The following is a 111,714-nucleotide window of genomic DNA, read 5'->3' as shown; positions in this document are numbered from 1 at the left end:
TACAAATGTGGTAGTTATTAGACTTTGCTGTCTTTCGCCAGCTTATCTCTCGAAGCCTAGCCTCATATGCGATTTCTGTCCGTCGGACCAAGGATTTGCCTACAGCTTCCTTCAGATTCCACCTCACGATGGACACCCTTGCTGTTCAGCTATACATTTCCCACTACCTGGGCATGTTCAGGACTTTCACCTGCGAGAGCGCGCCCATGGCGCGCAAACGAAAAGTCCGAACAGTTTTCTGCCCGGACTTCCTCGCTCAATTATAAATCAACTCTGCTTTCACAACTTCCTCTGCCTGCGCCTTGCAAGCGTTCATCTGCCGCACCCATTTCATTTGGTTTTCAGCTTTCAGTTGCTCTGTCACGCCGTACTGCTTTGCCAGCTCTGGCACGATCAGCTCCATGCGGCTTCGTGCCGCTTCGTCAATCTCGGCGCAACCTAAAAGTTTCCATTCTCTACAAATTGGACAAGTCATCGGGATGGCTACTTTCGCATAATTTTAAATCACCATCTTTTAGACTAAAATGCGAAAGGAAACTCAAATTTCTCCCCTACAGAGAATGGAACTGCTCCTATTGTTTCCGTGACTTCAAAAGTTGCTCCATTCCATCCGTTGATTTGGATAGTTCCCTTAATGCTGCCGTCATCCGATGTGAAATCAAGGTTTCCATTTCCATTATCAATAAAACTTCCTTCTATTTCACCCAGCCTATAGACAGAAATGATCGCCTCATCTTCTCCCTCCCAGCTTTGTTGAGTGATTAGTGAACTGTACACGGCATCGGTTCCCTGGTTATCGACAAACAAATCGTTAAGGAAAGAATCGAAGGTGGTGCAAACGAAAAAGCAGTATTGAGACTTTTCATTAACTGCCCTTTCGTTTGCATCAATTTCGATTCTTTCTGGTTGAACAAAGCGCGTCAACTCTATATGGACTTTTAATTATGACACTCTATTTATAATAGGATAGCGTGTACACATAGAAACACATAGAATTTATAATTCAGTCCTGTATTATGACACCAGAAATAAGCCTCCCTAAGGAAGCTAAAAAAAATATACAGTTATGATACGTTAACAGAGCATATGTGGTTTTGGTTTTATAAAATGTTGTTCTGTAGGCAGAGGAATAATCTTACCACCACAGGAAGAGCACTTGCATATATCTTTATCATAAAGAAGACGGATAATGGCAGGTGCATCCATATCTTTTAGCTTGGAAATATATTTTTTGCAACCAAGGATGTTTCTGCATAGGGTAATCTTTTTCTTCTTATTTCTGGATGAAAGAAGACCATAGTGCCTGATACGTACAAAACGTTTTGGAGGAACATGCATTAAAAATCGACGGATAAATTCCTCGCCGGATATGGTGATCTCTTTCCAATGCCCTTGGTTTTTGTAATCTTTAGCGGAAAAAGTAACTGTAGATTCTGTCATGTCTTTGATACGGTAGTTGCTGATAGCAATCCGGTGGGTGTATTTTCCAAGGTATCTGATGACAGATTCGGCACCGTCAAATGGTTTCTTGCAATAAGGAATCCATTCCTTTGTATAGCAGGTATTTAACAATTCCTTGAAAGTATAGTAGTTTTTGTAAGGTGCAGCCGATCCATGAAATTCAAGCCTGTCATTTTCCCAGAGCTGCTTAAGTTCAGCCATGTATTTTTCACGAAATTTTTTGAAGATCACCTTAATCGGAAGAAAAAACTCTTTCCCGTTGTATTTCCAATGATTTTTCACATCCAGCCCTCCACCAAGAACAATCGCATGGATATGAGGATGAAAATTCATGGTGCTTCCCCATGTATGGAGGATACAGATATAGCCGATATCAGTCCCAAGATATTTACAATCAGCAGCAAGTTCACTAAGAGTATCTGAAGCCGCATGATAAAGCGCAGTGTATAAGAATTTCTGGTTGCTGTAGATAATGGGATTAAGTTCTTCTGGAACTGTAAAAACTACATGGAAATAAGGAGCATCTAAGATATCCTCACGCCGTACATCTACCCACTTTTCTTTTGGAAACTCCTGACACATAGGACAGCATCTGTCACGGCAGGAGTTATAGTGGACTGATATGCAACCGCAGTCCTCGCATACGCTTACATTCACACCAAAGGCGCCGGTTTTGCAATTCATGATGTGGTAAGCGGCTTTTCTCTGAGCGGGAGAAATATCATGTGTGGATTCAAATGATGAATAAAAATGATGAATAAAAATGATGAAAAACATCCTGAATCGTACAATCCTTACTCATGATTCACCACCTTCCGGGTTGTCGAACGGGCTGCGGATCCCAAGAAGTGTCTTGTTGCTCACATGAAGGTAAACATCTGTAGAGCGAGGATCAACATGTCCCAGAAGTGACTGGATATATTTTATATCTGTGCCACTTTCGAATAAGTGGCTGGCAAAACTATGACGACATGCATGAGAGGAAACATGACGGGTAATGCCGGCGAGTTTAGCACTTTTCTTAAAGAACTGGTTAACACCGGTTATATCAAGATATCCACCGGTCCAGGAACTTGGAAAAAGGATATCTTTAGGGCGACCACATTTGTACCAATACTCAGTGAGAAGGTCTAAATTTTTTTGAGACAGAATCGTATACCTGTCAATTCTGCCTTTGGTTTCACGAACATGAATTGTCATGTTGGCACGGGAAATGTCATCATAATGGAGATGAACGACCTCCGATACACGTAATCCGGAAGAATACATAGTTGCAATAATCGCTTTATGTTTCAGATTCGGAGTGGCGTCAATGATTGCATTTATTTCATCGCAGGACAGAACAGCAGGCAAGATTGCGCTCTCTTTTCATAGCTGGAACAGTGTCATCATCCCAGACAGTCTTCAGCACCTTTTTATATAAGAACTTGATTGCAGACCGATAGTGATTGTGAGTTTCAGGAGACCTTCCTTCCAGACGTTTGGCAGTAAGAAAACTTTCCGCATCTTCAAGTGTAAGATCAGAAACATTTTTCCAATCCAACGAAGGAAGTAACTGACATCAGAGCAATACAGTTGAATAGTTCTTTCACGCAGGTTACGTTTTTCCGCTTCATTGCGGATGGATTCAAAAATATCTTTATACATAATAAAACCTCCAGAATAAGTAGTGTTAATAATTACATCTACCTAATTCGGAGGTGCATTAGCGTCATAATTCCGATTGCGGAAGAGACTGGAAAATGTTATTCTTATCATAGGCAGTGGAGCTTTCTTAGTTCAGTTGTTTCGTGTGGTAACTTAACAATAACGGATTATGAAAAGTAATTCCACTGCTTTTTAATAAAAATCATAACCACCCGTCCAACGGGTGGTTTGCACTAGGGCTATAAGCCCTTGTTACTAGGCCAGCGTCTCAAGGCGCTGGCTTTCTCTTTAGACTGTGGGAATTCTGTTTACACAGCCTTCCCACAGCTCCGTTCAAGCCATATTGCTCTTGACTCGTCGCTACCCCTTAAAGGGTATTGTTACTACTTGGCATTAACCCTTAAAAGGGTCTTCATATTCCTTTACACTTAGCTTATCCATTGCTATATCATGCTTTTCCTGCTCTTGGATATATTTTTTTATTGTAGCCTCATTTAATCCTACTGTGCTAACATAATATCCTTCTGCCCAGAAATGACGATTTCCAAATTTATACTTTAAATTTGCGTGTTTATCGAATATCATAAGCGCACTTTTCCCTTTTAAATATCCCATGAATGATGATACACTTATCTTTGGCGGAATACTTACTAACATATGGATATGATCTGGCATTAGATGACCCTCAATAATTTCAACACCTTTATAACTACACAATTGTTTTATAATATCTCTTATATCCGCTTTGTATTGATTGTAAATTATTTTTCGTCTATACTTAGGTGTGAAGACGATATGATATTTGCACATCCATTTCATATGCGCAAGTGAATTTTCTTTCTTCGCCATAAATTACCTTTCCTTTCTGCAATACAGCCTGAACAACTCTATTGTAAACGGAAAGGTGATTTTTTGTATAACAATCGACGCGCACCCGCATAGCGGGTGGTTTATTGTTTCGCCCATCTCCATTTTTCGGAACAACGAAAAACTCCAATGGGCTCAACAGACTAAAGTCCATAATAAAACTGCGCCACAGCCTTGGCAGGCCATCGCGCAGCGATTTTGCTCAGCTGGAATTTGTATGTTATTCAATCCAAAGCTTCATATAATCGCCCTCTTGATAGTTATATACTCGTTTGCCTGCTTCTTTTTTCAATTACTTCAGTATCTGATAGCTCATCATAAAAAGAATAACCATCAGACCTAAAAATATCTTGACCAGTTTCTGATACATCGATGTTGCCGGACTTATGAGTGGGTTCCAGGTTTCCTCTGTGCCAGGCATATTGTTTTTATTGCTCCAATTTTCTCCAGTTATCTTCTGGGCATAGAGACGGTTGGATGCATAAGAGAGCATTTCCTTGGCGGCTTCTGCCTCGTGTTCTGACAATTCAAGGGTTCTGCCATCTGCGAAAGAGAGCATTTTCCATTTGCCTGCTTTCTTTCTCGGGGAGGCCCATCCGCTGATGTCTGTGAGAAGCGGAAGATAGTAAACACCGGCGGCGTCCTGTTCGTCAATGATAAAATGATGAGTGACCGTGAACGATCTGTTGCTGGAAACCGGCTGCATGAGAAAATATTCCGTACAGAAAAGCTCTCTGATCTGCTTGCGCTGTCCCCATGCATCGAAGCAGGAAAGTGTCCGCATGACCGGACCAATGGCGATAAGAACGACAAACACTGCGCCTGTCAGCAGCAAAAAGACTGCGTATATCATAATCGACGAGTAATCACTGAAAGGCGATGCCGCTTCCCGAAGCATCACTCCACAAAGCGGAATCACCAACACAGCTTCCAGCAGGGAAATCCCACGAAAAATGGCATTCTGGCAAAACAGATAATAAAAGCTGACAAAGGTATCAGCATTCTGCCCACTATGGTAGCGAAGCGGAATTCGCATAAGCAAAAGTTCAGACAAAAGGCCGACAAGCAGCACCACTTCCTTGCATACAAGGATATAAATTCCATACATCCATATATAGAGCCAGGTTCTGCGGGAGCCATAAAGGGCCAGTAAATCTCCAGCCTCCGCATTTTCCAGAACACTATTCAGGATATTTTCCCCGAAAAACAGGTGATAACCGATGCCCAATATCAGTATGATCCATGCAATATAATCAGGAATGCAGGACAGCACCCAGCGTTTGCGGCTGCCGTGTTCATGCCTCCTTTGTCGTAAGAGCCCGATTCCCCATAGAATCGGATAAAGAAATACAATAAGAAGCAGCGCAAAATTCGTTTGTGGCTGTATTGCCGTTATAAGCAGGCTCAGGCGTTTGGCCTGTGAAGCTATGCTCTGCAGATTCGGTACATGCGCAAAAATTGATAGCATCGACACGAAAATTACTGCAAAGACTCCTGGTATCGCCATCAGACTGAATGTTTCCGCTTTTGACTTGCGCTTCACCAGATTATATAGGTCGCTAAGATACAGACCTGCATTCAGATAAAGAAGTATCATTGTAAGCCAAAAGTCTGGTAAATAATCGGCATCCACCGTATATAATTGAAAGAAATCCAAGAACGCCTCTATCATTTTTTACTCTTCTCCCTATTGAGATTTATCCTGTTTATTCTTACGGAAACACCCTTGTTCATAGTCATTAAAAATGTCTCCTTTACAAATTCTAATTTGTCATAATCATTCTACCATACCGTTATGCATAAATCATCTCATGCAAAACAATTTCTTCTGCCCTATTGTAAATGTTATTGCAACGGTGTACCCATTCCATTTGTTGGGTTCGCTTCAATTCCTCTGTCACACCCTCGGCGGCTTTCATCTGCTCCATGATGATATCTAACCAATTCTGTGCCTGTTCATTCAGGTCTGCAAGGTATGTCCATAACTCCCCGGTCAGGGTCAATGTGTTCAATCTGGCTGGGTGGACTTCTCTTAAATATTCCCGGTGCATCCGTCCGTACTTTCCAATGAGGCGGTGTTCTTCCGGCAGCTTCAAATCCGGGATGTAGTAATCTCCGACAAGGATATAATCAATTCCATTTTCTGTTATTCTTTGTTTCAATTCGCTCATGTTCCTTACCTCCTGTGGAAGTAGGCTCGTCTGGTACTAACTCAATTACATCGGTAATCTCACAATTCAGCGTTTCGCAGATACGGGCTAATGTGTCCATGCTGATGTGCTTTCCCTCTTTGCTCATGTTGGCAATCATATTCGTTGTCATACCGGCGGCAAGCCTTAAATCTTCTTTTCTCATATCACGCTCTAACAGTGTATGCCAGAGTGGTTTATAGTTGATGTGCATATTGTTTTCCTGCCTTTCTATCCACACCACCGGGGCGGCTGCCCCGGCAGGAACTTTTCTCTTATTATAGCACCAATCTTGCGTAATCACAATTTATTCTTGTAGCCTGCCGCTGATACCGTCTGGATTGTGCTTTTCCTTTCTTTTTGTTCCCTTTAATTAGCCATGAACTGCTTCATGCCCTGAGATTTTGCGCCAGGGTTGTCGTTGCCGTAACCTTCCAACAGGTTGATGACACCCCAGATACTAAGACCAGCGCCCAGAGCGATAACGAGAGTCTGAAGAACGGTAATTGCCTGTTCAAAAAATGCCATAAATAATATTAGCCGGAATCATTTGAATGATTAGTTAGATTTGTTTCATAAGCGCACAAAAGCCGGAACAATCTGCCCTCGATATATGAGAGCCTGATTCCAGCTGTCCTCCTTTTTCATTATTTTGTTGATGATTGCCCGCTTTGTACGCCAATGACCTCAACAGAGGCAGTTGCGGCAAATAGATACGATCACTCCTTTCTCAGCGGAACCGTATTACACGCCCTCCGTGTCTACTTCATATACATCGCAGATCTCATCAGGCTTGAGTTTTAGTCTGGCAGACAAAAATGCTTCAATATCAAAGGTATTTCGCTTGTCTGCATCAGCTGTGTATTTGAAATTAGGGTGTCTGGTAATGTCATACTTGTCTGAAAGAAACGGACGCACACCGCGCAACTGCAAGATGCACTTGCCGCCATCCATAACTGCCAGCTCGTCCTGGCTCATCAGCTTCTATTCTGTTTTCTGTAAACTGTTATTCATCTTTCCTGGTGACCATTTGAGTCACGGCCAATGCATCAAAGTCCTTGTGCTGTGATGCAGAGCGTTTTCATGGTTTTCCTCATCTAAAAACAGTTTTTCCGTTTTTATTCTCTGATTGTTATTGGTCAAGTCAATCGAATCCTTACTGACACGCCCTTGTCTGTTCAAATATCTATATTAAAGTGTCTCGTACATTGCTTTTAATTCTTCCAGAATCTTCTCCTTTGTTCTGCCAACCAGCCCCAACTGTTTAATATCCAAGTTTTCTTTTTTCATACGCTGGACAAACTCTTGAATATCGGCATAAACTCCTTGGGGAGCCACTACCTTGGCGGTGGGATCAATCAACTCCGTCAGACGGAAAACATCATTCTTATGTTTCTTGATATTTTTGCTATCAACGTGTTCTCCTGCGGCCTTACGATCTGTCAAATCCATCCACGCTTTTGCCTTAAACGGAATCAAATATGCCGCATCCAAGACAGTCACTCCATCAACGGTGACTTTCCCCTGCTTCAAAAATTCATAGTAATCATCGTCCAAAAGAATAGCAGACAGACTCGAAATATCTTCGTCCATCGGTAACGGTGTTAGCACTGCATCTTCTGGAAGTTGGATGGCATCCAGCTTTCGCGTGAAAAGTTCAATCATTGCAGGATACTGATTTGTAATTGGGTGACTAAAGCGATAGAACTGCGGCACACCCGAACTTTTGTTGCAATGCTCATATCCCGCCTGTTTTACATATTCCCAAAATTTCTTTCCGAAATTTGCGTCAACTGCTTCTATAATCAAAACAAGGTCAATATCCTTTGTCGCACGGAAGTCCAGTCCCTCCTCCGTCATCAGAATGTCACACGCAGTTCCACCAATGATAGCATATTGTTCTTCACTGCCCTTGAACCATTCCTTAAAGCTATCAATTCCTGTAACCATCTATCTTCCTCCACAGTTCATTCAACATTTCTTCTACTGCTTCTTCAACCCGTTCATCTGCATCTTCTCTCAATGCCAATGCCAGCGAAAGCTCATCTACAATGTTTCGCGTGGACAATTTTCGTGGATTGTATCTCCACATCTCTACGGCCACTTGCACCAACGAATTCTGCAAGCTATTGGTCATAACATCTTTCCATTGAGAGATTCTTTCTGCCGCATAACATCTGACATTCGGTGTGTTCAGCATAGAATACTCTGCCAACGCCGAATATCCACTTTCCAACAGCTCTGTTCCCAGCAATTCTTTCGGAATATAAACCGTTCGTTTTATTGGATTCAGCAACTTATCTCCTGCTTTTTGGAACAGTGTTTTCGGAGAATCCTCAGATTGCATGATCCTCTGCACACCGACTTTTCTGATATGCAGCAATCCCATTTCTTCAAGCTGTCTTGATGCCCTTGATATAGAAGTAGGTGTCAGTTCCAAGTCTTTCGCAGCTTGACTTGTAGATAATTCCTGTGCGCCTCCATAAATGAAATGCAGTAGAAGCATCTGCGCCGATGGAAGTATTTCTTCCCTTGTCTTTTTTTCGGCGCTGCACCGTTCCTGCAAATACACTGCCATAAAGGGCAAATAAATTTGCTTTCCATCTACAATAAATGGAATCTTCTCACGAATCAAATATTCTTTCTGGCGAAAGCCAAGTTCTTTTAGCACCAGCACAACAGGCAAGTTCTCATTTTTCTGTATCCGAGCAATATGTTTTTTCAGTACTTCAATCTGCTCCAGTTCTGTCTTAGGATAAAGAAAAATCATCTTCTGTTCATTCATTGACACCATCTGTAAACGGTACCTTGTGGCTATAAAATTGGGCAAATGCTTAAACTCTACATCCTCATAGGTAACCTTGACTCCCAGAACTTTATCGAGATATTCCATGTCATCACCTGCAATCTTAACTCTTTTTCTGTATTATAACTCTTTTTGAGTTAAGATGCAATATTTGAGTTAAGAGTAGTTAAAAACCAACATTATTAAAAATTTTTTTTACAAAAAAAGCCGATGCAACATGAGCATTACACCCACACTGCACCGGACATTCCATCATCAACTGCTCTGCCTATTTTCTTCTTCCTTCTGCACTTCCTGCTCAAGCAGCTGCTCTTTTTTCTACTCGTCCCCTTTCAGGATTTCCTGCACAGTCTCCTGTGCTCCAGGCCAATCCTGCATTTCCGATTTGATTTTCTCTTAGAAATCCCCCGTACACCTTATACTGATCAAAGAGCCATTCCCCAGAACATTGTTCATCACTTATTCTCCAAGGGTTGCTCCATCTTCTTTCCATTCTCGCATACAAACCCATGATATCATATTTACATGGAAATCACCTACTGGACGACGGCTTTTTCTTTTGCCGTCGTCCGGCAGGTGATTAAAATTATTTGTTTTTCTCCCTACTAACTAGCGAATTCTTTAATATGTTCATATCCCTGAAAGATAATTGAGCGAACATGGTCATCTTTTAGAACATAGTAAATAGCCTTTCCACTCCTGCGCCAGCGAACCAAACCGTTCATGCGTAAAATTTGGATATGGTGAGAAACAGCAGACTCTGACATATTGAGCCTGGCAGCTACTTCAGTGACACACGCCTCTGAGGAACCGATCTGAAACAGAACCTTCATACGGGAAGGGGCCCCCAGAACCTTAAACAACTGTGTCAGGTTTTCCAGTTCCCGCCCTTGCGGTTCACGAGGCCAAGAATCATTCATTGGGGGCCTCCTTTCTGTTTTCGTTTATTTCTGAACTTTAAAGATTTTTCACAAACAGTGCCCGGATAGCATTGAGGACGGCGATGATCATTACGCCCACATCCGCGAACACGGCCAGCCACATATTGGCGAAACCCAGCGCAATCAGTACGAGGCAGGCCAGTTTTACGCCGATGGCCACCACGATGTTCTGATAGACGATGCCAAGGCACTTGCGGGAGATTTTGATTGCTTTGGAAATTTGCATTGGGTCGTCATCCATCAGTACTACATCCGCAGCTTCAATGGCAGCGTCAGAACCCATAGCGCCCATAGCAATGCCGATGTCTGCCCGGCGAAGCACCGGGGCATCGTTGATGCCATCTCCTACGAAAGCCAGCTTTTCCTTTTCCGATTTGATCTGAATTAGCTCTTCTACTTTCTCTACCTTATCAGCAGGGAGCAGTTCGCTGTAGACCTCATTCAAGCCAAGAGCGGAGGCTACACTGTCAACCACCTTCTTGGCGTCACCAGTAAGCATCACAGTCTTGCGAACCCCAGCCGACTTTAATGCCCGGATGGCTTCCTTGGAGTGAGGCTTCACGATGTCGGAAATAACAATGTGTCCGGCATATTTCCCGTCAATCGCCATGTGAATGATGGTGCCTACGCTGTGGCACGGAATAGATTGAACGCCCAGACGATTCATGAGCTTGTCGTTACCAGCTGCCACCTGATGACCGTCCACTGTGGCGATCACGCCGTTGCCGCTGAGCTCCTGAATATTGGTTACACGGCTGCGGTCGATTTCCATACCGTAGGCTTTCTGTAAACTCTTGCTGATGGGATGGCTGGAAGCACTCTCTGCCAGGGCCGCGTACTCCACCAGCTTGCGTTCGTCCATCTCGTTGTGGTAGATGGCGTTGACCTCGAACACGCCCTGGGTCAGAGTACCGGTCTTGTCAAAGACCACGATCTTAGCCTGTGACAGGGTTTCCAGATAGTTGGACCCCTTCACCAGAACGCCCGCCTTACTGGCTCCGCCAATTCCTGCAAAGAAAGACAGAGGAATGGAGATGACCAAAGCGCAGGGGCAGCTGGCAACGAGGAAGGTCAGCGCACGATAGATCCAGGTCTCCCAGCCTGCATCCAGCCCCATACCGAACATCCGCACCAAAGGAGGCAGAATTGCCAAGGCCAGTGCGGCATAACATACCGCAGGGGTGTAAATTTTTGCGAAGCGGGAGATAAAGTCCTCCGACTTGGACTTCCGGGAGGAAGCATTCTCCACCAGATCCAGAATCTTGGAGACAGTGGACTCGCCAAATTCCTTGGTGGTCTGGATATGGAGCAAGCCTGTCATATTGATACAGCCAGAGATGATCTCATCCCCGGTTTTGACCTCGCGGGGCAAGCTCTCGCCTGTGAGCGCGGCGGTGTTCAACGTCGATTCACCTTGAACCACCATACCGTCAATAGGAACTTTTTCGCCAGGCTGTACCACAATAATGGTGCCGATCCCCACTTCGTCCGGGTCCACCTGTTCCAGTTTGCCATCCCGTTCGATATTGGCATAATCAGGACGGATGTCCATCAGATCACTGATATTCCGGCGGCTCTTGCCCACAGCATAAGACTGGAACCATTCACCTACCTGGTAGAACAGCATAACCGCGATGGCCTCCAGATAGTCGCCGTTTTCATATATGGCCAGGGCAAGCGCACCCAGCGTAGCCACCGCCATCAGAAAGTGCTCATCGAACACCTGACCGTTGCGGATACCTTTTCCGGCTTTTCCCAGAATGTCGTAGCCAATGACCAGATAATCCACCAGGAACACAGCCAGACGTACCCAGCGGCCTGCCGCGCCAAACACTTCAAATGCGCCTGCGCCCAGGACCTGCAAAATCAACAGTAGAACCGTAGCAGTCAGAATCCGCCACAACATCACTTTTTGTTTTTTGGTCATACCGGCGGAGGGCCGCGTGCCGATGATCTGAAGGATCACGGCCAGCAGAGCCACCACGACCAGCAGACCGTTGATGATATACTCCTGCATTTCGTTTTACCTCTTTCACGATTGCTTATTCGTTTATTTGTCTAAGAGAAAGAACGCCCTGCAAGCTGCCGCTCAACAGGGCATTTCGTTTCGCTGGCTTACAGGAAGATCTCGCAATCGGGTTCCACCTTCTTGCAGGCTTTGCGAACCTCCTGCATAACAGCCTTGGGGTCCTGACCTTCCTCGAACTCCACGTTCATCTTGAGGGTCATAAAATTCACCGTAGCGCTCTGTACGCCGCTGGTCTTGCGGGCTGCATCCTCCATCAGGTTGGCGCAGTTAGCGCAATCCACATCGATTTTGTAAGTCTTTTTCATTTTGAAAATCTCCTCTCTTAATTTGTTCCTGTTGTCAGAACAATTAAATCATCGTTTAATTGTATCTTCATCATACGCAGGAAAACCGTCCTCGTCAACGGTTTGAACCTATATCCTGCTATTCGGGAAAAGGGTTCTTCTGTTTGGGCAAAATGCAGCTTTTATCGGCACATTCCAGTACCCTGATAAGGGCAACCTGCGCACTTCCCGCGATTTTCTTTTCGGCGTTTTACCATGCGTCTCAAAGACCAGATACAATATACCGCCAATACAATGAGTAAAATCAAAGATGCCATATAAACCTCCTCCATTTGGACTCTTTGCAAAAATAGCTTGCTTAAAGCACTACAAAAGATCCAATCTGGTACACTACAAAAGTGACAATCCACGCCACCAATAACTGGAAAATGGCGGTAAAACCCATCCATGCCCAACTTCCCGATTCCTTGCGGATAGTAGCCAGAGCCGCCGCACAGGGAATATAGAGCAGGCAGAACACCATCAGGCAGAAGGCATTGAGAGGCCCGAAGCCGATACCGTTCAATGCAGATGCAAAAGCACTCATCCCCTCTGGCGAGCTGGCGTTGACAATGCCGAACAACACAGCACAGCTGGACACCACCACTTCCTTGGCGGAGACACCGGCAATCAGAGCCACGGCAATCTGCCAGAAGCCCAAGCCAATGGGGGCAAAGAAGGGAACCAGGCACTTACCAATTATAGCCCCGAAACTCTGTGCCATGTCCGGGGAATAGCCATGGGGGCCAAAGTTCAGCAGGAGCCAAATCGCCAGCGTAGCAATAAAAATCGTAGTGCCTGCCTTTTCCAGATAATCCTTGATCTTCTCCCACACATAGATGGCCACCGTCCGGGAATCGGGCAGCTTATACTCCGGCAGTTCGATCATCAGGTAATTGACGCTCTTTTTCCGATTCAGAAGGTGGATGACGGCGGACACCACAATGGCAACCACAATGCCAATCAGGTACATGGAGTAAGCCATCAGCATGGCGTTGTCTCCGAAAAACATCTCGGAGAACAAGATGTAGATGGTCAGCCGGGCGTTGCAGCTCATAAATAGCGTTACCAGCATGACCTTGAAGCGGTCCCGCTTGCTTTCCAGCGCACGGGAAGCCATGATGGCGGGAACCGTACAGCCAAATCCCAGTAGCATGGGAATGAAGGCTTTGCCGGAAAGCCCCAGCTTGCTCATGATGCCCTCCATCACATAGGCCACACGGGCCATATAACCGCTGTCCTCCAGTAGTGCCAAACACAAAAAAAGAATCAAAATATTAGGCAGAAATGTGACAATGGTGCCCACGCCGCCGATGATACCGTCCACCATCAGCGAGGTGAGGATTGTCCCGGCGTGAACTGCCGTCAGACCACTTTGCGCCACGCCGGAAAGCCAGTCAATGCCCAGCTCAAAATATCCCTTGATCCAGTCGCCAATGGTAAAGGTCAAAAAGAAGGTAACGGCCATGATTACCAGAAAGATGGGGATACTCCACACTTTGCTGGTGAGCAGCTTGTCCGCCCGCTCGGTGAGCAGATCCTGCCGTTCCTTGTGGAGCAGGACTTCACCGATGATTTCCCCGATGAAGTCATATTTCTGGTTGATGATGTCCGACTCGTAGCTGCGATCCAGCACCTGGGGAAGGTTCACCGGGTACTTCTCCGTGATCTCCTTATCCTCCTCCAGCAGCTTCAGCGCATGCCAGCGGTAGTTCGTCAGACCTGGATAACGACGCTTCAGCTCCGGCATGATCTGGTCGATCTTGTCCTCGATCTCATCGGAATAGACCATGGCATACTCTGAGTGGTGATCGTGCCGGTGTTTGGAGCGGACCTTATGGTGGTGGATCAAACAGTCCGGGTCGGTGCAATCCTTGTGGTGGGCGGCGGCATGGAGCAGAATATCCAGCCCACGGCGCTGACGGGCGGAGACCGGGATTACCGGGATGCCCAGCATCTCCGGCAGACGGTACAGGTCGATCTCCATGCCCCGCTTTTCCACAATGTCCATCATGTTCAGAGCCAGCACCACTGGCTTGCCCAGCTCCAGCAGTTGCAAGGTCAGATAGAGACTGCGTTCCAGTGCGGAGGCATCCGCCACATTGATGATGACATCCACCTCATCGCTGAGGATAAACTGCCGGGAGACGGTTTCCTCCATGGTATAGGAGGTCAGGCTGTAGGTGCCGGGTAAGTCTACCAGATGGATGGTAAGGTCGTGGTCCTTCATGACGCCCTCCACCTTCTCCACGGTCACGCCCGGCCAGTTGGCCACTTTCAGGTTGGCCCCGGTATAGGCGTTGAACAGGGTGGTCTTGCCGCAGTTCGGGTTGCCGATAAATCCAATGGTCATTTCCTGTTCACTCATGCACGTCACCTTCTTCCACTGTAATATTTTTGGTAATGTTATACCCCAAGGCAAACCGGGTGCCCCGCAGTTTAATAATCAAAATTCCCTTTCCTTTTCGGTTCAGCACAGAGATGGCGGTCTGACGGGTCATGCCCAAAGTCTCCAAACGCCGCTCAAGCTGAAAGGGAAGATGAATGGACTTTACGGTATAAGCCCGTCCAATCTTCGCATCCTTCAAAAGCATCTTTCTCACCTCTCAATATCAATAAACAATCATTTAATCGTTCTGTCTACATTGTAGAGCGGGGAAAATCGAAAAACAATAGACGGAGTACAAGTCCTTCCAAGAGGGATAAGAAAATTTCTGAATGGGTAAACAGTGCTAAAAAAGGTTCTGACATTGAAGCACAGCTCCATGTCAGAACCCATTTATTTCACAAATTATTTTTTGGTGTTGCGTCGCCCGGTGTTTTCCGAGCCACGAACTTCCTCATGGTAAAAGTAATCCACAATGACCGGGTGCCCAGGCTCTGCTCGTCCGTAGGGCAGCTCGTTGTCCACGAAGGGACAGCTGTTTTCTTGTGCCAGCCGTTCCGCTTGATCCTCCAAACCACGGAAGTAGCTTCTGTCTCCCTTATTGTAGATAGCATCGTACAGCGGAACCAAGTCAGGATATTTTTTACAAATATAGTCCATGATGTCTTTTTTGAATCCGCCTCGCAGGTTTAGATTTTCTAACCATATCAGGTCGCATTGATTTCTGACCTGATGGAAGATAGCCTCAAAATCCGTGACATCCGGAAAGACAGGGGCAATAAAGCAGACGGTGCGAATGCCCGCATCATAGATCTGCTTCATGGCATCCAGCCGCCGCTTGATGCTGACGGCATCGTCCATATCATTTTTAAAGCCTTCGTCCAATGTATTGATCGACCAAGAAACCGTGACCTTTCCCAATTTTTTCAGAAGGTCAATGTCACGGATTACCAAGTCTGACTTGGTACAGATGAGAATTTCTGCCTCACTGCCCCGGAGCTGTTCAAGAAGCTTACGGGTGTTCTGAAACTGAGCCTCCTGGGGCAGATAGCCATCGGTCACTGAACCGATGACTACGCGCTGCCCTTTGTATTTTTGCGGATTTTTGATTGCTGGCCAATGTTTCACATCCAGGAATGTCCCCCACGGTTCGGTGTGCCCGGTAAATCGCTTCATAAACGAGGCGTAGCAGTATTTGCAGCCATGGGTACATCCCACATAAGGATTGACGGAATAGCCTCCCACCGGCAGGGCGGATTTTGTCATAATATTTTTGGTTTCTACATCCTGAATCAGAATGCTGCTCTCTTTTACTTCCGCCATGTCTTCTGTTCCTCCAATACCCGGTAAAAAGCCGGGGGAAATTCTTGTACCATCTGTGCCTCTCCCATGATAGGAAGCAGATCTTCCTTCATAAATACAGGGATGCCAAGCGCATGGGCCTGATGTGTCAGGTTCCACACCCATTCCGGTTTCGATACGGCTTTGCCCTTCCTATGTCCGGTCTCAGTCCCAATGACGATCCACTCAATTCCGGTAAGGTCTACCATGCCAACCTCATCAAACATAGGTTCAAAGGTCACATGATAGTGTCCGCCATGGATATGCTCCCGCAAAGTCCGGATACGGTTTTTTTCTTTGCTGGAGGTAACAGATACACCAAACCAAGCATTCTCCAGGGTCGTGGAAAACACAATATCCTCCGGTCGCTTGGTCAAAAACAGATATTGGTGCTGCGGATTCTCAGTCATCTTGGCAAATACCTGTTCCCGCCACTCTGTCTTCCAGTGGGAAAAATCGCTCATGCCGGTGAGCAGAAAAGTCTGTGGGCGCTTTTTCTCCATCAGCCGCAGCTTATTTGGAAAAAACTCTGGCTTTTCAAAGTCGTCGGTCATGTGAAACCGGCGGACATTATTTCTGGCGTAGCAGTAGCTGCAACCGATCGTACAGCCGATCACCAGATTCATGTTTTGAATACAGTCTTTAATACAAACAGCCACCGCTGATGCCTCCTTACCGTTTTAAGATTCAGCCTTCTGCCGCAGGTGCAACTTTCCCGAAGCCGTTCCAGGCATACAGCCCCTTCTTCTTCTCATCGCCCAGGAACTTGTCCACCTGACAGATGTGCAGGATATGGTCGCCCACCTCCACCGACTGCTGCAAGGTAGCCACCATCGCCAGCCGGGTGTCCGCCGGAATCTGGATGTCGCTGCCCTCCACAGCCATCATCTCGATGTTGTTGGCGGCCACCTTGTCGGTCTCGGCACCGGTAGACGCTCCGCAGGCCATTACTGTGCCAGCCAGACTCTCACCGGGAACAGTGACGATGACTTTGCCGGTCTCACGCACACGCTTGCCGGTGTGGGACTGTTTGCCAGTGGCGAAGCCCACCATAGGCGGATTGAAGGAGAGGTAAGACACAAAGCAAATGGGAGCCAGGTTCGTAGAACCATCCTCCTTTTTAGAGCAGATCAGTGTCAGCGGATTGGGGGAGGTCAGAACAGTAGCCTCCATAATGTTCAGTTCTTTCATAAAATTCAGACCTTTCTAAGAAATTTCAGTCGTTGACTGCACGGCCAACCGGTGATATATTTATTATATCTGATAGCAATTTTCGTTCAAGTACGCAAATTATTTGTACCTGGTATCAAAAAATATACTGCAAAAGACGAGGAAAGCTCCAATTATGACTTATGAAGAATTCAAAGAAAAGGTTGACAGTGTCATTCTAACTGGCGAGGGAAACTGCCCGGTCACGCCGGTGGTTCAAATGCTGCAGGGCAAATGGAAGCTCCAAATTCTCTATGAACTATGCATCAAGTGTCCCATGCGGTTTGGGGAACTGAAAAAGATGCTAAAGCCAATTACAAATACGGCGCTGACAAATGCCCTCAAAGAGTTGGAAGCCGATGATTTAATACAACGAATCCAGTACAATGAGATGCCCTTGCGGGTGGAATATTTCCTTACTGAGAAAGGTCGTGACCTGCTGCCGGTCTTTTACGCCATTTCCCAATGGGGAATGAAATATATACCATGATTCTAACTATATTAATATCTGCATGATAACAGCCGGGAGGCATTGACAATTTGAGTCAACTTCCCGGCTATTGTTTTTTTCATTGACAGCTGGAGTTCCATTGTCAATGGCGTTTGCTTTACATTATTTTACGGAAAATATTTTATCACTTGACAAGCAAGGATGCAAACTGTGTTTTAAAACGACAAAGTTTCACCGTCGGCAGGGATCTTCACTCGAGAGAGAAGATTCTGTGATTCCAACTGCTCACTTAAAGAAGTGCGAGAAAGAGAAGCATGTGCCACATTATCCATATGACTGATAATAATATCGGCTTCTGGAGCGTGTGTGATTACTTGTGCCACATCTTCAGCATCCATAATCAGTCTGCCAAAATCAACAAGCTCCGCAGCACAAGCATTTAGTATGATAACATCAGGCTGAAACCGTCTCAAGTTTTCCTCTACCTGTTCATACCAAACGGTATCACCGGCAAGATAAAGTGTTTTTTCCTCTCCTTCCATCATAAACCCCATGGCAGAACCACAGGGAATCGTCACGCCATGTCGTGCCGGTACATTTGTCACGGTTATTTCTCCAATCGAAAGACCAGACTTCGGCAAGATTCTTACATCTTTAAATCTCGACCGAACAAAAACCTGCGCATCTTCGTTGTTCTGTACCAGCACGGGTGTTTCCTTGTTTAACATATTCCCAACTGTTCCGTCCATCTCCATATCAATATGATCCGGATGGATATGAGTAACAATATAATAGTCCACATCTGCAAGAATTTCATCAACCGTTGTGGGAAGCGGACAAATGGGCATGGAAATGAATGTTTTCTGAGAATCCGGCGTTTTAAAGGGAATGGATTCGGGAAGTCTGGCAAAGCAACCAAAACCGTCCTTGGGGGCGAGCCACGGATCGACTAAAAAAATCTTCCCCCCATAGTGAATTTTAATGGTTGCATTTCGTATCTGTCGAATTTGCATAATTTACCCTCCTGTTTAAATTTTTAATATCAAAATTGTATTCTTTACTCTGCCTCTAAGAGAAAAATGACCGGCCGAATTCCGTCTGGACAAGCGAACACGCCAATCGTATCATCATTCAGCCAAGTACCAGATGGCTGAACTAATTCCCCCGAAGATAGCTGACATGCCATGGGAGCAATCACCTGCCAAGCAACGCCACACATTCCATCCGGCGGATGGATGCCATCGCTGTATAGCACTTGACCTTTCTGATGAAAAGGACACTTCCCCAAATTAGGAATTGCATACTGTTCTGCCAGTTCTTGATAATATTCCGTCCGCAGCACGGTGATTTTAACTTTCTTATGCATTTGTATAGTCATTTTGCACTTGCTCCGAAATCGTCATGCCTCGCACGCCTCACGGAGAGCAGGCAGCAGCTCATCCAGCCGCCCGTCCAGTCCGAAGGACTTCTCTTTGATATTGTCCGCAATGTAGATTTCCCCCAGATTGATGGTCACATAAGTGGCGTTTGGCTCGCTGGCCACCAGGCGCATCATCGGAGCCTTGATCAGCTGATTGCGCCAGCCAATGCCCAGCTCCAGAACTACCAGTTTCTTCCCGTGGTAGATTTTCAGAAAGTTTTGGAACCGTGCCTGGGCAGCGGTATCCGGAATCATTCTCTGACCTGCGCCCATGTGGATGTCCATGGGACCTCCGCACTTGGGACAACGCGGCACCAACTCTGTAGGCACATGGCCGCCCTGTTCAGCAGCCGATAATTTTTCGGCCACCTCTAAACTTGAATAGAAGGTGTCGTGGCAGGGGCGGGCACACTGCATCGTAAACCAGTTGCCCTCAATCTCATAGATTTTCGTCGGATCGAAGCCGCACAGTTCAAAGTGACCTTCTCCGTTTGATGTGACGACAAAGTAATCTTTTTCTCCCACAATGGCCTTCAAATCGTTCATCACCGGCGTAGGCTGATACTGCCCGCAGTAATGATGGATGAGACGGGCCCAGAAGGCCCACTTTTCCTCCTCGCTGGGCCATCCGGCCATCATGCCCTGCAAAATACAACGTAAGCCGTATTTTTGTTTGAAATCCCCAAACAATTCATCAAAGGCTGCATTGTCCGCAAACAAACGCAGTCCTTCGGTGATGGATAGGCCGTTACTGGCCCCGATCAGGATAGCATCCGCTTCTCTGAATTTTTCCGCAATAGGGTTCCAATCAATCATATTCGTTCGCTCCTTTTCTATTTTATGGTTGCTGCGATGGATCGCTCCTGCCGGAGGGCAGCTAGAGTTTCCGCCAAATCTCCTTGCAGATACAGGCTGCGTCCCCTCAGATGCTCTGGCCTATGAGCTGCCTCTCGATTAAGGCATGCATAAAAGACGTTTTCGTTTTTGGCAGTAAGTTCCCAGAAGGGCAATTTGATGATACTGGGTGTCATCTCACCCACGCCAAGTTCCAACAGCAGGACTTTTTTGTCGGACTGATCCATTATCCAGTGCCGCAGGAATCTATGGTAGCGATGCAGACTATCCTGCCAGAAGGTTCCCTCCAGAAAGGTATCATCTCGTACCCAGGGCACCAGCACTCGCCCGCAATCCGGGCAACGGGGAACAGCCTCCTCCGGCAGGCGAACACCTACCAAGCAACCAGTCAGTTCCTTCACCAGTTCGCAGTTTTCCCCAATATCATCCCGGCAGGGCTGACTGCATTGGCAGTAGCTAAAGTCTCCCTGAAAGGCGCAAATTTGTTTCTGGGGAAATACTCGAAAAAACTGCTGATCCACATTGGTAGTCAGAACAAAAGCAGGTTTGTCCGCAATAAGCGCCTGCAGGTCCAGATAGGGCTGCCCAGTAGGGGCTTCCCACATGAAGCGGATATATTGACTGTAATACCCCCACTGTTCCCCATAGCTGGAAAAGCAATGGTAGAATCCAGCCAGCGGAGAGGTAAAGCCATACTGTTCGCGAAAGGGAGCCAATGCCTCCGAAAGTGCCGGGGACCAATGGTAGTGGTCGTATCCAGCCGCGCTTGACAGGCCGGAGCCGCCTCCGATCACAACGGCATCTGCTTGATCAATACGCTCGGCAAGTTCCTGAAGCACCGTTTGGTTTCCAACCCTCATTGATCGTTATCTCCGCTGCCCATGGTGTCCCGTGCATCCCGTAACACTTGAGCAATGTCGGCCACAATGGTCATGCCCTTGTCCGCCAACTGCTTGGGCAGGAAGTCATACTTATCGTTGATAGCAATATATCGAGCATGGGGAAATCTGAGGGTCAGGTTCCAGAAAGGCTCTTGGATAAACATGGGAGTCATTCGGCCAACGCCCAGCTCCAGGAACAGAATTTTGCTGTCTTTGTGTTCCAGTACGTAGCGAGAAATTTTTTCGTACTGTTCTTCGTATTTCTTTCCTTGCAGGAAATTCCCATATCCTCGCACCCAGGGGAATGCCTCACCGCCGCAGTGGGGGCACCGGGGAATGAGATCCGTAGGAATCTTCGTGCCATCCCCCATAGCGGCTACCATATCAGCCACCGGCTTTACCGCATCCCAGGTGTCATCGGTACAACAGGCGGCACACTGGAAGAAGCGGTGATCCCCCTGGATCTCCGCCACCTTCTCCTCCGGGTAGAGTTTGACAAACTGGGTATCCTGATTAGTGGTGAGGATGAAGAAGTCCTTGCCTTTCAGCAAAGCGTCTAAATCCAAATAGGAATGACGCACAGGTGCGGTCTGGGTGGTGTGAAGGAAGGTGGCGAGATACCCCCAATACTCTTCCCTTGTCTTCCAGGGGTGCATCATCCCTGCAAAAGCACCTTTGAAGTGGTATTTCTCGGCAAAAGGTCGGAAGTATTTGCGGTAGGAGTCGTTGTCCTCGTAGTAAAAATCTCCGCCACCGGCAGCAGACAGGCCGGAGGCCCCTCCCACTACCACACAATCAGCTTCCTTTACCTCCTGTACCAAACGATGGATCTGTTCGCTATACGGCAGCGGCTTTTTGTCAGTCAGCTGATAAGGCGTACTGCCGGAAGCATAGATAGGATAGTGCCTGGAGTAATTCATCTGGGTCTGCATGACCAAATCATCATAGAAGTTCATTTTCACCATTCCTTTCGAGTTGGTGTTATTTTTATTCTTACTTCAAATCATCTTAGCATCCTCTTGCATCGCTGTCAATATGCTGTTATAATAAAAATAACATCAAAGCAAAAAAGGAGATCCGTCCATGAAATATCCAACCCGCCTTAGCGATGCTGTTCATATTCTGGCTTTTATCGCTCTGTACCCAGACTGCGACCTGACCAGTAACAAGCTGGCAGAGAGCGTTCAGACGAATCCTGCCTATGTGCGCCAGCTCATGTCCGCCTTGCGGAAGGGAGGACTGCTGGTCAGCGTGAAGGGACATCCCCGACCCGCTCTGGCTCGTGAGCCGGAGAAAATCACTCTGCTGGATGCCTATCGGGCCGTAGAGGGCAACAAGCCCCTGCTCCATCAGGACATCCACACCAACCCCGCTTGTGGCGTGGGTGTAAATATCCAACTGGTGCTGCGGGATTTTTACTTGGACATTCAAAAAACAGCGGAACAAAGAATGCAAGAAATTACACTGAAAGATGTACTGGAACAATATCACATGAAGTTAGAAGGGACGCTCTTGCAGCGTTTATGACGGATTGATTTTCAGAAACTCTTACATTTGGGACAAAAATTCTTCTAAACGGGAAATACAGAACCTTCTTGCGGGGCTATACTGAGAACCGGAGAGACCTATACCCCATATTTTGTGAATGATTAAAGAGGATCGCTACTGCGAGGACATTTCCATCCAGCTGTTGGAAAAGCTGGTTACATAATAATAGACAATGGATCGGCCAAATCTGAATGCCAGGCCCTAAATTAAGGAGGAAACTAATATGAAACTTGGCATTATTCGTTGTATGCAGACAGAGGATTACTGCCCCGGAAGCCGGGATTTTCGGACAATCCGAGAGAGAAAAGGCGCTTTTATGGGAGAGGATGATATTCAGTTAGTGGGCTTCATCAACTGCGGTGGCTGCCCCGGAAAAAAAGCGGTGCTGCGGGCCCGTTCTCTGGTAGAACAGGACGCTGACACCATTGCTTTTGCTTCTTGCATCAGCAAAGGGACTCCCATTGGTTACCCCTGTCCTTTTGCTAAGCGTATGCGGGAGCTGGTGCAGAAAGAGGTAGGCGATGGTGTCCGTATCTTGGATTACACCCATGACGCTGGCCCTGAACCAGAAACATCTCAAAAGTAAAGTTTCTTTTCTCTCCGGTCTATGATAAGATAGACTTCAAGGAGGAGTGCTAAATGATTCAGAACCACTTACCCCACGACCACGGACAAACTATCGAGCATGAACTGGAATATATGCCCAGCGTAGAAAACTTTCAAACCGTAGCTGATATTTTCAAGCAGCTGGGGGATGGCAGCCGTATTCGCATTTTTTGGTTGCTTTGCCACTGTGAGGAATGTGTTATCAATCTTTCAGCCATGGTAAATATGAGCAGTCCTGCAATTTCTCACCATCTCAAGCAGTTGAAATCAGCGGGTCTGATCGTTAGCCGCCGGGACGGAAAAGAGGTCTATTATAAAGCGGCTGATACCGAGCAGGCCCGAAATTTCCATCGCATGATTGAGTGGCTTGTAAAAATCGCCTGTCCATCGCAAGTAGAAAAACAAAAAGGAACGCCATGAAAAAAGAAGAATCCAAAGTTATCGCTCAAAAACTTCAAAAGATCCCAAACGGCACCCTCGCCTTGAAGCATTGCCGGGCTGGTGGAACGGGTACCACACTCTTTGGAGAACAGTTTCGAGCGGTTACCGCTGGAAAAGGGTGTATGGAGGCATATGAAACTTTTCCTGGAATAGAGGTATCCTTCAATGTTTTTCTTGCTTCAGAGGTCAAGTTTCGGCATGATGCTTCGGATTCTGTTTTAGAAATTTACTATTGTCGCAGTGGTCGCGTAGGTTGGAATATGCAAGGCGGTACTGCCGTCTATTTAGGTACAGGTGATGTGACAGCACACAGTATGGCCTGCTGCGCGGATTCCGCCATGATGTTTCCCCTAGGATATTCAGAGGGAATATCCATTTCCGTGGATCTGAAACAGCTCTCTTCCATTTGCCCGGAAGTTTTAAAGAATGCCAGTGTGGAAGCAGACCAGTTACAGAATCGATTTTGCTCCGGAAAGCCATCCGCAATCCCGTCCTGTTCCGATTTAGAGCACATTTTTGCCCCACTCTTTTCTACTCCTGTATCCGTTCGAATTTCCCTCTTGAAATTGAAGGTGCTGGAAATTTTGATTTATTTAAGCAACATGAAATCGGAGCATAAAGAATTGACTCAATACTTCTCCCAGCAAACCGAATTGATCAAAGAAATTCATCAACAGTTGACAGAGCACTTGAATCAACGATTTACGATTGCAGAACTTTCCAAACAGTATTTGATAAATACCTCCACTCTAAAGGAGATATTCAAGGCAGTCTACGGTCAGCCTATCGCCACCTATATGAAGGAATTTCGAGTGCGTCAGGCTATGAAATTATTACGGGAAACAAATGACACTATCGCGGATATTGCTTCCCAGGTAGGCTACCAAACCCAGGGAAAATTTTCAAGCGCTTTTCAGTCTATCGTCAAAATATCACCCAGAGAATACAGAAAAATCCAGGGTATAGCTCCATCGGATTCCTTTAGCAAAACACTGTAATGAAAAATTCCGATTGTTAATTAAAATTGCTCTCAAAGCAACAATTATCTTAACATTCCCCAAATACACTCCAGTAATGTTAGTGCAAGGATAATGTTAATAACACGGAAATGCCGCAGATAAAACTTCTGAATCAGTACACCCAAGCCAATCCAAGTACAGGTTGCGATCGTTCCGATTGTTGCAATAACCAGCTCAAAAAACAGCAAAGCTGGAAAAGAGGACATATATCCTACAACATAACCCGTTAGTGCGGTAACTCCGAACATATAAATCTTCACATTGACAAATTGCAGCATGAAGCCTTTCAGAAACGATGCGGATTGCTCTGTGTTTTCTGAGGTCTTCTTACTGAAAGCAATATGAATCGAAAGCCACAGTATATAGGCTGCTCCGATGTACTTCATCACTTCCATTACATTTGGAAGCAAAGAATTAACCCCATATACGAAAATTGCGCATATGATTTGTACTACATAGTAGCCTGCAAAAATTCCAAAGAACAGCGGCTTTCCTTTTTTATATCCATAGTTTGTTACGGTATTTAATGCCAGAATATTTCCCGGTCCCGGAGTAAAGGCATTTGCAACACAATAAATGAGAAAATTGCTCAGTACCGCTATAGGCATAATAATCAACCACCTTTCTACTGTTATTATATCAGCAAACAGCGATACATACATAACACCTATTTTATATGATTATTCATAGCCTATAGCTATGGATTGGCTGGGGCATATTTCCGTAATTCTTCCAGATAGCTTTTTCCAAGTTCACTCAATTCCTGATTTTCATTCAACACATATCCAATATGCATTGTTTCATTTTCTGCAAGCGGAACGGAGATGATATTTTCTCCGTTCAAATATTTCGGGAAAATGCCACTTGAAATAGTATAGGCATTCAGTCCGAGCATGAAGTTGACAATAGCCCCTCTGTCATTGACCCGAATTTCCTTATCCACCGGGATGGAGCTGAATAGTTCCTCTGAAAAATAGACAGATTCATACTCTCCCTGTACAAAGTTTAGCCGCGGATAAGGTGCAAGGTCATGGATGAAAACTACTTTTTTCGATGCCAATGGGTGATCTTTTTGCAAAAAAACATGAGGCTTTGCTGAAAATAGCTCGGTAAACACCAGATGGTTTTCCTCTATCACTTTCCGCATGATGACTTCGTTTTCATGCGATAAATAAAGAATACCTAAATCACAGACACGATTTTTCACATCATCCAATATCTGATGTGTTCCGGTTTCATTATAATAAAAAGCGTATCGTTCTTGTCCAAAACGCTTAACTAACTCCACAAAAGCGTTTTCCGTAAAAGTATAGTGCTGAGAAGATACTCCAAATGTCACTTTCCCCGGAAGATTTGTAACATACCGATCCTCCAGCAGTTCCATCTGCTGTATCACCTGACGAGCATAACCGAGAAATTCAGCACCATCTTTTGTCAGAGTAATTCCGGTTCTACTGCGGAGAAAAATGGTGATACCAGCCTCTTTTTCCGTTTCTTTGATGGAATTGGACATACTTGGCTGTGATATAAAAAGCAGTTTTGCCGCTTCGGTAATAGAGCCAACTTCTGCTACCTTCAAAATATATTTTAATTGTTGAACCGTCATTTCTTCATCCTTTTTATTCTTCCAACTTCCCGATTTATCTCATAGTACCATTATCAGCGTACCTGCACCGATCAGTACAATTCATATAATCAGCATAAACGTAAAGCTCATGCTGTTAAGCTTTTGGTCTTGATTTGGCTGTGAACTCTGATATAACAACTTTGATGACCTCTACTGTCGATGCCATCTCTTCATTGATATTGAATTCACGACCTGTCTGATTTTTCATAAAGAGCGAAAGGCCTCGTATTTTCTCCTGCACATCCTCTGTTAATTCTGCACGGCCACGCCCAATCACAGATGCAAATGATGCTCCGTATTTGCAAGCTACATCTCCGCCGGATATAAGCTCAACATCACATTCTACCTCAATGCACACATTTGGATTACTTCTGATCAGATCCAGCTTATGCCCTTCTTTTGCGCAGTGCATGTAGAAAATCAAGATACCCTCTGTATATTCGTATCCGTAGTGAAGTGGAACGATGTAGGGATAATCAGCATCAAACAAAGCAAGATGCAGGACTTTCGCTTTTTCAATAATCTGCAGAATTTCAATAATATTTGTTACTTCTCGATCTTTTCTTCTCATAGATAAATACCTAAAGAATCGTACACGATTCCTCCTTTTTCAAATTTTAAAATTATACAATCTGGAAGTTGTCACTCTGTCAGTCGATTCTCCTCGCCCCAGACACAGAGCTGATCCAGCACAGTCATCAGCGTTTTTCCTCGTTCCGAAAGCGTATATTCCACCTTCGGCGGGATCTGCGGATACTCGGTGCGGACGATCAGTTTATCCGCTTCCAGCTCTTTGAGATTCGTGCTGAGAGTTTTGTCGGAAATGGTTTTCAGATACCGTTTCAACTCATTGAATCGCACCGTCTCAAACTCCATCAGGCAGTAAAGAATGACCATCTTATGCTTGCCGGAGATCAGCGACAACGTGTAGGCAAAGCCGGTATCTTCGAAATTGGCGTTCTCAATATAGTTCTGTATCATTCACTTTCTCCTAAGATAGTACCTTTCATAATTATCAGTACTTGAATTTACAATTTGTGTGGATATAATTATAAGCAGGATGAACAGTCCTGTCAATATGATCACAAGGAGGAGTTATCATGAGAACAAAACTGAAAATTACCGAAGGCATTTTCCCCATGCCGGTTCTGATGGTTGCAACTTACAACGAAGACGGCAGCGTCAATGTCATGAACGCCGCATGGGGCACCATGCAGGAGCGGGACTCCGTTGTTCTGAACCTCACCGAGACACACAAGACCGTACAGAACATCAAGGCACGGGGAGCATTCACCGTCAGCATTGCCGATGCTGCCCACATAGTGGAAGCAGACTATTTCGGCGTAGAGTCCGGCAATAAAGTCGCCGATAAATTTGCCCGCAGCGGTCTGACCGCCAGCAAAGCAGAAACTGTAGATGCCCCTGTCATCAACGAGTTCCCGATCTGCCTGGAGTGCAGGTTCATCGAGTATCAGAACAATGAATACGGATGCGGCGTCATCGGCAAGGTGGTCAATGTCACTGCCGATGAGAGCGTTATGGTGGATGGAAAAATTGATATGTCTAAGGTCCACGCCATCGCATTTGACCCCTACACCCACGGCTATTATAAAGTCACCGAGCGTGTGGGCGAAGCATTCCGAGATGGCTTAAAGCTGAAAAAGTAAGGTGTGCAGAAAAGGACAGGCGGGACTGTTAACGGCGGGCACAGCCCGTTCATTTTACCGTCGACTGGCCCGGCTGGCTTTGCTAACTACTCTGCCAATTAGAATCTGCCTTCTCATTATCGTGGTAGCCTTACATAACTTCGTTCAGTTTCTCAACAATACACCCTTTACTCTCATAGTATTGAAGCATCTCGTCTATTTTTCTTTTATCATAGCTTGTGATACAATCGGATAGAACATGAACGATATATCCCATCTTAGCCATATTGTAGCAAGTGGATTTTACACATGCGATAGCATCTGCACCAGCAATATAAAACTCACAAATTTCATTTTTTCTTACGAAATCAGCAAAGTCTTCACTTGTCAATGCATTTCCCTTTGTCTTTATAAAAATGTTTTCAGATACAATTTTCATATCAGGAACCAGTTCAGCCCCATGTGTGTCTGGCTTAAAGGTTCTCGTTCCAGCAGATAAATTGTTATGCTTAATGTAGACACCTCCTTCGTCAGATTTCGATACCCCTCTGCCACCTTGCCGCCAGGGTCATGGGCGAAAATACTTTTTCCCTCTGCGCTAATTACGCCCCATAGCGTCCGACAGCGTAAGGGGCAGCTTGTCCGGCTGGGGATTGCCCAAGCTGATCGTCAGGCTGCCTTGCGGGTCTCCGTCGATCAACAGGACTTTCTTTCCGGCCTGCGCCAGCCCGATTCCCAAGTTGGCACAGGTCATTGCCATTGCCAACGCCGCCTTTCTGGTTGGCAATGGCAATGATTTGCGTGTTCATGACTTCACCTCATTTCTGATTGTTACTGTTGTTTCTGGAAATAGAAAAAGCCACCACTTCAAAATCATAAAGTGACGGCCCTTTCTAATGTCGGAATCTTTTTCCCTGAAATTCAGTGTGAGATACCCTTCGAGCATCTCACACTGATCAGCGGTCGTCAAATGACTATTCGTGCAAGCACGATAGTCACTTTCCTCCTTGCCATGACAAAAAGCACCCAGTTATTTATTACTGAGTGCCTGCATTAGAATCGTATTTAATTGTTCGGATTTGGTCAGATTATGCCAAACCCTCCAGCGAAAAATCAGGTGTCTGAGAGTGCCAAAATCACCCTCAAAAATACCCCCGAAATTGCTCTCTGGTTGTCCTATTTTTTAACCACTAAGGCCGTTTTGGAACCCCATTTTTGTCGATTGTCCTATTTTTAACCACTAAAAATTGGGTGAAAACGGCTCTCGTTTGGTCAAATGGGGTCAAACTATATTAGTCCGTTTAGGTATAAGAAAACCCCGGAAAACCTTGATTTTCCGCAATGTCATTAACTTAAAAGCAGAAGATATTTATTCCGAAATGGATTAGATATCTTCTGCTTTTTTTGATATGCTTATATTGTAAAAAGAAGCCATGAACCTGCTCAAAAAAGGATGTGATTATGCATGAAGCATTCTCAGAAACGTATATTCATGGATATAGAAAAAATGACTTCTGATGAATTTAAGGCATTTTGCCGATCAGGTAATAAAAATTATTTTACCAGAATTCGAAAAATGCCTCTTCAGGATCTTCTTTTCACGATGATAAACAGAAAGGGGCTGACGTTGGCATTGGAACTGAGAAATTATATGAAACTTGCTCATCCTGGTGTGTCTATTTCAAAACCAGGATATCTGAAACAGCGTATGAAACTTAATCCAGATGCTTTTTTAGAATTATATAAATATCATAACCGTAACTTTTATGCAGATTCCACCTTTTCAACTTATAAAGATCATTTAATATTAGCCGCTGACGGCTCAGATATTAATATTCCTACCACTGCTGAAACACTGAAACTATATGGTTCTGCAAGCCGGAAAAACGCAAAGCCCCAAGCTCAAATAGGATTAGGCTGTATTTATGATGTAATGAATCGTATGATACTGGAAAGTGACTGTAATAAGGTGAAATTTAATGAAATGCGCCTGGCCGAAAAACAGATGGAGCGAATACCGGAAACAATAGGCAGCATTCCCTACATTATTATCATGGACAGAGGATATCCTTCTACGCCAGCGTTTATACATATGATGGATAAGGATATTAAATTTATCGTACGTTTAAAAAGCAGTGATTACAAAAAAGAGCAAAACAGTTTAACAGAAAAGGATCAGCTAGTTAAAATAAAACTTGATAAGTCAAGAATCAGACATTACGAGGGAACGCCAGATGGAGAACGTATGAAAGAATTAGGTGAAATTTCATTGCGTATGGTAAAAATCCTATTAGAAAACGGAAGTTTAGAAGTTTTGGCTACAAATCTTCCACAAACTGAATTTCATACAGAAGAAATAAAAGAATTATATCATATGAGGTGGGGGATAGAGACTGCGTATGAAACGCTAAAGAGTCGGTTGCAGTTAGAGAATTTTACAGGAACAAAACCTATTCTGTTATTACAAGATATATACAGCACTATATATCTGAGCAATTTAGTTGAAGATATCATATTAGATGCAGAGCGTGAACTGGATCAGAAAGAAGCGAACAGAAAACATAAAATGATGATCAATCAGACTGTTAGTATTGGAATCTTAAAAAATGATCTGATTTATATACTTCTTGAAACGGATGGTCAAAAGAAAAATATGTTATTTCAGCAAATATATGAAGATATCAGTAAAAATCTTGTTCCCATTCGTCCTGATCGGCATTATACCAGAACGAAAGGGCAATTAGCAGGAAAATATTCGAATACCCATAAAAGAGCGTACTGAGCTAAAAAATACGAATACAAAGAGAAGGGGATAAGTATGCCCATATACAAACAAAAAGCAGGAATCATAGTTTTATAAATGCTTACGATTTCTGCTCTTTGCTAAAGTTAATGACATTGTGATTTTCCGGGGTTTTTGAACCATTTTGATATAGTCTGAGCAGTCGATTATCGCTTGCTGAACTGCGGAGCGCGACGAGCTGCTTTGAGACCGTATTGCGCGAGTTTTTGAGCTGTTTTCCCTTGATACTCCGGGCTTTTCCGGCTTTCTGCTTCTCAGTTATCCGGTGTGCGGACCATAAAATACGGCCTTTTTTTCATTCAGCAATAGCCTGATGAAACGCACCATTTACTACCCCAAACAGCTCCTCTGGTTTATTGTACTTCACTTTTGCATAGATGTCCATAGTTGTTTTGCTGTTTTCCACGACAAACGCACGAACGATCATCTGGCATCAATTCTGCTTTCTGTTATTTTTTAAGCTTCTAAAAGTTCTTCTAGATACTGAATTGGGCGTAAGCTAAGTACAAACCTTTTCTTTCGCATCGACAACTTATGTCTTGTTATTTGTGCCGGTTTCAAAATACTTAGGCTCCATTTCCTTATGATATTCAAATTTTGTGCCGCCAGCTTATCTATGGTTGTATTCGCATCTTCCCGGAATGTTACATCCAGATACCAGTGCATGCTTTCTATACTCCAGTGTCCTCTCACTGCACGGCTGACCTGTTCAATGTCTCCTTTTAAACTGCTGATGAAATAACGGTTCTCTATTCTTGTATTTCCTTCTTTCTTCAGCGTTTTCTTCTCCATTACTATACTGGACAGTCCTTTCCAGTTCTTTTTCTGGCTTAACCACTTTATATCCTCTGTCTGATAATACTCCCTTATCTCGATCTGACCATGTGCTTTTTCCTGGGTTTTTTTGTAATTACCTCTTTCACGGATCTCTTTTTGGAACTCTTCGTCTGAAAAGTATTCTTGTACATCTTCATACAGACTGTTTTGATTTCTCTTCAATGCCAGCACATAGTCTGCCCGTTTTTTCTTTATTTTCTCCGCTATTGCAGTCTGCGTTCCCATTGCATCGATTGTTACGAGCTGGCCTTTTATCTGGATCTTGTCCAGCAATTCCGGGATCGCTACGATCTCATTGCTTTTTTCTTCAACTGCTTTTTGTCCAAGACAGAAACCTGACTCTTTACTCCATGCTGATACAATGTGGGATGCCTTCCCATCTCCTCTTTTATTGGAGCGCATGGTTTTACCATCTATACAAATGATCTTCTTCAGTAGTTCCCCTTCATTCTGATTTAATCGATCCTGCCATTTTCCATAAAGCTGCTGTATGATCTCCGGTGATATCATCCCCATTACACGTCTTATTGTATCATGAGATGGTATTCCGTTTTTTAACTCAATATATTTGCGTAGATAATCCTGATAACTTTCCGCAAACAATGCCATTTCCACCCAGTCATCCGCATTTGCCAGTGTTGCAAACAATACAATAACAAGAATGTCCTTCAATGTATGACGAACTTTCCTTTGCTGACGATCATCTTCTATGTATTCCAGCCAATCTAATAATTCCTGCATGTATCAACACCCCTTTTCTTTTAATTTTATCAGAAAAGGGGCGTGTTCACAATTTATTTACTCATGCGTTTGTCATGTGCTGTTTTCGTGTCCGGCAAGGTATTGAACGGTCTTTGGATCAACTCCAGCATAGAGAAGATTGGTAATGTAAGTGTGCCGCAGCTGATGCGGGGTTACATCAAAGTCCAGCGTATATCTGATTTTGGGTTGATTTTTCTGGGTCATGCCCAGCGTTGGGGTAACCGTGTATTTGATGCTCTGTCCATTCACATACTTATAATAGTTCCGGGGCTTAGTGGAGCGGACAACGACATACTGCCACACTCTTTGAAACTGCGAAGCAGCCAGTGGCTCTCCTTTGCTGTCAGCGATCACATAATCTGATATGGAATTTTCTTTCGCTTCTCTCAGACAATCCACCAAACACTTCGGTATCGGAATATCCCTTTTTGCCGCCGGAGTCTTTAGCACGGTAGAAACCACGGGTCTGTTATGCTCTGTACGCCATGCCCGCCTCACCGATAGATAAGGTGTATCCTCGTCCAGAAATACACAATCCCATTGCAGTGCAAGAATTTCTTCCCGGCGCAGACCAGAATACAAACCGAGCATAATAAACAAATATGGAGGAAGCCCCTTGACTGTATCCAGAAGCACGGCTACCTGCTGATCTGTCAATGCCTCTCTCTTTTTTGATGGTTTTCCGCCCTTGCCCGATATTCCCGCACAGGGATTGTGTTCAAGAATTTGGTTTCTCTCTGCCGCATAAAAAATGCACTTGAGTAGCATATTGACCTTATTGTATAAGCCTTCCGATTTCTTTGACAATGGAACAAGTGCCAGCCGAATATCGTCAGCGGTCACTTCTTCCATATACATCTCTCCCAGAGGTTTTATGATATAGTTTGTCATATCCCTCGTATAACCTCTGAGTGTAGACGCAGACACCTTTGCCGACTGCATCAGCAGCCACTTCTCTCCATACTCGGCTACTGTCGGGTGCTGCCGGTGAAAGATAATTTCTTCCACCTGCTTCCGGGCCTCTAACTGCTTCTCATACAATTCTTCACAAGTTGCGGCATACAAACTCAACTCTTTGCCATCTGCATCCGTAATCCTGGTTCTGTAATACTGGATTCCTTTCAATGTAATGGTCCCGTACTTCGGGATCTGTGTTTTCTTTTTTGCCATCTTTGATCGTCCTTTCTTGATAATGTGTAGTCTCCGTATCTACACTCTCTTTTTATCAGAAAGCCTCGACTTAATCAAAGATACGGCTGAGGTAAAACAAAGAGCGAGACATCCTTGCCTCGCTCCTGCTTCATTTCCTATTTGTTATTACTGTGCTGCATCCCAGCTTGCAAACGCACAGTTCATTGATCTGACCAGCTCATCTGGTCTGTTGTACTTAACCTTTGCATAAATGTCCATGGTAATCTTGCTGCTTTCATGGCCTGCCAGGTATTGAACCGTTTTGGGATCTACCGATGCATGAATGAGATTGGTAATGTAAGTATGCCGCAGCTGATGGGGTGTTACTTCAAAGTCCAGACTGTAAACCACTTTTCCGTTATGAGCAGCCTTTTCTCCCAAGACAGGTGTGACAGTATGCTTTACTCTTTTTCCATCTTCATACCGATAATAGCTCCGCTCCTTGACCGTCCTCGTAACAATATACTGCCAAAGTCGCTTAAACTGCGTGTAGGACAGCGGTTCGCCGTCCCGGTTTGAAACCACATACTCCGAAGTCGATGTTTCCTTTGCTGTTTTCAAACACTCAGCCAAGCAAACAGGAAGAGGGATATTTCTCTCCGCAGCCTTGGTTTTCAATTCGTCTGAGATTACCGGTCTGTTGTGTTCTGTGTGCCATGCCCGCCTTACCGTCAGATATGGAGTATCCGTATCCAGATATACTGAATCCCATTGCAGAGCAAGAATTTCTTCCCGGCGCAGCCCTGCATATAAACCAATCATGACAAAGACATAAGGCGGCAAATCTCGGATAGCATCCAAAAGGCGTGCTGCCTGTTCATCTGTCAAGGGGAAAAAGAAAAAGGAATTGATGATTATACAGGGACTTATACGGCTGATTATGCGAACTTTTCAGGTACAGAGTATTTGTTCGGAGGAACTTCCATAAAGAGAGAAGCCGGTAAGGAGCTGTCCATTGATTGCACCTTGGAGATTACGGAAGGTACTGCAAAAGTATTTTGGATTTCTGGATCTGATGAAGCAGTCACGTTGATTGAAGCAACCGGAACTTATAGTGACATAATTACACTTCCTGATGGTGGAAATTATATTGGCATTGAATGTGAGAATTTCACTGGAAACATTGAATTAAATATTGAATAATACTCTGCCGGACGACGGCAAAAGAAAAAAAGCCGTCGTAGAGCAGACAATTTGACACGCCCATTTGAAACGGCGGCTTTGATTTTCAGAGCCGCCGTTTCTTTGCGTTTACACAAACCTATGACGACTTGCAGGGACACGGTAGCCGATGGGAGGTTATTTTGCCGTGTCTCGTTTGCTTTTTCAAAGCTCACATGATCTACATCAGTTAAAAAAAGCATTGCTCCTCCTCCGGGCAAATATAACATTGCATCGGCATTATCGTTCCATGTAATTCAGTATAATAATGGCTGTTCTTGGCGCGCCAGTTTTCTCTCACGGAAATCTGGCGTTTTTTGTTGCCATTTTTTCGGAGATGACCCGGTTGTCTGCCGGTGTCGGTCTCCGCCTCCATTCGATTCACCCGTCAATCACCCGTGAATCGAAATGGAGGTACATAATGAAGAAAATTAACCTTCGGGAACTTTATCCTGATGTTTATACAACAGACTTTTTTGTAGATGTGACAGAGGGAGTAATGGAGACTATTCGAGCAGCTGAACGTGCGGAGGCTGCGTATGAGCGAAAGATGTATCGTTATAAAGCACAGTATTCTCTGGATTACGAGAATGGCATTGAAAATGCAGTGCTGTTGAAGCCGCAGACACCGGAGATGGTTCTGGAGGAAAAACAGTTTCAGGAGCAGGTCTATGCCGCTGTGATGAAGCTGCCGGAGAAACAGGCAAAGCGAATTTATGCCCGATACTATCTGGGAATGACGGTAAATGAAATTGCCGAAGTAGAAGGTGTAGACCCAAGCCGTGTCCGAGAGAGTATCCGCCGTGGATTAAAGCAGCTTGTAAAATATTTTTGATAAAATTTCATTTGATGCGCCTGTTTTTTGCCTTTTTTGTCAGTGTTAATAAGAAGGACAAGTTTTCATCCTTCATCAGTACATTGACAATCGAATAGACAGCACAACAGGTACATAACCCATGTACGAGCGAATATGAAACGCCGCGAAGATGGAGCAGTCAGGGAGGTGATGAAAAGACTTCTTCGGAGCGATCTACGATTTCATAAAACGGATTGTGGCAGATTCGGCGCGATGACTGCATGGGGGCTTAAAGATACTTCCTCACGGCCCGCCAAAGACTTGGGGGGAACCCTGCGGCACACGATACGAACGATGCTGCGGAGTTATGACAGCCGCGCCAGCGGAGACCTGTTGTGTTCCCATCGTCAGGGGGCGTGGCAAATGTGATGAAAGCTGAGTTATATAAATAGGAAGCGTTTGCAGCTTCCTGTTCAAAATCAGATACCATGCGCTGGCAGTTTCGGCTGCCAGCGTATTCATGTGGCTTTGAACAAACACGATGACAAACTTGACAGATTGGAGGAAATATGCTTTATGGAAAAACTTATTACACGAAAAGAAGCAGCAGAAATTTTAGGTATCAGCATTGCAACGCTGGACGCGGCCCGTAACAATGGTCTTATTTCTTATGTGCAATATGTGCAGAATGGCTGTGTGTACTTTACTTCAGCGGGCCTTCAGGAGTATATCGCAAAATGCACCCACAGAGCAAAGCCAGCAGAAAAGAACGCAACTTATCGTAAACCTCGCAGAGCTGGAGTGTGAGCCGGTCTGTATCCTTGCCATCGTGCGGCAACTTTTTCACTTTTCTTTTATTTTAACAGGCAATCCTCACAGAAATGTCACGGGCATACGCCATTTCGACAAAATAACAAGCTGAAATCTCACCAATCTGTGAGATTTCAATTTTTTTGAGGAAAGCCGAGAGGAAATGCCTCCTCCCGGCTTTCAATAGGTTTATGATTATTTATTGTAGCAATCTCTGCCGTTACTCCGAAGTCCTCAGCCGTTCCACCACAGTTCCCTTGTTAAAGAAGTGGAGAACAATCAGCGGAATGACCGCAGCCAGCAGCAGATAAAGCACACCAATGACCAGAACAGGAACCAATGTAATGTTCAGGGTAAAGAACCACATGGAGGGGCCATTTAATGCGCTCTTTAGCACCGTGACTGCCAGGACCGCTGCGGCTGCTCCGCCAATAATGTCTGCGCCGGCGGCATAATAGATGCCCTCATAGACCATCAGGCGGCGAAGCTGCTTGCCGGTCATACCGATGCTTTGCATGGTAGCGAACTCATGGCGGCGGGTGATGATGTTGGTAATAATCATGTTGGTAAAGTTGATCAGTCCCGCAAAGGCCATGATGCAGCCAATCAAACCGCCGATAACCAGAATCATGCTGCGGACCGAATCAAGTTGCTCTTTCAACAGCTTGGTGGAAGTATAGGCAACCGAAGTATTTTCGCTCACATAGCTGCTCAAGAATTCTTCCATCTGCGGCTGCAAGGCTTCCTCCACATTGAATCCATAAGTCAGAAGCGTGGGAGCGTCATAGATTTCCTTGAATACAGTGTCCGGCAGATATACAAAAGGAGCATCACCGGCGATGTGTGCCTGAGCGGTAGTGCCTGTGGGCGTTTCTGTTTCTGTTCCCACGAGAATCGCTTTTGCAAGGATGGTGCTGGTTTTGACCAGTTCCCCATCCTTGTAGAAGGAAATGCTCTCCCCGACCTGTAACTGATCGGTCAGCGGAGTGTTATTTGGTTCCTCTGTCAATTTGTCGATGGGGCAACCAATAATGACATATTCTCCGGTAGCCATTTTCTGCGTTAAGGTTTCGGCATCTTTTTCGCCTTCAAAAATACGCATATCCGCCCAGAAATTCTCGGAGGCTCCCATCACATTACCAAAATAGCGCCTTTCGGTATCAGAACTTGTGTACAGGCTATATCCCTGATAGCTTTGATTTACAACGCCTTCTTCCTCATGGAATAGCTCTATACCGCTTAAATCTTCAAACCCATAGTCAACCAGCACATTTCTATCGTCTTTTGTATTTCGGTAAAGATAGCGTTCATCCTCAACTCCGGGCTGTCCGGCAATCAGATCCACTGCCTGTTGTGAGAGCGTATCTTCATGGTGCTGAACGCCCTCCATTACATTAAATGCGGCGGAGTTATAGACATTAAAATCTGTTCTGGTAACACGGTTTACCCACTTTTCTTCATCAAGGCTTTGCGTCACAATGATGATAGAGTTAAACAGGACGATGCACAGAAGCAGGGAAATAATGATAAACGCTGAACGCCGGCGATTGCGCCCCAGGTTGGAAAAGGCCATGCGGGACAGCTTTACTCTATTGGTACGCTTGGCACTGCTCTTTTTATAGGCGTTCTGCTCGGTGTAGCGGATCGCCTCCAGAGGAGAAATCTTTGCCGCCTTTTTTGCAGGCTTCCGGGTGCTGATAAGCACGGTCAAAATTGTAAAGAGAGCGGCAATAACAAAGATCAGGGGCGAGGTCGATACGGATGTACCCACCATAGAGTATTCAAGGTTAATGATCTCTGTCACGATAGGAAGCAGCACCCAACCGGCAAAGAAACCGGCAATCAGACCAATAGGCAGTCCGATCAGCGTGAGCCAGACCGCCTGACGGTTCACAATGCTCTTGATCTGCCGTGTGGAAGTTCCAATCGTCCGCAGCAGACCGTATTGACGAACATCCTGCATCACGGAAATATCAAAGATATTGTAGATCAGCAGGTATCCGCACACGACAAACATCAGGATAAATACAACAGCAGGCACGATGGACTCTGATGAAGTCAATCCCTGGGACATTTGATTTTCGGAGGCGAGAATGAAATTGTCTGCGCCCATATCCTCTGGATTGCCGCCAATGGAGTAAACGAACTCATTCAACTGCTGCTGAACATTTGCTTTATTCTTCAGCACGACATCGGAAAAAGTAACGCCGGACATTACATGGTCTACCGCATAAGTGTTCTGAACCACATCGGGATTTTCTTTTATAAACTGCTCTGAAACAGTCGCAACGCTCACAGAGTCATTGCTTGCTTCCCACCAGCCGGAAAGCACCATATCGTAATGATAAGTTTTCCCCCGCAGTTCAAATTCTAACGGAACCTCTGCGCCGATCTCAGGTTCTACACCCAGCGCCTTCAGCGCCAAATCCGTAGTGGCGATCTCATTCGCTTTCTCCGGTGCAGCTCCGTGGGTAGGCACACAGAAGGTCAGTTCCTGCTGCACACTATCTTCATAATTGATTTCAATGGAATGGCTGGAAGTGTTGCTTGCATAGCCAATGATACGCCGGTGTCCTGCCTGGTCCACAAAATCGCTGTTTACAAGCTGCTCGTACTGTTTCTCCGTCATATACCCCAAAGTGCCATCCGCCTTGCTGCCTTTCTGCATTTGCAGAGAGAGTTGGATGGAGGACGCCATATTGAACGCCAGGGAAGTGATAGAGGTAAACAGGAAAGCAGTCAGGATAATTGCCAGCAGTGCAGCCAGATTGCGTACCTTATTCTTCTTGAAATAGCGTTTGGATAGCTTGGTAATTACTTTGGAATTATTGTTGCCAAATAAAATATCATTCATAGTCCCACCCCCTTACTGCACGATCTTACCATCCTCGATCCGAATAATGCGGTCGGCAAGCTGAGCGATCTCATTATTATGGGTAATCATCACGAGGGTCTGGTGGAATTTCTGACTTGTGGTTTTCAGAAGCCCCAGCACATCGGCGCTGGTTTTGCTGTCCAAGTTGCCGGTGGGTTCATCAGCCAAAACAATAGCGGGCTTTGACACCAAGGCGCGGGCAATGGCTACGCGCTGCTGCTGGCCGCCGGAGAGGTTATTGGGCATATTGTTCAGCTTATCCTCCAGCCCCAGCATCTGAACGACTTCGTTCATAAACTTCTTGTCTACCTTGTTTCCGTCCAGCTCCACAGGCAGCACAATGTTTTCGTAGACATTCAGCACCGGCACCAGATTGTAGTTCTGGAAGATAAAGCCGATCTTTCTTCTGCGGAAGACGGTCAGTTCCTCGTCTTTGAGTTTGGACAACTCCTTGCCATCCACGACCACCTGGCCGGAGGTGGGTACATCCAGCCCGCCGATCATGTTCAGCAACGTGGATTTACCGCTGCCGGAGGTTCCCACGATGGCTACAAATTCACCCTTTTCGATAGAGAGGGTCACACCATCCAAGGCTCTGGTAATGTTCGGCTCTGCGCCATAATATTTTTTCAGTTCAGTCGTTTGCAAAATGCTCATAAAGAACACCATCCTTTCTTTTTGATAAACCCATTGTAACGACCAAACCTCACAGAAATGTCACGAGCCACAAAAAATTTCCGCTAAATTCGGCCCCAAATGTCACAAGTTCGTGACATTTGAAAAACCGGGAGAAAAATCCCCCGGTTTTCCGCGTCCCACAGCCGCATACGACGGCGCAGGAAGTATTCACTTGATATGGCTGCGCTTGTTACTCATTTACCCGAAGCCGTTCTACGACACTTCGATTGTTAAAGAGCCGGAGTGCGACAACGGGAACGATAAACGCCAATGCCAAAAACAGAATCAGCATAATCAGCGCCGGGAGCAAGGTCATCTGGAATGTCATCATAATACTGCTTGGGCTGATCTCTACAAAAGATCTTACCAATGTTATGCCAAGCACAGCAGCAGCCAGCGTACCAACAATCCCGGCCAGCAGCACATAGGAGAAACTTTCAGAAATCATCATCTTTCGGAGCTGCCGGTTCGTCATACCGATGCTCTGCATGGTGGCAAACTCATGACGTCGGGTAATGATATTGGTCATAACCAGGTTGATGAAGTTGATTAGACCAACCAGGGCAAATACCGCGCCAATCATTCCGCCAATCAGCAGGACAACATTTTTTACACCGGAAACAGTTGCTTTCATCGTCAAGATAGAAGTATAGGCAACATCTGTATCCTGCGCCAGATAGGTTTCCATCTCCTGCTGGTACTGTTCCTCTACATCAAATAAAAAACCGTACAAGGTAGGAGTTTCATAAATCTCCTTGAATTTGTTTTCAGCCATAAAAATTCTTGGACCTTCTATTATTTGTGCGATATTTGAACCGCCGCCAGTCACAGTCACATCTCCATCAGTAGCTGCGGCTTTTGCGATAATGGTAAACTCCTCGGTTGGAGTTCCATTTTCATAAAATTGAATGGTATCTCCAACAGATAATCCACGATAAGCGGCGGCTTCCGCACCACCAAAGTTACCATGATCGTTATATTCGCCCATTAAGATTACATTGTTGCCATTCCAAAGTTTGTCTTTTAAGACAGATAAATCAGTTTCACCTTCGATAATGTCGAGCTGATCGAAGAAGTTTTCCGAAAAGCCAAACACATTTCCGAGAGGGTGGTTATCCGCAGTCAGAGCGGCATAGTCCCTTTCTGTTCCCGTTTGGTAAACACCTAAATTGAGATGTTCCGGCATCATTCGCAGCTCCTTATTTGTGTTATCAACCACATAAGGAGTTCCCCAGTCACAGGAGATATGGTCATCTTCAAAAGTGTTTCGGTATAGGTAGACTTCGCTTGTAACTCCGGGCTGTGCCTTGATTTCCTCTACCGCTTTCTCTGGAACAGCACTATTATGCCCAAAGTCATTTCCAAACGCCGCCTGAATGCCTGGACTATATACTCTGAAATCACTTCGGCTCTGGTTTTCGATATAGGCATCTTCGTCAAAGCTACCACTAACTATGAACACCGAGTTCAGGAGGACGATGCTCAAAGTTAGGGAAATCACAATAAAGACTGTCCGGCGCTTATTGCGCTGAAGGTTGGCCTTCGCCATGCGAGGGATAACTGCTCCGGAAGCTGTCTTTTTTCGCTTTATGGAAACCATGTCCTGCTCTACATAGCGGATTGCCTCAATAGGTGACACACGGGAGGCTTTCTTCACCGACTTTCTGGTGCTGATATAAACCGTGAGTCCTGAGAACAGAATCGCACCTGCGATAATCCCCAAATAGGGGAGTGTGCCGACCTCAATGTTTCCTCCGCTGAAATCAACCGCAAATATCTGGAGTGCAGCAGGCAGAATACTGCGGCCAAGCAATGTGCCAAAAAACAGACCGAGTGGCGTACCGATCAGGAACAAGTACAGTGCCTGCCGATTGACTAAACGCTTGATCTGCTGGGAAGTCGTTCCCACAGTCCTAAGTAGACCATATTGCCGAATATCATTTGTTACAGCAATTTCAAACACATTGTAGATCAGCAGATACCCACAGAACATGAACAGGATACCGAAAACACCGGCTACCAGCCACATTATAAGACCGCTTTCATTAGAGACAATGGGATTAGGGGCAACGCGAACCGCATTGGCTGCATTGACATCATCCGGATTACCGCCGATATTGCGGACAAGCTCTGAAATACGGTCCTTTACCATATAACTATCCCGCATTACTACATCGGCTGTATAAATACCACAGCCAACACGCCCCTGGGCAATATCGCTCATCATTTCTGCGTTTTCTTCCAGAAAGGCTTTGGAAACAATGACCGATTCCGATTTTTCATTTGGTGTGTCGTAAATACCGGATACGACCATATCAAAATGATAAACCTGATCACTTTGACGAACCTTCAATTCAACAGGATTTTCCGACCCAATTTTTTCTTCGATGTTCAGATCCTTCAGTATATTGGCAGAAACCAAAACCTCATTTGCTTTTTGGGGTGCAGAGCCTGTGCGCGGCGTCAGCATCCGAATTTCCAACTGGTTCTGATCGGCATAATCGACCTCTGCAACACGCCGGTTTGTGTTGGTCATAATTTCCACTGGTATCCAGCAGCCCACCTTTTCAAACATGGCATTTTCTTTTAACTGCTGAAACTGCTCCTCGGAAAGTCCCTGCACCAGAGCGTCAGCAGATGACCCCATCAGTTTTGCCATGCTGTATTCCAGCGTTCCACTGGCACCCATGCCAATGGTCAAGACTGCCGTAAAGAGAAAGGTTGTCAGGGCTATCGCGATAGCTGCAATTACATTCCGCATTTTATTACTGTGAAAACTGCGGTTTGCCAGTTTTTTGATGACAGCCTTGTTGTTATTGCCAAATAGAATGTCATTCATAGTTCCGCCCCCTTTACTGCACAATCTTACCATCCTCGATCCGAATAATGCGGTCGGCAAGCTGGGCGATTTCACTGTTATGGGTGATCATCACGAGGGTCTGGTGGAATTTCTGGCTTGTGGTTTTCAGAAGCCCCAGCACATCGGCGCTGGTCTTGCTGTCCAGGTTGCCGGTGGGTTCATCAGCCAAAACAATAGCGGGCTTTGACACCAAGGCGCGGGCAATGGCTACGCGCTGCTGCTGGCCGCCGGAGAGGTTATTGGGCATATTGTTCAGCTTATCCTCCAGCCCCAGCATCTGAACGACTTCGTTCATAAACTTCTTGTCTACCTTGTTTCCGTCCAGCTCCACAGGCAGCACAATGTTTTCGTAGACATTCAGCACCGGCACCAGATTGTAGTTCTGGAAGATAAAGCCGATCTTTCTTCTGCGGAAGACGGTCAGTTCCTCGTCTTTGAGTTTGGACAGCTCCTTGCCATCCACGACCACCTGGCCGGAGGTGGGCACATCCAATCCGCCGATCATGTTCAGCAACGTGGATTTACCGCTGCCGGAGGTTCCCACGATGGCTACAAATTCGCCCTTTTCTATGGAGAGGGTCACACCATCCAAGGCTCTGGTAATGTTCGGCTCTGTGCCATAATATTTTTTCAGTTCAGTCGTTTGCAAAATGCTCATAAAGAACACCATCCTTTCTTTTTGATAAACCCATTGTAACGACCAAACCTCACAGAAATGTCACGAGCCACAAAAAATTTCCGCTAAATTCGGCCCCAAATGTCACGAACCTGTGACATTTCATTTTTTCGGGGCGTGCTTGCTCTACTTTCGGAGCAGGAAAACAGAAAAGGTTGAGCCTTTCCCGACCTCGGACGCCACCCGGATATAGCCGCCCTGCAAGGTCACAATCTCACGGGCCAGATACAGGCCGATTCCAATACCGTCCACATCATGCACCGCATCTTCCCGGTAAAACCGTTTGAAAATCGTTCCCTGGTGCTGCTCTGAAATGCCGATGCCGGTGTCGGCAATGTCGATCTTCACATACATTTCCCATCCTTCCACAGACACACGGATCTGTCCGCCTGTCGGGGTGTACTTCACTGCGTTATCCAGAATGTTGAACAGGGCTTCGCTTGTCCATTTTCTATCATGGCGTGCATCCAAATGCTCCGGGCATTCCACCTGCACATCTATTTGTTTCTTTTCGGCATTGAGCAAAATCCCGCCCAGGGCAGCGGCAAGGGTATCATAAACCGGCTGCTGTTTTTGCTCCAGCGAAATGACTCCTGTTTCCAGGCGGGAGGTTTTAATCATGGCTTGCATGAGGAAGTCCAGCTTATCAAGCTGGCTGGCCTGGGCTGTCAGAAATTCCTTTTGCTTCTGCGGGGGAACCTCTTTTTCAAGCAGCGTGTTGTTGATCATCTTCAAGTTGGCAATCGGGGTCTTGACCTGATGGGAGATGTCAGAGATCAGCTCTTGCAGGTCAGCCCGTTCCTTTGCGATGCTGTTTTTATTTTCCTGCATGACCTCGTACAGCCGCCCCAGCCGGTAGTTGATTTTATAGAACAGGCTTTCTTCCTCGACCGTCTGCTTTGGCTGCATATCCCCGGAGAGCATATCATCCATCTGACCACAAAAGGCATCGGAAAACCGGACCAGCTTCCGGCGGATCAGAGCCACAAAGAAGATAACGCAGAGCAGCACAAAGAGACTGAACAGGAACACACACCGGACAGCGGTTATATTCCGGGTCAGCAGATAAACAGCGGCGCAGACTGCACCAACCGCCAGCAGCAACAGCGTTCCCAAAAGGATGCAGGCTTTGTTGATGGAGAGTTTTCGCATATTCATTTGAGCGGCTTACCGGACAGAGAAGCAGTCATTTCCGAGAAATTGATGGACAGTGCGCCGTCCTCATAGTTATCCCCGCCGCCAGACTGCTTTGCCAGCCGCCCCAGCACCACAGACAGCTTCTTTTGAAAGACGCTCATTGGAAATGGCTTGGTCACATAGTCCTCTGCACCCAGTTCATATCCTTTGAGCATATCGCTCTCCATATCATTTGCGGTCAGGAAGATCACCGCCGTATCCGGCCGGCGTTCCTTTACCTCCCGGCAGAAATCAAAGCCGTTCCCATCTGGCAGGTTTACATCCAGTACGATCAAATCATAGTCCTGCTTGGTCAAAAAGTTGCTGGCTACTGATTTTGTCAATGCAGAGTCCACGGCATAGCCCGCAGCATCCAGGTTATAGCACAAGGTATTATTCAAAAGTCGGTCATCCTCGACTACTAAAATTCGCATTGTATCACACTCCTTCATTCTTAGTGTAGCATCCAAATGTCACAGAAACCTCACGAGAAGATTATTTTTTTGTATTTTTGAAACGACGGTCTGCCGGTTTCTCTGCATCCTTGGGAATCAGCCAAATGGTAGCCATCTTTACAGCGCCGGGGATACGCCCACCGGCACACAGATAATTGATCTGCCTTGGGGTAACACCCCATTTTTCACTTGCTTCTTTCAGCGTCATATAATTCATATAGTTTCCCTCCAATATGGTTTATTATATTTCCTTTGCTCGAAGAATACAAGCGTGCAAATGGGGCGCAAGGCCCTGTGCCAGAAGCACTTTGAGACCTTGCACCCTTTGTTATTCTATCCTAAAAATACTTTGCCAGCTGCTTCAGACCACGCCGGATACTGTCACGAACACGGCTTGGGTCTACGCCCTCCGCTGTGGCGATCTCACTCACACGCATACCCAGATAATACCGGGCATAGATCCGCTTGGCCTGCTTCTCTGGCAGAGCCATCACAGCAGCATAGAGCTGCTCCCGCAGCTGCTTTTCCTCCAAAAGCATTTCCGGTGTCTGGGGCTTCATCAGGATCGCATTTTCAATGCCGTTGTCGCAGTCCAGGGAGTAGTACGCCTTATAGCGATACATCCTCCGGTCATAAGCAGCTTCCGCACGCTCAGCGGCTCGGATCGTCTCCAGCACATCTTCTGTTACTTCTACAAAGTAATCATTTTTATAAACATCGGGATATAAGTCCCTAAGATTGACTTTCTTCATTATGTACCTCCATTTCAATTCACGGGCGATTGACGAGTGAATCGAAAGGAGGCGGGGATCGGCAGCGACATACTTCAGGAGCTTTCCTGAAAAATCGACAATAAAAAACGCCAGCTCCCCGCAATGGGAAACTGGCGCGACAAAAACACCTACCATTCTGCTGATTTAGGCGGAACGATAATACCGATAGGAAGTCATACCTTCCCGGAGGAGGGGCAAGGCTTTTTTTAGCTGGTGCAGGTCATGGATGCTGTGAAAATAGGCAAAAATAGACACGGCGGCAATCCTCCTATATGCCGCCGTGGATTTACACGGTGTTAGATCGTCGTTGAGCCTTGTATCGCGTCATTGCTATACCAGTTACGAAATATTTTGATTAGACCATAGAGCAGAGTAACGCCTATCAGGAATACCCCACCGAAGTATATGCCTATCAACAGATAGTCCCCGTTAAGCAATCGGTGAATATACTGGCCTGCATAAAGTGTAAAAGTCGAGGTAGAAATAACATCCCCAAAATTTCCGGCAGCTATATCTGGGAATTTGCAGAACATGAAGATCATAAACGCAAACAAAATCAGGATAGCCGCCGCTGCCTTTAGTCGGGCAATACGAGCAGAGGAATTTTTCAAGATGCGGTAAATCTGTGTTCCGAACATTGTTCCCAAAAGGCCGGGAATGACAGGAAAGAGAATTGTTATTCCAAGCACAATTAGATAAAACGGAAATCCCATACCTGCGGTTAGGCCAAACAGCACCATCATAGGAAGCAGCAGCGCCACAGTAAGAGCGACTTCTACCATAAACAGGACAGTCAATTTGGAGAGTATCAATGTACGCAGCGGAATTGGAAGTGCAAGCACACTGTCAATATTAGTATCACTAAGGAGCAGACCACTTCCCCAAAAAATACTAATCGCAATATTAAGGATCACGCAGATCAGAACCATAGGAACAACAAGTTCTGTCACTACTTCCTCCAACGACCACGCAATAGAATAAATGATTTTCAAGGAGTAAATCAGGTATGCAAGCAATCCCATTAGGATCATGGCTATAAGCATATACAAAGTGATCGTTTTTGTGCGGTTCTTTGTATCTGCATATCGAAGCTGATTGGCATGAGATAGCTGCAAAAGATTATTCCTTAGTAGGGGTAACAGAAATTTCATCGCCATTCATCTCCATAAATACTTCTTCCAAACCCTTTGTCCCAACGATTTCTGTCGTCCTGCCGGAATACAGTAATTGTCCATGCTTAATAACGGACACTTTATTGCACACCTTTTCTACCACATCAAGAATATGGCTTGAAAACAGAACGGAATTTCCACTTGCACAGAGTTCTTTCATCTGCTCTTTCAGGATTACAAATGCTTCCGGGTCTAATCCAACGAAAGGTTCATCCAATATCAGCAGTTTAGGCGTGTGCGAAAAGGCGGCAATCAGCGCAAGTTTCTGTTTCATGCCGTGGGAGTAAGAGGAAATCAAGTTATTCAAATGCGGCCCCATCTGAAAAGCTGAGGCCAATTTCTCGAAGTTTTGTTTCCGCATCTTGGACGGTACTTCGTAAATATCACAGATAAAGTTGAGATACTGCAATCCAGTCATATACTCGTCAAGCTGGGGATTATCTGGCACATACGCCATCTTCCGCTTACAAGCCATCGGTTCTTTGAGGACAGAAGTTCCATCCAAAAGGATTTCTCCCTCGTCGATGCCGATGATACCTAAACAGGCTTTCAATGTTGTGGTTTTGCCAGCTCCATTCTTTCCGATGAAGCCCATTATGTCGCCATCTTCCACGACAAAACTAAGGTTGCTTACAGCCTTTTTCGCACCGTAGCTTTTGGATAAGTTCTTGATTTGTAACATAGCATTCCTTGCCTTTATTTAGAAAAAATTCAAAATGACATTCAAAAAAATAACCGTTCCGCCACCAAAGTTCTTGTTGGGGCAATTCACTTCATCCCCAAATAGATCATGATGCCCGTTGCTACGAATGCAACAACAGCCATGATATAGTACATATACGGCTTTGCATTCTCTTTCTGGCTGACGGTAAAGCCAGAAATGAGGTTCAGCAGGACACAGGCCACGGGAACGCCGAACACTACAACATTGCGGGGACAGAAAGAATTTGCTACTCCGGCAGAATCAAAATGGATGGGGACAGACTCCGGCAGGCGATTATAGAAAGCGAGAAAGACTACCAGCGTCAACGCACACAAAACGGTGCTGATAACAATATGCTTCGTTGCAGATTTCATAAGTATTACCTCCTTTAGTTGCTTTGTTTCCTCTTAAAAAAGAGGACAAGTGAATAGACCAACGGGACAACGCCAACCAGAAAAATGATTAGCGGAACGGTTACAAAAATAAGATTGTGCAACGGATGCAGAATGCTGACAATACCAGCCAGTATCCATGTATAACTGCCCAGCCGATGCGTCTTGTACCAGCCTTCTTCATCATTGAATAGCCACGGAAACTTTAGTCCGACATAGGGATTGATGTGGTTTTTGGGAAAATAATTGCCACTGACAATAAACAAAATACCAATAAAAACATACCAATAAGTATCTTGCATGGTCTTGGCAGGAAACAGTACGGAATATACCTGCGGGATCAAATATACAACTCCCGCAATCGGCATAATCCATTTGCCCAAAGACACTAACGCCTTGGCTCCGTTTGTCGAAGCAATTTTGATATTAAGCGCAAGGTTCAGAACAATATTCAGCAAAACGGCAATCACATAGAGCAGAATATAGTTTTCGTTACTGGCCCCGCCCATGTGGGACAGAGCGAATGCTACGATGGACAAAATAATGCAAATTGTACTTGTCAGAAACAAGGTTCGTTTATTTTTGGGATTCATCTTTATCCTCCTGAAATTGCATAAGCCACATAACAACACTTTCAAATACCGATGTATTGATTTCATAATAGATGTATTTCTGATAGCGCGTTTCAAAAATCAAATCAGCCTTTTTTAGAGTAGAAAGGTGGTATGAAATAGTGGCATTAGTCAAGTCAAATTCTGCGGCAATTTCACCGGCTGACATCTTCCGTTTTTGTTTTAGTTTCAGCAATATCTCCCGTCGGACGGGATCGCTTAATGCTTTGAAAATATTAGGTAAACTCACAGTGCTTTCACCTTTGCCTCTGTTATTTTGAAAAATCTCTAAATGATATTTTCATTGTAGCACAATAGGAAAAAAAGTCAACACTCATTTTGAAAATTCTCTAAATAGCTTTTGGGGATCATAGATAGCCCTGTAAGCAAGGATGATGTATTAGGGCTTTTTTAGAATATAGCAGCGCCACAAACGATGTGCTGAATGCGAGAGCTGAAAAGCCTCTTATGTATTGCCATAATCAAATAGATATGAATTATAAAGTTTAATCTAACTGCATATAACAACATTCCACGGACAGAGTATGAATTATACAATGTAAATGGGTGATGTTATATGGCTAAAGTTGAAGATTGCCCCGGCTTTGAAACTTTCGGCGCGGACGTGAAAGCTGCGCGGAAAGCAAAGCACCTGACGCGCAAGGTGCTGGCCGAAATAGTGGGAATTGAATGGCGCTATCTTGCCAATATTGAAAATAAAGGCACGATCCCCAGCCTGCCTGTGATAATCTAGTTGATTAAAGTCTGCTGACTTTTCATCCCTTTCAACCCCTTACAAAGATCGGCATAATCAAGCCTATTGACCGGTATAATAAGGTTATTCCTTTGTGCAAATCGGCACGATAGAATATACTTGAGGTGAATGATTATGCCGATTGATGATTTGACCGCTTTGGGGCAAAAAATGCGGGAATCCCGAAAGAAAAAAGACCTGACACAGCAGGAGCTTGCGGATCTGAGCCATGTATCTGTCAAGCAAATCGCCAGCATTGAAAAAGGACAAATAAATCCGTCCTATTTGATTTTGAAGGCATTGGCAAAGGTGCTTCCGATCTCTCTGGACACTCTGATCAATCCAGATGTTTCTCCAGAAGATGATGGAGCCAATCAGATGAAAATGCTTTATTGCAGCTGTCCGTCAGAAATGCGTGAAACCCTCTTGCACCATACGCAGGAGACCGCGAAAGAACTAACAGAACTATCCGAGAAATTTGAAACGAATTGAGCCGGTGAGTGAAATTTGACTGTTTCCTCACTGGCTCCTTTCATTTCCGGGTAAAAAGAGGCAAGCAATGCCTGTGTTAATACACACAGGCCCGCAGAGAAGAAAATCCCTCCGTGATTTTCCTCTCCGCTTGCTTGTTGAGGGCAGCGCCCCCAAGCCCCTTTGAACACAGAATTTCATTCTGTGGCTGCGCGTTCTGCGAACGCTTTTGACCAGAACCAGCTTACCGCTGGCCGTGGTCTTTTTCTTTTTCAACATCCTGTTCTACCTCCATTTTCAGCACCCGATCCACATTGGCCTTTGCCGTTAAAAGCTCCCGCATTTCTTCACGGGAGCGCCGGTACTCGGCGTAAGTTTTCTTCTTTTCCTCCAGCAGCTTTGCATACTCGGCTTGCAGGTCTTTGACCTTGGGCAGCTTCTTCACGCCCATCTCATCAAAGGCATTCTTAGCAGCCTGGTGGAGCAGAATTTCTTCCTCATGTTCTTCCCTGAATTTCTTAGAGTAACCCGCCTTGCGGTATGCCACATAGACCTCACGGGTTTTAGCATAATTTACGATGTGAGTACGCAGAACAGCGATCTCTGCCATGCGCTTTTCAGCCGCTTTGATCTGCGCCGAAAGTTCATTGTGATGTGCCGTGGCAGCCGTAGCCTTTTCTTCCAAAACCGCATACTCCAGCAGATCGTTCTCTGACAGGTAATTCATGGTCTGCGCCATTTGCTTCAGATTGAAAACTTTAGCCCATCGCGTATAGCCAGCACCTTTTCCTGCCTGCAATTTTGCCTGAATGTCCACCAGCAGATTGACCTTCGGCGGCTCTGCCTGTGCGACTGTTTTCTTTCGCGGGGTATGTGCTTTCTTCCCGGAGAGAACTGCCCGCAAATCTTCCAATCCATATCCTTCGCCCAGACTGTCCATGCGGGCGGCTTTCTCCCAACCAGAGAGCTTCAGTCGATACGATTTTCCGCGTTTTGAAACTTCACAACCATACTCTTGCAACAGCTTCAGCAGTTCTTCAAAGTCAGCAGGACTTTGTGATAATGCGTTGTCAATCGCCACACGAAGCAGCTCTCGGTGAGAGGGCTTTGCCTGATCGCCCAGCCATTTGTTATAGCTCTTTCCGTGAGGTTTCGGATTCTCTACAATGGACAGTCCATTCTCAATACAGATGGTGTCACTTAGCCGACGAACCGCCTTGGTGCTGCCCCAAAAGTTTCGGAACTTCCGGTCATATTCTAAGCTGACCGATGACCAGATAATGTGATTATGAATGTGCGACTTGTCTATGTGAGTGCAAACCACAAAGGCATGATTGCCTTTGGTAAAACGCCTTGCAAATTCTACGCCCAGACGGTTGGCTTCTTCCGGGGTAATCTCACCGGGGCGGAAGGACTGGCGCACATGATAGGCAATCACATCATCCGCTCCGCGCACTCGTCCGGTAGCAACAATATACTGCCGCTTTGCTAAAAGAAACTCCGCATCAACCGTTCTGCTGTCACACGCATAACCGGTAATGAGTTTGCCGTTATCTGTTTTCTTTGGGTTTGCCACATAGTCGATGATGTCACTGATTGCCCGACTCTCTGTGCGACCCTTGCCAACATGAAGCGGCATGATTCTTGTAGTTGCCATAATAGAAGGCCCTCCTCTCATAAATATTTTTGTTTTCGCTGAACTCTTTGCTTCTATCGTTGCAATAGCTTTCTCCGCTGGGTATAATAATAAAAGATATTCTACAACCTCAAAGGAGGGATTTTATGATAGAACAGCTCATTGCCGAAGCAACGGAATGTGATTTCAAAGTTGCTCTCGAAACAAAAAAGCCAAAAAGCTGGTTAAAAAGTGTCAGTGCCTTTTCCAATGGAATCGGCGGCACTCTGTTTTTCGGAGTCTCTGATGACCGGGAGCCTATCGGCTTGTCCGATGTTCAAAAGGATGCTGAAGCGATCAGCCGCTTAATCAAAGAACGTATCACACCATTACCGCAGTTTATCTTAAAGCCATTGCAGGAAGATGGTAAAAACCTGTTGGCTCTGGAGGTTTCTCCTGGCCGCAGCACCCCATACTATTACAAGGCAGACGGAGTGATGGAAGCATATATCCGTGTTGGAAATGAAAGCGTAATTGCACCGGATTACATTGTGAATGAACTGATCTTAAAGGGAACCAATCAGTCCTTTGACACCTTAACAACAGAAGCTGTGAAAAAGGATTACAGCTTCACACTCCTGGAGGCAACCTATCTGGAACGAACCGGTCTCCGCTTTGAGCCTTCCGATTATGTCTCCTTTGGTTTGGCTGACAAAAATGGGTTCTTGACCAATGCCGGAAAGCTCATGACCGATCAGCACACAGTTTATAACTCCCGTATGTTCTGTACCCGGTGGAATGGCTTGGAAAAAGGCTCTATCTTTGATGATGCGCTGGACGATAAAGAATACGAAGGGAATCTGATTTATCTACTGAAAAGCGGCAGTGAATTTATTCGCAATAATTCCAAAGTCCGTTTTGTCAAAGAGGCACAGTATCGTGTAGACAAGCCGGATTATGCTGAACGAGCTGTGACAGAGGCTCTTGTCAATGCGCTTATCCATCGTGATTATATTGTGCTTGGCAGCGAAATCCATATTGATATGTTTGATGATCGGGTGGAAATCACATCTCCGGGCGGTATGTTTGGCGGTGGATCAATTCAGGAATATGATATTTACAGTATCCGTTCCATGCGACGAAACCCTGTGATTGCTGACCTGTTCCACCGCATGAAGTACATGGAACGCCGTGGAAGTGGCCTGCGCAAAATCGTCAGTGAAACCGAAAAGCTGCCTGGATACACAGCGGCATATAAGCCTGAATTTTCCTCAACAGCGACAGATTTCAGAGTTATTTTGAAAAATGTGAATTACCATCTTAGTCAGAAAGACTTAGTCAGTGACCAAGATTGTGACCAAGTTAGTGATCAAGATAAATCACAGGACATCCTACACGCAGTCTTGGATTTTTGTATAACAGAAAAAAGCAAACAAGAAATTTGCTCGTTTATTGGTTATCGAAATCTCACTTATTTTACAAGAAAATATTTGAATCCTCTACTGGCAAGTGGCCAGCTTAAAATGACTATTCCAGATAAGCCAAACAGTCGAAAACAAAAATATATTACAGTTCGTTCCGAATAAACAGAGAAGCAGGGCATTGGTCTCATCTCCCATTGTCCTGCTACTTTTCATTCTAAATTATATTCACATCATTTACCCATACACCCAATCCTGGATTGCAAATTTCAAACTCTGTACCTTGCCCAGCAGCCAGATCGCAGCCAGCGGCAGCCCCATCGGGCTAATCAAAAATGCCATAACCAGCAAAATCACACCATTCTGCGGGGAATAGGTAATCAGCACAGCCACACCAAGCAGAGCAATTATCGTGCTTAGTAGACCAAGCACCAGACCGGATATGTAGATCAGCCCCGTGCAGAGCCAGACAAAAAGCGTCAACACCAAAACGACCGGTGCAGTTACGATCATCAGCAGACATTTCAAAATCTTCATTCCTGTTCCTCCTTCCAACGCTCCAGATGCCGTTTGCACAGGGCATCCGCTTCTCTCTCATCATCTTCCGTCACTTCCCGTTTTCCTTTGGTCAGTTCAATCTCCAGATAAGTCCGGTAATCATCGGCTAACGGTCTGTGTGCCGATATATTCTCGACTGATAATCATTTGTACTTGCCCTTTTGGCACAATACGCTTTCTTCTTCCAGTTGTTTTCCTATCCTCGCCCATACTTAAATCTTCCTTTCCAGACAGGGCAGGAGAACGTCTGGAAACGCCCCGCCCTGTCAATCAGATACCATCAATCCCCGCTGTTTACTTCTTTCTGTAATGCTTCAAGGAGTGCCGCTGCTTCATCAGCGTTCAACGTGATACCCTTTCCGCACTTCTCACGGTTCGGGGAAAAGCTGCGGATGTCATATTTCGGCTCTCTCCCGTTCCATGAAATAAGATTGATTTCCTTTGTGTAGCCGCTGTCACTCGCAGACAATACGGCGATTTCCTTTACAATCTCATACTGGATTTCTTTCATTCCTTACCTCATTCTCCTTAAAATTCTGTCTTTCTTCTGTTCCAAATTCCTGCATTTACTTCCCGAAAAAAGAAGGTTAGCGGCTGTCCCTGCTCCGTTTTCTCTGCAACTCACGTTCCAGAAGTCGGATGATGGTTTCCTCCATCTGCTTCGGCGTTGTGTCCTTCGGAAAGTATTTTTTCAGTTTGCTTGTGTTGATTTTCAAGGTTTCTTTCTGGTTTCCCTTTTCCTCCGTCATAATGGAAAATATCATATCCATGTCAAGCTGCCCGCTCTGGCTCATGCTTTTCATCCGCTGTGCCTGTGAGAGTGAGGGCGTTGCTTCTTCGCTCTCCATCGTGGCAAAGAGATTTTCCTGCTCGTCTTTCTTCAAAAAGGACAGTTCCACCGCAGGTGTGAGGGCGATTTTCCCCTCGTCCACCATCTGCAAAATCGGCGGTATCAGTTCCGTCAGGCGGATAAAACGCTGGACGGTCATCCTGCCCACGCCGAAGCCCTGTGCCACTTTGTCGTCCGTCCGCAACTTCGTCACAACTTGTGACGAGGTTAAGTCTGTGCGGAAACCCTGCCGCTTCATGGCTTCGGATTTCATCCTGTAGGCAAACGCCCGCTCCGATGGCAGGATATTTTCACGCTGTAAATTACTGTCTACAAGGGTGATGATGGCTCGGTCACGGTCTAAGGGCAGGACAAATGCAGGCACGGTATTTATACCTGCAAGTTCGGACGCACGGACACGCCGCTGCCCCGCAATCACTTCATAACCGTTCCCGTCCTCTTTCGGGCGTGTGATTATCGGCGTGACAATGCCAAATTCCTTGATGCTTTCCGCTAACTCTGACAGCGTTTCATCCTCCACAACATGAAACGGATTGTCGGGAAACGGGTATAAATCTTTGGTCTTTAACACCTTAAAATCCTGTTTCTTCATTCACTTTTTACCTTTCTCTTGATTTGTTTCTGCCTGTTCTCTGTAATTCTTCCAACACTTCTGGCGGTATCTTTGAGAGCAGCCGCCCCATCTGCTCGTTGGTTCTCTGCAATTCAAATATCCTCTGGTTGGCTTTCTGCACCTTTAATTCCTGCTCGTACTTTTCATCACGCATACGCCCTGCATAGTCGGCTTCGCCCTCACCGGAGTGGGTCACATAAGATAATTGGTGTGTGGAAATACCCAGCTGCTTGGCGAGGATCTGACGGTCTCCGCCTGCCTGGTTGAGCATATACACGAAGTCGGAATTTTCAAAGATATTTTCCACCTCACGGCTGGAAAGCAGGTCTTTGACATTCTGGGTGATACCTGTCGGAATACCGCCCCATTTTCTGAATCGCTTCCAGATTTCCACCGTATAGGCGGCGGTCTGCTCCTCCTTCAAAAGCAGGTGCATCTCGTCGATGTAGTAACGGGTGGACTTGTGGGCGGCACGGTTGATGGTAACGCGGTTCCATACCTGATCCTGAACCACCAGCATACCGATTTTTTTAAGCTGCTTGCCCAGTTCCTTGATGTCATAGCAGACAATCCGGTTATCAATGTCCACATTGCTCTGATGATTGAACACATTCAACGAACCCGTTACATAGATTTCCAATGCCGTTGCAATGTACTGAGCTTCTTTTTCTTCCTGCTCCCGCAGCAAGTTATAAAGGTCCTCCAAAATCGGCATATTCTCTGGCTTTGGGTCATTGAGATATTCGTTGTAAACCAGCCGTACACAACGGTCAATAATGGTTTTCTGCACCGGCTGCAAGCCCTCCTTACCGCCCACGATCAGCTCACACAAGCTGAGGATAAAGTCAGACTTGAGTGACAGCGGGCTTTCATCATCCGAATAGTCCAGATTCAGATCCATCGGATTGATATAGTTGGTTGAAGTAGGTGAGATCTTGATGACCTGCCCATGCAGACGCTCAACAAGAGGTGCGTACTCCGCTTCCGGGTCACAGATAATGACATCATCACTGGTAAGCAAAAAGCAGTTGGCAATTTCTCGTTTTGCGCTGAAGGACTTACCGGAACCCGGCGTACCCAGAATCAGGCCATTGGGGTTTTTCAGCAGCTTTCTGTCCACCATGATGAGGTTGTTGGACAGAGCATTGATGCCGTAGTACAGATCCCGTCCGTCCACATCCGTTCATAAGGGATACTGTCCTGCGCAGATTTTCCTTTTTTGTCCGTGCGGTTAGCGCGGGCAATGGCCGCTTCGATCTGCTTCTTATCAGCGCGGGACAGCTTTTTCTTTGTCTTTACCAGCTGCACAGTTTTTTTCTCGGTTTTCCCGAACATCCGATGCAGCCATTTTTTTATTGCGGTGAACAATGTCATACACCTCCTTATCGAGCATTTCCTGCCGCTTTAATACGGCATAAAAGTTATTGGTCTGGTAGGGACGCTGCTTGGGACGGATCACAGCTACTTTGAGAATGTTGCCCACGATCTTTTCAAGGGGCTGTCCATGCTTTTCGTACATAGCCAGCATAAAGAAGGGCAGCATAACCAGCATCATACACATAGCCGCTACACTGTTTCCGGTAGGTTTTCTGAGCAAAAAGAAAAGCGGTACGCCAATAAGCGCTCCGCCCGTGAAGCAGATAAGCTGCCGCTTGGTCAGATTGAACATGACCTTTGTTTTGACTTTTGTTAAGTCCTTGGGTACGGGTACATAAGCCAATGTAGAAACCTCCTTCCGTTTTAGTGCGCCTGAAAGACTGATTTGGCGAGACTGCCGGTTTTGAACAGCGTAAAACATAGCAGTACGGTGTAGCCCACGCAGCTCCAGATTGCCATGATGATGTCATCTTCCAGAGCGATGTTCTGCACCAGCACAGCATAAATTGCCACGCAGACGATAATGAGAAACGCCTGAAAGCCCAGCGCCAGCAGGGATCGGAGGTAATTCTGTCCCATACCGCCCCATTCTTTACCCATCATTGCAGCCATTGGAACGGGAGCCACCGAAGTCACAAGGTAGATTTCGATCATACGGCCATAAATAACGATAAAGATACAGATATATAACGCCCACATAGTAATGCCAATAAAGAGGGATTGGAACCACAGTCCGAACAGCGGTCCCAGATCCATTTCCATCAGCCTCGGTTCCAGATCGGTCATAACTGAGGAAATGTCAATGGACGCATCCGAATTGATAACCCCTGCCGCCTGCGCCACTACGCTCTGCGCCATATCAAAGACGCCCATCACGATATTCCATGTATTTGTGACAATGAGGATGGCAGCGGCTGATTTGAACACCCACTTGAAAATCATCCAGGTGTCCACATCATGCAGGTTGTTCTTGTCTGCGATCATCTGGATCAGGTCTACGGTCATCACGATAGCCAGAATCACACCTGCAATCGGCACCATGATGGAGTTGGACAGATTCTCAATCATGCTGAAAATACTGCCATTCCATCCCTGTGGGGTCTGGCCTACCTGTACGGATATATCCGCGACCTGCTGATTTACACTGTCAAACATCCCCGAAAGGTTGCTCATAATACCGCCCACCAGCATTTCTTTCAGCCAATTTGTCAGGGCTTCAAGTAAGAAATCCATACGGTGTCAACCTCCTTTCCGCCGCCCCCGCAAAACTGCGGGAGCGGCAAGGATTTCATACGGAGACGCTTAGACAGAGAAAAGCCCGGAGAGCAGAGGTACAAGGACCATGCCTACCACGGCTACACCAGCACCGGCCATGAGCTGTTTTATCCCCAATTAGGTGTAAAACTCTGCTCGATGGCGGGCGGCGGCGTACAAAAATCTATATGGTGTTTTTAAGAGAACCGTCCCGGCGGGACAGGTCAGGCAGTGACCTGTTCCACCTCCGGGATGGGTTTGAGATTAAAATGAATTTCGATAGAAATGTGTCTTGTTTTATCTTCGTCAATGCGCTCATGCACGACGATTTCTTTGATTAAGCGGTTGAGGGTAGCTGCGTCCAGCTCTGTGATGTTGGCGTATTCCTGAATGGCTTCCACCCATTGTTTTGCGTCATTGGCAAGCTGGACTTCATCGGACAGCCGCTTTCTGCCCTCGGACACTTTTGTTTTAAGCTCCGTCTGCTCGGTCTGTGTCTTTTCCAGCATGGTGTTGAAATTCTGTTCACTGATACGCCCTGCAATCATATCCTCATAAAGCCGCATTACCATTTTGTCCAGAACCTCAATCCGTTCCTCGTCCCTTGTGAGGGAGCGTTCCATTGCTTCCCGCTGTTCCCGCTGCTCGGCTTCACAGGTATTGGTCAGGCGGTCGGCAACCGCTTCCCCGTCCATCAGGGCAGCTCTGGCACATTCCCGGATTTTCCGCAGCACATGGCTGTAAAGGGTGTCATAGTCAATCCGATGCTGGGTGCAGTGGTTCTTTCCAAAGGCATTGTAGGTCTTGCAGGAATAAATCTGCTGGGGATGTTTTGCGTTTGTGTAGCGTACCGTCAGCGACTTCCCACACTCGCCGCATTTTATCAGTCCGGCAAACAGGCTGATTTCATTGGTCTGCCCCGGACGCTGGCGGGATTTCAGCTTATTCTGCACAATGTCAAAGCTCATGCGGTCAATCAGCGGTTCATGCTGCCCCTCCACCACAATCCAGTCCTCCGGCTTCTTTTCCCCAATCGTGCCGATTTTGAAACGGTAGTCCTTTTTCTGGGAAGCAATCGCCCCAGTGTAGACGGGATTCATCAAAAGGTCTTTGATAACGGAGAAGTCCCACATATACCGCCCGTTTTCCGGGTCCTTCTTTTCCCATTTGGTGCGGGTATTGCGAAGCCCCCGTTCCCGGTTCCACCATGTGGGGCAGGGGATTTTTTCTTCCTCCAGCCGTCTGCGGATATAGTTCGGACCATGACCGTTCAGGGCATATCCGAAAATCAGCCGCACAATCGGGGCGGTTTCCTCGTCAATGAGCAGATGGTTTTTGTCCTCCGGGTCTTTCCGATACCCAAACGGGGCAAGACACCCGGTAAACTGTCCTTTCTGTGCTTTCAGAAGATAAGAGGAATGGACTTTCTTGGAAATATCCTTACTGTACATCTCGTTCAGGATATTCTTGAACGGGGCAATATCGTTGTTATCACGCAGGGTGTCGATACCGTCATTCATGGCGATATAGCGGACACCGTTTCTTGGGAAAAAGTCCTCAATCAAATGCCCGGTTTGCAGATAGTTCCGCCCCAGTCGGCTGAGGTCTTTCGTGATGACAAGGTTGATTTGCCTGCGCTCAATGGCTCTCAACATTCTCTGTAAATCAGGACGCTCCATATTAAGACCTGTGAAACCATCGTCCTGATAGACTGCCACAACCTCCCATCCCTGCTTTTCGCAGTATTTTTCCAGCATATCCCGCTGGTTGGCGATACTGGCACTTTCGCCTTGCAGGTCATCGTCCTTTGACAGCCTGCAATAGACCGCTGCACGATAGCCCCCGGCAAGTGCCTTTCCGATTGTTCTGTATTCCATTTCGTTCATCATAGCCATTTACCCACACAATCCAGACGGTATCTGGCTCTTTTGAACCTCATCTTCATTATAGCCTATATCTCTCTTTTTAGCAAGATATTCTTTTGTATTTGTTTTTCCGTATTTCTGGGAAATCAGGCTGACGAACACATCAGTGGCGTCAAGCTCCCCGTCAAATACAGTGGTCACATGAATCTCTGTTTTGTTTTTTGCCATAGGCAGTTATCCTCCATACATGAAAATAGCCAGACAGAGGGTATCGGCAACGAAGTCCGGCAACGGGCTTCAAAAGACCTTGCAAACAATCTCAATCTGGCGATGGTTACTATTTATACTTTTCTTTTATTTTTCTGTTGTTTTGGTTGTTATAAAGGAGAAAAGCCCAGAAATAAGGGATTTTCCCCGGCAACCGGCTCGGCAACGGGATAGCAACAGGGGGTGCAACGGGCTGTCATTTTCAGAATGGAAGCTCCATCTGTTCTGTGACCTCCACAAAGCCATCCATTGCTTTTTCAGACGGGTTGCATAAGTCCGTTGCCGGGTTTTCACGCTCCCAGCCCTTTTGTCTGCCATATTCTGAAAACATTCTTGGGTTCGGGAAGTACCGCCAGCGGTCAATGCATTGGTTCATAATCTCGTTGATTTCCCGTATTTCCCATTGCTTCGGCTCGTCAAAGGCATGGTTCAAGGCTTCCTTGTAGAGCTGCTTGGAGCAGACCATGCTCCCGGTGTACCTATCAAGATACGCCTGTATCATTCCGGCTTTGGTGTCCTCCGGCATAAAATCCCGCTGGTGTTCTTTGAGATACCGCTGCATGTCGGGGCTGAAAGCCAGCTTGAACCTGCCGCTTCGGTAAATCTCCATTGCTTCTGCCCACATCTGCTCGATATAGGCTCTGGAAGCAGTTTCGTCCTCCAAAATGTGAACCTCGGCTTGCTCCGGGTAAACCATGACGGGGATAAAGCGGCGATTGCCGGAACGGTCAAGGGGCAGGAAGTCAAGAGCATTGGAAGTGCCGCCAAACACGCACTGACGGGGGCGGTCTGCCGGGTGGGTTTCATAAGGTATCTTGTAAACCTCTTTCTGCCGGCTTAAAAACGATTTGATTTCCTCAATGCTCTTGGCGTTGGCGGTTGCCATCATTTCCGACATTTCAATAATCCAGTGACCTTGCAGCTTGCGGTACACATTGTCATCGTCCAGCTTCCGCAAATCATCGGAGAACCACTCGTCCCGGACTGCCAGCAGGCGGAAGAAGGTGGACTTGCCAGCCCCCTGACCGCCTACCAGACAGAGCATGATTTCAAACTTGCACCCCGGCTGAAAGGCTCGTGAGATTGCACCCAGCAGGAACAGCTTCAACGCTTCATAGGTGTAATCGTCTGCGTCAGCCCCCAGAAAGTGCCGCAGGCAGAAACGGATTCGCTCTGTCCCGTCCCACACAAGGGTATTGAGATAGTCCCGGATGGGATGGTACTTGTTTTCATTCGCCACAATCCCGATGGCGTTATCAATCTTTTTCTCATTGGTAAGCCCGTAGGTTTCTTCCAGATAGAGAAGCAGATACTTCATGTCCGTATCGTTCAGGGCGGTGCTTTCTCTGTGAAAACCGATGGGCTTTATGATGTCCTTGCGGTCGGTCAGGATGTTGTATGCGATAGCCCCGGAAAGCAGAGGGTCACGCTGGAATACGGTCAGGCAGTTCCGTATGCTCTGACGGACACCGCCTTTCTCGGTAGTTTCCAGCCCCGCCTTGATTTCCTCAATGCTCTGGGGCGGCTGCATGGCGTTCATGGTGTTTTTTAGTTCTTGCTGCGTTTGCGGCTGCAAGCTCTGCCATTCGCTGTTCAAGCTGTATCACATCCTTTCCGTAGTCCGTAATCAAAGCCGCTTTTTCCTCCGTTTCCCCAAAGAGCAGCACATCCAGCAGATATTCCACTTGGTCTTGCTTCTGTAAGGCTTCCACAAACCGGGGATGAAAGGCTTCCTCCGGGGAGTGCGGGGCATATTCCTTTCTCCATGCCATAAGCAAATGAAGATAATCGGCAAGAATACAAAAGCAGCGGTTCTTTGCTTCCTGAAACTGTTCCTCCGGGGATTTCTGCCGGGGCTTGGGATTTTTTGCCTTTCCCGGCGGTTTCCAGTCCTCATAGGAAAGCCCGAAGTCCTGTGCCAGTTGTACGGCGGCTTCTTTCTTTCCCAGCCCATACAGGGCGGCGGTAAAATCAATCACATCCCCATCCGCACCGCAGCCGAAGCAGTGGTAACGCTGATCCAGCTTCATGCTTGGGGTTTTATCGTTATGGAACGGGCAGCAAGCCATCCCGTTCCGCCCTACATGGATTCCATAATGCTCCGCAGCCTGTCTTGTTGTAACGGACTGCTTCACAGCTTCAAATACATTCAAATCTATCCCTCCTTGAAAAAAGAAAAGCACCTGACATTCTCTGATTGAAAATGGCAAGTGCCTGTTAAAGTTCCATATCCTGTTGTTTGTGTTTTGTCTGCGCCGGGGCAGTTCTTTGTGCTTTTTTCTCGTCTGCTTTATCCTGCAAGACTTCCTTGATGGGCTGCTTCTTAGGCGGCTCTTTACTTTCCTCTGTGCCGGGTGTGACTTTCCGTACCCAGTAGCGAATGTCCCGCAGCTTCTTCAAATCCTCCTGTACCTCGGTCAGTGGTACTTTCAGCTCTGCGATTTCTTCCAGAAGTTTTTCCAGCTCCTCTTGCAGCTCCTTTTGGGTACTGTCCTTATCGTCCGGGTGCTTGGCAAGGTAGGCGGCGGCTTTCGCATACCGGGCAACCTCCGGGTGTTCCTGTTTGAATTTCTCCTTTGTTTTCTTAAAAAATATCTTCTGGTACTTCTCATAGACAGGCTTACATTCCTTGCAGTCTGTCCGGCTGGCAAGAATCCCGTCAATCACTTTGCTGCGGGTTTCCTTTGGCTTCATCTGATTGCGGTAATCTGCGGCTGATTTCCCGGAAGATTCCAGAAATGCTTCTAAGTCCTCCACAGTGGAAAGCCCCTTTTGCCGGAGATAGGACAGGGCTTCGCTGACTGCCTTTAAGTCCTGTGAAGTCCCTCGGTTCTGTCCAGCCCTTGTCCAGTCCCTCCGTTCTTCCTTTCGTATCTCCATATACTTCATCAGCAGATTGGGAAGAAGTGTTGCTTCCTCCGCCGCTTTTTGTGCAAGCAGTTCTTTCCGTTTTTCTCCCAGCTCGGTAATCCATCCTTTGAGGTTTTGGATAAGCTGCCGGATGGACTTCATCAGGCGGTTGGTGGCTCTGATTTCCCTGTTCAGGTTGCCGATATTCGTCTGGATACCACGCTTTTCCATCTGCCGGACAGCCGCCCCCTCATGGACAGTGGGGACAATATCAAGCCCCTGTCTGGCATAGGAACGCAAGTCCACACGCTCCGGGCGGTCATTGGCTTCCAGATAGCGGTTCTGGATGACCTCCCATTCATGCCGCCAGATTTCACAATACTTCTGGTCGTTCCAATCCACCGTATCCTCCTTGTGGCTTTTCCATCTGCCGGACGGAAGTTTTATCCGTTCCCCGTTTTCGTCAAGGTCATAAACCTTGCGGCTCTTGGGAAGCCATTTTCCATGTTCGTCCATTGCCCTCATAGTGAGCATGACATGGGCGTGGGGATTGTGTCCCGGCGGATGGGGGTCGTGGATGGCAAAGTCAACGATCATGCCTTTGGAAACAAACTGCTGTTCACAAAACTCCCGGACAAGGACAGCGTACTGGTCAGGCGGTATCTCTCTGGGGATGGTAAGCACCCACCGCCTTGCAAGCTGGGAGTTCCATTGCTTCTCAACCGCTTCGGCTGCGTTCCATAAAGTATTGCGGTCGGCATATTCCTGTGGGGCATTTGCCGGGAGCAGGATTTCATTGTGGACGATACCACGCTTTTCCGGGTAGTGCTTCACTTGCTGGTCGTATTCACAGAACAGCTTTTCGCCGCTCTGGTAAGCAGCGGCGGCAACAGCAGACTGCCGCTGGCTGCGCTGCACAATCGTGATTTCGTTGTGTGGACAGGGCATTTCGTGTTCCTCCTTTCGCTAATTGGTGGATGGGGTGGCGTTTTACCACCTCATTTTGGGCAGAAAAAAAGCAGGAGACCTTTTTTCAGATTTCCTGCTCGATGTGCCGCTGTGTGGGCGGCGGGTATTTAGTTGTAAAAGTTCGGGACAAGTTGACCCGATGAGTGAATGATAAATAGAAAATTTGCAAAGACTATTGACATTTTTCCAAAATATCTTTCAGTTGAGCAGTCAACACATCTTCTTGACCGAGAAGCACATCTTTTTCATATACAATGGTATTCCACAGATTGCTGAGTTCTGCGGAAATTTCAGGGCTATCACAAAATTCGTGTGCCACCCAAATATTGCTGGCTATCGCTTCTGGGGCGCCATCAATGGACAGACCTTTATCTTTGATTGTATCAATCGCACGAGAAATATATTTATCAAATTGTGCTGCTCGACTTTCTGTATGTGACTTGTCGCTCACATAGTGTCCAATAAAAAAGGAAATTGCAAATCCAGCGATGATGAACACGATAGTCAATGCTGTACCTATTCTTTTCATACTTCCAACTCCTTTGTCAAATTCAAGAACTATTTTTTATTGCTTCCTATCCAGTAACATCCTGCTCCGATTACCGCTGATAAAAATTCAATTCCTTTCAAATACATATCGTAGTTTGTATATCCGATAATTGGACCAGATAAAACATAAATTATAACAAACACAATAACTGTAACTATTGCTCTCTTAGCAGTGTCCTTCACTTTTATTCCCTCCATAACTTCGACATTGTTGCTATGAAATTTTCTTTTCATCATCTCTTGGTGGTCGGACATAACATAACATTTCTTTTTCACAAGCACCAAATTTTGAGAAATTGGATTTCGCTTCTTTTAGCGTTATTCCATGATTAGAGTCACTTGGTTCGTTATCAGAAGCAATGAATGGGTCATTCTCCCAAAAACAAACGGGACAGATATACCCACAATCTTCATTTGCCGGAACATTATAGGTAAAATATCCGCAGCAAGGACATTGGTATTTTTTCATATAAACCTCCCGTTTAAGCCTTGACCTCAAATTCCTGATTTATTTCTGACTTTATTATACTTCATCGATTATCGAAAAGATAGCATATTTTATGAAACTTGTCGGCTGGGAACAGCTTACAGCGCAAGGTGTCCCCAGATGGCAAGTCCACAAAAGGGTAGCTGGCGGCAGCCAGCGCAGGGGAAGCGTAGCGTCCCCTGTATGATTTGGAGCAGACCTTGACTGCGGAAAATCACAGCCCTCCGGCGAGGAGCCTTCGGAGAACGCAATGCACCAACCTTTGGGTGGTGTATAATTGCGCCCTTAGTAAACTAAGGGGTTTCCGGCTTCTCCCGTTCCAGCAGTTTTTTCAATAGTTCCTGCGTGTCCTGCCTGTGAAAAATGAGTTTCAACAACAGCATGACATCATCATCTGTCAGGCGTTCCGGCTCTTGCAGAAAACTTTCCAGCATACCGCCACGAGTACAGAGCCGGTGCGTCCGTTCCTTTCGGGTAAGCTGCTTTAACTGGTGCTGCAATGCCTTTTCATCATTGATGGCTTTCCGCAGTTTCTTTTCGCTTTTCTCCAACTCCCGGTTGAGCTTTTCCAGCTTTGAGGTATCAGGCAAGGGCAGCGTCCTCCTTTCCCGGTATCAGCACATAAATCCTGTTTGGTTCTCCAACGCCCTGACGCACCCGCATGATAAGTCCGGCGGTTTCCAGTTCATTCAGAGAACGCTTGACCGTCATGGGACTGCGGGACAGGACTGCGGCAATGGCTGTGACAGGGAAGCAGACAAACAGGATTCCGTTCTCGTCCTCCTGACCTTTGGAGAGCATAGCGTCCAACATCCGGCAGTACATGACCTTTGCGGTGCTGCTGACTGGAAATCCTGTCAACGCTCTGGGAAAGGGCATACAGGGCGGCAATGGTGTGTCTATCGTCATAAATTCAAAATTCATTCGGTGTGTTCCTCCTTTTTCTTTGCTCGTTTGGATAAATAACGGGGGCAGTCAATCACAACCGCCCGGAAGCTCTGCCTGCACCCATGCTGGCATTTCCGGCATAATTCGTTGTAAGTGACACGCCCCCGGTCATTGAGGTAAAAGGAAAGCTCATGCTTCCTCTTTTTGCTCATTCTCGGCATATTGTGTTTCCTCCCGTTTTAGTGTATGGTTTCGGGGCGATTTTCGGCAAAATTACAGCCATAGAGCCGATTAAAATCTCCCGAAGTATCAGCGATAGGGTAGACTATCCCCCTATCAGATTGTCGTGTTTCGGTATCATTTCGGTGTCAGTTCGCCAGTTCTCCCCGGTGTCGTTCCTCCCCTGAATCTCACAGCGGCGTATCGCTCCCTTTGGTACGCTCGTTTCGGTCAGGGTTCCTCCACATCCCTGCCAAAAGTCATGGCACTACATCGCCGGGGAAGCATATCCCACACAGGCTGGTCATTCGATTGGAATAATCCATCGATGAACTACCTGTATCATAGAACATTTTTGTGCCCTGTGCCGTATGTCCACAAAGTAGGAATTAGGGGTAAAAATCAGAAATTTCCACGATTGCGGAAAGTGTGATATAATCCAGATAAGCGGCAGCAATGAAACCATTGGAAAGGAGCGTGCGCCCATGAAAGGAGCAACAAGCATACAGGAACGCCTTTGGGAACTCCGCAAGGACAAAGGCTTAAATCTGGAAGAACTATCAAAGCTGACAGGCATTTCCAAATCAGCTCTTGGAAGTTATGAAAAAGAGGATTTTAAGGAAATCAATCATGGCAACCTTATCACGCTGGCAGACTTCTATGGGGTCTCTGTTGATTATCTACTGTGCCGGACAGAGAACAGGGAGCAGATCAACACACCATTGACGGAGCTGCATTTGAATGATGAGATGGTGGCACTGCTGAAAAGCGGTCGGATTAACAACCGTCTGCTCTGTGAGCTTGCTACACATAAAGATTTCATCAAGTTTCTTGCAGACATTGAGATTTATGTGGACGGGATTGCTACCATGCAGATTCAAAACCTCAATGCACTTGTCGATACCGTCCGGCATGAAATCATTGAACGGTATCGCCCAGGCGAAGATGACCCGCATTTGAAAGTGCTGCAAGCCGCCCATATCAGTGATGATGAGTATTTCAGTCACATGGTTCTGGATGACCTCAACCTGATTATCCGGGATATTCGGGAAGCCCACAAAAAGGACAGTGAGAGTGCGCCCCAGACCACCGTTGCCGATGAATTGAAAGAAAATCTCGAAGCAGTCGAAAATTTCAAGGGCAGCCGGGATGAAAAGCTGGTTGTCCTTTACTGCAAGCAGCTCGGTATCAACTATAAAAATCTGTCAGACGAAGAATTTCGCTGGCTGATTCGGATTCTCAAAAAATCAAAGAAAATGGGAACGCCTATCAGCCAGAGGAAAAAACGGTAAAAAAAACCGCTGTTGCATGGTTGGGGTGCCTTCCATGTAGCAGCGGTTCTTGCTGTGGTTATTATTTCATTCGTTTTCTTAATATCCGGCGATAATTTGTTTCTCCCTTTGGTGCGTCCTGTATAATTTCCAACACACCATCTTCAAGCATTTTATCAATGCGATTAGAAATCCATACATCACTAATTCCAAGTTGATATTTTCCTAAAACATTACCTATAACAATAGCCATTTTGAATTGCTCTGGCTGTTCCGCAATTTCACGAAGAATGAAACTATCATATATATCTTCTGAAACACTTTGCAATTTACCATTTAGCATTGCACGCAAAGGTGCATTTTCATTTTGAAGTTGATTCCATTTCATAGCACAAGCTGAAAGAAATACAGGCTTAGCTTTTTCTTGTAGAGTTATATATTTTCCCCATTCGCCAGGAGAAACCTCACCCCATGCTATTTTGGATGTCATAGTATTTTCTTTTCCATATTCCCAGGCAGGTAACTTAACCAAATAAATTGTTGTCTGACAGTTTAATGGTCGAAGTTGTTTCATAAGCCAGTACATACCGCAAAGTTCATCCGGATTATAGCTATACCAAATACGAACTTCTTCCCCAGCTACATATCGTTCAATAACCGAAGACAATGTAGTTTTAATTTTCTGTATTTTTTCTTCAACCTGATAGTCTAAATCCTCTACAAACCAGACAGACAGCATTTTCTTGAGAACATTTTTCCGCTGTTCGCCAATTCCATTATCAGAAATATCTCCCACACTAAGAGCCATATCAAAACAATAAACATCACTGCTCTTGCCTCCCAATGGAATAGCATTCTCCCAAGCAATATGTTCTTGTTCCTGTGCTTGAATTTGTGCTTCTTTCATTTCATCTGAAGATGGAACACTCCCATCTTCGTGCCTCATAAAGACCGAAACTGCACTTCCTCTATACTTTCCCTTACCGTAAGTTTGGGCAATTTTCAAACTTCCACAGGCACTTTCACCAAATACAATTTCAATCATCTTATATACCTCCGATTTAATTACTCCCGTATGAATAAATTATATCATGCAAAACAATTTCTTCTGCCCGGTTGTGAATGTTATTACAACGCTGCACCCATTCCATTTGTTGAGTTCGCTTCAATTCCTCTGTCACGCCCTCGGTGGCTTTCATCTGCTCCATGATAGTGTCTAACCGTTCCTGTGCCTGTTCGTTCAGGTCTGCAAGATATGTCCACAATTCTCCGGTCAGTATCAATGTATTCAATCTGGCTGGGTGGACTTCCCTTAAATATTCCCGGTGCATCCGTCCGTACTTTCCGATAGGGCGGTGTTCCTCCGGCAGTTTCAAGTCCGGGATGTAGTAATCTCCGACAAGGATATAATCAATTCCGTTTTCCGTTATTCTTGGTTTCAATTCTCTCATGTTCCTTACCTCCTGTGGAAGCAGGCTCGTCTGGTACTAACTCAATCACATCGGTAATCTCACAATTCAGCGTTTCACAGATACGGGCTAATGTGTCCATGCTGATGTGCTTTCCCTCTTTGCTCATGTTGGCAATCATATTCGTTGTCATACCAGCGGCAAGCCTTAAATCCTCTTTCCTCATATCACGCTCTAACAGTGTGTGCCAGAGTGGTTTATAGCTGATGTGCATATTGTTTTCCTGCCTTTCTATCCATACCACCGAGGCGGCTGCCCCGGCAGGAACTTTTCTCTTATTATAACACCAATCTTGTGAAATCACAATTTATTCTTGTAACCTGCCGCTGATACCGTCTGGATTGTGCTTTTCCTTTCTTTTTGCTCCCTTTAATTAGCCATGAACTGCTTCATGCCCTGAGACTTGGCACCAGGGTTGTCGTTGCCGTAGCCTTCCAGCAGGTTGATTGCGCCCCAGATACCGAGACCGGCACCCAGTGCGATAACGAGAGTCTGAAGAACGGTTACTGCGCTGTTGAAAAATGCCATAAATGTGTACCTCCTTGTACGATGCGCCCTTATGGGCTGATGAATAGTGATTTTCCATCTGCATGTGCACCTGCAAATAGACAAACATATAGCCAGATTTCCAATCCCAATCAGAAACCTGGCTATGTAAAGAGGCGGCAGCTCGCCGCCTCTTCTTATTATTCTGTTGCCAGCAGCACACCCATGACATCTTCGCCGTCAGAGCAACCTTACTTGGCATGATCTGCGTCAACCACTTCGTACTTATCACCGGGCTTGAGCTTCAGCCGATGATCGAGAAACGCCTCGATGCTGAACGTGTTTTTTTTATCAGCACCGGCAGTGAGCTTGTAGTTCGGATGCTGGGTCAGATCGTATTTATCTGACTTGAACGGTCTGACACCGCGCAGCTGCAAAATGCACTTTCCGCCATCCAGCACAGCCAGTTCATCCACCGAAGCCAGGTCATGCCCAACCTTTTGATAATTGGTGCCGTAAGATGGGCTGTTGCCTCTGGTATCGGAAGTGTTGTACAGATCAATCGTTTCTTTTCCCAGAGCCTGATTCAGCTCTTTTAGCGTAGTCGGCTCCGAACCGCCAAGGAAAATACGAGAATCCATATTGCCGATGATGGTATCGGCATTGTCCTTGTAGATTGCCTTCAACTGGCTCTGTGCCTGAAGTACCAGACATGCCGAGATTTCTCTTGATCGGATGGTGGCTACCAGCTTTTCCAGATTCGGAATCTGACCAATGTTCGCACACTCATCAATCAGGCAGCGCACATGCACCGGCAATCTGCCGCCGTAGACATCATCCGCTTTCTCGCACAGCAGGTTAAACAGCTGTGTATAGATCATCGAAATCAGGAAATTAAAAGTCGGGTCTGTATCGCTCATAATGAGGAACAGAGCCGTTTTCTTATCTCCCACCGTATCCAGCGACAGCTCATCGTACATGGTGATATCGCGGACTTCCTCAATATCGAAGGGAGCCAGACGTGCACCGCAGCTCACAAGAATCGACTTTAAGGTCTTGCCCGCCGCCAGCTTGAACTTGGCATATTGACGGACAGCAAAGTGGTTCGGCTTCTTCTTTTTCAGTGCTTCAAACATCTGATCCACTGGATTCTGAAAGGTTTCATCATCCTCGCGCACTTCCATCGCATTCAGGAATTCAATCAGCGTTGCAAAGTTCTGCTCTTCCAGCGGTGCCTCATAGTGGATATAACCAATCAAAGCACAATACAGCAAGGTCTCTGCCTTCGTCCAGAATTCGTCACCGGCCTTGCCGTCTCCCTTGGTGTTGGCAATGAGCGTTGTGGTCAGCTTCAAAATATCCTTTTCGCTGTGAATATACGCGAAGGGATTATAATGCATCGACTTTCTGAAATTGATGGTGTTAAAGATCCGGATGCTGTATCCATTCTTCAAAAGGGCTTGGCCGCAGTCGATTACGATATCGCCTTTCGGGTCAGTGACCACATAGGAACTGTGACATTGTAAAAGGTTGGGTTTGAGCCAAAATCGGGTCTTACCGCTGCCGGAACCACCGACCACAAGCACGTTTTTGTTTCTCGCATTTGCCGGATTCTTCGGGCGATTGCCCATCATCAGCCGCTCCGTCCGGGTCAAAATCACATTGTTTGCAAACACCGGATCTTCAAACGGTTCGATGTCTCTCTGCGTTCCCCACCGTGCAGAGCCATACTCCATGCCATGGCGATATTTCTTGGCATTTTTGCCTTTCAGGTACACGGCAAGCCGCAGGCCTGTTCCGCAGCACACGCCAATCAGCAAATCCATCGGATGCAGACTTGGCATCGGATTGGAAAAGGCTGTGCCAAGGGCAGAAAGAAAGCTGAGGAGCTTTTCAGACATGTCTGCGCCCTCGGCAATTCTCCACGCTTCTCCCAGATTGGTACATACAAGACCAGCAATCAGATACGGCAGGTTCAGGATCAGTAGCTTCTTGATTTTATTACTCATAGATCACGCTCCTGACTTTTGTGGCGAACCTTATCCGGCAGAATTGCAGAAACCAGCTCTTTGAGCTTGTTAAGCTGTTCCAGAACACTCGGTTTTTCCTTTGCTTTCAGCTTTCGGTTGGTGAATTCCTCAAAAGCGGAAGTCAGTGCATCCGCATCCTTCGCCTTAAAAAACACCGTGTATTTGGGAGGAATCACATTTTGGTCTTTCGTAATGGCATAATCCACACCGTATTTCCGCGCCACCTGTTCAAAGCCTTTCAAATCCGTTTTCTCAATGGGAATACTGCTGACTCCCTGGTTCTGACCGATCAGTTCTTTGATGCTCTGCTTTCCAACCGGCAGCTGCGCTGTTTTCTGAGCCACCTTCGCCTGATGGTGCCGTTTCCACGCATTATAGCCATTCACGATGGTGCGAAAGGTCAGTTTCGTAGTACTGATTGCCAAATTAACGGTGCGATTTTCAACTTCTTCCTGCATGAATCTCCGCCTCCTTCCTTACAAACTGTCCCGGTCCGGTGCCGGTTTGCTCTTTTCCAAAGGCTTTGCAGCCTTTTCCTCCATCTTCTTCACCATGTCATCCGGAACCGGAATTGCCATGATGCTGCGCCCCATACGGACGAACATCTGGGGCTGATGGAACTGCTCCTCAAATTTCTGCATCTGCTCCGAGGTCAGAGAACCAAAGTCATCTTCTGTCAGCCCAACCACCAGAAAATCACCGGCATAAATGTCCTGCATATCCCCATCTTCGGTGTAAATCGCACGGTTCAGCGGCAGGCCATTGATTTTTCCGGATTCATTCAGAATAACGGCCACTTCATCCTCGAAAGGATAGGTCACTTCAATATCGCCGCCGACCATAGTCTGCAAATCTTCCAGCTCCGTGCCAACACTGATTTTCTTCGGGTAGGCGTTGGGCTGCACCAGCAGCACATCCATTGTTCTGTTCTCCGCCAGTTCATGTTCTCCCACAGTCTTGAAGTCCACGCCGGTGAAATCGCCGGAATCCAGAACATAGTCCTGATTGTTCCATGCCTGCGTCACCATGCGTTCCGCGTCTTCCTGTGAGGCAGCTTCCACAGAAACCTTTCTCTGGAGAGTTTCCGTAATCTCCACATCGAATTTCTTCATAGGCTCCTCCTTAGATCAGGCGCAGTGCCAGAACCAGCTCGCCGCCAATGGAAACCACCGTCAGGTTTTCGTTCACATAGTCGATGGTGCGTTCCAGCGTAAACAGGTTGATGCTGCACTCGTTGCCGTTCTGGTCGATTTCCGAAATCTCCGCAGCTCCCAGCAGATACCGGGTTCCGTCAGCCTCGATCACATCGCTCTTATCATAATGGAGAAGCAGTTCCCCATCTGCAACCAGATCAGCCTCCATCTCATCGTAAACATCCTCAAAGATGTCTCGACTACCAGCCTCGGTCAGAAGTTCGCCGCCAACCCCCGGCAGGATCACCATCACAATACGCTCCTTCGGGTGATCTTCACAGATTGCCTCCAGCATCAGCCAGTTATGAAGCATCGCAATGGACTTTTCAAACATGGGATCATCCATCGGATTGGGCTGCGATGCACCGTGCGGGCAGTTCTTGCAGTCCATGCTGCACACTGCGTTGTTCTGATTCTTCTTAAAATTCATCATCATAAAAATCTCCTTCTTATCGTTCCATATCTCGTTGTTTACTTCGTTGCCACTTTTCCAGCAGCCGGATAATCGTGTCCTGCATCTGCTTCGGCGTATAGGATTTCGGGAAATACTTCCGAAGAACCTCGTTTTTAATCGTCACATGGTCAAGCTCATCCTTTTTGATTTCATTCATCACTTCACACATGGCATCCAAGGTGCAGTCGCCCTCCTGCGAGAGCTTTTTCAATCGCTGTGCCTGCGACAGGGATGGGGATGCCTGTGCATAGTCCATTGCCTCCAGAAATTCTTTCTGTTCGGACGGTTTCAGGTAAGACAGCTCTACCGCCGGATTAAAGGCGATTTTCTTCTCATCCACCATGTCCAGAATTTCTGGAATCAGGTTGGTAAGGCGGATAAAACGCTGAACTTGCGTTTTACTTTCGTTCGCATCATCAGCTAACTGGTTCACAGCCCACGACTTCTGACCAACTTGGTCAGAAGTTAAATCTCCGCGTTGTCCCTGATGCTTCATCGCTTCCAACTTCATCTTGTAGGAAAACGCTCTCTCGCTGGGAAGGATATTTTCCCGCTGCAAGTTGCTGTCCACCATAAAGATGATTGCCGCATCATCGTCCATTTCCTTGACGATGACCGGCACTGTCTCCAAACCTGCCAACTGCGCTGCATGAAGCCTGCGGTGTCCCGAAAGGATTTCAAATCCGCCTTCCGGGTCAGGCCGTACAATCAGCGGTGATACCACACCGATCTGCTTGATGCTCTCCACGGTCTGTTCCATCAGCTCATCGTCCAGCACCTTAAAGGGATGACCTTCAAAGGGATGCAGGTCAGAAAGCGGCATCTCCGTCCGCTTCTCCTTAGCCGCAGCGTCGGCAGCTGAGCCACTGCGGTTTTCTGTTGTAATACTGGTTTTTGCTTTTGCCATTCAGCTTCTTAACCTCCTTCCAGCGGTGATAGATGTCATTCTTACCTGCGAAAAACGCCTTTTTTGCCTTGCACTTCATAAATCAAGTACCTCCTTAACGACCTGCTGTTTTTCTTTTCCAATGCTCTTCCTGCGGTCCTCTCCGCTGATTCGCACCGGCGTACACATTTCCAAAATCCTGCTGTAAATCCGGGCGTATGCCACATCCTCCGGATTGCGGATTTCAGCAATCTTCAGATTGGTTGTGATAATGACCGGAAGTCCGGACTTGTACCGCTCATCAATAACGGCGTAGACCTGCTCCAGCGCATATTCGGTGCTGCGCTCAATTCCCAGATCATCCAGAATCAGCAAAGAATAGTTGGAAAACGAAGCGATATACCGGTATCGCTCTTCCGAATACATGGCACCCATCTGGTTCAGGATTTTGGAGAAGTTCGTCATCAAAACCGGAATGCCCTGTTCCAGCAGCGCATTGGCAATACACGCCGCCACAAAGGACTTTCCAGTTCCGACATCTCCCCATAACAAAAGGCCAAGGTTTTCAGCCTTGACCTTTTTCCACTGCTCCACATAGCGTTTTGCCATCTGGATATCCTTATTATCTTCTGCAACGGCAAAATTCCATTCCAGAAGATGCTTTTCCTGAATCCCTGTTGCTTTCAGCTGCCTGATTTTACGCTGCCGCTCCACCAGTTCATCCTGGCGTTTCTTTTCCGCCATCGCTTCCTGTTGGCATCTGCAAAGGCAGGGAACAATCTTGTCTCTGCCCCAGAGCTTTACCCTGCACTGCACCGGCGTGTGGCAGCTCCGACAATACAGCAGACCATCCTCGCCCTTGTATTCCTGCTCTCCGGGTTCTTTCGACGTAAAGAGCGAATCCAACGCCGCATTCAAAACTTCAGGCACCATGTCGCTCATAGGCTGTCTCCTTCCTCAAATGTGTAGTCTGCCGGGTTATACTTCGGCTTTTCTCTCTTTGCCCAGCTCCGGATTGTGGCAAGGTGATTTTTGTAGCTTCTGCCGGTGGAGGCCATATACTCAGAGAGCCGTTCAACCCGCATCTGATAATCTCCTGGGAACTCCTGCCGGAGCTTGCCGTATTCTGTGTCAGAGAGAAGAACATTTTCGTATGAGCCATATCGGTGCTGAATTTCCTTCTTCTCTCTTTTATTGATTGTTTCAGTACTTGTTCTATTAGTACTTAATTGCGCGGGATTTTCCGTAACCGGTGTGTCCGTATCCGGATTTACCGTATACGGTTTTTCCGTACACAGTGATTCCGAACACGGCTTTTTCCTCGGCATCTCATAAATCACATACTCTGCTCTTCCCATCCGACCGTTGCTCTCACGCTGCTGGTTCCTTTCCAGATACCCAAGACGCTCCAGCTCTTTCAGAGCCGTAAGCACTCCATCTACGCCGTCCGGTGTAATCGAAGACAATCCCCGTACCGAATAGTTCCATGTGTCCGGCAAACTGAGCAGCATAGAGAGAAGTCCTTTTCCTTTCAGGCTGAGACCCTGATCCCGCAGGTGGTAATTGCACATCGTTGTGTAATTGCTGTTCTTCTCAACCCTGAATACCGGCATGGTGCTCACCATCCTTTTTCGCAGGCTCCGCTTTCTTCTTCGGACATTTGCGCAGACGATCTTCGCTGTCCTCCCGACGATGGTATTTACCGGTATCCTGCATCATGCGTTCAAACGCCTGAAGGCGTCCCTCTGTAAAAAGCGTCATTCGATCACACCCCATTTCTTAAACAACTTGAAGAGATGATTCTTTCCCTTGCAGGTCACTCTCGTCTGCTGCACCAGTTTTCCGCTTCTGCCGTAGCAATCCCGGACAATAAAATAGCCCCTTGCAGATTTGTCTGCAAAAGGCATCAGCCAGCCGCTTGGACTGCGGTACAAATAGCGATGATCCAGTAAGAGAGCCACTGCCGTCTTCTCCGGGATTCCAATTTCCTTACAGAAATTCCGGATGCAGGTGCAATCCTCCGAATTCACAAAGGTATCGAAGTAGTCTGCCTTGGGCTGCGCCGCATCCAGCTGTTTGCGGATACCCTCAAGTTGCTCTCTCTCGGCTACAAGCTTCTGCGCCAGAGTGTAGATAGCCTCCGGATGCTGAATCACCTGATCCAAAATGGAATCGCTCATGTACGCACCATGCTTGCGTATAGAAGGGAGAACTTCATCAAACACCCAGTGTTCAAATCGTTCTGCCGACGGCAGCTTGCTGTGAACGATCAGCCGGTAAACATCGCCTTCTGTGATAAAGGAGATTTCAACGACCTGCTCTCCAGCATCCCCATACTGATTCACCTTCTGAACGACCCCCTCGCGTTTCGTTAGGGGGCCTCTGCAATGGCGTTTCACTGCTGCGTAGGGATTCACATACCCCAACGCTTTCGCCACGTCGCTTGCACAGAAGAAGGTCTTGCCCGCCTCCTGTAACAACCGGATCGAACCAAACTCCTGGTTCTCAAACACCTCCATCATCTGCCTCGACTGTCCGCCATGACTGCCCACATCTGTGTCATGGGTCTTCTGATTGAAATCCGTCATACCTGTTACCTCCTACTCAAATTTGTCTCGCCGGATTTCTGGCGAAAAAAATAGAGCCTCAACCCATTCTCGTTTTCAAAGAATGAGCCAAGGCTCTATGTAACAGGATACCTGATATTATTTTTTTGCAGAATTCGTCAGAACTCGCCAAACGAACCTGACACTGTTTTTCATTCCGTTTCAGCCGGATGTTTGCCGAAAATCTGTCAAGGATATGGGGCTAATTTCCCCTCCAAAATGGCCTTCTGTAAACCCATTTTCCCACCCATTAGGCTCAAAAATAGGCCGTAAACCCATGGTAAACCCATCAAAATGGGTTAATTTGAAGTCAAATTTCCTCAAATTTCACCATCGGAATCAGATGATTTCAGGCATAGAAAAAGCCCGGAAAATGGCGTATTTCCGGGCTTTTTTAGCATTATTAAGCTGTAGATTATCGCTTGCTGAACTGAGGTGCGCGACGTGCAGCCTTGAGGCCGTACTTCTTTCTTTCTTTCATTCTTGGGTCTCTGGTTAAGAAACCTGCTTTCTTCAGAACTGGTCTGTAATCAGCGTCTGCCTGAAGAAGTGCTCTGGAGATACCGTGACGGATTGCACCAGCCTGTCCTGTTGTGCCGCCGCCGCGAACGTTTACTAATACATCAAACTTATCAGTTGTCTCAGTTGCAACTAATGGCTGACGAACGATCAGCTTTAAAGTTTCAAGACCAAGATACTCATCGATGTCTCTCTTGTTGATGGTGATATTACCTGTACCTGGTACTAAATATACTCTGGCGATAGATTTTTTTCTTCTGCCTGTTCCGTAAAATTTTGCGCTAGCCATGATACTTTCTTCCTCCGATCCTCATTAAAATGTTAAAACTTCTGGTTTCTGTGCTGCCTGCTCATGCTCTGGGCCTGCATATACATGAAGCTTTGTAAACATGCTTCTTCCCAGAGGTCCCTTTGGAAGCATACCTTTAACTGCTAACTCAACAACCTTCTCTGGCTTCTTAGCCATCATCTCACGCAGAGTGGTTTCTCTCATGCCACCTACGTAATCAGAGTGGTTGTAATATACTTTCTGATCTAACTTCTTGCCGGTAACTTTTACCTTATCAGCATTAACTACGATAACATAATCACCACAGTCGATGTGTGGGGTAAAGATTGGCTTATTCTTTCCTCTTAAAACTTTAGCTACCTCAGATGATAAACGTCCTAATGTATAACCTGTAGCATCAACTACATACCATTTTCTCTCAATTGTCGCTGGACTAGCCATAAAACTCTTCATTGGTTAACCTCCTGTTAATTTCAACCTAAATTACATCTTTACAGATGATCGCTATATGTGATAAATATTGGGAAGTATTTATCAATGAAATGCTCCGCTCCGGGGCTTTGGATGAGCATTTACTCTCAACGTCACAGTTTCTTATTATATAATATCTGTTTTCTCATGTCAAGCCATTTTCTTGGCTAAATCCTTATATTTTCAAGTTTTTTTTATCATATCTCACTTGCAAAGTGGAATTCACTTTTTCAACTCACCTTTTTTATTATAATCCATCATAGCTTGTCTATATCGTCTATAAAAGATTTAATCCTGATATTCCATACCTGCCAGCATCAGACCTTTTGCCGGTGCTGTAGGACCTGCTGCCGCCCCCGTTTTCCGTCGTAGTACTAGGAAATTTCCGTCGTTTTCTTCTTGTCATTTTTTTATTTCTTTTCCTGCATCTCGATTTTTCCTTTATTTACAGCAAATTTTCAATGCCCTTTTGGGGCTTTTTTTATTGAAAAAATTTTTTTGATATATTATAATAATAGTACTCTATAGCACTTTGTTCGGAGGTCGGTTATGGCATACTATTTTAAGAAAAGAGAACAAGAAAAAAGGTACCTATTTGCAGATGTATGAATCTCACTGGGATAAAGAAAAGAAACAGCCGCGTTCAAAAAGTGTCATGGCTTTTGGCTATGTGCACGAGCTCATCTCTGATGAGATCCCCGATCCTGTCGCTTACTACACAGACTTTGTTGCAGAAAAAAACAAAGAACGTGCCGCCGCATTCACAGAGGAAACTCGTCCCCGTGCCTTTGTTGCCCCTGTGGAATATAACCTGGGACAATTTCTTCTGTATACGCTTTTAGAAGAACTCAACGTCAAGGAAGTAATAGACATCCTGGCTGCTCAAATGCGCTTTCAGTTCCGCATATATGATATGATTGCACAGCTTATTTTTTCCAGGATCATCTATCCATGCTCAAAATCCAAAACGGTTTCTTCCGTTTTCCCTCATCTTTACAACAGTTCTCCCATCTCGGAAGATCAAGTTTACGATGGATTATCCTTTATTGGTGGATCTTATAAAAAATATATTGAACTTTTTAACCATTGCTATGAGCAGCATTATCAGAGAGATTTCAGCAATGTTTTTTTCGACTGTACGAATTACTATTTTGAGATTGACCTTCCCTATGAAGATAAACAGAAAGGGCCTTCCAAAGAAAACCGACATGACCCTATTATCGGGCAAGCACTTCTCCTGGATGCAGATCTAGTGCCGGTTGCTATGCAGATGTACCCTGGTAATGAATCTGAAAAGCCGTATATCCGAAAAGTCATCGAAGAAATGAAAAGCCACTATAAAGTTTCCGGGAAAACAGTACAGGTCGCTGATAAAGGCCTCAACTGCGCCAGAAATATTTATGCTGCCGTGAAAGAAGCCAATGATGGATATATTTTTTCCAAATCCATACACGGCAGAAATTTAAGTGAAAAAGAAAAGAAATGGCTCTTATTGGAAAATGAGCAAAATATATGGAAAGACTACAGGGATAAAGACGGGAATCTCTTATACCGCCTCAAGTCCTGCGTAGATAGCTTTTCCTATCAATTCAAGGAAATTGATCCTGAAACGGGCAGGGATGTGGTAAAAACTTTTTCAGTAAAAGAAAAAAGAATCGTATCTTATAATCCGGCACTGGCTAAAAAACAAAAGGCGGAGATCCAGAAAATGGCGGACAAAGCTGCCAACTATGCTACTTACAAAGCAATGACAAGAGAGGATCTGGGAGATTCTGCAAAATATTTAAAGATTACCAACAAAGATAAGAACGGGAAAAAGATAACTCCTGTGATAGGAATTGATAAAGAGAAGGTTAATGAGGATCTGAAGTATGCAGGATACAACCTTATGGTCACCTCAGAGTTGGATATGGAACCGCTCCAAATCTATCAGACCTACCACAGCTTATGGAAGATCGAAGAATCCTTCCGGATCACAAAGTCTTATCTGGATGCACGCCCGATTTACGTGCACAAAAAAGAAACAATCTATGGGCATTTTTTAATCTGCTACCTTAGCTTGTTTCTTTTAAGAGTGCTTGAGATTAAAGTTTTTAAAAATCAGATTAATTCTTATGATCTGATTGATTTCATACGGGACTTCCGGGTTGTCAATAAAGGAGATGGCTCTTATATTAATATTTCTCGAAACCAGACAGTAAACGAAAAAGTCAAAAAAGCTACTGGCCTGACGAATCTTGATGCTTTGTTTCTCACTGAAAAAGAAATCAACAATCTTTTTCAGAACTGTATCCTCCTGGACTCCTGAGTACTATGTTTTGAGAGAAACGACGGAAGTCAGGTATAATATCTGTTTTCTCATGTCAAGCCATTTTCTTGGCTAAATCCTTATATTTTCACAATGTCATTAACTTTAGCAAAGAGCAGAAATCGTAAGCATTTATAAAACTATGATTCCTGCTTTTTGTTTGTATATGGGCATACTTATCCCCTTCTCTTTGTATTCGTATTTTTTAGCTCAGTACGCTCTTTTATGGGTATTCGAATATTTTCCTGCTAATTGCCCTTTCGTTCTGGTATAATGCCGATCAGGACGAATGGGAACAAGATTTTTACTGATATCTTCATATATTTGCTGAAATAACATATTTTTCTTTTGACCATCCGTTTCAAGAAGTATATAAATCAGATCATTTTTTAAGATTCCAATACTAACAGTCTGATTGATCATCATTTTATGTTTTCTGTTCGCTTCTTTCTGATCCAGTTCACGCTCTGCATCTAATATGATATCTTCAACTAAATTGCTCAGATATATAGTGCTGTATATATCTTGTAATAACAGAATAGGTTTTGTTCCTGTAAAATTCTCTAATTGCAACCGACTCTTTAGCGTTTCATACGCAGTCTCTATCCCCCACCTCATATGATATAATTCTTTTATTTCTTCTGTATGAAATTCAGTTTGTGAAAGATTTGTAGCCAAAACTTCTAAACTTCCGTTTTCTAATAGGATTTTTACCATACGCAATGAAATTTCACCTAATTCTTTCATACGTTCTCCATCTGGCGTTCCCTCGTAATGTCTGATTCTTGACTTATCAAGTTTTATTTTAACTAGCTGATCCTTTTCTGTTAAACTGTTTTGCTCTTTTTTGTAATCACTGCTTTTTAAACGTACGATAAATTTAATATCCTTATCCATCATATGTATAAACGCTGGCGTAGAAGGATAGCCTCTGTCCATGATAATAATATAGGGAATGCTGCCTATTGTTTCCGGTATTCGCTCCATCTGTTTTTCGGCCAGGCGCATTTCATTAAATTTCACCTTATTACAGTCACTTTCCAGTATCATACGATTCATTACATCATAAATACAGCCTAATCCTATTTGAGCTTGGGGCTTTGCGTTTTTCCGGCTTGCAGAACCATATAGTTTCAGTGTTTCAGCAGTGGTAGGAATATTAATATCTGAGCCGTCAGCGGCTAATATTAAATGATCTTTATAAGTTGAAAAGGTGGAATCTGCATAAAAGTTACGGTTATGATATTTATATAATTCTAAAAAAGCATCTGGATTAAGTTTCATACGCTGTTTCAGATATCCTGGTTTTGAAATAGACACACCAGGATGAGCAAGTTTCATATAATTTCTCAGTTCCAATGCCAACGTCAACCCCTTTCTGTTTATCATCGTGAAAAGAAGATCCTGAAGAGGCATTTTTCGAATTCTGGTAAAATAATTTTTATTACCTGATCGGCAAAATGCCTTAAATTCATCAGAAGTCATTTTTTCTATATCCATGAATATACGTTTCTGAGAATGCTTCATGCATAATCACATCCTTTTTTGAGCAGGTTCATGGCTTCTTTTTACAATATAAGCATATCAAAAAAAGCAGAAGATATCTAATCCATTTCGGAATAAATATCTTCTGCTTTTAAGTTAATGACATTGTATATTTTCAAGGTTTTTTTATCATATCTCACTTGCAAAGTGGAATTCACTTTTTCAACTCACCTTTTTTATTATAATCCATCATAGCTTGTCTATATCGTCTATAAAAGATTTAATCCTGATATTCCATACCTGCCAGCATCAGACCTTTTGCCGGTGCTGTAGGACCTGCTGCCGCCCGGTCGCAGGCTGCAAGGATCTTTGGCATTTCCTCTGGTGTTCTCTGACCCATTCCCACTGCCATAAGTGTTCCCGCAAGGATACGGACCATATTATAAAGAAATCCATTCCCACATACCCGGATGGTGATCACATCATTTTTGTCTTTTTCTATGTCAATACTGTATACAGTGCGCACAGTGTCTAATACCTGTGTGCGCACATTACAGAAGCTTTTATAATCATGTTCTCCAGTCAGCAGTTTTGCTGCCTGGCGCATTTTATCAAGATCCAGGTCAAAATGGCAGAAATGAGTATATAGACGCAGGGACGGCACTTCCATTTTACGGTTTAAGATCTTATACTCATACGTCTTAGTGCAATGATGTTTTCTCGGATGCCAGTCCGGCTCCACTTCCATAGATGACTGTATGCGTATATCTTCCGGAAGGCGCTGGTTCAAGGCAAAACATATTTTATCTGCCGGCATGCGGTGTTCTGTATCAAAAACTGCTACATTTCCCATGGCATGAACACCAGAATCCGTGCGGCTGGCTCCGATTACTTCAATAGGTTCTCCTAAAAGATCCGTTAATTTTTCATTTAACACCTGTTCAATGGTCACTGCTCCTGGCTGCACCTGCCAGCCATGATAGTTGGTCCCATCATAGGCCACTCTCAGAAGGACCCGTTTTTTCATGTTTCTGCTCTCCTTATATTTTCCTGTATCACATATATCGCTCAGAACTTCCGTTATTTTTCCTGTATCACACGTATCTACTCTGAACTTCCGTTATTTTTCCTGCATCACATATACCGCTCAGAACTTCCGTTATTTTTTCTGTATACAGGATACATTTACAGATACACTCTGGAAGCAATGACCAGCACAAAATAAAGGGCAAAGATCATATATGCCTCATGGTCTCTCTGGCTGTACTGAAGCGGTTTCATCTTTGTTCTTCCTTCTCCACCGCGGTAACATCTTGCTTCCATAGCCATTGCCAGATCTGTCGCTCTGCGGAAAGCAGAAATAAATAACGGCACCAACAGTGGGATCATGGCTTTCGCTTTCTGCACCAGATTTCCAGACTCAAAATCAGCACCTCTTGCCATCTGTGCCTTCATGATCTTATCTGTTTCTTCTACCAGGATTGGAATAAAGCGCAGAGCAATGGACATCATCATAGAAATCTCATGGACCGGTACATGGAACCGTTTTAAAAATCCCAGCCCCTTTTCCAGTCCATCTGTCAGCTGGTTCGGTGTAGTCGTCAGTGTCATAAGAGAAGAACCTACTACCAGATAGATCAGGCGTACTGCCATAAAACCTGCCAGACGGATACCTTCCCAGGTGATCTTAAAAATCCAGAAACGGATCAATTCTTGTCCCGGAGTAAGAAATAAGTTAAAGCTGACACTGATCAGCAGTAAGATCACAATAGCTTTTAAACCTTTTAAGATAAAGCGCAGCGGCACCTTGGTCAGAATGATCACAGCTGCCAGTGCAATGGTTCCCAAAAGATATCCCCATATATTATTTGCCACAAAAAGGGACAGAATAAACACCATTGTCCCGAAAAGCTTTGTTCTTGGATCCAGACGGTGGATCGGTGATTCCACCGGATAATATTGTCCTAAAGTTATATCTCTCAGCATTTTTATACCTGCCGCTTTCTCTTTTTATCCCACAATGCAAGAATCGCCTCTTTTGCTTCTGCCACTGTGGTAATATCATTATCAATATCCAGTCCCTTTTCTTTCAGATCATGGACCAGATACGTTACCTGGGGTGCTGCCAGACCAATGGCTTCTAATTCTTTATAATGACGGAACACTTCTCTTGGAGAGCCGTCAAATATCTTCTGTCCATGGTTCATAACGATCAGTCTTCCTGCGTATCTTGCAACATCTTCCATACTATGGGACACCAGGATAATAGTCATCTTCCGCTCTGTATGAAGTCTTGCGATCTGATCTAAAATCTCATCTCTTCCCCTTGGGTCCAGACCTGCTGTGGGCTCATCTAAGATCAGGACTTCCGGTTCCATGGCCAGTACACCTGCAATTGCAACTCTTCGCTTCTGACCACCAGACAGTTCAAAAGGTGACTGACTGTAATAAGATTCATCCAAACCTACCAGACCTAAGGCTTTTTTCGCCTTTTCCTTTGCCTCCTCCTCAGAAAGCCCCTGATTTTTCGGTCCAAAACATACATCTGTTAATACATCGATCTCAAAAAGCTGATGCTCCGGGTACTGAAATACCAATCCTACCTTGCTGCGCAGCTTTTTCATATCATATTTATCTTTATAAATATTTTCTCCATTGTAATATAATGCACCAGAGCTTGCCTTGATCAACCCGTTTAAGTGCTGGATCAATGTGGATTTTCCAGAACCTGTATGTCCTATAATGCCTACAAACTCTCCATCCTGGATCTCAAAATTCACATCAAAAAGAGCATGCTGCTCAAAGGCTGTACCATTTCCGTATACATAATTCAGATCAACTGCTTTTATCGACATCTTATTCTCCTACTTTTCATCTGTAAACAGAGTCATCAGCTGTCCCGCCAGCTCTTCCCTGCTTAAGATCCCATCTGTTAAAGGCATTCCTGCTTCCTTTAACTCATACGCAAGTTCCGTTGCCTGAGGCACATCCAGTCCATGTTCTTTTAATTCTTTTACACGGGAAAAGATCTCCTTTGGCACTCCATCCATGATCACTTTTCCGTCATCCATTACGATCACACGGTCTGCGTCAATGGCTTCCTCCATATAGTGAGTAATCAGTAAAACCGTAATGCCTTCTTTTTTATTCAATTCATGAACCGTACGTATTACATCTTTTCGTCCGGTTGGGTCTAACATAGCCGTCGGTTCATCTAAAATAATGCACTGCGGCCGCATAGCCATAACACCGGCAATCGCAACTCTCTGCTTCTGGCCACCAGACAGCTTATTAGGAGATTGTTTTCTATACGCAGTCATTCCCACTGCTTTTAAGCTTTCATCTACCCGTTTCCAGATCTCCTTGGTCTCAACACCGATATTTTCCGGTCCAAAGCCTACATCTTCTTCTACAATATTTCCAATGATCTGGTTATCCGGATTCTGGAATACCATTCCCGCTGTTTTGCGCACATCCCAAATGTGTTCCTCGTCTTTTGTATCCATTCCTCCTACCCATACCGTTCCATCTGTTGGAAGGAGCAGTCCATTAATATGCTTTGCAAAGGTAGACTTTCCGGAACCATTATGCCCTAACACTGCCACAAAACTTCCCTTTTTTATATCCAGGTCAACACCATCTATGGCACGTTTTACTTCTTCTATTTTTTCTTCTTCATCTCTTCTTATATATTCATAGACCAGCCTGGCTGTTTTTACAATTCCCATGACGTTCCTTTCAAGGTAATATTGTTTATAAAAAAAGTCAAATGTTTATACATCCCTGCGCACAAGCACACCGCCTGTATAACCGCTTGACGATATTTTTATTGTAAACTCGTCACAATTGTAGATGATATCATAGTATAAGTCAAGAAAAAGCCGCCTTTTCAGACAGCTTTTTCGTATATACGTTATCATTTACTTTTTTAATCTTAATGGTTCCAGACACCATCTGCATCTACAACAAAACCACCAATAGATGTACTTACCGCCTTAGATCCATCTCCTGGATAGAAATAATACCATTTACCAGAAACCTGATACCAGCCTTCCATCATGACACCGGACTGGTTAATAAAGTAAGTCTTTCCGCTGATGGTCAGCCAGCAGTTAGAAATCATTGCTCCTTCCGGACCGCCCTGGTTTGGATTTAAGTAATACCATTTATCTCCTTCTTTAAGCCATCCTGTCTTCATACCGCCATAACTGGTATCAAAATAGTACCAGTGCCCATCTTTCTGCTGCCAACCTGTAAGCATCTTACCGCTGTTGTCAAAAAGATACCACTTGCTGTTCCACAGCAACCAGTTGTTCTTTATATAATTACCATCCGGATACTTAAAATACCAGACATTGTTTTCCTGTCTCCAGCCTACATCTGTAGTTCCTCCTCCGGGAGTAATACCACCGCTGCTTCCATCGGAACTGTTATCCTGTCCGGAGCCATCCGATACTTCATCTTCATCAATATACTTGCTGTCAGATTCTGTCCATTCACTTTTCTTTCCATAGCGTTTCTGCTCATCAGTATGGGGAACTGTGCGTACCTTAAAGGTATAATCCCCCTCTTTTGTCATATATGGATAGAAATTATAGGAAGTTCCATTGTAATCTTCCAGCTTCTTCATAACAGTGGAACCTTTATACAAGATCACATCATAATAACCTGTTTTATCATCTGGTGCTTTCCAGGTTGCCTTTCCTTTTCCACTGCCCCACTCAGCTTCCTTAGGTGCTTCATAAGTGCCTTTTACCCCTTTGACACGAAGAACCACTTTCAGATTGCTTCCACTTTTACTTGAAGAAACAAACTCACCACCATTAATACTTACTTTACTTGAGCTGTAGCTGCTGCGGAATCTATATTCATATTTAGAATCAGAAGAAGAATCCGGCTCCAGCCAGACAGTGATCTTTGGAGCATCTCCAATAGACACATCTTTATTATTTGTCCATTCTGCAGACTCAACTCTGTATTTGTCTGATGTAGTATAAACCTTGGTTCCGGAATCATCCTTTGATGTTCCCACACTGTCTCCGCTGTTGATCTCATCCCCGGCATCAAGATCAACCTCTACCTTCAGGGAAATATTAGTAATATACTGATAATCTGACGAAGCCAGCGCCTGATCAGGAAATGCTGTAATAAATATACCCATTGTCAGCAGCATACAGGCCATCCTCTTAAACTTCAACATAAGCTGTATCCTCCTCCGTTTTGTGATGTTCTCTCGGAAGCTTTCTGTACTTGATTTTGTGAGAAGATTTTTTGTCAGTTGTGCCCAAATTTCTGAGGTGTACGCGGTGCGTACATTGATGAAATTCGGGTGCGACTGGCGGAAAATCGGCCACAAAAACAGGTGCATGAAAGTTTCCGAGAGAACATCTTACTTTCATTATAAAGCAAGATATGGGTTTTAGCAACTTACGATATTCTTTCAAACTCTTGACAGAATATGACATTACTCACAAAACTCACAGTACGAGTTTCGTAAGTTTTCGCGAGCAATGAGCCAAGGTCCAAAGCAAGCTTTGACTTTGGCTCATTGCTCGCGAAAAAAAAGACTGCAGATACCTTTGACAGTACCTGCAGTCGCCTGCATAACTATATTCGATCTATAAAATCAGTAATTTGATTATACTAATTCAAGCAGAACTTCCATAGCTGCATCGCCCTTACGCTGGCCGATCTTAACGATTCTGGTGTAACCACCATTACGGCTTACGTACTTAGGAGCAACTTCATCAAATAACTTAGCTACAAGGTCAACAGACTTTGTACCGTTCTTCTTACCAGCAGCCTGAGCAGGAACCTCAGTTACACCATAAAGAACCTTTAACATCTGTCTTCTTGCGTGAAGTCTGGAAGCGCTGTCCTTCTTGATCTCTTTCTCAACTTCATCGTAAACAGTTACTTTCTTGCCGTCTACTACTTCTTTAACGCGCTTGCCGTTTGCATCTTTACGAGCAACCTTAGCAGTAACCTTTACAGTTTCGAAGTTATCTTTTTCCTTAACTGCCAGTGCGATCAGACCCTCAGCAACTTTGCGGATCTCTTTTGCTCTGGTTTCAGTTGTTTTGATGTGACCATGATATAACAGTGCAGTTACCTGGCTTCTGATCATAGCCTTTCTCTGATTGGATGTTCTTCCTAATTTTCTATATCCTGCCATTATTCTTTCCTCCTGATCAGTGGAGTACCTTCCCATGCATCATCGGACTTACTGGTTTAGGCACATTTTACCCACCTGTTTATTTTTATAGTGGCAACCCGCGCCATGCTTCATTGGACTTACTGGCTAAGGTTATCATACGGGGGATTCCCCGCAGTTAAAACATCAATGTTTACGCTTATGCCTCATCACTTGGATTCAGCTGTAAGCCTAATTCTTTTAACTTGGCAAGCACTTCCTCTAAGGACTTACGGCCAAGATTGCGAACCTTCATCATATCCTCAGAAGTTCTGTTACACAGCTCTTCTACTGTATTGATTCCGGCTCTCTTCAGACAATTGTAAGAACGAACAGAAAGCTCCAGTTCGTCGATGTTCATCTCAAGTACTTTCTCTTTCTCATTGTCCTCTTTTTCTACCATGATCTCAGCAGTCTTGGCATTTTCAGAAAGGTCAATGAAAAGATTCAGATGCTCGCTTAATACCTTTGCAGCAAGACTGACTGCTTCATCAGGAGCCAGTGTGCCATTGGTATAAATTTCCAGAGTCAGCTTGTCATAGTCAGTCTGCTGTCCAACACGGGTGTTGGCAACAGCCATATTTACACGCTCAACTGGAGTATAAATAGAATCAACTGCGATCACACCAATCGGAAGATCTGCATTCTTGTTCTTATCAGCGCTTACATATCCACGGCCCTTGGTGATAGTAAGCTCCATATAGAACTTGCTGTCAGCACCGCCGCTTAAAGTAGCGATCACCTGATCCGGATTCATGATCTCGATATCAGCATCTGCCTGAATATCAGCAGCTGTGATCACGCCTTCGCCTTCAAATTCAATGTATGCAACCTTTGGTTCATCAGTATCGCTGTTGTTCTTGATCGCTAAGCTTTTGATGTTCATAATGATCTCAGTCACATCTTCCTTAACTCCAGGAATAGAACTGAATTCATGCAAAACGCCATCGATTTTTACCTGACTCACTGCGGCACCGGGTAAAGAAGAAAGCATGATTCTTCTCAGGGAATTGCCCAGTGTAGTGCCGTAACCTCTTTCAAGTGGTTCAACTACAAACTTGCCGTATCTCTTGTCTTCTGAAATCTCTGCGATTTCAATGTTTGGTTTTTCAAAATCGAACACTAATAGCCCCTCCTTTTTGGGTTTCTATCAAATATCGAGGGTTAAATCCAGCAAAGTATACCTGTCCAAAATAAGACAGGCATACTTTTCAATCTTTCATATATTGATGGATTATTTGGAGTACAACTCGACGATAAGCATCTCATTTACTGGAACATCAATTTCATCTCTGGTTGGCAGTTCCTTAACGGTACCGCGCAGGTTCTCCTGATCAGATTCCAGCCATGCAGGAACCATACGACCAGCAGTTACTTCCAGAATATCTTTATATCTCTGAGCAGATTTGAACTTCTCTTTGATCTCGATCACATCGCCAGCCTTAACCTGGTAAGATGGGATATTTACCTGCTTGCCATTAACCAGAACGTGCTTGTGATCAACGATCTGTCTGGTTTCCTTACGTGTACGTCCAAATCCCATACGGAACAGAACGTTATCCAGACGGCACTCAAGAAGGATCATCAGGTTGGTACCAACCATACCGTTCATCTTGGAAGCTTTTGCGTAGTAGTTACGGAAAGGCTTCTCTAATACGCCGTAAATGAATTTAGCTTTCTGCTTTTCTCTTAACTGCATGCCATATTCACTTAACTTCTTGTTTGCTCTCTTAGATTCTCTGTTAGATTTTTTATCAATTCCTAAATAGATTGGATCCATACCGAGGGATCTGCATCTTTTAAGAACAGGAACTCTATCTACTGCCACTTTAATTACCTCCTAATTAAATCAATCAGACTCTTCTACGCTTTGGTGGACGGCATCCGTTGTGTGGAACTGGGGTTACATCCTTAATGCTGGTTACTTCCAGACCACATGCCTGAAGGGCACGGATTGCTGCTTCACGACCTGAACCAGGTCCTTTAACCATAACGTCTACTGACTTTAAGCCATGTACAAGAGCTGCCTTTGTAGCAGTTTCTGCTGCCATCTGAGCTGCATAAGGAGTAGATTTCCTTGAACCTCTAAATCCCAGACCACCGGCACTTGCCCATGATAAAGCGTTACCCTGCGCATCAGTTAATGTAACGATTGTGTTATTAAAAGATGACTGGATATGTGCCTGTCCGCGTTCAACGTTTTTCTTTACACGCTTTTTTGTCACTTTTTTTGCTGTAGTGGACACTTTTTTAGCCATTTTAAACTAACCTACTTTCTCATTTACTTGAATTCGCTCTCCTGTTTTTAAAACATACAAATCGAATTCGGTTACCATGTTACTAAATTACTTCTTCTTATTTGCTACCGTTTTTCTTGGACCCTTGCAGGTTCTTGCGTTGGTCTTTGTTTTCTGTCCGCGAACCGGCAGGCTCTTTCTATGACGGATTCCTCTGTAGCATCCAATTTCCTGAAGTCTCTTGATGTTCATTGCGATCTCTCTACGAAGATCACCTTCTACAGTCTGAGTGTCAGCGATGATGCTAGCCAGCTTTTTAACCTCATCGTCGGTTAAATCCTTAACACGAGTGTCTGGGTTTACGCCAGCTTCTGCTAAGATGCGGTTGGAGCTTGCTCTACCAATTCCGTAGATGTAAGTAAGACCGATCTCAACACGTTTTTCTCTTGGTAAGTCAACACCTGAAATACGAGCCATGTGTGTAGTACACCTCCTAAAAATAATTAACCTTGTCTCTGTTTATGCTTTGGATTTTCGCAAATTACTCTGATACTGCCTTTTCTTTTAATGATCTTGCACTTTTCGCAGATCGGCTTAACGGATGATCTAACCTTCACAGTAATTCTCCTTTCTATAGACCAACAAAGTTGCTAAAACATTGTATCAAATATTTTTTGGTAATGCAAGTCTTTTTTTTGATCTATTTTAAATTTATTTTTATTTATCTCTCCAGATGATTCTGCCCTTGGAAAGGTCATATGGGGACATTTCCAGAGTTACTTTATCGCCTGGAAGAATGCGAATGTAATTCATACGGAGTTTTCCGCTGATATGTGCCAGAACCTGGTGGCCATTTTCAAGTTCAACCTGGAACATTGCATTTGGCAGCTTCTCTACTACGGTTCCTTCAATTTCAATTACGTCTGCTTTGGACATATTCTTTTCCCTCCTAATGCTTATGGGGTGCTATAAAGATAAGATCTCAGGATCTCCATCTGTGATCAGGATGGTGTTCTCATAATGAGAGGCAAGGGAACCATCTTCTGTTACAACGGTCCAGCCATCATCCATCCATGCTACATCATAACGGCCTGCAGTGATCATTGGCTCAATTGCCAGAGTCATACCGGCTGCCAGCTTGATACCTTTTCTCTTCTGTGCGAAGTTGGGGATCTCCGGCTCTTCATGCATATTTGTTCCGATGCCATGTCCAACCAGGTCTCTTACAACCCCAAAACCGAAGCTTTCCACATATTTCTGGATCGCTGCTGAGATATCATTGAGATGATTGCCTGCTTTTGCAAACTTTATTCCTTCAAAGAAGCTTTGCTGTGTTACTTCAACCAGTTTTCTGGCCTGAGGAGTTACCTCACCGATCATATGGGTTCTGGCTGCATCTGACTGATATCCTTTCCAAATGACTCCGGTATCAAGGCTTACAATGTCACCTTCATTTAAATAGCGGTGCTTACTTGGGATTCCATGGACCACTTCATCATTAACAGAGATACATACAGAAGCCGGATATCCTTCGTAACCAAGGAAAGATGGGATGCAGCCATAGCTGCGGATCATCTCTTCACAGATGCGGTCGATCTCTTTGGTGGAGATTCCCGGTTTTACTGCCTTGCCCAGTTCTTCATGAACCTTAGCAAGGATCTTACCAGCTTCCCGCATTAATTCAATTTCCCGTTCTGATTTGATCGTAACCATTTTTATGCTCCTAAAATCTTAACAATATCCTGGAATACTTCTTCCATGTCTTTTGTTCCGTCTACTTCTGCAAGAATGCCTTCGTTCTTATAATAATCGATCAGAGGCTGTGTCTGGTCATGATACACAGATAATCTCTTCTTTACAGTTTCAGGCTTATCATCATCTCTTAATACCAGCTGCTGTCCACAGGTATCACAGATTCCTTCTTTTTTGGAAGGATTATAAACAATATGATAAGTAGCGCCACAGTTTAAGCATGCACGGCGTCCAGACATACGATTGATGATATTCTCATCTGGTACATCTACGTTTACTGCATAATCAACTGCTTCGCCTCTTTCGCTTAAAGCTTTTGTAAGACTTTCAGCCTGAGGAATCGTTCTTGGGAAACCATCAAGCACATATCCGTTTACGCAGTCTGCCTCATGAATACGGTCTAACAGCATTCCAATAGTGATCTCATCCGGTACAAGACCGCCTGCATCCATAAAGGATTTGGCTTTCATGCCCAGTTCTGTTCCATTTTTGATATTTGCTCTGAAAATATCTCCGGTGGAAACATGTGGAATACTATACTTAGCTGCAATTTTCTTTGCCTGGGTGCCTTTTCCTGCGCCCGGAGCTCCTAACATGATGATCTTCATGAAAAGTTTTTCTCCTCTCAAAAAAGTCCTATAACGCAATAAATCCGCCCTTGTGGAATACCACAAAGGCAGATTGACTGATCCAACTGTTGTGTTAATCGTTCAAAAATCCCTTATAATAACGCACAAGCATCTGAGATTCTACTGCTTTGATTGTCTCCAGTACTACGCCTACAATGATGATCAGTGAGGTACCTGAAAATGAGATACGGCTCACATCTAAAAGTCCGGATGCAAGGATCGGGACGATTGCTACGATCGTAAGGCCAACTGCACCAATGAAAACAATATAATTCAAAATCTTATTTAAATAATCGCTGGTGGGCTTGCCGGGACGAATGCCGGGAATGAAGCCTCCCTGCTTCTTCATATTGTTAGCAACTTCCAACGGATTAAAGGTAATCGATGTATAGAAGTAAGCAAACACGAACAACAGTACGATATAAATTATCAAACCGACAGAATAGATCGGCTGGGATGGTTTGCACCATGAACCGGAATTCAGCATTGTTAAGATCTTTCCACCGATAGAGCTGTAATCAACTGTAAAGAACTGGGCAATTACAACAGGGAAAGACATAATGGAAGATGCAAAGATAACCGGCATAACACCTGCAGTGTTGACCTTTAACGGAATGTTTGAGGCCTGGCCGCCTACCATCTTACGTCCTACCATCTTCTTTGAATACTGAACTGGTATCCTTCTCTCTGCATCATTTAAAACGACTACAAAAACTACCATAGCAATGAGTACTACTGCGATCAGCAGGACTGCTACTGCCATTGTAGCGAAGGACTGACCAAAAATAAAACGATAGTAAAGGCTTCTCATATCATCGGGAACGCTTGACAGGATGTTAAACAGAAGCACGATAGAAATACCATTTCCTACACCCTTGTCAGTGATCTGCTCACCGATCCACATCAACAGTGCACTTCCTGTTGTCATAGTGACGATCGCTATGATCACGTTCCATGCATTATAATCCAGAAGAAGTCCCTGACGTCCGAAACCAATTGCCATGGCACTTGATTCCAGAAGTGCAAGTCCTACTGTGGTATATCGGGTGTATTCCTGAATTTTCTTTCTGCCTTCTTCACCATCCTTCTGCATCTCTTCCAGTTTTGGAATAGCAATTGTAAGCAGCTGGATGATAATGGAAGAAGTGATGTACGGTGTAATGCTTAATGCAAAAATGGACATGGATGAAAATGACCCACCAGTCATTGCATTAAAGAAACCGAACACATCGGTTGTCTGTTTTGCAAACCAATTCGCAAAGAATGATGTCTCAATTCCCGGAATAGGCAGCTGGCAGCCAAATCGAATGACTACCAGCATCATAAAGGTATACAGAATCTTACCACGAAGTTCTTTTACCTTAAAAGCGTTTCTGATCGTTTTGAACATTAGATCACCTCGCAGGTTCCACCTAAAGCCTCAATCTTAGATTTTGCACCTTCACTGAATGCATTAACTTTAACGGTCAGCTTTTTGGTTAATTCTCCGTTACCAAGGATCTTAACACCATCTCTTGGGTTCTTAACGATACCGGACTCAAGCAGAGTCTCTACAGTTACAACTGTATCGTTATCGAATCTTTCCAGTGCGCTTACGTTAATGCCAACAATTTCCTTAGAATTAATATTGGTGAATCCACGCTTTGGCAGACGTCTGTATAATGGCATCTGTCCACCTTCAAAGCCTGGTCTTGGTGCTCCAGAACGAGCCTTCTGACCCTTATGGCCCTTACCAGCGGTCTTACCATTGCCTGAACCATGGCCGCGGCCTCTTCTAAAATTATCGCTATGCTTTGAACCTGCAGCAGGCTGTAAATTAGATAACTCCATGACTGCACCTCCTTACTTTATCTGAATTAGATTTCTTCAACCTTAACTAAATGTCTTACTCTCTGAATCATGCCTCTAACAGCGCCATTATCTGGCATTTCAACTGTTTTGTGCATTTTTCCAAGTCCAAGTGCCTCAACAGTTGCTCTCTGCTTTGGAATAGCACCGATAGGGGACTTGACTAATGTGATTCTTAACTTCTCTGCCATGTCTATTTCCTCCTATTAGCCTACGATTTCTTCAACAGATTTACCGCGAAGTCTTGCGAACTCTTCTGGTGTCTTTAATGCAGTTAAACCTGCAACAGTTGCAAGAACTACATTGGTCTTGTTATTGGAACCTAAGGACTTTGTACGGATGTTCTTAATTCCAGCTAACTCAACAACGGCACGAGCAGGGCCACCAGCGATGATACCGGTACCTTCTGGAGCTCTCTTTAACAGAACGCTTGCACTGCCGAATTTTCCGATAAAGTCATGAGGAATACTCTTATTCTCATCGATTGGGATCTCTACAAGGCTCTTTACAGCAGCCTCTTTACCTTTGCGGATTGCTTCCGGAACTTCTCCGGCCTTGCCTAAGCCTACGCCCACATGGCCGTTTCCGTCACCAACTACTACCAGAGCGGAAAATCTCATGGTACGTCCACCTTTAACAGTCTTGGATACTCTCTTGATTGCCACTACTCTATCATTCAGCTCCAACTGACTGGCATCAATAATTGTACGCTTCATGTTTGTTCTCCTCTCTATTAGAAATCCAGACCAGCTTCACGAGCTGCATCTGCTAATGCCTGAATCTTACCCTGATAAATAAAGCCGCCTCTATCGAAAACAACTTCCTTGATACCTTTTTCAAGGGCTCTCTTTGCAATTACTGTACCAACGTATGCTGCAGCTGCCTTGTCATTTGTCTTCTCCAGTTCAGCCTTGATCTCTTTCTCAACTGTGGAAGCAGCAACCAGTGTGTTACCAACCGTATCGTCGATAATTTGAGCATACATATGATTATTACTTCTAAACACTGCCAGACGCGGTCTCTCTGCTGTGCCAGCAAAACGGTTACGCATTCTGTTGTGCTTCTTTACGCGAATTTCGCTTCTTGACTGTTTGTTAACCATTTTTACACTCTCCTTAAATTATTTCTTACCAGTCTTACCAACTTTACGTCTGATAACTTCGTCAGCATACTTGATACCTTTGCCCTTGTAAGGCTCAGGTCTTCTCTTGTCTCTGATTTCAGCAGCGTACTGGCCAACTTTTTCTTTACTGATACCTTTAACGATGATCTTGTTCTGTCCGTCGCAAACAGTTTCAATACCTTCTGGATCTTCCATCTCTACTGGATGAGAATATCCAAGGTTTAAAGTCAGTTTCTTTCCCTGCTTAGCAGCTCTGTAACCAACACCGTTTACTTCAAGAACCTTCTCATAACCCTCAGTAACACCATGGATCATGTTGTTGATCAGGGTTCTGGTCAGACCATGTAAAGATTTCATTCTCTTTAAATCGTTTGGTCTGCTTACGATAACGTGACCGTCCTTCTCTTCGATGGTCAGCTCAACCGGGAGCTCTCTCTCTAATGTTCCCTTTGGACCTTTTACAGTCACCTTATTTCCTTCTGCGATTGTAACAGTTACACCTGCTGGGATCGCAACTGGCATTCTACCGATACGTGACATGCCTTTTTACCTCCTACTTAAATTCTCGGAGAGGACATATGCGTCCTCTCTGTTTTCAGTTACATGCTTTTCATACTTAGCATTTGTATTTCAAAATGCTTACGTATGAAAGCACTTCGTTGCACTTAGTGAGGTCTCTCACGAACTTAGTGCAATCGAAGTTACTATCGTCCATTCGACTAAGCTCGAAAAAACCTCGCTAAGTCTCAGGACGGGCTTTCATACTAGGCTCGAAAAGACCTCGCCAAGTATTCAAAGCCTACCAAACGAAAGCCAGAACTTCGCCGCCTACGCCAAGCTTGCGTGCTTCCTTATCGGTGATCACGCCCTGATTGGTGGAGAGGATTGCAGTACCAAGACCGCCAAGAACCTTCGGCAGGTTCTCCTTGTCAGCGTATACACGCAGACCTGGTTTGGAGATTCTCTTGATACCGGAAATAATCTTTTCGTTCTTATCTTTACCGTACTTTAAGGTAATGTGGATGTTCTGGAAAGCGCCATCCTCTACCAGATCGTACTTTGCAATATAACCTTCATTTACCAGGATATCAGCGATAGCTAATTTCATCTTGGAAGAAGGTACATCTACTGTATCATGCTTTGCAGTGTTTGCATTACGGATTCTTGTAAGCATATCTGCAATTGGATCGCTCATTGTCATTTTGAAAATGCCTCCTTTTCTAAATTCTATCTATCTTCACCCGCCAGACCTGACAAACTTATGCTGTCAGGTGCTGTAACGGGCCTTCAGCCTACCAGCTTGCTTTCTTAACGCCAGGAATCTGACCCTTATATGCTAACTCACGGAAACAAATACGGCAGATACCATATTTTCTCAGGTAAGCATGTGGACGGCCACAGATTCTGCAGCGATTGTACTCTCTGGTAGAGAATTTAGCAGGACGCTGCTGTTTGATCTTCATTGAAGTCTTAGCCATGAATGTTTCCTCCTAACTATTTTGCAAAAGGCATATTGAATAATGTCAAAAGTTCACGCGCTTCTTCGTCAGTATTAGCGGTGGTAACGAAGATGATATCCATACCTCTTACCTTGTCAACTTTATCGTACTCAATTTCAGGGAAAATCAGCTGCTCCTTGATACCAAGAGCATAGTTTCCTCTGCCATCAAATGCGTTAGGGTTAACACCTCTAAAGTCACGTACACGTGGCAGTGCCAGGTTGATCAGACGATCAAGGAATTCGTACATTCTCTCACCACGAAGGGTTACCTTGCAGCCGATTGCCATGCCTTCACGGATCTTGAAGTTTGCAACAGACTTTTTAGCCTTGGTTGTTACAGCTTTCTGACCGGAGATGATCTCCAGATCTCTAACTGCGGAATCCAGAACCTTGGCATTTTCCTTAGCTTCGCCTACGCCCATGTTGATAACGATCTTATCAAGCTTCGGCACCTGCATAACGTTCTTATATTCAAATTTCTTCATCAGAGCGTCTACGAATTCGTTCTGATACTGTTCTTTTAATCTAGCCAACGTTTTTTTCCTCCTCTCCTGAATTATTCAACAACCTTACCGGTCTTCTTAGCAACGCGGACTTTCTTTCCGTCTCTTACTTCAAAGCCAACTCTGGTTGCTTTGCCGTCTACTACCAGCATTACATTGGAGATATCAATTGGAGCCTCCTGATTCACGATGCCGCCCTGTGGGTTAGCCGGAGACTGCTTGGTGTGCTTTGTAACCATGTTGCAGCCCTGAACCAGAACTTTGTTCTTCTTTACGTCAACAGAGAGTACCTTTCCCTGTTTGTCTTTATCTTTTCCTGCGATTACTACTACTAAATCGTCTTTCTTGATTTTCTGCACAGTGGACACCCTCCTTATAATACTTCTGGAGCTAAGGAGACAATCTTCATGAACTGCTTGTCTCTTAATTCTCTAGCTACAGGCCCAAAGATACGAGTTCCTCTTGGAGTCTTGTCATCCTTAATAATAACTGCTGCGTTCTCATCGAACTTGATGTAAGAACCGTCTTTACGGCGAGCGCCTCTAACGGTACGAACTACTACAGCCTTTACAACATCGCCCTTCTTTACAACACCGCCTGGTGTTGCATCTTTAACAGAAGCAACGATGACATCGCCGATATTTGCATATCTTCTGGTTGAACCACCTAATACACGGATGCAGAGAAGTTCTTTTGCACCGGTATTGTCGGCAACCTTAAGTCTTGTTTCCTGCTGAACCATACCTGTTAACTCCTTCCCTAATTATCTTGCTTTCTCGATAATCTCAACAAGTCTCCATCTCTTATCCTTGGACAGTGGTCTTGTTTCCATTACTTTTACAGTATCACCGATGCCGCACTCATTGTTCTCATCATGAGCTTTCAGCTTAACGGTTTTCTTAACGATCTTACCGATCATTGGGTGCTTTACGTGGTCCTCGATTGCTACAACGATGGTCTTATCCATCTTGTTGCTTACCACTTTACCGATACGGGTTTTTCTTAAATTTCTTTCCACGGTAAGTTCTCCTTTCATTAAGCATTAGCCTTCTCAGTGATAACAGTCTGGATACGAGCGATGTTCTTACGAACTTCTTTGATCCGGGATGTGTTGTCTAACTGATTGGTTGCATTCTGGAATCTTAAATTAAACAGTTCCTTCTTCGCAGCTACTAACTCTTCATTCAGCTCATTTGCTGACTTATTCTTTAACTCTTCTACAAACTTATTAGTTTTCACTGTTATCACCGCCTTCTAAATCTGCTTTAGAAACAATTTTGCACTTGCATGGCAGTTTGTGCATAGCAAGACGAAGTGCTTCCTTAGCTGTTTCCTCTGGTACACCAGCGATCTCAAATAATACGCGGCCTGGCTTTACAACTGCTACCCAGTACTCCAGAGCGCCTTTACCGGAACCCATACGGGTTTCTGCTGGCTTTGCTGTTACAGGTTTATCCGGGAAAATCTTGATCCAGACTTTACCACCACGCTTAATATAACGGGTCATAGCAACACGGGCTGCTTCAATCTGGTTTGATTTGATCCAACATGGTTCAGTAGCGACTAAACCGTACTCACCGTTAGAGATCGTATTGCCTCTTAATGCCTTGCCGGCCATAGATCCACGGAACTGTTTACGACGCTTAACTCTCTTAGGCATTAACATTATTTATCGCTCCCTTCCTTATTTCCTTTAGTAGGAAGTACCTCGCCTTTGTAGATCCATACCTTAACGCCAATCTTGCCGTAGGTTGTATCTGCTTCTGCGAAACCATAGTCAATATCTGCTCTTAATGTCTGAAGCGGAATAGTACCTTCGCTGTAGAACTCTGTACGAGCCATATCAGCACCGCCTAAACGACCTGCAACTGCAGTCTTGATACCCTTAACGCCAGCCTTCATGGTTCTGCCCATGGTAGACTTCATAGCACGACGGAAGGATACACGGTTCTCAAGCTGCTGTGCGATAGATTCAGCAACCAGCTGAGCATCTCTGTCTGGTCTCTTGATCTCTTTGATGTCTACGAACAGCTTCTTAGCAGTCATCTTCTGAACTTCTGCTTTCAGCTTTTCGATCTCTGCGCCGCCCTTACCGATAACAACGCCTGGCTTAGCAGTGTAGATGATAACTTTCACTCTGTCAGATGCGCGCTCAATCTCGATCTTGGAAACGCTGGAGCTCTTTAATTTGTTCTTAAGGAACTTTCTAATATTATAGTCTTCAACCAGGTTGTCTGCAAAATCAGCTTCTGCATACCATCTGGAATCCCAGTCTTTAATAACACCGACTCTAATGCCGTGTGGATTAACTTTCTGTCCCATATTTGCCTCCTATTTATTTCTCATTCAGAACTACAGTGATGTGGCTCATTCTCTTCTCGATTCTGTAAGCACGGCCCTGAGCTCTCGGTCTAACCCTCTTCATAATCGGTCCCTGGTTTGCATAGCACTCTTCTACGTACAGTTTTGCAGGGTCCATGTTGTTATTGTTCTCAGCGTTTGCTGCTGCTGATTCCAGTAACTTCTTTACTAAGCTGGAAGCATATCTAGGATTGTAAGTTACAATACCAAGTGCGGTCTGTAAATCTTTGCCTCTGATGGCATCTAATACAAAGCAAGCCTTCTGGACAGACACTCTAGCGTAAGACAGTGTTGCGCTTGGTCTGGTGTCCTTCTGGGCATTTCTTTCTCTCTTAATTTGGGATCTATGTCCTCTTGCCATTTGTAAAACCTCCTTTCAATTTACCTGTGGATTACTTTCTAACAGCGGACTTCTTCTCGTCTTTACCGTGGCCTCTGTAGGTTCTGGTTGCTACGAACTCACCCAGTTTGTGTCCTACCATATCCTCAGTAACGTATACCGGAACGTGTTTTCTTCCGTCATGTACAGCGATTGTGTGACCAACCATCTGAGGGAAGATTGTTGAACGACGGGACCAGGTCTTGATTACCTGCTTCTGTCCTGCTGCATTCATAGCGTCTACTTTCTTTAACAGATGTGCATCTGCAAATGGTCCTTTTTTCAGTGAACGAGCCATGTGTTCTTAACCTCCTTAATTATTTGATGGTTTTGCCATCACGTCTTCTTACGATCAACTTATTAGACTGCTTGTTTTTCTTTCTGGTCTTCAGACCCAGAGCAGGCTTGCCCCAAGGTGTGCATGGACCTGGACGGCCGATACCGGTCTTTCCTTCACCACCACCGTGTGGATGATCATTCGGGTTCATAACGGAACCGCGAACTGTAGGTCTGATGCCCATGTGACGGGTTCTACCAGCTTTACCAATGTTGATCAGGGAGTGTTCGCCATTGCCAACAACACCGATTGTTGCGCGGCAGATGATCGGAACCATTCTCATTTCACCTGAAGGTAAACGTAAGGTTGCATACTTGCCTTCCTTAGCCATAAGCTGAGCAGAGTTACCAGCGGAACGAACCAGCTGACCACCCTTACCAGGATACAGCTCAATGTTGTGTACCTGAGTACCTACTGGAACATGGAACAGTGGCATGCAGTTACCAACTTTTGCTTCTGCAGTTTCACCGCTCATAACCTTCATTCCATCAGTTAATCCCTGAGGAGCTAAGATATAAGACTTGGTTCCATCTGCATAGCAGATCAGTGCGATATTTGCACTTCTGTTTGGATCGTACTCGATACCGATAACGGTTGCCGGGATACCATCCTTGCTGTTTCTCTTGAAATCGATAATTCTATATTTTCTTCTGCTGCCGCCGCCTCTGTGACGAACAGTGATCTTACCCTGATTGTTACGACCAGCGTTCTTAGCCAGAGATACTACCAGAGACTTCTCTGGAGTTTTCTTGGTGATTTCCTTGAAATCAGAACCGGTCATATGTCTTCTGGAAGGTGTATAAGCACCATACTTCTTAATTCCCATGACATTTACTCCTTTTCTTTTCTTTTCACGGCTGTTATAGAAGCCGTATAAGTTCTCCGGCCGGGCACATACCCGGCGGGGTGATGGGTCTTAAATTATAAGCCCTGGAAGATTTCGATCTCCTTGCTATCCTCGGTCAGCTTAACAATAGCTTTCTTGGAAGCAGCGGTCTTTCCGAAAGTCATTCCTCTTCTCTTTGTCTTGCCATCGCAGTTCATGGTGTTTACGGAAGCAACCTTGGTTCCTGGGAACATCTTCTCAACTGCTTCTTTGATCATAGACTTGTTAGCGTCTACATGTACCATGAAAGTATACTTCTTATCACCCATAGCGTTCATGCTCTTCTCAGTGATAACTGGTTTTAAGATGACGTCATAGTATTTGATATCTGCCATTATGCGTATACCTCCTCGATGGATGCAACAGCTGCCTTACTAGCAACAACTGTGTTGTACTTCAGAATGTCGTATACATTGATGGTTCCAGCCTGAGCAGTCTTAACATCAGCAATGTTTCTTGCAGATAATACTGCGTTCTCATCGCTTTCGCTTAAAACAACCAGAGCCTTGTTAACCTTCAGATTGTTCAGAACATTCTTAAAGTTCTTTGTTTTGATCTCATTAAACTTAAGTTCTTCAACAACGATGAACTTGTTCTCCTGAACACGGCTTGTCAGAGCGGACTTAAGAGCTGCTCTCTTTTCCTTCTTGTTCAGTCTGATTGTGTAATCTCTAGGAGTTGGTGCAAATACAACACCGCCGCCTTTCCACTGTGGAGCTCTTGTTGAACCCTGTCTTGCATGACCGGTTCCTTTCTGTCTCCATGGCTTTCTGCCACCGCCAGAAACCTCAGAACGTGTTTTAGCTTTCTGTGTTCCCTGACGCTTATTAGCAAGCTGTGCAACAACTGCAAGATGTACCAGGTGCTCGTTTACTTCTACACCGAACACGGCATCGTTCAGTTCTAATGTGCCAACTTCATTACCTTCCATATTGTAAACAGATACGTTTGCCATCTGTGTATTCCTCCTTTCCTATAAAAGCTTACCTTTCAACCTTAACGGTTTCTCTTACAGTAACCAGGCATTTCTTAGGTCCTGGAACTGCACCCTTAACCAGAATCAGGTTGTTCTCGGCGTCAACCCTAACTACTTCAAGATTCTGAACAGTGATCTGCTTGTGACCCATCTGTCCAGGCATTCCCTTGCCCTTGAATACGCGGCCTGGGGTAGTAGCGGAACCATTGGAACCCTGATGACGATGGAATTTAGAACCATGAGCCATAGGTCCTCTGTGCTGTCCGTGTCTCTTGATCGCGCCCTGGAAGCCTTTACCTTTGGAAATAGCGGTTGCATCGATCTTATCGCCTGCTGCGAAGATCTCAGCCTTGATCTCATCCTTTACAGAATACTCTTCCGCATTCTCAAATCTGAATTCTCTCACATATCTCTTGTAAGATACGCCAGCCTTATCAAAGTGGCCTTTCTGTGGCTTGTTAACAAGTTTTTCTCTCTTGTCAACGAAACCAACCTGTACTGCTTTGTAACCGTCATTCTCTTCGGTCTTAACCTGGGTTACTACACAAGGTCCTGCCTGAAGTACGGTTACCGGAACTAACACACCATTCTCATTGAAGATCTGGGTCATTCCGACTTTTGTTGCTAAAATCGCTTTCTTCATTGTCTTACCTCCTGTTTCATGATCTACAGCGGAATGCTTTCGCATTCATCCTAGAACAGCCTAATATACGTGGAACACTATGAACCGTTGCCGGTATGTTGATTCCTACAGGAATGTAGTGTTGCTTCTATATCTAAACCCTTCAGGATATAAACTTATTCATTAATGCTTACTGGGATTATTTTGTTTTCATCTTGATGTCGATGAATACACCAGCTGGCATTTCCAGTCTGGACAGTGCATCTACTGTCTTCTGGCTTGGTGCAGTGATATCGATCAGTCTCTTATGAGTTCTCTGCTCGAACTGCTCTCTGGAATCTTTGTACTTATGAACCGCACGCAGAATTGTTACAACCTCTTTCTTGGTTGGTAACGGCACTGGTCCGCTCACCTGAGATCCTGTCTTTTTTACTGTCTCGATGATCTTTCCAGCGGACTGATCTACTAACTGATGATCATAAGCTTTTAATGTGATTCTCATTACTTGACTTGCCATAAAAAAAGTCGCCTCCTTTTCGCACTTTATAAACCAAGTACGACAAGCGGTGACTGTACACGTTTCCGTGTGTGTCCTCATAGAACTCCACACTGATCCTGCTCTTGTTTGCAGATTCTTTAATTGGTACAGTGACTTGTCGCCAGTTTCCTAACTTGACATTCGCTCCACGGAAAACCTGCCCTTTGCAAGGCAGCAACCTCACGTTTCTTTGCTATCATGTCACAGCTGTTCTAAGATAACATATATCATCAGGAAATGCAAGTATTTTTTTGTTTTTTTTAAAATAATTTGTTACAGCTCAGCCATATGCTGATTTAAATGAGAAAGTGTGTTGCAAGCTTGCTTGCATAAGCACTTTTTCATCCAAATCAGCATATGATGGACCCACCATGCTTCTTGTTTTCATGAATATGGAAACAGGCTTTTCCCACCTGTTTACCCTTATTTTTTCTCATATTCACCCTGAATCCTTTTAATCAATAACACATCTGCCTGTATCTGTGCACACTATCACGCCTATTTAGTCCTATTAATATTAATATAGAAGAAACCGGTACAGACTTATCAGTCTTCCGTACAGATCGGCTCTTCCGGCTCTGTGAAATAAGAGCTTACATCACTGTCATCATCTGCCGAACTTAAAGAACCGTTGGAGCTTGTTTTAAACTTTACTCCATCACTGGTCTTAACTGTGGTATTTTTCATTACCTTTCCTGAAGAGTTTACTACATAATTGCTGCTGTCGATCTTAAAACATACATATTTCTGTCCGTCAGTAGCTTTCTGAAGCTTACCCTTATAATAAAGGTAATTGTCCTTAACCCCCGTATAGCCACGACCGTTTTCACTGAAGTAGAACTCTGTCTTATTTCCATCGTCTTCTTCTACTTTTATTTTGCCCCGCTGTACACAGCTCTGGGACTTTGTGCCGAAGTAGAAAGCAGTCCAGTTGCTGTCACCGGAACCAATATAGACTTTTTTCAAGCCATAAACCGGATTGCCCTGCTTATTAAATAAGTAAGTCTTTCCGCTGATCTTTGTTAATCCCTGTGTATTCAGATGATTGGTATCAGAAGCCTTGGGCTTTCCGTTATTTGCAAAATAGAACCACTCCACATCCCCGTCATAGCCTTTCAGCTCTTCCGGCGGTTCTATGGAATACCAGCCAATCTTTGCTTTTCCGTCCGGGCCAAAATACATATAATCTTTAATGGAATCGGAATTTCCTCTTACATTTTTCCATCCCATCTGTAAAATACCCTCATCATTAAAGCAATAATAAATACCATCTATCTTTCTGGTGCCGTAATCTCCGTTGTCATTGCCGTCACTTGGCACATACTTTTTACCGCTGGTGCCAAAATAGAACCAATACTGGCCATCCTCACCATAATCTACGCTGCCGCCTTCTGCGCCTGGGATCACCTTGTTTGAGTCTTCTTCATAGTTATCCGGTGGATACAGCTTCTGCCATCCGGTACGCATAACACCGTCATCACCTGTATAATACATATCATCTAAGATCCAGCCCTTTTCCATACGGCCATTTCCATCAAAATGATACCACTTATCACTGATCTTCTTCCAGGTGTCATCAAGAGTCTTTCCCGTACTTCCAAAATAGTACCATTCCTCTTCCCCGCTGTCAGAAGTAGTCTTTAACCATTTATCAGTGACCATAATACCATTGCTGTCTACATAATAATTAGAATCAGCCCAGGCATTGGTTGTCATACATCCTTCTCCGTTCAGATAACGCCACTGACCGTCTGCACCCTTTTTCCATTCATTATATACTTTGTTTCCATTGCTGTCATAATAAACCCAGGTATTATTTTCCTGCGCCCATCCCTGTGCTGCCATAGCCGGAAATGCTGCCAGCCCTGCTGATAAGAAAGCTGCCAGAAACCAGGCTGCTTTTACGCTCTTTCTCATATGCCCTGTTCCTCTCTTCTTCTGCGTTCACCCCGAAAACTGCTGCAGATCCTTTTTTGCATACAGTTTGTGCTTTATAACTATTGTATCAAGAGTTTTGCCATTGTTCAACCAGATTAATCTTTCAATTCTATTACAAGAATCTGTCGCAAGCCCCCAAATTGCTTGACGTACTATATAAAAATAGACTATACTCAATTGGAATCCTGTGATTTCAACAGATCGCATCATCATGTCCGCTCTCAGGGCGGAGATTGGAATATCATATATAATTATAATAGAAGAAATGAGGTTAAACAATTTATGTGGCTTGCCGACGGCTGGAAAGATTATGAAGTAATTGACTGTTCCAAGGGTGAAAAATTAGAGCGTTGGGGAGAATATCTTCTGGTGCGCCCGGATCCTCAGGTGATCTGGGATACCCCCAAAAAACATAAAGGCTGGAAAAAGATGAACGGACATTATCACCGCAGCAGCAAAGGCGGCGGTGAATGGGAGTTTTTCGACCTGCCGGAGCAGTGGACTATTAACTACAAAGAACTTACCTTTAATTTGAAGCCTTTTAGCTTCAAGCATACCGGTCTTTTCCCGGAACAGGCTGCAAACTGGGACTGGTTCGGGGACAAGATCCGCAGATCAGGACGTCCTGTTAAAGTATTAAATCTGTTCGCCTACACCGGCGGCGCTACACTGGCAGCTGCCAAAGCAGGAGCCAGTGTGACCCACGTAGACGCTTCTAAGGGTATGGTTACCTGGGCAAAGGAAAATGCACATTCTTCCGGTCTGTCTGATGCTCCCATCCGCTGGATCGTAGATGATTGTGTAAAATTCGTAGAACGTGAGATCCGCCGTGGAAATCATTACGATGCCATTATCATGGATCCACCATCTTATGGCCGCGGGCCAAAAGGGGAGATCTGGAAGATCGAAGATGCGATCCATCCATTAGTAAAGCTTTGCGTTCAGCTGCTTTCTGACGATCCGCTGTTTTTCCTGATCAACTCCTATACGACCGGTCTTGCTCCATCTGTTCTTTCTTATATGATGGGCGTAGAGATCGTTCCAAAATTCGGCGGAACTGTTAAGGCTGAAGAAGTAGGACTTCCTGTTTCACAAAGCGGCCTGGTACTGCCATGCGGTGCTTCAGGACGCTGGGAAAAATAAGACTTTTTTATTATGACTGCTGACAGATGATATTATCATATCTCATCTGCCAGCAGCCTTTTTACATCCAGTTTTCCCCACCCCTGCTGATTGTGAGGCAGTCCCAGATCCACCGCCCGTTCCCTGATACGCAGTTTTACATCTTTGTTACTCATGGATGGGTATTTTTCCAGCAGCAATGCAATGGCGCCTGATACAAGGGGAGTAGACATGCTTGTACCTGATTTTATAAAATAATGTCCCGGCTCATTGCAGCAGCTGATAATACCGCAGCCCGGAGCCACGATATCTGGTTTACATACACAGGCTTTTGTAGGACCTCTGCCGGAATAATCCACCATTTTGCTTCCCATGACCTCCACTTCCTTGTGGTCATCAGAGCAGCCTACTGTGATCACTTTTCTGCTGATCCCCGGTGTAGTAACAGTTCCCGGTGCTGGGCCATGATTTCCAGCCGCTACCACTACTACCAGACCATCATCCCAGGCTGCATTTACCCCTTTTACCAGCACAGAATTCTCCGTCATCTCCTGGCGTGCGAGAGAACCTACGGAAATGTTTACGATACGTATTCCATATTCGTTTCTGTGTTCTCTGATCCAGCGAAGCCCCATTAGCACATCTGCTGCATATCCATTTCCTTTCCTGTCCAGCACTTTTATCCCAAGGATCCGGCTTCCCGGGGCAATCCCTTTAAATATCCCCCCTGAAGCAGCTCCGCTTCCTGCGATCATGGCTGAAACATGAGTTCCATGACCATTATCATCATAAGGAAGCTTTTTTCCATGGACAAAGTCCTTAAATCCCAGTATCTTTCCCTTCAGATCTTCATGAATGTAAATGCCTGTATCTAAAACTGCAACGCCAACGCCTTTTCCGGTGATCCCGTCCAAAGCTGTCTCATCACAGTGAATTTCCAGTCTGGCCCGATTCACATTAAAAAATCCCTTTTCTTATACTGTATGATACCTGGGGCAAAAGGTTAAAAATCTGATGGAGGCTGCCTGTACGAAGATTTTTGAAAAAAAATGTGCGGATCACGAATGTTTTTTAAATTATGAGAGCACAAAATGCAAAACCATATACTGGTGTGCAGAAAAAAGCTCCGTACCTGTCAGTACGGAGCTTTTTTCTAAGGATTTCGGATTTTCAAAAAGGGTTGAAGGATAGTTCTTAAACTTTCGTGCATTTCTTATGTAACTAAAGTATATCATGCAATCGCTGGAAATGTTTGAATGTTCTTTGAATAGATTATTAAGAAATTCTTAATGTTACAGACTTCACTTTGTAAGCGAAAGGACAGAACCATACAACGTCTCTTTCAGCTTCCCCACATCTCCATCTGCAAAGCAATACCCGTCCATGCCACAGGCTTTTGCCCCTTCAATGTTGTTTTGCAGGTCATCAATAAAATAACATTCTTCCGGTTTTAAACCAAAGCGGTCAAAGAAATGACCATACATTTCTTTCTGTGGTTTCATGCACAGCACTTCTGCTGAAAACAGGATCCCGTCAAAGCAGTCTATTGCCGGCAATACCTTTTTATAACAGGTCAGCAGACGTACCGATGCGTTGGAACACAGATAAATACCATAGCCTTTTGCCTTTAAATCCCGGATCAGGTCTCCCATTTCCGGTCTGGCGGTCATGTTATACTCATGCCAGTGGTCAAAGCATTTAACAGCCAGTTCTTTTTCTTCCTCTGTATCCAGACGGCTGATCATTTTCTCAATTCCGTCCTTCTCTTTAATCACACCCATATCTAAAAGAACCCATTCCGGGGAATCAAACACAGCCGTGCAGATTCTCTTTGCCAGTGCCTTATTATCTGTAAAATGGCGGCACACCGGCATGCCGGAATAGTCCACCAGAACCTTTCCCATATCAAATACAATATTCCTGATCAAAATACCCCGCCTTTCTGCTCCGGAATATGCCGGAGCCATCTGTTGATCATTATATAAAAATGTCGGATGTTCTTGCCTTTGCAGACAAACTGCCAGGCTTCAAACCTCCGACATTTTTAATGTTCATTCTCTTCGTATACCAGATTATTTGTTACAGTTCCACCAAGCTTCTTGTTTTCATGAATATGGAAACAAGAAGATGTCATGGCCAAACTGTAACGATTATTTTGTTTCTGGCTTCTCTACCTGAACGATCGCAGCCTTCTGCATCGGAATACGGCAGTTTTTGTTGCTGCCGAACTCAACGATCACAGTATCATCAGTCATATCAATGATCACACCGTAAAAACCGCTGGTAGTAAGAATGGTATCGCCTACAGCAATGCTGCTTAACATCTCCTGCTGTTTCTGTCTTTCCTTCTTCTGTGGACGGATTGACGTAAAATAGATCAGAGCTGCAAAAAATACAATATAGATAACTATAAAGCCCATTCCCTGCATAGTTTTTTCCTCCTTCACACCTGCTGCCGCCTCGCCGCAGCAGTTATAGTTTTTTGTTTACCCGCTTCTGCGTGCTATCTGCCTTCCATACCGGCAAGCTTGGCCGCCTTGTATTCTGCGAAACGGTGTTCTTCGATGGCGTCGCGGATCTCCTCCATCATTTTATTATAAAAATACAAATTATGCAAGGTACATAACCGCATTCCCAGCATTTCTTTTGCCTTTAACAAATGGCGTATATAGCCTCTGCTGTAAGAGCGGCAGGCCGGACACTGGCAGCCTTCTTCAATAGGGCTGTGATCCAGCTCATATTTCTGGTTAAACAGATTCAGTTTGCCGTGGTTGGTATATACATGCCCATGACGGCCATTTCTGGATGGGTAGACACAGTCAAAAAAGTCTACTCCCCGGTCTACTGCCTCTAAGATATTGGCAGGTGTTCCTACGCCCATAAGATAAACCGGCTTATCCTCCGGCAGATGAGGTACAGTCACATCCAGGATATGATACATTTCCTCATGGGTCTCACCTACAGCCAGACCACCAATTGCATAGCCATCCAGATCCAGCTCCCTGATGGTCTCTGCATGCCGGATCCGGATCTCGTCTATAACACCACCCTGATTAATGCCAAATAACAGCTGTTCTTTATTAATAGTATCCGGAAGGGAATTTAAACGTGCCATTTCTGCCTTGCAGCGCTTTAACCACCGGGTAGTGCGGTCTACAGAATTGCTGATATAGTCATAGTCTGCATGGCTTGGGGGGCACTCGTCAAAAGCCATGGCAATGGTAGAACCAAGATTTGACTGGATCTGCATGCTTTCTTCCGGACCCATAAAGATCTTATGGCCATCAATATGGGAGCGGAAATATACGCCTTCTTCCTTGATCTTGCGCAGATCTGTAAGGGAGAACACCTGGAAGCCGCCGGAATCTGTAAGGATAGGCTTGTCCCAGTTCATAAACTGATGCAGTCCGCCGTATTCTTTGATCAGCTTATCTCCTGTACGCACATGAAGATGGTAGGTATTAGAAAGCTCTACCTGGGTACCGATCTGACGCAGATCATCAGTAGAAACAGCACCTTTAATAGCACCTACGGTTCCAACATTCATAAAAACCGGTGTCTGTATGGTTCCGTGTACTGTTTCCATCTGGGCGCGTTTTGCCCGTCCGTCTTTTGTGATCACCTGATACTTCATACCTTTATGCCTCTTCGTCTGCTAAAGCAGCCTTGATCATGATGGCACATTCGATCCTCTTTTTCTGCATCTCACAGCCGATCTCATATGCACCGTTAATAGAACCACTGAAATTATAAGCATTTGCGCTGCATCCGCCGCTGCAGTAAAATCTTGCAAAGCAGTCCTTGCATGTCTCCTTCGCATATACATTGCAAAGCTTGAACTCATCGCGGATATCCGTATTTACAATACCGGTATCAACATTTCCAAGCAGGAATTTTTCATTTCCCACAAACTGATGACATGGGTAAAGATCACCCCACGGGGTAACAGCCAGATACTCTGTACCGGAACCGCAGCCAGCCAGACGCTTTGCAACACAAGGTCCTGCTGTTAAATCCAGCATAAAGTGGAAGAAGTTAAAACCTCTGCCATCTTTTTTACGCTTAATATATTCTAACGCCAGCTTATCATATTCCTTTAAGATCTGCGGAATATCCTCTTCGCGGATAGCATAATCCTCTGCCGGATCAGCTACTACCGGTTCCATGGACATCTGCTGGAAGCCCAGATCTGCATAATGGATCACATCATCTGCAAAATCCAGGTTATTTCTGGTAAATGTACCTCTTACATAATAGTTCTTCTGTCCTCTGCTTTCAGCAAACTTCTGGAACTTTGGAACGATCATGTCATAGCTGCCGCTGCCATTACGGAATGGACGCATCTTATCGTTGATCTCTTTGCGTCCATCAAGGCTTAATACTACGTTGCTCATTTCACGGTTGCAGAATTCCATGATCTCATCATTTAAAAGAACACCATTTGTAGTTAATGTAAAACGGAATTTCTTGTGGTTTGCTTCCTCTAAAGAACGTCCGTATTCAACCAGCTGCTTTACTACTTTCCAGTTTAACAGCGGCTCTCCGCCAAAGAAATCCACTTCCAGATGTTCTCTGCTTCCGGAATTTGCAACCAGAAAATCCAGGGCTTTCTTTCCTACTTCAAAGCTCATTAAAGCGCGGCGGCCATGGTACTCCCCTTCTTCTGCAAAGCAGTAACGACAGGCCAGATTACAGTCATGGGCAATATGCAGGCAAAGTGCCTTTACTACAGTCTTACGCTTCTTAAAGTCTAATACGAAATCACGGTAGATGTCACGGGTAAGCAGCTGCTCTGCATTGATCAGCTCCTGGATATCCTCCAATGCCTCACAGACCATCTCACTTCCATAGGTTTCATCTAATTTTTTATGGACATTTGCAGTTACTTCTTCAGAAAGCTTCTCAGGCTTATCCATTTCCGGGATCTGCTTGGAAACAGCTGCGATGGCATCATAAACCACCGGATCTACTACATGGACGGAACCGCTGTTTACGTCCAGAACAATATGATAACCATTATTAATATACTGATGAATCAAAGCTAAAATCTCTCTTTCTAAACTTAATTGGCCTTCCGGCCGGTCCGGACTACATGGGAAAGCCCCTATAATCACTTTGACCATAGGGGCTTTGCACATTTAATGCTTTACCGATCTATACCATTAGCGAGCAGAATTTTCACAGCTCTGGTTACCAACGGTACAGGAAGTCTTACATGCAGACTGGCAGGAAGTCTGGCACTCGCCGCATCCGCCCTTCTTCATGGTATCCTTTAAGGTATTGGCATTTAAAGTCTTTACATGCTTCATTGTACAGTACCTCCTTTTTTCTAATATGTTTTTCCAGTATCTTTCTGTGCCCGATCTTGCAAAAAGATCTCCTGTCAGTGAAGGATCAGCCGCAAAGACAGGTATATGAAAGTCTTCGAAAAAACATTACTATCGATAGAATTATAACATAGGTTATCGGGGCTTGCAACGGTGAATATACTGGACTGTAAACATATTTTAGGAGAATATCTTATGGAAACTAAAGTTATAAAACCTTTGCTGCGCTCTCTTTTTCTCTCCTATGTGCTTTCTGCCCTCTTTTTAGGAGTCCTTGCCTTTGCCCTTTATAAGCTGCGCCTTAGGGAAAGCCTGGTAAACCTGCTGATCTTTGCCGTGTATTTTGCCGCCTGCTTCGCAGGAGGATTTTTTACCGGCAGACGTGTAAAAAACCGCCGCTTTTTCTGGGGACTGCTGTCCGGAATGTTTTATTTTCTGGTGCTTTTTGCAGCCTCTTTCGCCATGGATCCCAAAGCAGACATTAACGCCGGGCGTTCTCTTCTGGTCCTTGGTGTATGCAGCCTGGGAGGTACCTTAGGCGGGA

General features: G+C 45.1%; 130 protein-coding genes and 14 pseudogenes (1 of these 144 cut by a window edge). 17 read left to right on the top strand and 127 right to left on the bottom strand.

From position 1 onward, the window contains the following. Positions 1-256: 256 nt before the first annotated feature. The 20 genes and pseudogenes from OGM16_08200 to OGM16_08105 all read right to left on the bottom strand — a co-directional run bounded on the left by OGM16_08200 (position 257) and on the right by OGM16_08105 (position 17,181). Positions 257-436 (bottom strand): annotated as a pseudogene (locus tag OGM16_08200) (TnpV protein). A gap of 83 nt (positions 437-519) precedes the next feature. Beyond that, on the bottom strand, positions 520-777 hold the full coding sequence (locus OGM16_08195) for a hypothetical protein (protein UYJ48203.1): 258 nt from the start codon (positions 775-777) through the stop codon (positions 520-522). 297 nt (positions 778-1,074) lie between these two features. Next, on the bottom strand, positions 1,075-2,238 hold the full coding sequence (locus OGM16_08190; GenBank protein UYJ48202.1) for an IS91 family transposase: 1,164 nt from the start codon (positions 2,236-2,238) through the stop codon (positions 1,075-1,077). A 21-nt stretch (positions 2,239-2,259) separates the two neighbouring features. Then, positions 2,260-3,108, bottom strand: a pseudogene (locus tag OGM16_08185) (site-specific integrase). Between the two features lie 393 nt (positions 3,109-3,501). Then, a complete protein-coding gene (tnpA, locus tag OGM16_08180; protein UYJ48201.1) occupies positions 3,502-3,957 on the bottom strand; it encodes an IS200/IS605 family transposase in 456 nt (151 codons plus the stop codon). A gap of 310 nt (positions 3,958-4,267) precedes the next feature. Then, on the bottom strand, positions 4,268-5,647 hold the full coding sequence (locus OGM16_08175) for a hypothetical protein (GenBank protein ID UYJ48200.1): 1,380 nt from the start codon (positions 5,645-5,647) through the stop codon (positions 4,268-4,270). Positions 5,648-5,768: 121 nt separating this feature from the next. Then, positions 5,769-6,146, bottom strand: coding sequence for a TnpV protein (locus OGM16_08170; GenBank protein ID UYJ48199.1), 378 nt, complete (start codon positions 6,144-6,146; stop codon positions 5,769-5,771). Then, entirely contained in the window at positions 6,106-6,378 is a 273-nt protein-coding gene (locus OGM16_08165; protein ID UYJ48198.1) for a helix-turn-helix domain-containing protein, read from the bottom strand. Before OGM16_08165 ends, OGM16_08170 begins: the two co-directional genes overlap by 41 nt. A 155-nt stretch (positions 6,379-6,533) precedes the next feature. Further along, the gene (locus tag OGM16_08160; protein UYJ48197.1) at positions 6,534-6,692 is read right to left on the bottom strand and encodes a Maff2 family protein; all 159 of its coding nucleotides are present in this window, start codon (positions 6,690-6,692) and stop codon (positions 6,534-6,536) included. Between the two features lie 216 nt (positions 6,693-6,908). Then, a pseudogene (locus OGM16_08155) lies at positions 6,909-7,148 on the bottom strand (hypothetical protein). A gap of 207 nt (positions 7,149-7,355) precedes the next feature. Then, positions 7,356-8,114, bottom strand: coding sequence for a hypothetical protein (locus OGM16_08150; protein ID UYJ48196.1), 759 nt, complete (start codon positions 8,112-8,114; stop codon positions 7,356-7,358). Beyond that, on the bottom strand, positions 8,098-9,057 hold the full coding sequence (locus OGM16_08145; GenBank protein ID UYJ48195.1) for a MarR family transcriptional regulator: 960 nt from the start codon (positions 9,055-9,057) through the stop codon (positions 8,098-8,100). Before OGM16_08145 ends, OGM16_08150 begins: the two co-directional genes overlap by 17 nt. Positions 9,058-9,575: 518 nt before the next feature. Beyond that, positions 9,576-9,890: a metalloregulator ArsR/SmtB family transcription factor gene (locus tag OGM16_08140; protein ID UYJ48194.1), complete on the bottom strand. Its 315-nt coding sequence runs from the start codon at positions 9,888-9,890 to the stop codon at positions 9,576-9,578. Between the two features lie 37 nt (positions 9,891-9,927). After that, complete coding sequence (locus OGM16_08135; protein UYJ48414.1) at positions 9,928-11,838, bottom strand: heavy metal translocating P-type ATPase; 1,911 nt, start codon at positions 11,836-11,838, stop codon at positions 9,928-9,930. A gap of 188 nt (positions 11,839-12,026) precedes the next feature. Continuing rightward, positions 12,027-12,245, bottom strand: coding sequence for a cation transporter (locus OGM16_08130; GenBank protein UYJ48193.1), 219 nt, complete (start codon positions 12,243-12,245; stop codon positions 12,027-12,029). 337 nt (positions 12,246-12,582) lie between these two features. Then, positions 12,583-14,631, bottom strand: a complete 2,049-nt coding sequence (gene feoB / locus OGM16_08125) for a ferrous iron transport protein B (GenBank protein UYJ48192.1) — start codon at positions 14,629-14,631, stop codon at positions 12,583-12,585. Next, positions 14,624-14,857: a ferrous iron transport protein A gene (locus OGM16_08120; protein UYJ48191.1), complete on the bottom strand. Its 234-nt coding sequence runs from the start codon at positions 14,855-14,857 to the stop codon at positions 14,624-14,626. The genes feoB and OGM16_08120 overlap by 8 nt, the downstream gene beginning before the upstream one ends. 197 nt (positions 14,858-15,054) lie before the next feature. Beyond that, complete coding sequence (locus OGM16_08115; GenBank protein ID UYJ48190.1) at positions 15,055-15,972, bottom strand: radical SAM mobile pair protein B; 918 nt, start codon at positions 15,970-15,972, stop codon at positions 15,055-15,057. Continuing rightward, complete coding sequence (locus tag OGM16_08110; GenBank protein UYJ48189.1) at positions 15,960-16,649, bottom strand: radical SAM mobile pair protein A; 690 nt, start codon at positions 16,647-16,649, stop codon at positions 15,960-15,962. Before OGM16_08110 ends, OGM16_08115 begins: the two co-directional genes overlap by 13 nt. Positions 16,650-16,677: 28 nt before the next feature. After that, on the bottom strand, positions 16,678-17,181 hold the full coding sequence (locus OGM16_08105; protein UYJ48188.1) for a flavin reductase family protein: 504 nt from the start codon (positions 17,179-17,181) through the stop codon (positions 16,678-16,680). Between the two features lie 154 nt (positions 17,182-17,335). Here OGM16_08105 and OGM16_08100 point away from each other — a divergent pair, with 154 nt between their 5' ends. Continuing rightward, positions 17,336-17,689 carry a helix-turn-helix transcriptional regulator gene (locus tag OGM16_08100; GenBank protein UYJ48187.1) on the top strand — a complete coding sequence of 118 codons (354 nt, stop codon included), beginning with the start codon at positions 17,336-17,338 and terminating at the stop codon, positions 17,687-17,689. Positions 17,690-17,865: 176 nt separating this feature from the next. Here the strand turns inward: OGM16_08100 and OGM16_08095 are convergent, their stop codons facing one another. From OGM16_08095 to OGM16_08075, 5 genes are read right to left on the bottom strand one after another with little or no spacing between them, the layout of a single operon-like run. Continuing rightward, the gene (locus OGM16_08095) at positions 17,866-18,663 is read right to left on the bottom strand and encodes an MBL fold metallo-hydrolase (GenBank protein ID UYJ48186.1); all 798 of its coding nucleotides are present in this window, start codon (positions 18,661-18,663) and stop codon (positions 17,866-17,868) included. Between the two features lie 44 nt (positions 18,664-18,707). Further along, positions 18,708-19,028: a TIGR04076 family protein gene (locus tag OGM16_08090; GenBank protein ID UYJ48185.1), complete on the bottom strand. Its 321-nt coding sequence runs from the start codon at positions 19,026-19,028 to the stop codon at positions 18,708-18,710. Positions 19,029-19,049: 21 nt separating this feature from the next. Beyond that, entirely contained in the window at positions 19,050-19,886 is an 837-nt protein-coding gene (locus OGM16_08085; protein UYJ48184.1) for an NAD-dependent protein deacetylase, SIR2 family, read from the bottom strand. Between the two features lie 17 nt (positions 19,887-19,903). Then, positions 19,904-20,785 (bottom strand): NAD-dependent protein deacetylase, SIR2 family, encoded by an 882-nt coding sequence (locus tag OGM16_08080; GenBank protein UYJ48183.1) that lies wholly within the window; start codon positions 20,783-20,785, stop codon positions 19,904-19,906. Continuing rightward, on the bottom strand, positions 20,782-21,762 hold the full coding sequence (locus OGM16_08075; protein ID UYJ48182.1) for an NAD-dependent protein deacetylase: 981 nt from the start codon (positions 21,760-21,762) through the stop codon (positions 20,782-20,784). Before OGM16_08075 ends, OGM16_08080 begins: the two co-directional genes overlap by 4 nt. A 127-nt stretch (positions 21,763-21,889) precedes the next feature. Here OGM16_08075 and OGM16_08070 point away from each other — a divergent pair, with 127 nt between their 5' ends. The 4 genes from OGM16_08070 to OGM16_08055 all read left to right on the top strand — a co-directional run bounded on the left by OGM16_08070 (position 21,890) and on the right by OGM16_08055 (position 24,399). After that, complete coding sequence (locus OGM16_08070) at positions 21,890-22,333, top strand: Rrf2 family transcriptional regulator (protein UYJ48181.1); 444 nt, start codon at positions 21,890-21,892, stop codon at positions 22,331-22,333. A gap of 244 nt (positions 22,334-22,577) precedes the next feature. Next, the gene (locus OGM16_08065; GenBank protein UYJ48180.1) at positions 22,578-22,940 is read left to right on the top strand and encodes a CGGC domain-containing protein; all 363 of its coding nucleotides are present in this window, start codon (positions 22,578-22,580) and stop codon (positions 22,938-22,940) included. A gap of 53 nt (positions 22,941-22,993) precedes the next feature. Then, positions 22,994-23,380, top strand: coding sequence for a metalloregulator ArsR/SmtB family transcription factor (locus tag OGM16_08060; GenBank protein ID UYJ48179.1), 387 nt, complete (start codon positions 22,994-22,996; stop codon positions 23,378-23,380). Next, positions 23,377-24,399, top strand: coding sequence for an AraC family transcriptional regulator (locus OGM16_08055; GenBank protein UYJ48178.1), 1,023 nt, complete (start codon positions 23,377-23,379; stop codon positions 24,397-24,399). The genes OGM16_08060 and OGM16_08055 overlap by 4 nt, the downstream gene beginning before the upstream one ends. Positions 24,400-24,443: 44 nt before the next feature. Here OGM16_08055 and OGM16_08050 read toward each other — a convergent pair whose 3' ends face one another. The 4 genes from OGM16_08050 to OGM16_08035 all read right to left on the bottom strand — a co-directional run bounded on the left by OGM16_08050 (position 24,444) and on the right by OGM16_08035 (position 27,028). After that, positions 24,444-25,028, bottom strand: a complete 585-nt coding sequence (locus OGM16_08050; protein UYJ48413.1) for a LysE family transporter — start codon at positions 25,026-25,028, stop codon at positions 24,444-24,446. A gap of 89 nt (positions 25,029-25,117) precedes the next feature. Beyond that, a complete protein-coding gene (locus OGM16_08045) occupies positions 25,118-26,026 on the bottom strand; it encodes a LysR family transcriptional regulator (protein UYJ48177.1) in 909 nt (302 codons plus the stop codon). 115 nt (positions 26,027-26,141) lie between these two features. Further along, complete coding sequence (locus OGM16_08040; protein ID UYJ48176.1) at positions 26,142-26,618, bottom strand: pyridoxamine 5'-phosphate oxidase family protein; 477 nt, start codon at positions 26,616-26,618, stop codon at positions 26,142-26,144. A 71-nt stretch (positions 26,619-26,689) separates the two neighbouring features. After that, complete coding sequence (locus OGM16_08035) at positions 26,690-27,028, bottom strand: helix-turn-helix transcriptional regulator (GenBank protein UYJ48175.1); 339 nt, start codon at positions 27,026-27,028, stop codon at positions 26,690-26,692. A gap of 119 nt (positions 27,029-27,147) precedes the next feature. Here OGM16_08035 and OGM16_08030 point away from each other — a divergent pair, with 119 nt between their 5' ends. Then, the gene (locus OGM16_08030) at positions 27,148-27,714 is read left to right on the top strand and encodes a flavin reductase family protein (protein UYJ48174.1); all 567 of its coding nucleotides are present in this window, start codon (positions 27,148-27,150) and stop codon (positions 27,712-27,714) included. A 130-nt stretch (positions 27,715-27,844) separates the two neighbouring features. Here the strand turns inward: OGM16_08030 and OGM16_08025 are convergent. Beyond that, positions 27,845-28,213: pseudogene (locus tag OGM16_08025) on the bottom strand (cysteine hydrolase). Between the two features lie 87 nt (positions 28,214-28,300). Further along, positions 28,301-28,502, bottom strand: a pseudogene (locus OGM16_08020) (AAA family ATPase). Positions 28,503-29,185: 683 nt separating this feature from the next. Here OGM16_08020 and OGM16_08015 point away from each other — a divergent pair. Continuing rightward, entirely contained in the window at positions 29,186-30,475 is a 1,290-nt protein-coding gene (locus OGM16_08015; GenBank protein UYJ48173.1) for an IS4 family transposase, read from the top strand. A gap of 316 nt (positions 30,476-30,791) precedes the next feature. Here OGM16_08015 and OGM16_08010 read toward each other — a convergent pair whose 3' ends face one another. From OGM16_08010 to OGM16_07995, 4 genes and pseudogenes are all read right to left on the bottom strand, one after another. After that, entirely contained in the window at positions 30,792-30,923 is a 132-nt protein-coding gene (locus OGM16_08010) for a hypothetical protein (protein UYJ48172.1), read from the bottom strand. A gap of 29 nt (positions 30,924-30,952) precedes the next feature. Continuing rightward, entirely contained in the window at positions 30,953-32,074 is a 1,122-nt protein-coding gene (locus tag OGM16_08005) for an ISAs1 family transposase (GenBank protein ID UYJ48171.1), read from the bottom strand. Positions 32,075-32,152: 78 nt separating this feature from the next. Further along, positions 32,153-33,265, bottom strand: a pseudogene (locus OGM16_08000) (site-specific integrase). 147 nt (positions 33,266-33,412) lie between these two features. Then, a pseudogene (locus OGM16_07995) lies at positions 33,413-34,114 on the bottom strand (site-specific integrase). On the opposite strand from OGM16_07995, the pseudogene OGM16_07990 reads away from it, so the two are divergent. The 3 genes and pseudogenes from OGM16_07990 (at position 34,112) to OGM16_07980 (ending at position 36,050) form a co-directional block, all read left to right on the top strand. Then, positions 34,112-34,429 (top strand): annotated as a pseudogene (locus OGM16_07990) (hypothetical protein). The pseudogenes OGM16_07995 and OGM16_07990 overlap by 3 nt on opposite strands. 439 nt (positions 34,430-34,868) lie before the next feature. Then, positions 34,869-35,282, top strand: coding sequence for a sigma-70 family RNA polymerase sigma factor (locus OGM16_07985; protein UYJ48170.1), 414 nt, complete (start codon positions 34,869-34,871; stop codon positions 35,280-35,282). Positions 35,283-35,819: 537 nt separating this feature from the next. Continuing rightward, positions 35,820-36,050 carry a helix-turn-helix domain-containing protein gene (locus OGM16_07980; GenBank protein ID UYJ48169.1) on the top strand — a complete coding sequence of 77 codons (231 nt, stop codon included), beginning with the start codon at positions 35,820-35,822 and terminating at the stop codon, positions 36,048-36,050. A gap of 223 nt (positions 36,051-36,273) precedes the next feature. Here the strand turns inward: OGM16_07980 and OGM16_07975 are convergent, their stop codons facing one another. The 13 genes and pseudogenes from OGM16_07975 to OGM16_07915 form a co-directional block, all read right to left on the bottom strand. Beyond that, on the bottom strand, positions 36,274-38,907 hold the full coding sequence (locus OGM16_07975; protein UYJ48168.1) for an FtsX-like permease family protein: 2,634 nt from the start codon (positions 38,905-38,907) through the stop codon (positions 36,274-36,276). Between the two features lie 12 nt (positions 38,908-38,919). After that, the gene (locus tag OGM16_07970; GenBank protein ID UYJ48167.1) at positions 38,920-39,585 is read right to left on the bottom strand and encodes an ABC transporter ATP-binding protein; all 666 of its coding nucleotides are present in this window, start codon (positions 39,583-39,585) and stop codon (positions 38,920-38,922) included. A gap of 211 nt (positions 39,586-39,796) precedes the next feature. Then, on the bottom strand, positions 39,797-42,445 hold the full coding sequence (locus OGM16_07965) for an ABC transporter permease (GenBank protein UYJ48166.1): 2,649 nt from the start codon (positions 42,443-42,445) through the stop codon (positions 39,797-39,799). A 13-nt stretch (positions 42,446-42,458) separates the two neighbouring features. Further along, positions 42,459-43,124 (bottom strand): ABC transporter ATP-binding protein, encoded by a 666-nt coding sequence (locus OGM16_07960; GenBank protein ID UYJ48165.1) that lies wholly within the window; start codon positions 43,122-43,124, stop codon positions 42,459-42,461. Positions 43,125-43,268: 144 nt separating this feature from the next. Continuing rightward, complete coding sequence (locus OGM16_07955; GenBank protein UYJ48164.1) at positions 43,269-44,300, bottom strand: HAMP domain-containing histidine kinase; 1,032 nt, start codon at positions 44,298-44,300, stop codon at positions 43,269-43,271. 2 nt (positions 44,301-44,302) lie between these two features. Beyond that, positions 44,303-44,752: pseudogene (locus OGM16_07950) on the bottom strand (response regulator). A gap of 61 nt (positions 44,753-44,813) precedes the next feature. After that, entirely contained in the window at positions 44,814-44,990 is a 177-nt protein-coding gene (locus tag OGM16_07945; protein ID UYJ48163.1) for a helix-turn-helix domain-containing protein, read from the bottom strand. 121 nt (positions 44,991-45,111) lie between these two features. Continuing rightward, positions 45,112-45,525 (bottom strand): sigma-70 family RNA polymerase sigma factor, encoded by a 414-nt coding sequence (locus OGM16_07940; GenBank protein ID UYJ48162.1) that lies wholly within the window; start codon positions 45,523-45,525, stop codon positions 45,112-45,114. Between the two features lie 317 nt (positions 45,526-45,842). Further along, positions 45,843-46,697 (bottom strand): hypothetical protein, encoded by an 855-nt coding sequence (locus OGM16_07935; GenBank protein UYJ48161.1) that lies wholly within the window; start codon positions 46,695-46,697, stop codon positions 45,843-45,845. Next, a complete protein-coding gene (locus tag OGM16_07930) occupies positions 46,666-47,400 on the bottom strand; it encodes an ABC transporter ATP-binding protein (protein ID UYJ48160.1) in 735 nt (244 codons plus the stop codon). Before OGM16_07930 ends, OGM16_07935 begins: the two co-directional genes overlap by 32 nt. Before the next feature lie 86 nt (positions 47,401-47,486). Next, a complete protein-coding gene (locus OGM16_07925) occupies positions 47,487-47,795 on the bottom strand; it encodes a DUF1648 domain-containing protein (protein UYJ48159.1) in 309 nt (102 codons plus the stop codon). 14 nt (positions 47,796-47,809) lie between these two features. Further along, positions 47,810-48,406, bottom strand: a complete 597-nt coding sequence (locus OGM16_07920) for an SdpI family protein (GenBank protein UYJ48158.1) — start codon at positions 48,404-48,406, stop codon at positions 47,810-47,812. Then, entirely contained in the window at positions 48,390-48,674 is a 285-nt protein-coding gene (locus OGM16_07915) for an autorepressor SdpR family transcription factor (GenBank protein ID UYJ48157.1), read from the bottom strand. The genes OGM16_07920 and OGM16_07915 overlap by 17 nt, the downstream gene beginning before the upstream one ends. Before the next feature lie 327 nt (positions 48,675-49,001). Between OGM16_07915 and OGM16_07910 the strand changes: the two are divergent. Beyond that, a pseudogene (locus OGM16_07910) lies at positions 49,002-49,175 on the top strand (helix-turn-helix domain-containing protein). Positions 49,176-49,313: 138 nt separating this feature from the next. After that, positions 49,314-49,670, top strand: a complete 357-nt coding sequence (locus OGM16_07905; GenBank protein ID UYJ48156.1) for a helix-turn-helix domain-containing protein — start codon at positions 49,314-49,316, stop codon at positions 49,668-49,670. A gap of 223 nt (positions 49,671-49,893) precedes the next feature. On the opposite strand, the gene OGM16_07900 is transcribed toward OGM16_07905, so the two are convergent. Next, positions 49,894-51,306, bottom strand: coding sequence for a relaxase/mobilization nuclease domain-containing protein (locus OGM16_07900; GenBank protein ID UYJ48155.1), 1,413 nt, complete (start codon positions 51,304-51,306; stop codon positions 49,894-49,896). Positions 51,307-51,431: 125 nt separating this feature from the next. Between OGM16_07900 and OGM16_07895 the strand changes: the two genes are divergently transcribed. Continuing rightward, complete coding sequence (locus OGM16_07895; GenBank protein UYJ48154.1) at positions 51,432-52,850, top strand: putative DNA binding domain-containing protein; 1,419 nt, start codon at positions 51,432-51,434, stop codon at positions 52,848-52,850. A 72-nt stretch (positions 52,851-52,922) separates the two neighbouring features. On the opposite strand, the gene OGM16_07890 is transcribed toward OGM16_07895, so the two are convergent. The 19 genes and pseudogenes from OGM16_07890 to OGM16_07800 all read right to left on the bottom strand — a co-directional run bounded on the left by OGM16_07890 (position 52,923) and on the right by OGM16_07800 (position 65,433). Continuing rightward, on the bottom strand, positions 52,923-53,222 hold the full coding sequence (locus tag OGM16_07890) for a CD1845 family protein (protein UYJ48153.1): 300 nt from the start codon (positions 53,220-53,222) through the stop codon (positions 52,923-52,925). 126 nt (positions 53,223-53,348) lie between these two features. Beyond that, positions 53,349-53,453, bottom strand: a pseudogene (locus OGM16_07885) (stage II sporulation protein R). 70 nt (positions 53,454-53,523) lie between these two features. Beyond that, positions 53,524-53,754, bottom strand: coding sequence for a PC4/YdbC family ssDNA-binding protein (locus OGM16_07880; protein ID UYJ48152.1), 231 nt, complete (start codon positions 53,752-53,754; stop codon positions 53,524-53,526). A gap of 76 nt (positions 53,755-53,830) precedes the next feature. Continuing rightward, positions 53,831-54,685, bottom strand: coding sequence for a ParB/RepB/Spo0J family partition protein (locus OGM16_07875; protein UYJ48151.1), 855 nt, complete (start codon positions 54,683-54,685; stop codon positions 53,831-53,833). 7 nt (positions 54,686-54,692) lie between these two features. Further along, positions 54,693-55,880 (bottom strand): annotated as a pseudogene (locus tag OGM16_07870) (ATP-binding protein). 93 nt (positions 55,881-55,973) lie between these two features. Then, complete coding sequence (locus OGM16_07865; protein UYJ48150.1) at positions 55,974-56,426, bottom strand: PrgI family protein; 453 nt, start codon at positions 56,424-56,426, stop codon at positions 55,974-55,976. A gap of 20 nt (positions 56,427-56,446) precedes the next feature. After that, positions 56,447-57,316, bottom strand: a complete 870-nt coding sequence (locus tag OGM16_07860; protein UYJ48149.1) for a CD0415/CD1112 family protein — start codon at positions 57,314-57,316, stop codon at positions 56,447-56,449. Between the two features lie 69 nt (positions 57,317-57,385). Further along, a pseudogene (locus OGM16_07855) lies at positions 57,386-57,472 on the bottom strand (Maff2 family protein). 89 nt (positions 57,473-57,561) lie between these two features. Continuing rightward, entirely contained in the window at positions 57,562-59,232 is a 1,671-nt protein-coding gene (locus OGM16_07850) for a recombinase family protein (GenBank protein ID UYJ48148.1), read from the bottom strand. Continuing rightward, positions 59,233-59,430, bottom strand: a complete 198-nt coding sequence (locus OGM16_07845) for a hypothetical protein (GenBank protein UYJ48147.1) — start codon at positions 59,428-59,430, stop codon at positions 59,233-59,235. 241 nt (positions 59,431-59,671) lie between these two features. After that, a complete protein-coding gene (locus OGM16_07840; protein UYJ48146.1) occupies positions 59,672-61,009 on the bottom strand; it encodes a virulence-associated E family protein in 1,338 nt (445 codons plus the stop codon). After that, on the bottom strand, positions 60,978-61,622 hold the full coding sequence (locus OGM16_07835; protein ID UYJ48145.1) for a CHC2 zinc finger domain-containing protein: 645 nt from the start codon (positions 61,620-61,622) through the stop codon (positions 60,978-60,980). Before OGM16_07835 ends, OGM16_07840 begins: the two co-directional genes overlap by 32 nt. 64 nt (positions 61,623-61,686) lie before the next feature. Further along, positions 61,687-63,267 (bottom strand): MobA/MobL family protein, encoded by a 1,581-nt coding sequence (locus OGM16_07830; GenBank protein ID UYJ48144.1) that lies wholly within the window; start codon positions 63,265-63,267, stop codon positions 61,687-61,689. A gap of 193 nt (positions 63,268-63,460) precedes the next feature. Then, positions 63,461-63,817, bottom strand: coding sequence for a hypothetical protein (locus OGM16_07825; protein ID UYJ48143.1), 357 nt, complete (start codon positions 63,815-63,817; stop codon positions 63,461-63,463). A 29-nt stretch (positions 63,818-63,846) separates the two neighbouring features. After that, on the bottom strand, positions 63,847-64,020 hold the full coding sequence (locus tag OGM16_07820; protein ID UYJ48142.1) for a hypothetical protein: 174 nt from the start codon (positions 64,018-64,020) through the stop codon (positions 63,847-63,849). Between the two features lie 31 nt (positions 64,021-64,051). Further along, the gene (locus OGM16_07815) at positions 64,052-64,306 is read right to left on the bottom strand and encodes a CPCC family cysteine-rich protein (protein UYJ48141.1); all 255 of its coding nucleotides are present in this window, start codon (positions 64,304-64,306) and stop codon (positions 64,052-64,054) included. 311 nt (positions 64,307-64,617) lie between these two features. Next, entirely contained in the window at positions 64,618-64,914 is a 297-nt protein-coding gene (locus OGM16_07810; GenBank protein UYJ48140.1) for a DUF3847 domain-containing protein, read from the bottom strand. Further along, the gene (locus OGM16_07805) at positions 64,907-65,248 is read right to left on the bottom strand and encodes a DeoR family transcriptional regulator (GenBank protein ID UYJ48139.1); all 342 of its coding nucleotides are present in this window, start codon (positions 65,246-65,248) and stop codon (positions 64,907-64,909) included. Before OGM16_07805 ends, OGM16_07810 begins: the two co-directional genes overlap by 8 nt. Continuing rightward, the gene (locus OGM16_07800) at positions 65,245-65,433 is read right to left on the bottom strand and encodes a hypothetical protein (GenBank protein UYJ48138.1); all 189 of its coding nucleotides are present in this window, start codon (positions 65,431-65,433) and stop codon (positions 65,245-65,247) included. Before OGM16_07800 ends, OGM16_07805 begins: the two co-directional genes overlap by 4 nt. 483 nt (positions 65,434-65,916) lie before the next feature. Between OGM16_07800 and OGM16_07795 the strand changes: the two genes are divergently transcribed. Then, positions 65,917-66,723, top strand: coding sequence for a helix-turn-helix transcriptional regulator (locus tag OGM16_07795; GenBank protein UYJ48137.1), 807 nt, complete (start codon positions 65,917-65,919; stop codon positions 66,721-66,723). A gap of 61 nt (positions 66,724-66,784) precedes the next feature. On the opposite strand, the gene OGM16_07790 is transcribed toward OGM16_07795, so the two are convergent. The 15 genes and pseudogenes from OGM16_07790 to rplM all read right to left on the bottom strand — a co-directional run bounded on the left by OGM16_07790 (position 66,785) and on the right by rplM (position 77,087). Continuing rightward, the gene (locus tag OGM16_07790; protein ID UYJ48136.1) at positions 66,785-67,747 is read right to left on the bottom strand and encodes a DUF1835 domain-containing protein; all 963 of its coding nucleotides are present in this window, start codon (positions 67,745-67,747) and stop codon (positions 66,785-66,787) included. Positions 67,748-67,763: 16 nt separating this feature from the next. Further along, on the bottom strand, positions 67,764-68,153 hold the full coding sequence (locus OGM16_07785; GenBank protein UYJ48135.1) for a TnpV protein: 390 nt from the start codon (positions 68,151-68,153) through the stop codon (positions 67,764-67,766). Further along, the gene (locus OGM16_07780) at positions 68,113-68,385 is read right to left on the bottom strand and encodes a helix-turn-helix transcriptional regulator (protein UYJ48134.1); all 273 of its coding nucleotides are present in this window, start codon (positions 68,383-68,385) and stop codon (positions 68,113-68,115) included. Before OGM16_07780 ends, OGM16_07785 begins: the two co-directional genes overlap by 41 nt. A 161-nt stretch (positions 68,386-68,546) precedes the next feature. Continuing rightward, a pseudogene (locus tag OGM16_07775) lies at positions 68,547-68,699 on the bottom strand (Maff2 family protein). Positions 68,700-68,908: 209 nt separating this feature from the next. Then, positions 68,909-70,666: a type IV secretory system conjugative DNA transfer family protein gene (locus tag OGM16_07770; protein ID UYJ48133.1), complete on the bottom strand. Its 1,758-nt coding sequence runs from the start codon at positions 70,664-70,666 to the stop codon at positions 68,909-68,911. After that, positions 70,663-71,145: a PcfB family protein gene (locus OGM16_07765; GenBank protein UYJ48132.1), complete on the bottom strand. Its 483-nt coding sequence runs from the start codon at positions 71,143-71,145 to the stop codon at positions 70,663-70,665. The genes OGM16_07770 and OGM16_07765 overlap by 4 nt, the downstream gene beginning before the upstream one ends. Positions 71,146-71,163: 18 nt before the next feature. Beyond that, positions 71,164-71,799, bottom strand: a complete 636-nt coding sequence (locus tag OGM16_07760; GenBank protein ID UYJ48131.1) for a DUF3846 domain-containing protein — start codon at positions 71,797-71,799, stop codon at positions 71,164-71,166. Between the two features lie 10 nt (positions 71,800-71,809). Further along, positions 71,810-72,316: a hypothetical protein gene (locus OGM16_07755; GenBank protein UYJ48130.1), complete on the bottom strand. Its 507-nt coding sequence runs from the start codon at positions 72,314-72,316 to the stop codon at positions 71,810-71,812. Positions 72,317-72,329: 13 nt separating this feature from the next. Next, positions 72,330-73,241, bottom strand: a complete 912-nt coding sequence (locus OGM16_07750) for a ParB/RepB/Spo0J family partition protein (protein UYJ48129.1) — start codon at positions 73,239-73,241, stop codon at positions 72,330-72,332. A gap of 75 nt (positions 73,242-73,316) precedes the next feature. Further along, the gene (locus OGM16_07745; protein ID UYJ48128.1) at positions 73,317-74,162 is read right to left on the bottom strand and encodes an ATP-binding protein; all 846 of its coding nucleotides are present in this window, start codon (positions 74,160-74,162) and stop codon (positions 73,317-73,319) included. Continuing rightward, on the bottom strand, positions 74,159-74,833 hold the full coding sequence (locus tag OGM16_07740) for a helix-turn-helix domain-containing protein (protein ID UYJ48127.1): 675 nt from the start codon (positions 74,831-74,833) through the stop codon (positions 74,159-74,161). The genes OGM16_07745 and OGM16_07740 overlap by 4 nt, the downstream gene beginning before the upstream one ends. Continuing rightward, a complete protein-coding gene (locus OGM16_07735; protein ID UYJ48126.1) occupies positions 74,814-74,981 on the bottom strand; it encodes a hypothetical protein in 168 nt (55 codons plus the stop codon). The genes OGM16_07740 and OGM16_07735 overlap by 20 nt, the downstream gene beginning before the upstream one ends. Further along, positions 74,978-75,808: a phage antirepressor KilAC domain-containing protein gene (locus OGM16_07730; GenBank protein UYJ48125.1), complete on the bottom strand. Its 831-nt coding sequence runs from the start codon at positions 75,806-75,808 to the stop codon at positions 74,978-74,980. The genes OGM16_07735 and OGM16_07730 overlap by 4 nt, the downstream gene beginning before the upstream one ends. Before the next feature lie 433 nt (positions 75,809-76,241). Then, positions 76,242-76,634, bottom strand: coding sequence for a 30S ribosomal protein S9 (gene rpsI / locus OGM16_07725; protein ID UYJ48124.1), 393 nt, complete (start codon positions 76,632-76,634; stop codon positions 76,242-76,244). 24 nt (positions 76,635-76,658) lie between these two features. Continuing rightward, complete coding sequence (gene rplM, locus OGM16_07720) at positions 76,659-77,087, bottom strand: 50S ribosomal protein L13 (protein UYJ48123.1); 429 nt, start codon at positions 77,085-77,087, stop codon at positions 76,659-76,661. Positions 77,088-77,706: 619 nt separating this feature from the next. Between rplM and OGM16_07715 the strand changes: the two genes are divergently transcribed. Beyond that, positions 77,707-79,413 (top strand): IS1634 family transposase, encoded by a 1,707-nt coding sequence (locus tag OGM16_07715; GenBank protein ID UYJ48412.1) that lies wholly within the window; start codon positions 77,707-77,709, stop codon positions 79,411-79,413. Positions 79,414-79,623: 210 nt separating this feature from the next. Here the strand turns inward: OGM16_07715 and OGM16_07710 are convergent, their stop codons facing one another. From OGM16_07710 to OGM16_07525, 38 genes are all read right to left on the bottom strand, one after another. Next, positions 79,624-80,940, bottom strand: a complete 1,317-nt coding sequence (locus OGM16_07710) for an IS4 family transposase (protein ID UYJ48122.1) — start codon at positions 80,938-80,940, stop codon at positions 79,624-79,626. 238 nt (positions 80,941-81,178) lie between these two features. Continuing rightward, positions 81,179-81,925: a tRNA pseudouridine(38-40) synthase TruA gene (gene truA, locus OGM16_07705; GenBank protein UYJ48121.1), complete on the bottom strand. Its 747-nt coding sequence runs from the start codon at positions 81,923-81,925 to the stop codon at positions 81,179-81,181. 158 nt (positions 81,926-82,083) lie between these two features. Continuing rightward, positions 82,084-82,884, bottom strand: coding sequence for an energy-coupling factor transporter transmembrane protein EcfT (locus tag OGM16_07700; protein UYJ48120.1), 801 nt, complete (start codon positions 82,882-82,884; stop codon positions 82,084-82,086). A 2-nt stretch (positions 82,885-82,886) separates the two neighbouring features. Next, the gene (locus OGM16_07695) at positions 82,887-83,753 is read right to left on the bottom strand and encodes an energy-coupling factor transporter ATPase (GenBank protein UYJ48119.1); all 867 of its coding nucleotides are present in this window, start codon (positions 83,751-83,753) and stop codon (positions 82,887-82,889) included. A gap of 9 nt (positions 83,754-83,762) precedes the next feature. Further along, the gene (locus tag OGM16_07690; GenBank protein ID UYJ48118.1) at positions 83,763-84,626 is read right to left on the bottom strand and encodes an energy-coupling factor transporter ATPase; all 864 of its coding nucleotides are present in this window, start codon (positions 84,624-84,626) and stop codon (positions 83,763-83,765) included. Positions 84,627-84,832: 206 nt separating this feature from the next. Beyond that, a complete protein-coding gene (locus OGM16_07685; GenBank protein UYJ48117.1) occupies positions 84,833-86,098 on the bottom strand; it encodes an N-acetylmuramoyl-L-alanine amidase family protein in 1,266 nt (421 codons plus the stop codon). A gap of 438 nt (positions 86,099-86,536) precedes the next feature. Next, positions 86,537-87,073: a 50S ribosomal protein L17 gene (locus tag OGM16_07680; GenBank protein UYJ48116.1), complete on the bottom strand. Its 537-nt coding sequence runs from the start codon at positions 87,071-87,073 to the stop codon at positions 86,537-86,539. 178 nt (positions 87,074-87,251) lie between these two features. Then, on the bottom strand, positions 87,252-88,214 hold the full coding sequence (locus OGM16_07675) for a DNA-directed RNA polymerase subunit alpha (GenBank protein ID UYJ48115.1): 963 nt from the start codon (positions 88,212-88,214) through the stop codon (positions 87,252-87,254). 111 nt (positions 88,215-88,325) lie between these two features. Continuing rightward, complete coding sequence (rpsD, locus tag OGM16_07670) at positions 88,326-88,919, bottom strand: 30S ribosomal protein S4 (protein ID UYJ48114.1); 594 nt, start codon at positions 88,917-88,919, stop codon at positions 88,326-88,328. A 25-nt stretch (positions 88,920-88,944) separates the two neighbouring features. Then, entirely contained in the window at positions 88,945-89,349 is a 405-nt protein-coding gene (gene rpsK, locus OGM16_07665; GenBank protein ID UYJ48113.1) for a 30S ribosomal protein S11, read from the bottom strand. An 87-nt stretch (positions 89,350-89,436) separates the two neighbouring features. Next, positions 89,437-89,805, bottom strand: a complete 369-nt coding sequence (gene rpsM / locus OGM16_07660; protein UYJ48112.1) for a 30S ribosomal protein S13 — start codon at positions 89,803-89,805, stop codon at positions 89,437-89,439. Between the two features lie 26 nt (positions 89,806-89,831). Next, positions 89,832-89,945 carry a 50S ribosomal protein L36 gene (gene rpmJ, locus OGM16_07655; GenBank protein ID UYJ48111.1) on the bottom strand — a complete coding sequence of 38 codons (114 nt, stop codon included), beginning with the start codon at positions 89,943-89,945 and terminating at the stop codon, positions 89,832-89,834. A 100-nt stretch (positions 89,946-90,045) separates the two neighbouring features. Next, a complete protein-coding gene (gene infA / locus OGM16_07650; GenBank protein UYJ48110.1) occupies positions 90,046-90,264 on the bottom strand; it encodes a translation initiation factor IF-1 in 219 nt (72 codons plus the stop codon). A 30-nt stretch (positions 90,265-90,294) separates the two neighbouring features. Beyond that, entirely contained in the window at positions 90,295-91,041 is a 747-nt protein-coding gene (gene map / locus OGM16_07645; GenBank protein ID UYJ48109.1) for a type I methionyl aminopeptidase, read from the bottom strand. Between the two features lie 2 nt (positions 91,042-91,043). After that, positions 91,044-91,688 carry an adenylate kinase gene (locus tag OGM16_07640; GenBank protein UYJ48108.1) on the bottom strand — a complete coding sequence of 215 codons (645 nt, stop codon included), beginning with the start codon at positions 91,686-91,688 and terminating at the stop codon, positions 91,044-91,046. 94 nt (positions 91,689-91,782) lie between these two features. Next, entirely contained in the window at positions 91,783-93,099 is a 1,317-nt protein-coding gene (gene secY / locus OGM16_07635; GenBank protein UYJ48107.1) for a preprotein translocase subunit SecY, read from the bottom strand. Continuing rightward, entirely contained in the window at positions 93,099-93,539 is a 441-nt protein-coding gene (rplO, locus tag OGM16_07630) for a 50S ribosomal protein L15 (GenBank protein UYJ48106.1), read from the bottom strand. Before rplO ends, secY begins: the two co-directional genes overlap by 1 nt. A gap of 26 nt (positions 93,540-93,565) precedes the next feature. Further along, the gene (rpmD, locus tag OGM16_07625) at positions 93,566-93,748 is read right to left on the bottom strand and encodes a 50S ribosomal protein L30 (GenBank protein UYJ48105.1); all 183 of its coding nucleotides are present in this window, start codon (positions 93,746-93,748) and stop codon (positions 93,566-93,568) included. 15 nt (positions 93,749-93,763) lie between these two features. After that, positions 93,764-94,273, bottom strand: a complete 510-nt coding sequence (rpsE, locus tag OGM16_07620; protein UYJ48104.1) for a 30S ribosomal protein S5 — start codon at positions 94,271-94,273, stop codon at positions 93,764-93,766. A gap of 17 nt (positions 94,274-94,290) precedes the next feature. Further along, positions 94,291-94,659 carry a 50S ribosomal protein L18 gene (gene rplR / locus OGM16_07615; protein ID UYJ48103.1) on the bottom strand — a complete coding sequence of 123 codons (369 nt, stop codon included), beginning with the start codon at positions 94,657-94,659 and terminating at the stop codon, positions 94,291-94,293. An 18-nt stretch (positions 94,660-94,677) separates the two neighbouring features. Beyond that, complete coding sequence (gene rplF / locus OGM16_07610) at positions 94,678-95,220, bottom strand: 50S ribosomal protein L6 (protein ID UYJ48102.1); 543 nt, start codon at positions 95,218-95,220, stop codon at positions 94,678-94,680. A 259-nt stretch (positions 95,221-95,479) separates the two neighbouring features. Then, the gene (rpsH, locus tag OGM16_07605; protein ID UYJ48101.1) at positions 95,480-95,881 is read right to left on the bottom strand and encodes a 30S ribosomal protein S8; all 402 of its coding nucleotides are present in this window, start codon (positions 95,879-95,881) and stop codon (positions 95,480-95,482) included. A 91-nt stretch (positions 95,882-95,972) separates the two neighbouring features. Then, the gene (locus OGM16_07600) at positions 95,973-96,158 is read right to left on the bottom strand and encodes a type Z 30S ribosomal protein S14 (protein UYJ48100.1); all 186 of its coding nucleotides are present in this window, start codon (positions 96,156-96,158) and stop codon (positions 95,973-95,975) included. Between the two features lie 16 nt (positions 96,159-96,174). After that, positions 96,175-96,714 (bottom strand): 50S ribosomal protein L5, encoded by a 540-nt coding sequence (gene rplE, locus OGM16_07595; GenBank protein ID UYJ48099.1) that lies wholly within the window; start codon positions 96,712-96,714, stop codon positions 96,175-96,177. A gap of 23 nt (positions 96,715-96,737) precedes the next feature. Further along, on the bottom strand, positions 96,738-97,043 hold the full coding sequence (rplX, locus tag OGM16_07590) for a 50S ribosomal protein L24 (GenBank protein ID UYJ48098.1): 306 nt from the start codon (positions 97,041-97,043) through the stop codon (positions 96,738-96,740). 14 nt (positions 97,044-97,057) lie between these two features. Further along, positions 97,058-97,426, bottom strand: coding sequence for a 50S ribosomal protein L14 (gene rplN, locus OGM16_07585; protein UYJ48097.1), 369 nt, complete (start codon positions 97,424-97,426; stop codon positions 97,058-97,060). 21 nt (positions 97,427-97,447) lie between these two features. Next, the gene (gene rpsQ, locus OGM16_07580) at positions 97,448-97,720 is read right to left on the bottom strand and encodes a 30S ribosomal protein S17 (GenBank protein ID UYJ48096.1); all 273 of its coding nucleotides are present in this window, start codon (positions 97,718-97,720) and stop codon (positions 97,448-97,450) included. Then, complete coding sequence (rpmC, locus tag OGM16_07575) at positions 97,720-97,923, bottom strand: 50S ribosomal protein L29 (GenBank protein ID UYJ48095.1); 204 nt, start codon at positions 97,921-97,923, stop codon at positions 97,720-97,722. The genes rpsQ and rpmC overlap by 1 nt, the downstream gene beginning before the upstream one ends. Then, positions 97,913-98,350, bottom strand: coding sequence for a 50S ribosomal protein L16 (gene rplP / locus OGM16_07570; GenBank protein UYJ48094.1), 438 nt, complete (start codon positions 98,348-98,350; stop codon positions 97,913-97,915). Before rplP ends, rpmC begins: the two co-directional genes overlap by 11 nt. Then, entirely contained in the window at positions 98,350-99,006 is a 657-nt protein-coding gene (rpsC, locus tag OGM16_07565; protein ID UYJ48093.1) for a 30S ribosomal protein S3, read from the bottom strand. Before rpsC ends, rplP begins: the two co-directional genes overlap by 1 nt. 13 nt (positions 99,007-99,019) lie before the next feature. After that, entirely contained in the window at positions 99,020-99,406 is a 387-nt protein-coding gene (gene rplV, locus OGM16_07560; protein ID UYJ48092.1) for a 50S ribosomal protein L22, read from the bottom strand. Between the two features lie 31 nt (positions 99,407-99,437). Beyond that, the gene (gene rpsS, locus OGM16_07555; protein UYJ48091.1) at positions 99,438-99,722 is read right to left on the bottom strand and encodes a 30S ribosomal protein S19; all 285 of its coding nucleotides are present in this window, start codon (positions 99,720-99,722) and stop codon (positions 99,438-99,440) included. A 19-nt stretch (positions 99,723-99,741) separates the two neighbouring features. After that, the gene (rplB, locus tag OGM16_07550) at positions 99,742-100,587 is read right to left on the bottom strand and encodes a 50S ribosomal protein L2 (GenBank protein ID UYJ48090.1); all 846 of its coding nucleotides are present in this window, start codon (positions 100,585-100,587) and stop codon (positions 99,742-99,744) included. Positions 100,588-100,682: 95 nt separating this feature from the next. Next, complete coding sequence (rplW, locus tag OGM16_07545; protein ID UYJ48089.1) at positions 100,683-100,982, bottom strand: 50S ribosomal protein L23; 300 nt, start codon at positions 100,980-100,982, stop codon at positions 100,683-100,685. After that, positions 100,982-101,602, bottom strand: coding sequence for a 50S ribosomal protein L4 (gene rplD / locus OGM16_07540; protein UYJ48088.1), 621 nt, complete (start codon positions 101,600-101,602; stop codon positions 100,982-100,984). The genes rplW and rplD overlap by 1 nt, the downstream gene beginning before the upstream one ends. 28 nt (positions 101,603-101,630) lie before the next feature. Further along, positions 101,631-102,266, bottom strand: coding sequence for a 50S ribosomal protein L3 (rplC, locus tag OGM16_07535; protein UYJ48087.1), 636 nt, complete (start codon positions 102,264-102,266; stop codon positions 101,631-101,633). Positions 102,267-102,444: 178 nt separating this feature from the next. Next, positions 102,445-102,762 (bottom strand): 30S ribosomal protein S10, encoded by a 318-nt coding sequence (rpsJ, locus tag OGM16_07530; GenBank protein UYJ48086.1) that lies wholly within the window; start codon positions 102,760-102,762, stop codon positions 102,445-102,447. Positions 102,763-103,329: 567 nt separating this feature from the next. Further along, entirely contained in the window at positions 103,330-104,700 is a 1,371-nt protein-coding gene (locus tag OGM16_07525) for a cell wall-binding protein (GenBank protein UYJ48085.1), read from the bottom strand. A gap of 303 nt (positions 104,701-105,003) precedes the next feature. Between OGM16_07525 and OGM16_07520 the strand changes: the two genes are divergently transcribed. After that, a complete protein-coding gene (locus OGM16_07520) occupies positions 105,004-105,864 on the top strand; it encodes a class I SAM-dependent methyltransferase (protein ID UYJ48084.1) in 861 nt (286 codons plus the stop codon). A gap of 35 nt (positions 105,865-105,899) precedes the next feature. Here the strand turns inward: OGM16_07520 and OGM16_07515 are convergent, their stop codons facing one another. The 6 genes from OGM16_07515 to scfA all read right to left on the bottom strand — a co-directional run bounded on the left by OGM16_07515 (position 105,900) and on the right by scfA (position 111,152). Further along, positions 105,900-106,799, bottom strand: a complete 900-nt coding sequence (locus OGM16_07515; GenBank protein UYJ48083.1) for a S8 family peptidase — start codon at positions 106,797-106,799, stop codon at positions 105,900-105,902. Between the two features lie 345 nt (positions 106,800-107,144). Continuing rightward, complete coding sequence (locus OGM16_07510) at positions 107,145-107,771, bottom strand: HAD family phosphatase (GenBank protein UYJ48082.1); 627 nt, start codon at positions 107,769-107,771, stop codon at positions 107,145-107,147. Positions 107,772-107,993: 222 nt separating this feature from the next. After that, positions 107,994-108,272, bottom strand: coding sequence for a preprotein translocase subunit YajC (yajC, locus tag OGM16_07505; protein UYJ48411.1), 279 nt, complete (start codon positions 108,270-108,272; stop codon positions 107,994-107,996). 74 nt (positions 108,273-108,346) lie between these two features. Continuing rightward, positions 108,347-109,477: a tRNA guanosine(34) transglycosylase Tgt gene (gene tgt / locus OGM16_07500; GenBank protein UYJ48081.1), complete on the bottom strand. Its 1,131-nt coding sequence runs from the start codon at positions 109,475-109,477 to the stop codon at positions 108,347-108,349. 4 nt (positions 109,478-109,481) lie between these two features. Further along, positions 109,482-110,882: a thioether cross-link-forming SCIFF peptide maturase gene (gene scfB, locus OGM16_07495; protein UYJ48080.1), complete on the bottom strand. Its 1,401-nt coding sequence runs from the start codon at positions 110,880-110,882 to the stop codon at positions 109,482-109,484. 123 nt (positions 110,883-111,005) lie between these two features. Beyond that, the gene (gene scfA, locus OGM16_07490; GenBank protein ID UYJ48079.1) at positions 111,006-111,152 is read right to left on the bottom strand and encodes a six-cysteine ranthipeptide SCIFF; all 147 of its coding nucleotides are present in this window, start codon (positions 111,150-111,152) and stop codon (positions 111,006-111,008) included. 213 nt (positions 111,153-111,365) lie between these two features. Between scfA and OGM16_07485 the strand changes: the two genes are divergently transcribed. Beyond that, a protein-coding gene (locus OGM16_07485) for a TIGR04086 family membrane protein (protein ID UYJ48078.1) crosses the window boundary here: on the top strand, positions 111,366-111,714 show its 5' portion. 14 nt of this gene lie beyond the right edge of the window; only the first 349 of its 363 coding nucleotides appear in the window; the start codon lies at positions 111,366-111,368; its stop codon lies off the right edge, out of view.

It is taken from the genome of Lachnospiraceae bacterium (assembly GCA_025758065.1).
Taxonomy (GTDB): Bacteria; Bacillota; Clostridia; order Lachnospirales; family Lachnospiraceae; genus Enterocloster.
The sequence above is the reverse complement of the archived record's forward strand: the minus strand, read 5'-3'. Positions and strand labels throughout refer to the sequence as shown.

What these genes read in the sequence shown, in the direction of transcription:
- OGM16_08190 (UYJ48202.1), bottom strand. Translation starts at nt 2,238, where the DNA reads ATGTTTTTCATCATTTTTATTCATCATTTTTATTCATCATTTGAATCC.
- tnpA (UYJ48201.1), bottom strand. Translation starts at nt 3,957, where the DNA reads ATGGCGAAGAAAGAAAATTCACTTGCGCATATGAAATGGATGTGCAAA.
- OGM16_08175 (UYJ48200.1), bottom strand. Translation starts at nt 5,647, where the DNA reads ATGATAGAGGCGTTCTTGGATTTCTTTCAATTATATACGGTGGATGCC.
- OGM16_08170 (UYJ48199.1), bottom strand. Translation starts at nt 6,146, where the DNA reads ATGAGCGAATTGAAACAAAGAATAACAGAAAATGGAATTGATTATATC.
- OGM16_08165 (UYJ48198.1), bottom strand. Translation starts at nt 6,378, where the DNA reads ATGCACATCAACTATAAACCACTCTGGCATACACTGTTAGAGCGTGAT.
- OGM16_08160 (UYJ48197.1), bottom strand. Translation starts at nt 6,692, where the DNA reads ATGGCATTTTTTGAACAGGCAATTACCGTTCTTCAGACTCTCGTTATC.
- OGM16_08150 (UYJ48196.1), bottom strand. Translation starts at nt 8,114, where the DNA reads ATGGTTACAGGAATTGATAGCTTTAAGGAATGGTTCAAGGGCAGTGAA.
- OGM16_08145 (UYJ48195.1), bottom strand. Translation starts at nt 9,057, where the DNA reads ATGGAATATCTCGATAAAGTTCTGGGAGTCAAGGTTACCTATGAGGAT.
- OGM16_08140 (UYJ48194.1), bottom strand. Translation starts at nt 9,890, where the DNA reads ATGAATGATTCTTGGCCTCGTGAACCGCAAGGGCGGGAACTGGAAAAC.
- OGM16_08135 (UYJ48414.1), bottom strand. Translation starts at nt 11,838, where the DNA reads ATGACCAAAAAACAAAAAGTGATGTTGTGGCGGATTCTGACTGCTACG.
- OGM16_08130 (UYJ48193.1), bottom strand. Translation starts at nt 12,245, where the DNA reads ATGAAAAAGACTTACAAAATCGATGTGGATTGCGCTAACTGCGCCAAC.
- feoB (UYJ48192.1), bottom strand. Translation starts at nt 14,631, where the DNA reads ATGAGTGAACAGGAAATGACCATTGGATTTATCGGCAACCCGAACTGC.
- OGM16_08120 (UYJ48191.1), bottom strand. Translation starts at nt 14,857, where the DNA reads ATGCTTTTGAAGGATGCGAAGATTGGACGGGCTTATACCGTAAAGTCC.
- OGM16_08115 (UYJ48190.1), bottom strand. Translation starts at nt 15,972, where the DNA reads ATGGCGGAAGTAAAAGAGAGCAGCATTCTGATTCAGGATGTAGAAACC.
- OGM16_08105 (UYJ48188.1), bottom strand. Translation starts at nt 17,181, where the DNA reads ATGAAAGAACTGAACATTATGGAGGCTACTGTTCTGACCTCCCCCAAT.
- OGM16_08100 (UYJ48187.1), top strand. Translation starts at nt 17,336, where the DNA reads ATGACTTATGAAGAATTCAAAGAAAAGGTTGACAGTGTCATTCTAACT.
- OGM16_08095 (UYJ48186.1), bottom strand. Translation starts at nt 18,663, where the DNA reads ATGCAAATTCGACAGATACGAAATGCAACCATTAAAATTCACTATGGG.
- OGM16_08090 (UYJ48185.1), bottom strand. Translation starts at nt 19,028, where the DNA reads ATGACTATACAAATGCATAAGAAAGTTAAAATCACCGTGCTGCGGACG.
- OGM16_08085 (UYJ48184.1), bottom strand. Translation starts at nt 19,886, where the DNA reads ATGATTGATTGGAACCCTATTGCGGAAAAATTCAGAGAAGCGGATGCT.
- OGM16_08080 (UYJ48183.1), bottom strand. Translation starts at nt 20,785, where the DNA reads ATGAGGGTTGGAAACCAAACGGTGCTTCAGGAACTTGCCGAGCGTATT.
- OGM16_08075 (UYJ48182.1), bottom strand. Translation starts at nt 21,762, where the DNA reads ATGAACTTCTATGATGATTTGGTCATGCAGACCCAGATGAATTACTCC.
- OGM16_08070 (UYJ48181.1), top strand. Translation starts at nt 21,890, where the DNA reads ATGAAATATCCAACCCGCCTTAGCGATGCTGTTCATATTCTGGCTTTT.
- OGM16_08065 (UYJ48180.1), top strand. Translation starts at nt 22,578, where the DNA reads ATGAAACTTGGCATTATTCGTTGTATGCAGACAGAGGATTACTGCCCC.
- OGM16_08060 (UYJ48179.1), top strand. Translation starts at nt 22,994, where the DNA reads ATGATTCAGAACCACTTACCCCACGACCACGGACAAACTATCGAGCAT.
- OGM16_08055 (UYJ48178.1), top strand. Translation starts at nt 23,377, where the DNA reads ATGAAAAAAGAAGAATCCAAAGTTATCGCTCAAAAACTTCAAAAGATC.
- OGM16_08050 (UYJ48413.1), bottom strand. Translation starts at nt 25,028, where the DNA reads ATGCCTATAGCGGTACTGAGCAATTTTCTCATTTATTGTGTTGCAAAT.
- OGM16_08045 (UYJ48177.1), bottom strand. Translation starts at nt 26,026, where the DNA reads ATGACGGTTCAACAATTAAAATATATTTTGAAGGTAGCAGAAGTTGGC.
- OGM16_08040 (UYJ48176.1), bottom strand. Translation starts at nt 26,618, where the DNA reads ATGAGAAGAAAAGATCGAGAAGTAACAAATATTATTGAAATTCTGCAG.
- OGM16_08035 (UYJ48175.1), bottom strand. Translation starts at nt 27,028, where the DNA reads ATGATACAGAACTATATTGAGAACGCCAATTTCGAAGATACCGGCTTT.
- OGM16_08030 (UYJ48174.1), top strand. Translation starts at nt 27,148, where the DNA reads ATGAGAACAAAACTGAAAATTACCGAAGGCATTTTCCCCATGCCGGTT.
- OGM16_08015 (UYJ48173.1), top strand. Translation starts at nt 29,186, where the DNA reads ATGGATATAGAAAAAATGACTTCTGATGAATTTAAGGCATTTTGCCGA.
- OGM16_08010 (UYJ48172.1), bottom strand. Translation starts at nt 30,923, where the DNA reads ATGATCGTTCGTGCGTTTGTCGTGGAAAACAGCAAAACAACTATGGAC.
- OGM16_08005 (UYJ48171.1), bottom strand. Translation starts at nt 32,074, where the DNA reads ATGCAGGAATTATTAGATTGGCTGGAATACATAGAAGATGATCGTCAG.
- OGM16_07985 (UYJ48170.1), top strand. Translation starts at nt 34,869, where the DNA reads ATGAAGAAAATTAACCTTCGGGAACTTTATCCTGATGTTTATACAACA.
- OGM16_07980 (UYJ48169.1), top strand. Translation starts at nt 35,820, where the DNA reads ATGGAAAAACTTATTACACGAAAAGAAGCAGCAGAAATTTTAGGTATC.
- OGM16_07975 (UYJ48168.1), bottom strand. Translation starts at nt 38,907, where the DNA reads ATGAATGATATTTTATTTGGCAACAATAATTCCAAAGTAATTACCAAG.
- OGM16_07970 (UYJ48167.1), bottom strand. Translation starts at nt 39,585, where the DNA reads ATGAGCATTTTGCAAACGACTGAACTGAAAAAATATTATGGCGCAGAG.
- OGM16_07965 (UYJ48166.1), bottom strand. Translation starts at nt 42,445, where the DNA reads ATGAATGACATTCTATTTGGCAATAACAACAAGGCTGTCATCAAAAAA.
- OGM16_07960 (UYJ48165.1), bottom strand. Translation starts at nt 43,124, where the DNA reads ATGAGCATTTTGCAAACGACTGAACTGAAAAAATATTATGGCACAGAG.
- OGM16_07955 (UYJ48164.1), bottom strand. Translation starts at nt 44,300, where the DNA reads ATGAATATGCGAAAACTCTCCATCAACAAAGCCTGCATCCTTTTGGGA.
- OGM16_07945 (UYJ48163.1), bottom strand. Translation starts at nt 44,990, where the DNA reads ATGAATTATATGACGCTGAAAGAAGCAAGTGAAAAATGGGGTGTTACC.
- OGM16_07940 (UYJ48162.1), bottom strand. Translation starts at nt 45,525, where the DNA reads ATGAAGAAAGTCAATCTTAGGGACTTATATCCCGATGTTTATAAAAAT.
- OGM16_07935 (UYJ48161.1), bottom strand. Translation starts at nt 46,697, where the DNA reads ATGAAATTTCTGTTACCCCTACTAAGGAATAATCTTTTGCAGCTATCT.
- OGM16_07930 (UYJ48160.1), bottom strand. Translation starts at nt 47,400, where the DNA reads ATGTTACAAATCAAGAACTTATCCAAAAGCTACGGTGCGAAAAAGGCT.
- OGM16_07925 (UYJ48159.1), bottom strand. Translation starts at nt 47,795, where the DNA reads ATGAAATCTGCAACGAAGCATATTGTTATCAGCACCGTTTTGTGTGCG.
- OGM16_07920 (UYJ48158.1), bottom strand. Translation starts at nt 48,406, where the DNA reads ATGAATCCCAAAAATAAACGAACCTTGTTTCTGACAAGTACAATTTGC.
- OGM16_07905 (UYJ48156.1), top strand. Translation starts at nt 49,314, where the DNA reads ATGCCGATTGATGATTTGACCGCTTTGGGGCAAAAAATGCGGGAATCC.
- OGM16_07900 (UYJ48155.1), bottom strand. Translation starts at nt 51,306, where the DNA reads ATGGCAACTACAAGAATCATGCCGCTTCATGTTGGCAAGGGTCGCACA.
- OGM16_07895 (UYJ48154.1), top strand. Translation starts at nt 51,432, where the DNA reads ATGATAGAACAGCTCATTGCCGAAGCAACGGAATGTGATTTCAAAGTT.
- OGM16_07890 (UYJ48153.1), bottom strand. Translation starts at nt 53,222, where the DNA reads ATGAAGATTTTGAAATGTCTGCTGATGATCGTAACTGCACCGGTCGTT.
- OGM16_07880 (UYJ48152.1), bottom strand. Translation starts at nt 53,754, where the DNA reads ATGAAAGAAATCCAGTATGAGATTGTAAAGGAAATCGCCGTATTGTCT.
- OGM16_07875 (UYJ48151.1), bottom strand. Translation starts at nt 54,685, where the DNA reads ATGAAGAAACAGGATTTTAAGGTGTTAAAGACCAAAGATTTATACCCG.
- OGM16_07860 (UYJ48149.1), bottom strand. Translation starts at nt 57,316, where the DNA reads ATGGATTTCTTACTTGAAGCCCTGACAAATTGGCTGAAAGAAATGCTG.
- OGM16_07850 (UYJ48148.1), bottom strand. Translation starts at nt 59,232, where the DNA reads ATGGCTATGATGAACGAAATGGAATACAGAACAATCGGAAAGGCACTT.
- OGM16_07845 (UYJ48147.1), bottom strand. Translation starts at nt 59,430, where the DNA reads ATGGCAAAAAACAAAACAGAGATTCATGTGACCACTGTATTTGACGGG.
- OGM16_07840 (UYJ48146.1), bottom strand. Translation starts at nt 61,009, where the DNA reads ATGAACGCCATGCAGCCGCCCCAGAGCATTGAGGAAATCAAGGCGGGG.
- OGM16_07830 (UYJ48144.1), bottom strand. Translation starts at nt 63,267, where the DNA reads ATGCCCTGTCCACACAACGAAATCACGATTGTGCAGCGCAGCCAGCGG.
- OGM16_07825 (UYJ48143.1), bottom strand. Translation starts at nt 63,817, where the DNA reads ATGAAAAGAATAGGTACAGCATTGACTATCGTGTTCATCATCGCTGGA.
- OGM16_07815 (UYJ48141.1), bottom strand. Translation starts at nt 64,306, where the DNA reads ATGAAAAAATACCAATGTCCTTGCTGCGGATATTTTACCTATAATGTT.
- OGM16_07805 (UYJ48139.1), bottom strand. Translation starts at nt 65,248, where the DNA reads ATGAATTTTGAATTTATGACGATAGACACACCATTGCCGCCCTGTATG.
- OGM16_07800 (UYJ48138.1), bottom strand. Translation starts at nt 65,433, where the DNA reads ATGCCGAGAATGAGCAAAAAGAGGAAGCATGAGCTTTCCTTTTACCTC.
- OGM16_07795 (UYJ48137.1), top strand. Translation starts at nt 65,917, where the DNA reads ATGAAAGGAGCAACAAGCATACAGGAACGCCTTTGGGAACTCCGCAAG.
- OGM16_07790 (UYJ48136.1), bottom strand. Translation starts at nt 67,747, where the DNA reads ATGATTGAAATTGTATTTGGTGAAAGTGCCTGTGGAAGTTTGAAAATT.
- OGM16_07785 (UYJ48135.1), bottom strand. Translation starts at nt 68,153, where the DNA reads ATGAGAGAATTGAAACCAAGAATAACGGAAAACGGAATTGATTATATC.
- OGM16_07780 (UYJ48134.1), bottom strand. Translation starts at nt 68,385, where the DNA reads ATGCACATCAGCTATAAACCACTCTGGCACACACTGTTAGAGCGTGAT.
- OGM16_07770 (UYJ48133.1), bottom strand. Translation starts at nt 70,666, where the DNA reads ATGAGTAATAAAATCAAGAAGCTACTGATCCTGAACCTGCCGTATCTG.
- OGM16_07765 (UYJ48132.1), bottom strand. Translation starts at nt 71,145, where the DNA reads ATGCAGGAAGAAGTTGAAAATCGCACCGTTAATTTGGCAATCAGTACT.
- OGM16_07760 (UYJ48131.1), bottom strand. Translation starts at nt 71,799, where the DNA reads ATGAAGAAATTCGATGTGGAGATTACGGAAACTCTCCAGAGAAAGGTT.
- OGM16_07755 (UYJ48130.1), bottom strand. Translation starts at nt 72,316, where the DNA reads ATGATGATGAATTTTAAGAAGAATCAGAACAACGCAGTGTGCAGCATG.
- OGM16_07750 (UYJ48129.1), bottom strand. Translation starts at nt 73,241, where the DNA reads ATGGCAAAAGCAAAAACCAGTATTACAACAGAAAACCGCAGTGGCTCA.
- OGM16_07745 (UYJ48128.1), bottom strand. Translation starts at nt 74,162, where the DNA reads ATGAGCGACATGGTGCCTGAAGTTTTGAATGCGGCGTTGGATTCGCTC.
- OGM16_07740 (UYJ48127.1), bottom strand. Translation starts at nt 74,833, where the DNA reads ATGCCGGTATTCAGGGTTGAGAAGAACAGCAATTACACAACGATGTGC.
- OGM16_07735 (UYJ48126.1), bottom strand. Translation starts at nt 74,981, where the DNA reads ATGACGCTTTTTACAGAGGGACGCCTTCAGGCGTTTGAACGCATGATG.
- OGM16_07730 (UYJ48125.1), bottom strand. Translation starts at nt 75,808, where the DNA reads ATGACGGATTTCAATCAGAAGACCCATGACACAGATGTGGGCAGTCAT.
- rpsI (UYJ48124.1), bottom strand. Translation starts at nt 76,634, where the DNA reads ATGGCTAGCGCAAAATTTTACGGAACAGGCAGAAGAAAAAAATCTATC.
- rplM (UYJ48123.1), bottom strand. Translation starts at nt 77,087, where the DNA reads ATGAAGAGTTTTATGGCTAGTCCAGCGACAATTGAGAGAAAATGGTAT.
- OGM16_07715 (UYJ48412.1), top strand. Translation starts at nt 77,707, where the DNA reads ATGTATGAATCTCACTGGGATAAAGAAAAGAAACAGCCGCGTTCAAAA.
- OGM16_07710 (UYJ48122.1), bottom strand. Translation starts at nt 80,940, where the DNA reads ATGAAGCATTCTCAGAAACGTATATTCATGGATATAGAAAAAATGACT.
- truA (UYJ48121.1), bottom strand. Translation starts at nt 81,925, where the DNA reads ATGAAAAAACGGGTCCTTCTGAGAGTGGCCTATGATGGGACCAACTAT.
- OGM16_07700 (UYJ48120.1), bottom strand. Translation starts at nt 82,884, where the DNA reads ATGCTGAGAGATATAACTTTAGGACAATATTATCCGGTGGAATCACCG.
- OGM16_07695 (UYJ48119.1), bottom strand. Translation starts at nt 83,753, where the DNA reads ATGTCGATAAAAGCAGTTGATCTGAATTATGTATACGGAAATGGTACA.
- OGM16_07690 (UYJ48118.1), bottom strand. Translation starts at nt 84,626, where the DNA reads ATGGGAATTGTAAAAACAGCCAGGCTGGTCTATGAATATATAAGAAGA.
- OGM16_07685 (UYJ48117.1), bottom strand. Translation starts at nt 86,098, where the DNA reads ATGTTGAAGTTTAAGAGGATGGCCTGTATGCTGCTGACAATGGGTATA.
- OGM16_07680 (UYJ48116.1), bottom strand. Translation starts at nt 87,073, where the DNA reads ATGGCAGGATATAGAAAATTAGGAAGAACATCCAATCAGAGAAAGGCT.
- rpsK (UYJ48113.1), bottom strand. Translation starts at nt 89,349, where the DNA reads ATGGCTAAAAAAGTGTCCACTACAGCAAAAAAAGTGACAAAAAAGCGT.
- rpsM (UYJ48112.1), bottom strand. Translation starts at nt 89,805, where the DNA reads ATGGCTCGTATTTCAGGTGTTGACTTACCAAGAGAAAAACGTGTTGAG.
- infA (UYJ48110.1), bottom strand. Translation starts at nt 90,264, where the DNA reads ATGTCCAAAGCAGACGTAATTGAAATTGAAGGAACCGTAGTAGAGAAG.
- map (UYJ48109.1), bottom strand. Translation starts at nt 91,041, where the DNA reads ATGGTTACGATCAAATCAGAACGGGAAATTGAATTAATGCGGGAAGCT.
- OGM16_07640 (UYJ48108.1), bottom strand. Translation starts at nt 91,688, where the DNA reads ATGAAGATCATCATGTTAGGAGCTCCGGGCGCAGGAAAAGGCACCCAG.
- secY (UYJ48107.1), bottom strand. Translation starts at nt 93,099, where the DNA reads ATGTTCAAAACGATCAGAAACGCTTTTAAGGTAAAAGAACTTCGTGGT.
- rplO (UYJ48106.1), bottom strand. Translation starts at nt 93,539, where the DNA reads ATGGAGTTATCTAATTTACAGCCTGCTGCAGGTTCAAAGCATAGCGAT.
- rpmD (UYJ48105.1), bottom strand. Translation starts at nt 93,748, where the DNA reads ATGGCAGAGAAGTTAAGAATCACATTAGTCAAGTCCCCTATCGGTGCT.
- rpsE (UYJ48104.1), bottom strand. Translation starts at nt 94,273, where the DNA reads ATGAAGCGTACAATTATTGATGCCAGTCAGTTGGAGCTGAATGATAGA.
- rplR (UYJ48103.1), bottom strand. Translation starts at nt 94,659, where the DNA reads ATGGTTAACAAACAGTCAAGAAGCGAAATTCGCGTAAAGAAGCACAAC.
- rplF (UYJ48102.1), bottom strand. Translation starts at nt 95,220, where the DNA reads ATGTCACGTATCGGTAGAATGCCAGTTGCGATCCCAGCAGGTGTAACT.
- rpsH (UYJ48101.1), bottom strand. Translation starts at nt 95,881, where the DNA reads ATGACAATGAGCGATCCAATTGCAGATATGCTTACAAGAATCCGTAAT.
- OGM16_07600 (UYJ48100.1), bottom strand. Translation starts at nt 96,158, where the DNA reads ATGGCTAAGACTTCAATGAAGATCAAACAGCAGCGTCCTGCTAAATTC.
- rplN (UYJ48097.1), bottom strand. Translation starts at nt 97,426, where the DNA reads ATGGTTCAGCAGGAAACAAGACTTAAGGTTGCCGACAATACCGGTGCA.
- rpsQ (UYJ48096.1), bottom strand. Translation starts at nt 97,720, where the DNA reads ATGAAAGGAGAACTTACCGTGGAAAGAAATTTAAGAAAAACCCGTATC.
- rplP (UYJ48094.1), bottom strand. Translation starts at nt 98,350, where the DNA reads ATGTTAATGCCTAAGAGAGTTAAGCGTCGTAAACAGTTCCGTGGATCT.
- rpsC (UYJ48093.1), bottom strand. Translation starts at nt 99,006, where the DNA reads ATGGGACAGAAAGTTAATCCACACGGCATTAGAGTCGGTGTTATTAAA.
- rplV (UYJ48092.1), bottom strand. Translation starts at nt 99,406, where the DNA reads ATGGCAAGAGGACATAGATCCCAAATTAAGAGAGAAAGAAATGCCCAG.
- rpsS (UYJ48091.1), bottom strand. Translation starts at nt 99,722, where the DNA reads ATGGCTCGTTCACTGAAAAAAGGACCATTTGCAGATGCACATCTGTTA.
- rplB (UYJ48090.1), bottom strand. Translation starts at nt 100,587, where the DNA reads ATGGGAATTAAGAAGTATGGTGCTTATACACCTTCCAGAAGACATATG.
- rplW (UYJ48089.1), bottom strand. Translation starts at nt 100,982, where the DNA reads ATGGCAGATATCAAATACTATGACGTCATCTTAAAACCAGTTATCACT.
- rplD (UYJ48088.1), bottom strand. Translation starts at nt 101,602, where the DNA reads ATGGCAAACGTATCTGTTTACAATATGGAAGGTAATGAAGTTGGCACA.
- rplC (UYJ48087.1), bottom strand. Translation starts at nt 102,266, where the DNA reads ATGAAGAAAGCGATTTTAGCAACAAAAGTCGGAATGACCCAGATCTTC.
- rpsJ (UYJ48086.1), bottom strand. Translation starts at nt 102,762, where the DNA reads ATGGCAAGTCAAGTAATGAGAATCACATTAAAAGCTTATGATCATCAG.
- OGM16_07525 (UYJ48085.1), bottom strand. Translation starts at nt 104,700, where the DNA reads ATGAGAAAGAGCGTAAAAGCAGCCTGGTTTCTGGCAGCTTTCTTATCA.
- OGM16_07520 (UYJ48084.1), top strand. Translation starts at nt 105,004, where the DNA reads ATGTGGCTTGCCGACGGCTGGAAAGATTATGAAGTAATTGACTGTTCC.
- yajC (UYJ48411.1), bottom strand. Translation starts at nt 108,272, where the DNA reads ATGCAGGGAATGGGCTTTATAGTTATCTATATTGTATTTTTTGCAGCT.
- tgt (UYJ48081.1), bottom strand. Translation starts at nt 109,477, where the DNA reads ATGAAGTATCAGGTGATCACAAAAGACGGACGGGCAAAACGCGCCCAG.
- scfA (UYJ48079.1), bottom strand. Translation starts at nt 111,152, where the DNA reads ATGAAGCATGTAAAGACTTTAAATGCCAATACCTTAAAGGATACCATG.